This window comes from Pseudomonas sp. KnCO4 (assembly GCF_045344305.1).
GTDB lineage: Bacteria > Pseudomonadota > Gammaproteobacteria > Pseudomonadales > Pseudomonadaceae > Aquipseudomonas > Aquipseudomonas anuradhapurensis.
The window spans coordinates 732,399-843,764 of record NZ_CP174199.1 but is presented as its reverse complement, the minus strand read 5'-3'; the positions used below and the strand labels follow the sequence as shown (position 1 = coordinate 843,764).

Below are 111,366 nucleotides of genomic sequence, written 5' to 3'. Positions count from 1 at the left end.
TGATACAGCGGCATTACTTTCGGAATCGCTGCCTGCAACGAAGCGATACGGCTCGACGACGCCGGGTGGGTGCTCATGAACTCAGGCGGCGCACCTTCGGAAGCCTTGGTCATCTTGTTCCACAGGGTGATCGCGGCATTCGGGTCGTAACCGGCACGTGCCGAGAGTTCCAGGCCAATCAGGTCGGCCTCGTTCTCGTTGGCCCGGCTGTTGGGCAGGGTCATGGCATAGTTCACCACCGTGTCGGCCAGGGCCATGCTGCTCTGGCCCAGGCCGAAGATGGCACCGGCACCCTGGCGGGCCATTTCCACGCCGTACGCCTTGGACATCGCCTCGCGGCTGTGCTCACGCAAGGCGTGGGCGATCTCGTGGCCGACCACTGCGGCGATTTCCGCATCGGTGAGCTTGAGCTGGTCGATCAGGCCGGTATAGACGATGATCTTGCCACCTGGGCCGCAGTTGGCGTTGAGCTCGTCGCTCTTGATCACGTTGACCTGCCAGTCCCACTGCGCGGCATCCGGGCGGAACTTGGGGGCCTGGGCGATCAGGCGGTCGGCGATGGCCTGCACGCGCTTGGCATCGCTGCTGGACTTGTCGAGCACGCCTTTGCTGGACGCCTCGCCGAGGGTCTGCTGGTACGACTGGGCGTACATCTGGTTGACCTCATCGGCCGAAAGCATGCTGAACATGTATTGCTGGCGTTCGACGCCGACAGCACCGCCGCTGGTGGTATTCACCGCCTGGCAGCCAGCTAGCAGGATGCCAGCACTCAACAGGCTGACAACAAAAGACTTACGCATGAAAACACTCCCTTTACTACATGCGCCGTATCCTAGGCTGACTGGCCCGTGGGCCGCCATAGCCGTAGATAAGATTTCACACTGGAGCCGGACAACCGGGTGCAGACCGGCCATCAGGCCGGGGTCAGGCACTCCGGGGCGTCCAGCTTCGGGTCATTGACAAAGTTGGCCAACGCCCGTTCACGCAACTGTGCCGACGGGCTGGCCAGCAGCTCGTGCAGGCGCGTCAGTGGCGTGTCCGGGTCAAGCCAGGCCGCCTGCCCTGCTTCGTCCAGGATCAGCGGCCGGCGTTGGTTCATCGCCGCCTGGGTCACTACCGCACAACTCAGCCACACCTGGTCCTGCACGGGGTAGGCCTCCCACACGGCGGCGAAGTATAGCGATGCGCCCTCCCCTGGGGTCAACCAATACGGGCGCTTGCGCACACTGCCACGCCATTCGTAGAAACCGTTGGCCGGCATCAGGCAACGCCGCTGGCGGAACGCATCACGAAACATCGGCTGTTCGGCCAGGGTTTCGGCGCGGGCATGGGCGGGGGTGCGGGACAGGTCGGTGAGCCAGGCCGGGGTCAGCCCCCAGCGCGCCTTGGCCAGTTGCAACTGGCCGTCCAGCTGGCGCTGGATCAGCACCGAAGCCCCGGGCGAGATGTTCCATTGGGCCGGTTGCCCGGCAGGAAAGCCCGGTAGGCAGACCAGCGCCTGGGGCCAGCGAAACAGCGCGTAACGTCCACACATGGGCGAATTCAGAACCTAACAGATCAAGGTACCGGGGAAACTCTCCGGTTCGTCGCCAACCAGTGGCTGGGCGTCATTGTACGCATCGATCAGCTGTCGTGCGTATTCCGCCTGCTCATCAGCCACGGCCAGCCCCAGCAGGCCTTGCAGCGGCAGCTCGCCGGCGGCACCGACCAGGTCACGGCCAACCACGTGTACCACGATCCCTTCGCTGGCAAGCATACCCGCCAGCATTTCCGCCTCGAGCAGGCTTTCCGGTTCGTAGATGCGCTGCATCAGGTGTCATCCTCACGGCGGACTTCGAGCAGCCATTCGTCACCATGCACCTGCAGAATGCACACCACAGGCTGGCAACACACCTGGCAATCCTCGGTATAGACCTGGTCGCCAGCAGACAGATCGACGGTAGTTTCCACCCGTTCGCCACAATAAGGGCAATCGTAGAAGTCGGTTTCCAGCATCGCGGTCTCCGCAGTGACTTATGCGTATAATTGCCGGTCTGTTTACAGGGCCTGCGTGCGTCCGAGCCGTTTTTCGGAGCCCGTCCCTACCTTATTACCCTAGCCGTTTCCAACAAGAGAGCATGATGGGCGAATTCGATGCCATCCGACCGTACGACGACGCTGAGGTCCCTGCCGTTCTGGCACGCCTGCTCAGCGACCCGGCATTCCTCGATATCCTCACCCACTTCCGCTTCCCGCGTGCGGCCGGCGCCCTGGGCTGGTTGCTCAAGCCGCTGATCGCCCGCCGCCTGCGCAAGGAATTCGCCGGCGTTACCTGTGTCTCGACCTTGCAGGACAAAGTCGAGTACTACGTCGACCAGACCATCGATCGTGCCACCGACGGCGTTACCTATTCTGGTGTCGAGCAGCTCAAGGCCGGCACGGCCTACCTGTTCCTGGCCAACCACCGTGACATCGTCATGGACCCGGCCTTCGTCAACTATGCGGTGTACCACGCCGGCCTGCCCACGCCGCGCATCGCCATCGGTGACAACCTGCTGCAAAAACCCTTTGTCAGCGACATGATGCGCCTGAACAAGAGCTTCATCGTGCACCGCTCGATCAGTGGGCGGCGCGAGAAGCTGGCCGCCTACCAGTTGCTTTCGGCGTACATCAACCATTCGATCCGCAACGACGTTACCTCGATCTGGATCGCCCAGGCCGAAGGCCGCGCCAAGGATGGTGACGATCGCACCGATTCGGCGATCCTCAAGATGTTCCACATGAGCCGCAAGGACGAACCGTTCGGCGCGGTGATCCAGAGCCTGAACCTGACGCCGGTGTCGATCAGCTACGAATACGACCCATGCGACCAGGCCAAGGCCCGCGAGCTATATATCCGCGCTACCACCGGTACCTACAAGAAGGCGCCGGGCGAGGACGACAACAGCATCGCCAAGGGCATTACCGGCTACAAAGGCCGGGTACATATCAACTTCGCCCCACCGGTGACCGAGTACTACGAGGACACCAAGCAACTGGCTGCCGAAATCGACCGTCAGATCCTCGGTGGCTACCGGCTGTTCCCGGTCCATTACCTGGCGTATGCGATGTGGGACGGCAAGGATGAGTCCTTGCAGGTGCCGAGTGCGGAAAAGATATTCCCGGCTGATGAGCTGGCCCGGGCCAGGGAGGAATGGCAACGCCGCCTGGAGGCCTGCCCTGAGGAGCAGCGGCCATATCTGGTGCTGCAATACGCAACGCCGGTGCGTAACCAGTATCAGGTCAGGCAGCAGGCATCGATAGCCTGAAGGAACGCCGGGGCTGCGTTGCAGCCCATCGCAGGCAAGCCAGCTGCCACAGCGGCCGAGCTTGCCTGCGATGGGCGCGAGGCGGCGCCGAAATCAGACCCAGGTACTGAGCCAGGACAGCAGCAACGCCATCGCCAGGCACGAAAAACCCAGGATGTAGAAGTATCGCGGTACCCGCAGGTCGAACGCGTCGACCAGCACATCCTCCAGCGCCAGCATCTCGCGGGTTTCCGCCTCGCGGCGCCGTGCACTGTGCAGCAGCAACCCGCCCGGGCAGGTCAGCAACAGCGCCAGCAGATTGATCAGCTTGGTCGGATGGGCGGCCAGGAACCCCCAGAGCACTTGCAAGGACATCACGCAACCTCGGTGTGAGCGACGGCAAAGGCACGCATTCTACCCAAGTCGAGCCCTGACGCCCGGGCCAGGCGACAAAGCGTAATTAAATTTCATCTGTCATGAGCTCGTCATCTGAACAGGCCACCCTGTCGGCCTTTCCATGACCCGGAGCTTGTTCATGCTGCATGCCGAAAACCAGGACCGCCTCTATCTGGTCGCCCAGAGCGATGACCAGCAGGCGCTGATCGATGGTTTTGCCATCAACGTGCAGGACCGCCAATGGCTGGTGTATTGCGCATTGGGTGGGCACGCGCATGAAAGCCTGCCGGATATCGATCCCCATACCGGCCTCAGCGTGCTGGATTTCCAGATAGAAGCTGCGTAACCCTGGGTTGGCCGGTTCGCGGGCACGCCGGCAAAGACTCCAGATAACAAAAAACCCGCTGTCTGAACCAGGCAGCGGGTTTTCTTCATGCGGCTGAAGGCTTACTGCCCCAGCACCTGGCCGATGCTCGGGTCCTTGAACAGGCGGGTCAGGGCATCGCTCAGTACATCACCCACCAACTGGTTGTTGGTTTCCTGGTTCGGCGCCATGCCGAAACGCTGGTCCAGCGAGGCGCCGTAACGGCCACTGTAGGTACGGCCGCCGTTGGCGACGTCGGCACGGAAGGTAGCGCCGATGGTCGCCTCGGTGACGTACAGGTTGTCTTTCGGCGACTGGTACTTCAATTCGGCCAGGGTCACGGTCAGCTGCGGCGCGTTATAGGCGTTGGGCGTCGGGGTGAAGCCGAGCAGACGCACGGCGGCTTCGGCCTGGGCCTGCAGCTTGGGCACGATGTCGTTACCGCTGACGCTGATGGTGCTGGTTTCGGGGTACATGCCACCACGAGTGCCCAGGGACTGCGACGCCCGGCCGTCAACCACCCGGACCACCACCGGCTGGCCATGGCCGACCGGGGCGAGCTGGGCCTTGAGCGTGGGTTGCGGGTTGAGTTGTTGCGGGCTGTGGGCACAACCAACCAGGCTGAGGCTGGCCACGGCGATCAAACCGAACAACAGACGTTGCAACATGCGCGTTACTCCAGAAAATGCGGCGAAGGCCCACAGTATACCCAGCCACACATCGACCAGTCATCGGCCTGGCCCGGTTGTCACAATGGTTTCATCGCCGCGCCCTTATCCTTGCGCCAAGCCCCAACGCACAGGACCTGCTGCCATGGCCTCGCTCTGGACCCTGCTCTTCCGACGCCCGCGCCACAACGCCTATGCCCGCCTCGACGCCGACGGCAAATGCCTGGCCTTCAAGCAATGCCGCCAGGCCCCCAACGGCAGCGGCTGGGTCCGGGTCGGGGAAATCCAGCTCGCCTGGCTGGGCCGCGAGCTGCCCGCCAGCGCCCGGGTTTGCGCACGCGCAAGCCGCCGCTGGCACCAGCGCATCCTCACGGCCTGACAAACGCTGCAATAAAAACCACGAATGGCGACATTTCTGCGCGCGACATCGCTATAATCTCCCCCCGATTATAAGGACGTCTCCTGATCGGGCCCCGCATCGCCGCTTGACCCCGGCAACTTCACCGCTTCGCCCACAGAGAGCCTTCCACTCAGGTCTTGCATCGGCTGTCGTGCCTGCTTTCCGGCCCTTCACACTGCATGAACCTGCGGGTTGCCATCGCGCAGTCCCCTTTTGAGGTTCACGTCTCCAAAAGAGCGTGAAAAAACGGTTTTCACAACTTCACAAGAGTGTGGCGAGCAAATGAACAGTCTGGCATGTGCAAAAGCGGCAGATGTGTCCCGAACAGCCCTGAACAGGCGGCAAATGCGCTCATCGCGGATGAGTATCTGAGCCGTTCCATAACGCACGCACGACACCTTGACCATAAGTCGAATTGCCGCACCCGTGGCAAACGGCGTTCAATAGCGAACCCGAAGACTGATTGGCGGTGCCCGCGGAAGTTGCAAGAACTGCGATAAGTCGGACATGGCGATCCTGGCGACCCCAGGTCCTATGCTGTCAATTAGGTAGCTGTAGATTGTGGAGACGCGTTAAATGGCGCAGAACGAATCGGTTGATGTGGTACTGGTAGGCGCGGGCATCATGAGTGCCACCCTGGCCGTACTGCTCAAGGAGCTCGACCCGACCCTGAAACTCGAGGTCGTCGAGGCGATGGACTCCGGAGCCGCGGAAAGCTCCAACCCCTGGAACAACGCAGGTACCGGCCACGCCGGCCTGTGCGAGCTTAACTACACGCCGCAGGCCGCCGATGGCAGCATCGACATTAAGAAGGCCGTGCACATCAACACCCAGTTCGAGGTCTCGCGCCAGTTCTGGGCCTACCTGAGCAAGAAGGGCAACTTCGGCTCGGCGCGTGCCTTCATCAACCCTGTCCCACACCTGAGCTACGTCGAGGGTGACAAGGGTATTGCCTTCCTCAAGAAGCGCTTCGAGCTGCTCAAGCAGCACCACGCCTTCGCCGAGATGGAATACACCGAAGACAAGGCGCTGATGAATGAGTGGATGCCGCTGATGATGCCAGGCCGCCCGGCCGACCAGCGCATCGCCGCCACCCGCGTACTCAAGGGCACCGACGTCAACTTCGGCGCGCTGACCAACAAGCTGCTCAAGCTGCTGGGCGACGCCGAGCATGCACAGGTCAAGTACAGCAAGAAGGTCGTTGGCCTGCGCCGTAACGGCAGCGGCTGGACCGTGAGCATCAAGGACGTCAACAGCGGCGGCAGCCGCGAAGTGGACGCCCGCTTCGTCTTCCTCGGTGCCGGTGGCGCGGCCCTGCCGTTGCTGCAGATGTCCGGCATTCCGGAAAGCAAAGGCTTCGGTGGCTTCCCGGTCAGCGGCCAGTGGCTGCGTTGCGACAACCCGGAAATCGTCAAGCAGCACCAGGCCAAGGTCTACAGCCAGGCTGCGGTCGGCGCCCCGCCGATGTCGGTACCGCACCTGGACACCCGCGTGGTCGACGGCAAGAAATCGCTGCTGTTCGGCCCCTACGCCGGCTTCACCACCAAGTTCCTCAAGCACGGTTCGCTGATGGACCTGCCGCTGTCGGTGCGCATGGGCAACATCGGCCCGATGCTGGCCGTGGCCCGCGACAACATGGACCTGACCAAGTACCTGGTCAGTGAAGTGATGCAGTCGATGGAACAGCGCCTGGAAGCCCTGCGTCGCTTCTACCCGCAGGCCAAGGCCGAAGACTGGCGCCTGGAAGTGGCTGGCCAGCGTGTGCAGATCATCAAGAAAGACCCGAAGAAAGGCGGTGTGCTGCAGTTTGGTACCGAGCTGGTCTCGGCCCAGGACGGCAGCCTGGCCGCACTGCTCGGCGCATCGCCGGGTGCTTCGGTGACCGTGTCGATCATGCTGGAACTGATCGAGCGCTGCTTCCCCGAGCAGGCCAAGGGTGCCTGGGCTGCCAAGCTCAAGGAAATCTTCCCGGCGCGCGAGAAGACCCTGGCGACCGACGCTGCCCTGTACCACAAGATCAGTGCCGACAACGACGCGGCGCTGGACCTGGTGGAAAGCAGCCCGGCGGCCAAGCATTACGCCTGATTCGGCTGGTAACGAAAAAACGCCCCTCGGGGCGTTTTTTTGTGCCTGGTTACTCACCAACCTGTGCCGGCCTCTTCGCGGGCATGCCCGCTCCCACAGGTTCGGCGCCACCCTCAGGCTGTGTACTATCCCTGTGGGAGCAGGCGCGCCCGCGAAGAGGCCGGTGCAGGCTAACGATCAACCACGGGCGCTGGCGATGATCTCAATGTACTCCGCCGCATTGCGCTGGTCGGCAATCAGCTCGACGAAGGTCTTGCCATGCTCGTCCTTGCCATCCAGGTCCAGGCCCGCTTCGACGAAGAAGCCGACAAAGCGTGCGAAGTCGTCGACGCGCAGGCCGCGGTAGGCCTTGACCAGCTTGTGCAGCGAAGGCGAGGTCACCCCATCGGCCGGCTCGAATTGCAGGAACGTCTTGATGTAGTCGTCGCTGATCTCGTCGCCGATTACCTGTTTCTTGTCTTTACGCATTGCCGACTCCAACTGGACCATCACGGGATTTCGAAGGCCGGCAGTGTACCCCCCGCAGGCCGCGCGCCTCAACGCGTACGTACGGTGCCGGTGTGCAGGTCGGCCCAGATGTGGCCGTTGGCGTAGGTGAGGAACTGCACGTACAGCGTTTCATTACGCAGCAGGTCCATGATCACCCGGTAGTCGCTGACCGGGTAATTCAGGCTCAGGGTGCGGGTCTTGTCGTCATACACAGGCTTTTTCAGGCTCTTGGCCGCTTCGCCGTCGAAGGTCAGCAGCACCTGGGTGATGGTGGCGCCCTTGCTCAGTGGCTTGCCCTTGAGGCGCACCTGCAATGACGAGGTGATCGGGATCGGCTGCTGGTCGGACTGACGCTGGGCCCCGACGACCACCGAATAATCGGTTACTTGCAGCAATTGCTGGCCGGTCGGCGCTTCCTGGCGCAGGGACTGGTCGTCGGGTGGCAGGAACTGGCTGTGCAGCGGTGCGGCGGCAAGCGGCAGGCTGACCGCCAGCAGAAGGGGAAGAAACGCACGCATGTGAGGCTCCTTGTATGAAGGGGCACTCTAGCACGGCGTGCACAACCTCTTGTAGGAGCGGCCTAGCGTCGCGATCGGGCTGCGCCGCAGCTCCTCGATTGAAGCTTCGCCACCAAAATGGCCGGGGCCGCCTTGCGCCCCATCGCGACACAAGGCCGCCCCTACGGCTGAGTGCGCCGGCCTGGCGTCAATCGAACTGCGCAAGCATCCAGGCCTGGTACCCGGCAACGCCCTCGTCACCTTCGCGCGGCGCCCAGTGCGCGTGCTCGCCCTCGCCCACTGGCCGGTACGGCCCGGCCTTGCACTCGAACAGGATGCTGTCCGGCTCCAGTACCACCAACCCGTGGTAGGTGCCGGGCGCCAGGTCCACGCCAAGGCAGTCACCGCCTGCCTGCAATATCCGCTTGCCGGTCACCGCGCCCTGCTCATCGAACAACAGCAGGCCGAAGCGCCCCTTGAGGGCAAGCAGCGTTTCCGCCTTGTCGGCGCTGAGGTGGCGGTGCGGCGGGATGTAGGTACCCGGCTGCAGGCCGACTGCCATGCGGTGGCAGGGTTCGTCCATCTCGTGGAAATTATGGTGCTGGCGCCCGCGTGGGTTGGCGGCAGCCTGCGCGGCCAGCCCGGCGAACAACGCTTGGTCGATGAACGCAGGCTGGCGCATGGTTACAGCCCCTTGACCGCGAAGATGCCGTTGGCGTTGCGCCAGTAGCCTTTGTAGTCCATGCCGTAGCCGAAGATGTAGCGGTCGACGCAGGGCAGGCCCACGTAGTCGGCCTTGAGGTCCGGGCTGGCCTTGCGGTCGTGGTCCTTGTCGATCAGTACTGCAGTGTGCACCGAGCGTGCGCCGGCATGCTTGCAGAACTCGATGATGGCGCTGAGGGTATGGCCTTCATCCAGGATGTCGTCGACGATCAGCACGTCACGGTCGATGAACGACACTTCCGGCTTGGCCTTCCAGAACAACTCGCCGCCGCTGGTCTGGTTGCGATAGCGGGTGGCGTGCAGGTAGCTGGCCTCCAGCGGGAACTGCAGGTGGGTCAGCAATTTGCCGGAAAAGATCAGGCCGCCGTTCATTACGCAGAACACCACCGGGTTCTTGTCGTGCAGGTCCTTGCAGATCTGCTCGCCGACTTTGGCGATGGCCGCTTCGACTTCGGCTTCGGTGTACAGGCAGTCAGCTTCACGCATGACTTGACGGATATGCTCGAGATCGGCGGACATGGCGCTCTCCGGGTGGCACTTTGGAAAAGCGGGCAAAGGTACGCATCCGCTCGTCACAGATCAAGCATTTATGGACTAACGTCCAAAATGACCAGACGACAGCACAGGCTGAATAGATTAATCTAGCCCGGTTTTTTTGCCCGCCTTTCGGAGCCCCCTATGCCCACTCGTGAGATCCGCCATCCGCTGATCCGCCACAAGCTCGGCCTGATGCGCCGTGCCGATATCAGCACCAAGAATTTTCGCGAACTCGCCCAGGAAGTCGGCGCGCTCCTGACCTACGAAGCGACCCAGGACCTGCCGCTGGAAACCTACGAGATCGACGGCTGGTGCGGCAAGGTGCAGGTTGAAAAGATCGCTGGCAAGAAGATTACCGTGGTGCCGATCCTGCGCGCCGGCATCGGCATGCTCGACGGCGTGCTCAGCCTGATCCCCGGGGCCAAGGTCAGCGCGGTCGGCGTTGCCCGCAACGAAGAAACCCTCGAAGCCCACACCTACCTGGAAAAGCTCGCGCCAGACATCAACCAGCGCCTGGCCCTGATCATCGACCCGATGCTGGCCACCGGCAGTTCGATGGTCGCCACCATCGACCTGTTGAAGAAGGCAGGCTGCAAGGAAATCCGTGCCATGGTCCTGGTGGCCGCGCCGGAAGGCATCGAAGTGGTGGAAAAAGCCCACCCGGACGTGCAGATCTACACCGCGTCGATCGACCAGCACCTGAACGAGCACGGCTATATCGTGCCTGGCCTGGGCGATGCCGGTGACAAGATCTTCGGCACCAAGCAAAAGGACGCCTGACCATGCAGGACGGCTTCAACGACCCGCTCTGGCGCCAGGTCGTTTCGGGCGCGCAGATGCTCTTCGTGGCATTCGGCGCGCTGGTGCTGATGCCACTGATCACCGGCCTCGACCCGAACGTCGCGCTGTTCACCGCCGGCATCGGCACCCTGCTGTTCCAGCTGGTCACCGGCCGCCAGGTACCGGTGTTCCTGGCCTCGAGCTTTGCCTTCATCACCCCGATCATCCTCGCCAAGGGCCAGTTCGGCCTGGCCGAGACCATGGGCGGGGTGATGGCCGCAGGCTTCGTCTACACCTTCATGGGCCTGATGGTAAAGATCAAAGGCACCGGTTTCATCGACCGCATGCTGCCGCCGGTAGTGATCGGCCCGGTGATCATTTCCATCGGCCTGGCCATGGCACCGATCGCGGCGAACATGGCCATGGGCAAGGCCGGGGACGGCAGCGTGCTGCTGCCGTACAAGACGGCGATGATGATCTCCATGCCCGCCCTGCTGACCACACTGATCGTCGCCGTGTTCGGCAAAGGTATCTTCCGCCTGGTGCCGATCATTGCCGGCGTGCTGGTCGGCTTTGCCCTGTCGTTCGCCTTTGGCGTGGTCGACACGGCCAAAATCGCCGCCGCACCGTGGCTGGAACTGCCCAACTTCACCGCGCCGGCGTTCAACTGGCAGGCCATCCTGTTCATCGTCCCGGTTGCCCTGGCACCGGCGATCGAGCACATCGGTGGGGTGATCGCCGTCGGCAGCGTGACCGGCCGTGACTACCTGAAGAAACCCGGCCTGCACCGCACCCTGCTCGGTGACGGCCTGGCCACCACCGCAGCCGGCCTGTTCGGCGGCCCGCCCAACACCACCTACGCCGAAGTGACCGGCGCGGTGATGCTGACCAAGAACTACAACCCGAAGATCATGACCTGGGCGGCGATCTTTGCCATCACCCTGGCCTTCATCGGCAAGTTCGGCGCGCTGCTGCAGAGCATTCCAGTGCCGGTGATGGGCGGCATCCTGTGCCTGCTGTTCGGCTCGATCGCAGCGGTGGGCATGAACACCATGATCCGCCACAAGATCGACCTGGCCGAAGCGCGCAACCTGGTGATCGTCTCGGTCACCCTGGTGTTCGGTATCGGCGGCGTGCTCATCGGCAGCGGCGATGGCCCGGATGACTGGGGCCTGAAAGGCATTGCCCTGTGCGCCATCGTGGCGATCGCCCTGAACCTGATCCTGCCGGGCAATGATGGTTGGAAGCACAAGAAGCTGGATGATCAGATGCCTTGAGGTCTGGGGCGGCCTTGCAGCCCGGTCGGGTCACCAGGCCGCCCCTGCCCGGAATTCCGGCCCCTGTAGAAGCAGCCTTGTGTCGCAACAGGGCTGCAATGCAGCCCCAGCTGTTCAAGCCTTTTCGCACAGGTCAGCCAGCACCCTGGCCCACTCCGGGTGGTCATTCAGGCACGGCACCAGCACCAGCTCCTGCCCACCCGCCTCGACAAACTGCTCGCTGCCACGCATGCCGATTTCTTCCAGCGTCTCGATGCAATCGGCGACGAATGCCGGGCACATCACCAGCAACTTCTTCACCCCGGCCTTGGCCAGCTCATCCAGCCGCGTCTCGGTGTAGGGCTCGATCCACTTGTCCCGGCCCAGCCGCGACTGGAACGATACCGACCATTTCCCCTCGGCAATGCCCATTTTCTGCGCAAACGCCTTGGCCGTGGCCAGGCACTGCCCACGGTAGCAAACCGCCCGCACCTCGGCGGACGCATCATGGCAACAATCGACAGCCCGCAGGTCGTGCCGGGTGCCTTTCGGGAACAGCTTCTTCAGGTGTCGCTCCGGCAGGCCATGGAAGCTGAGCAGTACGTGGTCATACGGCTGTTCCAGGTAAGGACGGGCGCTGGCGGCCAGCGCCTCGATGTACGCCGGGTGTTGGTAGAACGGTTGCAGCACGCGCATCTGCAGCGGCAACTGCTGCTCTTCGATGGTCCGCCTGGCCTGCTCTACCACGGTGGTCACCGTGCTGTCGGCGAACTGTGGGTAAAGCGGCGCCAGGGTCACCTTGCGCACGCCTTGTCGGGCAAGCCGTTCCAGCGCTTCAGGCAAGGCCGGCTGGCCGTAGCGCATGGCGATTTCCACCGGGCCGTGAGGCCAGTGTGCGGCCATCGCCGCCTGCAGGCGCCGGGTCAGCACCACCAGCGGCGAGCCCTCGTCCCACCAGATCGAGCCATAGGCATGCGCCGACTGCTCCGGTCGCTTGATCAGGATCAGCGACACCAGCAGGCGCCGCAGCGGCCAGGGCAGGTCGACCACATACGGGTCCATGAGGAACTGGTCGAGGTAGCGGCGCACATCGGCCACCGAAGTGGAGGCAGGGGAACCCAGGTTGACCAGCAGCAGAGCGTGATCGGTCATGCAGCGTCCTATGTCAAAGTTGGCTGGACAGGTTGTCCAGGGCCGATTGCAGATCGTTGAAGCGGAAGGTAAAGCCTGCCGCCAGCAAGCGTACCGGGCGCGCGCGCTGGCCGCCGAGCAGCAGGATCGACAGCTCGCCCAGAAGGGCCTTGAGCAGCACCGCCGGCACCGGCAGCAGCGCCGGGCGATGCAAGGTGCGGCCCAGGCGCCTGGCGAACTCGCGGTTGCGCACCGGCTCTGGGGCGCAGGCATTATAGGGACCGCTGGCGTCCTTGTGCTGCAAGAGAAAATCAATCAGGGCCACCTGGTCGTCTATATGGATCCAGGGCATCCATTGCCGCCCATGGCCCAGAGGCCCGCCCAGTCCCAGCTTGAAGGGCAGGCGCAGGCGCGACAAAAAGCCGCCATCGCTGGCCAGCACCAACCCGGTCCGCACCAGCACCACGCGGATGCCCTGGGCCTGCGAGCGCAGGGCGGTTTCTTCCCAGGCAATGCACAACTGGCTGGCGAAATCCTCTCGCACCGGGGGTGAAGCCTCGCTCAGCTCGCGTTCGCCGCCGTCCCCGTACCAGCCCACCGCCGAACCGGAAATCAGCACTTGCGGGCGCTGCTCACGGCTGCCCAGCCAGCTCAGCAATTGTTCGGTGAGGGCGATGCGGCTGGCCCACAGCAGGTTGCGCCGAGTCGCCGTCCAGGGGCGGTCGGCGATCGGTGCACCGGCCAGGTTGACCACCGCATCGAGCTGATCGTCCGGCTCCAGTTGTTCCAGGCGGGCGATGCCACGCACGCCCGCCCCGCAGATCGTCGGCACCTGCTCGGGTCGCCGGCTCCACACCGTCAGCCGATGTCCCTGGCCAAGCCAGTAGCGGCACAGGTGCCGGCCAATCAACCCAGTGCCGCCTGTCAGTAATATATGCATGGCAGTGTCCTCGCAGATTGCGGCGGTGGTCTATTTTTAACGACAAGGCACTTTTTTGACCCGACGCTCTCGGATAAACATAGGCCAACCTGCCCGCCAAAGCGGTATAACCTTATACAAAAATTGTGCATTGTACAGGTTTGCCTGACAGCGTAGTCTGCTTACAGCAAGGTTTAAAGAGGCCATCATGACAGTACCAATCGCCATCATCGGGGCCGGTATCGCCGGCCTGTCTGCCGCCCAGGCTTTGCAGAAGGCCGGGCAATCCGTGCATTTGTTCGACAAAGGCCATGGCAGTGGCGGGCGCATGGCCAGCAAGCGCAGCGAGGCTGGCGCGCTGGATCTCGGCGCCCAGTACTTCACCGCCCGCGACCGGCGCTTTGTCGAGCAGGTGCAGCAGTGGGTCGCCGCCGGCTGGGCCGAACAATGGACGCCGCAGCTGTACAACTACCGCGATGGTGAACTCAGCCCCTCGCCCGACGAGCAGACGCGCTGGGTGGGTGTACCGCGCATGAGCGCCATCACCCGCGGCCTGCTCAAGGATGTGACCGTCAATTTCGGCTGCCGCATCGCCGAGGTGTTCCGTGGCAAGCAGTACTGGCACCTGCAGGATACCGAAGGCTGCAGCCACGGCCCGTACAGCCGCGTGGTGATCGCCGTGCCGGCGCCACAGGCCACACCGCTGCTGGCCGCTACCCCGAAGCTGGCTGCCGTTGCCGCTGGCGTGCAGATGGAGCCTACCTGGGCCGTCGCCCTGGCCTTCCAGGCCCCGCTGGACACCCCGATGCAAGGCTGCTTCGTGCAGGACAACCCACTCGACTGGCTGGCGCGCAACCGCAGCAAACCGGGCCGTGACGAGCATCTCGACACCTGGGTGCTGCACGCCACCTCAACCTGGAGCCGGCAGCACATCGACCTGGCCAAGGAAGAGGTGATCGAACAGCTGTGGGGTGAATTCGCCGAGCTGGTCGGCTGCGTGGTACCGGCACCGACCTTTGCCTTGGCCCACCGCTGGCTGTATGCCCGCCCGACCAGCAACCATGAATGGGGCGCGCTGGCCGATGCCGACCAAGGCTTGTACGCCTGCGGCGACTGGTGCCTGTCCGGGCGTGTCGAGGGAGCCTGGCTGAGCGGCCAGGAAGCAGCGCGGCGGCTGCTCGAACACCTTGAGTGACAGAGTTATACAAAAAAACTAGTTTGCATAATTTCTTGGCTGTGCTGGAATTGACCTGTACAAGTTTTTGACCATGTACAGGTTTATGGAGACAGCCATGCACGACCCCTCCACGCATCGCAAGCCGCGCATTGCCATCAGTGCCTGCCTGACCGGTCACAGCGTGCGCTACAACGGCGGCCACAAGGCCTCCGACCTGTGTCGAACGCAGCTCGAGGAACATTTCGACTGGTTGCCGGTATGCCCTGAAGTGGCGATCGGCCTGGGTGTACCGCGCGACCCGATTCGCCTGGTCGGCGACCCCGAGCAACCGGCAGTGGTCGGCACACGCAATCCCGACATCGACCTGACCGGCCCGCTGCGCAGTTATGGCCAGCAGATGGCCGCGGAACTCGATGACATCTGCGGCTACATCTTCATGCAGAAGTCGCCGTCCTGCGGGCTGGAGCGGGTCAAGGTCTACCAGGACAACGGCCGCCCGGCCTTCCACAGCGGGCGCGGTGTGTACGCCCAGGCGTTCTGCGCACAGCGCCCGGACCTGCCGGTGGAAGAAGAAGGCCGCCTGCACGATGCCGTGCTGCGCGAGAACTTCATCAGCCGGGTATACGCCTATGCCGACTGGCAGCGCCTGCTGGCCGAGGGCCTGAGCCGTGGGGCGCTGGTGCATTTCCATGCGCGCTACAAGTACCTGCTGATGGCCAACAACCCCCAGGCCTACCGCACCCTGGGGCGCATGCTCGGCAGCATGCGCCGTGATGACGACCCGCAAAGCATCGGCCCGCGCTATTTCAGCCAGCTGATGCAGGCGCTGCGCCGCTGCGCCAGCCGCGGCACCCATGGCAATGTTCTGCAGCACCTGAGCGGCTACTTCAAGGATGCCCTGACGCAGCAGGACAAGGCCGAGCTGCAGAGCATCATCAGCCAGTACCGGCAAGGCGTGGTGCCACTGGTGGTGCCGCTGACCTTGCTCAAGCACCACTTGCGCAAGCACCCCGACCCGTACCTGTTGCAACAGGCCTACCTGCAGCCGCATCCCGAGCGCCTGGGGTTGCGCAATGCTGTCTGAGATTTTGCTGCCCATCGGCGAGCTGGCCCGTCGCACCGGCGTCAACCCGGTTACCCTACGGGCGTGGGAGCGGCGCTACGGCTTGCTCAAGCCTCAGCGCACAGCCAAGGGCCATCGCTTGTATCCGCTGGACCAGGTGGAGCGGGTACAGACGATCCTCGCCTGGCTGCAGCGCGGTGCATCGGTCAGCCAGGTAGGCGAGCTACTCGACAAGCCCACTGCCACGCCGCCCAAAGGCGACTGGCAGGCCAGGCAGTTCCAGTTGATTGAAGCCATCGCCAATCTGTCCCAACGTGCGCTCGACCAACAGCTCAACCAGGCCATGGCGCTGTACCCGGCAGTGACCCTGTGCGAGCAATTGCTGCTGCCGCTGCTCGACATACTCGAGCTGCGCTGGCGCACCTACTTCAATGCGGGGCTGGAGCAGATCTTTTTCAGCACATGGCTGCGCAGCAAGCTCGGTGCCCGGATCTATCACGACAACCAGTTGCTGCAAGGCCCTGCGGTGCTGTTGGCCGATGATCACGAGCGCGGCTTCAACCCTGAACTGTGGTTATGCGCCTGGCTGCTGACCAATAACGGTATCGCCGTGGAAGTGCTGGAACACCCCATCGCAGGGGCTCAACTCAGCCATGCCGCCGCCACCCTGAAAGTGCGCGCCGTCATCTTGTACCTTGGCCCGCGCATCGATGCCAAGGCGCTGCAACGCATGCTGCGCAATCTGCCAACGCCCGCCTTGCTGGGCGGACCGACAATGGCCATGCACGAAGCGCAGCTCGGTAACCTCGACCACCCCTACCTCTGCTTGTTCGACACCCCCCAGGCCGCCCTGCGGTTGCTTCAGGGCAACGAGCGGCCGGCTGCAGGACTGGACTCACCATGCAATTGACCTGGCTGCGCAGCGACCTGCGCATCGATGACAACACCGCACTCAGTGCCGCCACTGAACGCGGCCCGACCATCGCCCTGTGGCTGATCAGCCCTGGGCAGTGGCTGGCACATGACGATGCAGCCTGCAAAGTCGACTTCTGGCTGCGTAACCTGCGCGACCTGAGCCAGTCACTGGCGCACTTGAACATCCCCCTGCTGATTCGCACGGTCGACAGCTGGGAGCAGGCGCCACAGGCCGTGCTCGAGGTGTGCCGCCAGCATCGGGTGCAAGGTGTGCACTGGAACGAAGAGTACGGCCTCAACGAGCAGCGCCGTGACGACGCCACACGGGCCTTGCTGGAACGCTCGGCCATCCAGGTTCACAGCCATCTCGACCAGCTGTTGTTCCGTCCGGGCAGCATCCTCACCCGCAGTGGTGACTACTTTCAGGTGTTCAGCCAGTTCAAGAAGAGCTGCCTGGAGCACCTGCACCGCAACCTGCCGGCCCTGGCCCGGCAGGTGCAGCGTCAGGCACCGCTACAGGTCGCCAGCGACTCCATACCCGAGCAGGTGAAAGGCTTCGAACAGCCAGGGCGCTCCCTGCGCGAACATTGGCCTGCCGGTGAAGCCGAGGCACAGGCGCGGCTGGCCCGCTTTGTCGACGAAACCATCGACGATTACCACCAGCTGCGTGACTTGCCGGCCAAGCCTGGCACCAGCCAGCTGTCCCCCTATCTGGCCGCCGGCGTGATCTCGCCGCGCCAGTGCCTGCACGCCGCCTTGGCCAGCAACCGAGGCGAGTTCGACAGCGGCAGCAGCGGCGTGCAGACCTGGATCAACGAACTGCTCTGGCGCGAATTCTACAAACACATCCTGACCGGTTATCCACAGGTCTCGCGCCACCGCGCCTTCCGCGCGCATATCGAAGCGTTGCCCTGGCGCGACGCACCGGCCGACCTCGCAGCCTGGGAACAGGGCCGCACCGGCTTTCCAATCATCGACGCGGCAATGCGCCAGCTGCTGCACACCGGCTGGATGCACAACCGCCTGCGCATGATCGTGGCCATGTTCCTCAGCAAGAACCTGCTGATCGACTGGCGCAAGGGCGAACGGCACTTCATGCGCCACCTGATCGATGGCGACCTCGCTGCCAACAACGGCGGCTGGCAGTGGAGCGCGTCCACCGGCACCGACGCCGTACCCTATTTCCGCCTGTTCAACCCGGTTTCGCAATCGCAGCGTTTCGACCCCCAGGGGCAGTTCATTCGGCACTGGCTGCCTGAATTGCAGGGGCTGAATGAAAAAACTATTCATTTACCGGTGAAGACAGCCGATCTTTTTGCTACACATTGCTATCACAGTCCCATTGTCGATCTCGACAGTAGTCGCCAACGTGCGCTGGAAGCTTTCAAGAACCTCCCGCGTCGGCAGAATCAGAGGGCAATATCGTGAATGTTCGTCGTATCTGGGTGACGGGCGCGGCCAATGGACTAGGCTTGGCGTTGGTGGAGGCGCTACTCGGGCAAGGGCACCGGGTAGCCGCGAGTGGCAAGGATGACGAGGCGCTGGACGCCTTGGCGGCGCGCTATGGTCGCCAGCTGTTGCGTTTGCCCTGGCAGTTGCATGAAGAACAGCAGGCGGCACAGGCCAGCCAGCAGATCTGCCATGCCTGGTGCTCGCTGGATGGCCTGATCCTGAATGCCGGGACCAGCGATTACCTGGCGGACAATGTGCCAGGCGGCGAACTGTTCGAGGCAATTGCCACCAGCAACCAGTTGGCCGGCGAACATTGCCTGGCCAATGCGCTGCCATTGCTGGCGCGAGGTGACTCGCCGCAGGTGATGGCGGTTTTCAACCGTTATTCGGCGTTGCAGTTGTACGCGCCGACGCAGCCCAGCGCAGACTGGAACAACATGCCGCAGTGGATGCGCAAGCAGCGCCAGGCATTGCAGGCTGAAGGGATTGAGCTGACTGTGGTGGGACCACAGTCGCTCAAGGCACCGGTGACCCCGGTGCAGGCGATACCGGAGGCCTGGACAGCGCAAAGCGCGGCAGAAGAGCTGCTGCGGCGGTGGCCGCAGCGGGAGCCGGAGCTGGTCCTGGAAACCCTGGACCCAAGCGATTTGTGGCCTTTGCCACGCTAGCCGGCATGGCGCCTGCAGGGCCCGCCTGCCAGGCGGGCTCAGAGCGCCATGCGGTAATGCAGGCTGTAGCTTTCTACCCCATCGTTGGGCTGTTTCAGGCCAGCGTTGGAATAGTGGATCGCCCGTACCCCGATCTCATGCCCACCGGCAAAGCGCAGGCCAAAGCCGATGCGGTCTTCGAACTGGAATGACGAGCCCAGGTCGTTGTCTTCCAGCTCGGTACTGGAGAACGCTGCCACGCCAATACCCGCTTCGACGTACGGCTTCACCGAGTCGCCAGCAAACTCATAGACGAATACCGGTGCGAACGAGAGGCTGTGGTTGCTGGCAGTCTCATCCCCATCCCAATAGCTGTAGGCCCCATCCCAGTAACCGGTCAGGCGGCCGACACTGGTTTGCCACCAGCTCGCGTCCCAGTTCGATTGCAGCCCCAGCCGATAGACCATGGTCGAGTCGCCGGTCTGCCCCACCGAAAACGAAACGTCGGCAGCCTGCGCCGACAATGCTTGCCCCAGGGTTACGACGGCAGCCGCCGCCAAGCACAGCAGTTTCTTCATGAGAAACATCCTTCTTCCTGATGCTGTTATGAGTGTCTGCCTCATGGCAGGTAAACGGTAGAAAGCGGCAGTAGTACGATAGTTCAGCTTGATTTCACGTTTTTTTCACAACGCAAAGCTTTGCACACTGTCGGATTTATGCCACAGCAAAGGTAGGATTTTTCTCAACGCTTGCGGATCGGCGCTGGTCCAGAAGCGGGTATCGCCGGCAGGCCCAGTGGCCAGCAGCCCATGTGCGGCCAGCAAGCGCTGCAGCTGGCGTGCCACCGCAGCGCCAGTGTCGATGATCGCCACGTCGGCAGGCACCATGTCGGCCAGCAGCGGGCGCAGGAAGGGGTAATGGGTGCAGCCGAGGATCAGGGTATCGCAGCCTGCAGCCAGCAAAGGCTGCACATAACCCGACAGCAACTGGTGCAGCGCCGGGCTGGCCAGGTCGCCCGCCTCGATGCGCTCGACCAGGCCCGGGCAAGGCTGAGTGATGACCTGTACGTCGCTGGCGAAACGGTCGAGCAAGGCGGCGAACTTGGCGCTCTGCAGGGTACCAGTGGTCGCCAGCACACCCACCACGCCGGAACGCGTGGCGGCCGCAGCGGGCTTTACCGCCGGCTCCATGCCAACCAGTGGCCAGCTCGGATATAACTCACGCAAGTCGGTCACCGCTGCCACCGTTGCGGTGTTGCAGGCCAGCACCATGGCCTTGGCGCCTTGTTCATGGAAGAACCCGGCAATGCGCCGGCACCGTTCACGGATATAGTCCGGGGTCTTCTCGCCATACGGCACGTGACCGCAATCGGCCACGTACAGCAGCGTCTCGTGGGGCAGCAAACGCTGGATCTCGGCGAGTACCGACAAGCCGCCTACCCCGGAGTCCATCACGCCGATCGGCGCCGAGCGCTCAGCCATCGCGCTTACCGCAGACCGCACAGGCCGGGTCGCGTTTGACCCGCAATTCGCGCATGCGGGTGCCAAGGGCATCGATCAGCAGCAGGCGCCCGACCAGCGGTTCGCCAAACCCGGCCAGCAGCTTCATGGCCTCCAGGGCCTGCAGGCTGCCTACCAGGCCGACCAGAGGGCCAATCACCCCGGCTTCGCTGCAGGTCAGTTCGGCTTCGCTGCCATGGCCGTACAGGCAGTGGTAGCAAGGGCTATAGTCGCGCCGTGGATCGAATACCGACAGCTGCCCTTCCAGGCGGATCGCCGCACCGCTGACCAGCGGTTTGACCGCAGCGACACAGGCGGCATTGACGGCCTCGCGGGTGCTGAAGTTGTCGGAGCAATCCAGCACCAGGTCGACTGCCGCCACTGCTGCGGCCAATGAGTCCTCGTCCAGTGCCTGGCGATGGGCGACCAGGCTGATTTCCGGGTTGATCGCCTGCAAACGCTGCAAGGCCGAATCGACCTTGCTCATGCCGACGCTGGCACTGTCGTGAATGACCTGGCGTTGCAGGTTGGTCAGGTCGACGGTGTCGAAGTCGGCCAGGTGCAGCTCGCCCACTCCGGCGGCAGCCAGGTACAAGGCGACCGGTGAACCAAGGCCACCGAGCCCGACGATCAGCGCCTTGCTCCGCTTGAGGCGCAACTGGCCGTCAATGTCTATCTGGGCCAGCAATACCTGCCGGCTGTAACGCAGCAGTTCCTGATCACTCAGCATGGCAGGCGTCCCAGGGTAATGCGTTCATGGCCACCCAGGTCGGTGCGGCTGGCGACCTCGATGAAGCCTTGTTCAGCCAGCAAGGCGCGTACTGCCGCTGCCTGATCGTAGCCGTGTTCCAGCAGCAGCCAGCCGCCCGCTACCAGGTGCGCCGGGGCCTGGGCGGCGATGACGCGCAGGTCGTCCAGGCCATCGGCGCCGGCCACCAGGGCGCTGCTGGGCTCGAAACGTACATCGCCGACGGCCAGGTGCGGGTCGGCGGCGGCGATATAGGGCGGGTTGCTGACAATCAGGTCGAAACGCTCGCCGGCCAGGCTGTCGAACCAGTGGCTGACCCGCACCTGGGCGTTTGCCAGGCCCAGGCGCTGGCGGTTGCGCTCGGCCAGGGCGGCAGCCTCCTCCACCCGGTCCACTGCGGTTACCTGCCAAGCCGGGCGATCGCTGGCCAGGGCCAGGGCAATCGCGCCGCTGCCGGTGCCCAGGTCAAGGACCTTGGCCGGCGTGGCGGGCTGCAGTTCAAGGGCGGTTTCCACCAGCAGCTCGGTATCCGGCCGCGGGATCAGGGTATGCGGGGCCACTTCCAGGTCGAGCGTCCAGAAGCCCTGCTGGCCGAGAATGTAGGCGACCGGCTCGCCGTCGCGGCGGCGCTGCAGGTAGCTGGCATAGGTCTCGGCATCTTCGCTGCTGACGATCCGCTCGGGCCAGGTGTGCAGGTAGCTGCGCGACTTGCCGATGGCCGCAGCCAGCAACAGCTCGGCATCCAGCCGCTCGGTGGGCGATTCTGGCAACTGCGCATTGCGCAGCAGGCTGGCGATGATGGTCATCAGTCCCCCAGCGCGGCCAGCTGATCGGCCTGGTATTCAGCCAACAGCGGTTCGATGACGGCCTCCACGCCACCGGCGAGGATGTCGTCCAGCGAATACAGGGTCAGGTTGATACGGTGGTCGGTCACCCGCCCCTGTGGGTAGTTGTAGGTACGGATGCGCTCGGAGCGGTCGCCCGACCCCACCAGCAGCTTGCGCTCGCTGGCGATGGCGTTCTGCGCGGCGCTGGTCTGCATGTCGTTGAGCTTGGCCGACAGCCAGGACATGGCGCGGGCACGGTTCTTGTGCTGCGAACGCTCTTCCTGGCACTCGACCACGATGCCGGTCGGCAAGTGAGTGATGCGGATCGCCGAGTCGGTCTTGTTGACGTGCTGGCCGCCGGCACCGGATGCGCGGTAGGTGTCCACACGCAGGTCGGCCGGGTTGATCTCGATGGCGGCCTGTTCGTCCGGTTCGGGCAGTACCGCCACGGTGCATGCCGACGTGTGGATACGGCCCTGGGACTCGGTCTCGGGTACGCGCTGTACACGGTGCGCGCCGGACTCGAACTTGAGCTTGCCGTACACGTTGTCACCCTCGACGCGGGCGATGATTTCCTTGTAGCCGCCGTGCTCGCCTTCGTTCTCGGAGAGGATTTCCAGGCGCCAGCCGCGCTTTTCGGCGTAGCGCGAATACATGCGGAACAGGTCGCCGGAGAAAATCGCCGCCTCGTCGCCACCGGTACCGGCACGGATTTCGAGGAACACGTTGCGGCCGTCGTTGGGGTCTTTGGGCAGCAGCATGCGTTGCAGCTGCGCCTCCAGCGTCAGCAGTTGTTCCTTGGCTTCACGCACTTCTTCCACGGCCATTTCGCGCAGGTCCGGGTCACTGTCCTTGAGCAGCGCCTGGGCGCCTTCGAGGTCGTCCTGGACTTTGCGCCACTCTTTATATGCAGCGTAGACCGGCTCGACTTCGGCGTATTCACGGGAATAGGCGCGGAAGCGCGTCTGGTCGGAAATGACCTCGGCATCACCGAGCAGCGCGGTGAGTTCTTCGAAGCGGTCCTGGAGGATTTCCAGTTTGTTCAGCAGCGACGCTTTCATTGCGGGGATTTGTCCGTCGAGCCCTCGTTGAGGGCAAAGAGTTCCTGGGCCATGGCCAGCGCATCGAGGCGGCCCTCGGCCGAGAGCCTTTTCAGTTGCACGCTGGGCGCATGCAGGAGTTTGTTGGTCAGCCCCCGGGCCAGCTGGGCCAGCACGTCTTCGGGGTTGCCGCCGTTGGCCAGCAGGCGCAAGGCTTTTTGCAGTTCTTCGTCGCGCAGGCGCTCGCTTTGCTGGCGATAGGCCTTGAGCACGTCCACTGCGGCCAGCTCGCGCAGGCGCAGCATGAAATCTTCCGCCCCGACTGCCACCAGCTCTTCGGCGGCCTGGGCTGCGCCCTGACGGCTCTTGAGGTTTTCCGCCACTACATCGTGCAGGTCATCGACAGTGTACAGGTAGACATCGTCCAGCTCACCGACTTCGGTTTCGATGTCGCGTGGCACGGCGATGTCGACCATGAAGATGGGCTTGTGCCGGCGCTGCTTCAGTGCGCTTTCCACCGCGCCCTTGCCGAGGATCGGCAGTTGGCTGGCGGTGGAGCTGATGACGATGTCGCTGTTGGCCAGTTCCTGGGGGATATCGGCCAGCAGCACGGCATGTGCGCCGAACTGTTCGGCGAGGATGCTGGCCCGCTCCAGGGTCCGGTTGGCGACGACGATGCGGCGCACGCCCTGCTCGTGCAGGTGGCGGGCGACCAGGGTGATGGTTTCACCGGCACCGATCAGCAGGGCCTGGCTGCGGCCCAGGTCGCTGAAGATCTGCTTGGCCAGGCTGACTGCGGCGAACGCCACCGACACCGGGTTTTCGCCGATGGCGGTGTCGGTGCGTACCTGCTTGGCGGCGCTGAAGGTGGCCTGGAACAGGCGCCCGAGCAGCGGGCCGACGGTCCCGGCTTCACGCGCCACGGCATAGGCGGACTTCATCTGGCCGAGGATCTGCGGCTCGCCGAGCACCAGCGAATCCAGGCCCGAGGCCACGCGCATCATGTGCTTCACCGCCTCGTGTTCTTCGTGCACGTAGGCGCTGGCGCGCAGTTCGTCCAGGCTGAGCCGGTGATAGTCGGCCAGCCATTGCAGCACGGCATCGGCGGACAGGTGATCCTGCTCTATATAAAGCTCGCTGCGGTTGCAGGTCGACAGGATCGCCGCTTCGCGGCTGGATGTCAGCTGGCAGAGCTGCTGCAGGGCGTCTACCAGCTGCTCTGGGGTAAACGCCACGCGCTCGCGTACGTCTACCGAGGCAGTCTTATGGTTGATACCAAGTGCAAGAAAGGCCATGCAAGGTCGCTGGTTGTGACGGGAAGCCGATAATTGTCCTCTTTCGCAGGTTTCAGGACAACCACCGTTCGCTATTGCGCTGGTAGCGCTGCGGCTATCGCCGCCTCCAGGCCTGCACAAGCAGCGATTTCAGGCATGCTCCGCTCTTGCTCTGCTCTGCTCTGCTCTGCTCTGCTCTGCTTTTGATCTTGATCTTGATCTTGATCTTGATCTTGATCTTCGCGACTTCAGGAGGCCGAACGCAGGCCTTGCGGAGGGAGGTGACGGGCATGGATGCCCGTCAAGCGCTGAGGCCCCATGGATGGGGCCTGCAGCGCGTCCTCCCGGGAGCAAGGCCTTCGCTCGGCCTCCTGAAGTCGCATTCGGCGGCGCCTGGACTACTGCGCGCTTAGAAGCAAGAGCAAGAGCAAGAGCCGAAGCAAGAGCAAAAACAACAGTCCAGGTACCATCGTGACTGCTCTGGGACGAACCACCCGGGCATGGCGCGGTCTTCATGAGCGAAGCGATAGCTTCATACCTTCGCAGGTGGGTTTGCCACCGCGCTTGTGTCATCATGCTCCGACCGCCGGTGAGTCTTTCTAAAGCCTTTTATGAACAAACCATACGCATTGCTGCTTGCCTTCGCCCTGCTCCAGGGCTGCCAGAGCCTGGCCCCACAAAAGGCCGAGCCTCCCACTGCCGAGGCCGCCAAGCGCGAGGCGGAAAAGCCCGTGGTGTATGGCTCGTTCAAGCAGGAAACGCTCTATAGTCTGCTGGTGGCGGAACTGGCCGGCCAGCGCAACCGTTTCGACATCGCCCTGGCCAACTACACCGACCAGGCCGCGAAAACCCAGGACCCCGCAATTTCCGAGCGCGCCTACCGCATTGCCGAATACCTCGGCGCCGACGAACCGGCCCTGGACAATGCGCTGGTCTGGGCCCGCAACGACCCGCAGAACCTCGACGCCCAACGCGCCGCCGCCATCCAGCTGGCCCGCGCCGGCCGCTATGACGAATCCATGGCGTACATGGAAAAGGTCCTGCAAGGCCAGGGTGACACCCATTTCGACTTCCTTGCCCTGTCTGCGGCAGAAACCGACCAGAGCACCCGCGACGGCCTGCTGCACAGTTTCGAACGCTTGCTGGCCAAGTACCCGCAAAACAGCCAGCTGGTGTTCGGCAAGGCCCTGCTGCTGAACCAGGACGGCAAGGCCGAAGAAGCCCTCGAGCTGCTCGAGTCGCACCCGCCGCAAAACGGCGAAGTCGCCCCCATCCTGCTTCGCGCCCGCCTGCTCCAGGCCCTGGACCGCGGCCCGGAAGCCCTGCCACTGCTGCGCGGGGCGATCCGCGACAACCCGGATGACAAACGCCTGCGCCTGACCTACGCGCGCACCCTGGTCGAACAGGACCGCATCGCCGATGCCAAGGGCGAGTTCCTCAGCCTGGTCCAGCAATACCCCGACGACGACGAACTGCGCTATTCGCTGGCCCTGGTATGCCTGGAAAACAAAGACTGGGATGAAGCCGAGGGCTACCTGCAGGAGCTGATCGAGCGCGACAGCAATGTCGACGCCGCACACCTGAACCTGGGCCGCATCCGTGAGGAACGCCACGACCCCGCCGGCGCCCTGCGTGAATACGCCCTGGTCGGCCCAGGCCCCGATTACCTGCCGGCGCAGTTGCGCCAGGCCGACATCCTGGTTGCCAACGGCCGCGGCAGCGAAGCCTCGCGCCTGCTCGCCGAGGCCCGCGAAGCCCAGCCGGACTACGCCATCCAGCTGTACCTGATCGAGTCGGAAAGCTACAGCAACAACAACAAGGACGCCCAGGCCAGCCAGGTCCTGCAGCAAGCCATCCAGCGCTACCCGGACGACCTCAACCTGCTGTACACCCGCGCCATGCTGGCGGAAAAGCGCGATGACCTGCCGCAGATGGAAAAGGACCTGCGCGCGATCATCGCCCGCGAACCAGAAAACGCCATGGCCCTGAACGCCCTGGGTTATACCCTGGCCGACCGCACCACCCGCTACAGCGAAGCCAAGGCGCTGATCGACAAGGCCCACCAGCTGACCCCGGACGACCCGGCGATACTCGACAGCCTGGGCTGGGTCAATTACCGCCTGGGCAACCTCGACGAAGCTGAGTCGTACCTGCGCCGGGCCTTCGCCAGCTTCCCCGACCATGAAGTGGCCGCCCACCTGGGCGAAGTGCTATGGGCCAACGGCAAGCGCCGCGAAGCCCGCCAGGTCTGGGCCAAGGGCTTCGACGCCCAGGCCGACAGCCCCATCCTGCGCAAGACCCTCCTGCGCCTGACCGGATCCGAGACCCTTTAACGCCATGTTCCTGCGCCATTGCATCACCTTCACCCTGATCGCCCTGCTGGCCGGCTGCGCCGGCTTCGGTAGCCGCGAGGCCCTGGAGGGCCACGGCAACCCGCAGCAGTGGCGCGCCCATAAAGAGCAGTTGAGCAGCCTCGATGGCTGGCAAATCAACGGCAAGGTCGGCATCCGCGCCCCGCGTGATTCCGGCAGCGGTACGCTGTTCTGGCTGCAACGCCAGGACTACTACGACATCCGCCTGGCCGGCCCGCTGGGCCGTGGTGCCGCACGCCTGACCGGCCGCCCCGGCGGCGTGGTACTGGAGGTGGCCAACCAGGGCCGCTACGAGGCCAGCAGCCCCGAGGCACTGCTGGAAGAGCAGCTGGGCTGGCAACTGCCGGTCTCGCACCTGGTCTGGTGGGTCCGCGGCCTGCCCGCCCCCGACAGCAAGAGCAAACTGACCCTGGACGGCGACAGCCGCCTGGCCAGCCTCGACCAGGATGGCTGGCAGGTACAGTACCTGAGCTACACCGAGCAGAACGGCTATTGGCTGCCCGAGCGCCTGAAGCTGCACGGCAAGGACCTCGACGTCACCCTGGTGGTCAAGGACTGGCAGCCGCGCCAGCTGGGGCACTGATCCATGCGCACGCTCACCCTGCCCGCCCCGGCCAAGCTCAACCTGTGGCTGCATATCATCGGCCGCCGTGCCGACGGCTATCACGAGCTGGAAACCGTGTTCCAGTTCCTCGACCACGCCGACGAGCTGAGTTTCGCCGTGCGTGACGACGGCGTGATCCACCTGCACACCGAGATCGCGGCGGTACCGCACGACAGCAACCTGATCGTGCGCGCCGCGCGCATGCTGCAGGCGCAATCCGGCACAACGCTGGGCGCCGACATCTGGCTGACCAAGGTATTGCCCATGGGCGGCGGCATCGGCGGTGGCAGCTCGGATGCCGCCACCACCCTGCTGGCCCTCGCCCACCTGTGGCAACTGGACTGGGACGAAGACCGCCTGGCGGCCCTGGGCCTGAGCCTGGGTGCCGATGTACCGGTGTTCGTCCGCGGCCATGCCGCCTTCGCCCAGGGCGTGGGCGAACAACTGACCCCGGTCGACCCGGTCGAGCCGTGGTATGTCGTGCTGGTGCCGCAAGTGTCTGTCAGCACAGCAGAAATTTTTTCACATCCGCAGTTGACACGTGATTCACTGCCCCTTAAGATGCGCCCCGTTCCCGAGGGAAACAGTCGAAATGACTGCCAACCGGTGGTAGAGCAGAGTTACCCGGAAGTTCGCAATGCGTTGAATTCTTTGGGCAAATTCACTGAAGCTCGGCTAACCGGAACTGGAAGTTGTGTGTTTGGGGCCTTCCCAAGCAAAGCCGAAGCTGATAAAGTTCTGGCCCTTCTTTCAGCGACCCAAACAGGGTTTGTGGCGAAAGGAAGCAATATTTCGATGTTGCATCGCAAGCTGCAAAGTCTGATCAAGAAGTCGAGCGCATAAGCGTTCGCAGCAACAGATACAGGGGCGTCGCCAAGCGGTAAGGCAGCAGGTTTTGATCCTGCCATGCGTTGGTTCGAATCCAGCCGCCCCTGCCATTTTCCTTATACTCATCCAGGTTACCCTCAGCCTCCAGGTACTGCGCGTGTCCAAGATGATGGTCTTTACGGGGAATGCCAACCCCGATCTGGCTCGGCGTGTAGTACGTCAGCTGCATATCCCTCTCGGTGACGTCTCTGTCGGTAAATTCTCCGACGGCGAGATCAGTGCCGAGATCAATGAAAACGTTCGCGGTAAAGACGTCTTCATTATTCAGCCGACCTGTGCCCCGACCAACGATAACCTGATGGAACTGGTAGTGATGGCCGACGCCTTCCGCCGCTCCTCAGCATCCCGAATCACCGCCGTGATTCCTTACTTCGGATACGCCCGCCAGGACCGCCGTCCGCGTTCGGCACGTGTAGCCATCAGCGCCAAAGTCGTCGCTGACATGCTCACTGTCGTCGGTATCGACCGTGTACTCACCGTCGACCTGCACGCTGACCAGATCCAGGGTTTCTTCGATATCCCGGTCGACAACATCTACGGCTCGCCCGTACTGGTCGACGATATCGAGGACCAGCGTTTCGAGAACCTGATGATCGTCTCCCCGGACATCGGTGGCGTCGTGCGCGCACGTGCCGTCGCCAAGTCCCTGGGTGTCGACCTGGGTATCATCGACAAACGCCGCGAGAAGGCTAACCACTCCGAGGTGATGCACATCATCGGCGACGTCGAAGGGCGCACCTGCATCCTGGTAGACGACATGGTCGACACCGCCGGCACCCTGTGCCACGCGGCCAAAGCCCTGAAAGAACACGGCGCTGCCAAGGTTTACGCCTACTGCACGCACCCTGTCCTGTCGGGCCGCGCGATCGAGAACATCGAGAAGTCGGTACTGGACGAGCTGGTGGTGACCAACACCGTTCCGCTGTCCGCCGCTGCTCAAGCCTGTGACCGTATCCGCCAGCTGGATATCGCACCGGTTGTGGCTGAAGCGGTACGCCGCATCAGCAACGAAGAATCGATCAGCGCGATGTTCCGCTAAGCGGAACACACGCTGACGAAAAGCGCCCCGCCCCAACACTGGTTGTTGGGGCGGGGCTTTTTTGCCATCCCCGTTGGCGCTGGTCGCAAACGCCCTCGGGGGGCTATTTTGGAGAAACAAAATGACCGAATTCACCCTGAACGCCCAAGCGCGTACTGACCTGGGGAAAGGTGCGAGCCGCCGCCTGCGTCACTCCGCGAACATCCCAGCCGTTGTCTACGGTGGTAACCAGGACGCTCAGTCCCTGACCATCCTGGCCAAGGAAATCACCAAGCTGTTCGAAAACGAGGCTGCCTTCAGCCACGTTCTGGAACTGAACGTCGACGGCGCCAAGCAGAACGTCGTGGTCAAGGCCCTGCAGCGTCACCCGGCCAAAGGCTTCATCATGCACGCCGACTTCGTTCGCGTCGTTGCTGGCCAGAAACTGACCGCCAAGGTACCGGTTCACTTCATCAACGAAGAAGCCCCGGTCAAGAAAGGCGGCGAGATCTCCCACGTAGAAGCCGAGATCGAAGTTTCCTGCGAAGCCAAGGACCTGCCTGAGTTCATCGAAGTCGACCTGGCCAACGCTGAAATCGGCACCATCATCCACCTGTCGGACCTGAAAGCTCCGAAAGGCGTAGAGTTCGTAGCTCTGGCCCACGGTGATGACAAAGCTGTTGCCAACGTTCACGCTCCACGCGTTGCTCCAGAAGCAGAAGGCGCTGCCGAGTAATCCACTCGCGCGCCGGCGTTGATCGGGTTACAGTGCCGCGCGCGCTGTAACCCACCAACTCCAAGGAAGAGCCCCTGACGTGACCGCCATCCAGTTGATCGTCGGCCTGGGTAACCCCGGCCCCGAATACGAACAGACCCGGCATAACGCAGGGGCTCTTTTCGTTGAACGCATTGCCAGCGCCCAGCGCGTCTCGTTGACCGCTGACCGCAAATATTTCGGCCTGACGGCTAAGTTCAGCCATCAGGGCAACGACGTTCGCTTGCTCATCCCCACCACCTACATGAACCGCAGCGGCCAGGCCGTGGCGGCCTTGGCCAATTTCTTCCGCATCAAGCCGGAAGCGATCCTGGTGGCGCATGACGAACTCGACCTGCCTCCGGGCGTCGCCAAGCTCAAGCGCGGCGGTGGCCATGGTGGGCACAACGGCCTGCGCGACATCATCGCGCAGCTCGGCAACCAGAACGACTTCCACCGCCTGCGGCTTGGCATCGGCCACCCGGGTGACGCCAAACTGGTCTCCAACTTCGTCCTGGGCCGCGCGCCGCGCGCCGAGCAGGAGAAGCTCGACGCCAGCATCGATTTTGCCCTCGGCGTGCTGCCGGACGTGCTTGCCGGCGACTTCGCCAAGGCGATGCGCGAGCTGCACAGCCAGAAGGCCTGATTTCCTTTAGAGAGGGGAATACCCATGGGTTTCAATTGCGGCATCGTCGGCCTGCCCAACGTCGGCAAGTCCACCCTGTTCAACGCCCTGACCAAGTCTGGCATCGCGGCGGAGAACTTCCCTTTCTGCACCATCGAGCCCAACAGCGGCATCGTGCCGATGCCCGATGCGCGCCTGAATGCGCTGGCTGAAATCGTCAAGCCCAACCGCATCCTGCCAACCACCATGGAATTCGTCGACATCGCCGGCCTGGTGGCCGGTGCGTCGAAGGGCGAAGGCCTGGGCAACAAGTTCCTCGCCAACATCCGCGAGACCGACGCCATTGCCCACGTGGTGCGCTGCTTTGAAGACGAGAACGTGATCCACGTTTCCAACAGCGTCGACCCCAAGCGTGACATCGAGATCATCGACCTCGAGCTGATCTTCGCCGACCTCGACAGCTGCGAGAAGCAGCTGCAGAAGGTTGCCCGCAACGCCAAGGGTGGCGACAAGGATGCCCTGGCGCAGAAGGCGATTCTCGAGCAACTGATCCCGCACTTCACCGAAGGCAAGCCAGCGCGCAGCCTGATGAAGAACATGAGCGCCGAAGACAAGGCGGTCATTCGCGGCTTCCATCTGCTGACCAGCAAGCCGGTGATGTACATCGCCAACGTGGCCGAAGACGGCTTCGAGAACAACCCGCACCTGGACGTGGTCAAGGCCATCGCCGAGGAAGAAGGCGCGGTCGTGGTGCCGGTGTGCAACAAGATCGAAGCGGAAATCGCCGAGCTGGAAGACGGTGAAGAGAAGGACATGTTCCTTGAGGCCCTGGGCCTGGAAGAGCCTGGCCTGAACCGTGTGATCCGCGCCGGTTACGAACTGCTGAACCTGCAGACCTACTTCACTGCCGGCGTGCAGGAAGTACGCGCCTGGACCGTGCGCGTCGGTGCCACCGCACCGCAGGCGGCCGGGGTTATCCACACCGACTTCGAAAAAGGCTTCATCCGCGCTGAAGTGGTGGCCTATGACGACTTCATCCAGTTCAAGGGTGAAAGCGGTGCCAAGGAAGCCGGTAAATGGCGCCTGGAAGGCAAGGACTACATCGTCAAGGATGGCGACGTGATGCACTTCCGCTTCAACGTCTAAGCGGCAGTTTGCAGTACTGAAAAACCCCTTGAGGCCCATGGCTTCAAGGGGTTTTGTTTTGTTCGTGCGCTTCAACGTATGCGTCAGCCAACGCCTTCCATTCCGTATGATTAGCCACCCCAAACAGCTCGATACGAAAAAGCCGCGCAATAGCGCGGCTCTTTCGTTTCTATTAGCTCACTTGATGTTCTTGATCCAGAAACGTCGATCATCAACGCTGAAGTTGGGATCGTAGCCAACCAGTGTCAGCATCGAGCCCACATAGTAAAGGCCAAACTGGTTCATCACCCAACTGTCCATGACCGCATCACTGGGCAACTTGCTGTACGGAGGCGTTGGTCCATCCGTACGGGCTTGGCCTGTCGTCTTTCCTGATACGGAAAAGCTCTTCCAGGTCAACACAAAGTTGTTGGACTGCTTGGGCAGGTCCGGCGCGCACAGGGAAAGGTTCTCGAAATGTTCGGAGCGTCTGGCATCGTGCCAAAGCACTGCGTCGAAATGAACGCAGTCGTTTGCCTTGAGAGTTAGACTGCGGGACAGGCTACGTTGATCGGCCGGAATGTCGAGGTTCGTGATAACTACCTTTGGCCACTCAGGTGCGCGCCCGTCCGTAGAGATATTCTGCCGCAAAGCGTTGTAAAGCGGTGTACGCAGCAAGCTGTTCTTGCTGGTTGTGCCAGCCGATGCGGGGGATACCTGCTTCAGATTGGCACTGATCGATTGCCCTACACCATTGAGCGAGTTCAACGCTCCCTGCATTTCTGTTGACGAACAACCCGTCACAAAAAAGGCAGAAGCGCTAAAGCTCGATACATTTTCATTGCAGTCCCTCGCTAGGATCATCGTTTGAATATGGCGCCAATAAAGGCGCACGAAGTGTGCGCCGCCTACAGTTCAAGGAAACCTGAGCGGCACTCAGAATCGACAATTTTTAGAAACGTCCTTGGTTTCGCCTATCGATATATTCTATGGTTTCAAGGTTGTCGTTGTCACTTTGACAAAATGCGCGCCCAGGACCTGTTCCTTGCATGGCAGCGAAGCCCACAGTGCTGAGCGACTCCATGCAACAACCGTTGAAAAGCGCTCTGGTCAGCGCTGTCCGTTGTTGAAAGATCGATTCAAGGAAGAACCATGAAAGAACACCAGTACGAGGTCCAGGTGACCTGGACCGGCAACAATGGCAATGGCACGTCCAGCTACACCGCTTACGCCCGCGACTTCAGTGTCGAAGCCCCTGGCAAGGCGACCCTGGAAGGTTCGGCCGACCCGGCTTTTCGTGGCAACCCCCTGCGCTGGAACCCGGAAGACCTGCTGGTGGCCTCACTGTCGGCGTGCCATAAGCTCTGGTACCTGCACTTGTGCGCGGTAAATGGCGTGAATGTGCTGGCCTATGTCGACCAGCCCCTGGGACGCATGGTGGAAGGTGACGCTCAGGGCAAAGGCCGCTTCACCCATGTGCTGCTGCGCCCGCAGGTGACCATCAGCGCCGGCTCGAACCGTGAGCTTGCCTTGCGTTTGCATGAGGAGGCGCACCATGAGTGCTTCATTGCCAATTCGGTCAATTTCCCGGTCGAGTGCGAGGCGCTGGTGACGCTGGCTTAGAATGCCCCCTTCGCAGGCATGGCTTGGTGTCGCGATGGCACGTAGATTCAAAAATCGCTGGTCGCGGCCATCGCGCCAAGCAGCAGGCAAATGCTCGCCACGGTGGTCAGCTGCAATCGCATCGGCAGGTACCAGCCTGGCACGACCTGCAGCAACTTCCGATCTTGCCAATAATGAAGGGCAAAGCCGCCAAGCAACATCAGGCAACCCAGGGAAACAGGCAGCAAAGTGCTGACCCAACCGAGCAACGCCGGCACGACGCTCCACATCAGCCGTTTGCGACGCTGCTCGGCGGGTAGCTTCGGCAGGGCCATCGCGAAGCCCCAGTGCAAGGCGCCGACGAAACTCAAAATGACGGCGCCATAGTTCACCAGCATCATCGCCCACAATGCTCGGTATTCGGGAACGAAGACGACCAGCAGCATCAAGCCAACAAATGGCAGCAAGCCGCCATAACCGAGGATGGCAAAGCGCCTTGGCATACCGCGGTAGACCCGCTCATCTGTACGCCTGTCATTTGTTTCGACCAATCAGTTGCAGAAACTCCTGGCGCGTCGTCGCCGATTCGCGGAACACCCCCAGCATCACCGATGAAACCATCACCGAGTTCTGCTTTTCGACACCTCGCATCATCATGCACATATGCTTTGCTTCGATGACCACAGCGACCCCTGCCGCATCGGTGATGTCTTGTATGGCACAGGCAATTTGCCGGGTCAGGTTTTCCTGAATCTGCAGACGGCGGGCAAAGACATCGACCACGCGCGCGACCTTGGACAACCCCAGCACCCTGCCGGTGGGCAGGTAGGCAACATGAGCCTTGCCGATGAAGGGCAGCATGTGGTGCTCGCACAATGAATAAAGCTCGATATCGCGCACGACGATCATCTCGTCGTTCTGGGACTCGAACAGCGCGCCGTTGATGACCTCTTCGATGTTCAGCTTGTAGCCGTTGCACAAGTACTGCATGGCCTTGGCCGCGCGCTGGGGCGTGTCCAACAGTCCTTCCCGCTGTGGGTCTTCGCCTACTTCGAGCAGAATCTCGCGATAGTTTTCAGCTAACGAATGGGACATTTGGACTCCTCACCGCTAAGGCGGTGACCGGAAATATGTACAAGATTGAGTTTTTGTATAGGTTTTGTACAATTTAGCCGAAAGCCAGCAATAAGCAATACCCGCTCCGGCTCCCAGCACGAAATGTCACCAGCAGCTTTTGCTGGCCCGGACCCGGTCGAGCGGAGAGCGTCATGAACCTCAACGTGCAGGTGATCAGGGATCCACATGATGAACAGATTCAATCCGCGCAAGCTGGGGTCGTCCAAATGGACGGCGTGTCAGCCTGTAAACCGGGAAAAGCACTTCATGGTGACCGAGCTTATTTGCGACGAAGACGGCACGCCTGTGCAGATTGAGCTGGAGGCGGTCCACAGCCGGCGCAAGCAATTGCTCGACTGGCGAGAACTCAGGGATAGCCAACGCTGGAAATTCGGCTGGTGTTGAACACCGAGGGCGCCATCCGAGCTAGCAGCGAATGACGATAGGCAAGAAACAGCCTCGTGCTGCTTCTCGACATGGCAGCGTTTGCCAGCGGGTAGAAAAAACAGCATCTAAGCTGTGATTCAGCACTGTTCCCGCGGAGCGCACCATGGCGGAAAAGAACCGCTTCGACTGGCAACGCTGGTTACCCGGCCTGGTCACCCTGCTCCATTACCAACCCGCCTGGCTGCCCAAGGACATCGCTGCCGGCCTGGTGCTCACCACCATGCTGGTACCGGTGGGCATCGCCTACGCCGAGGCCTCCGGGGTACCCGGCATCTATGGCCTGTACGCCACCATTATCCCGCTGCTGGCCTATGCCCTGTTCGGCCCCAGCCGCATCCTGGTGCTGGGCCCGGACTCGGCGCTGGCCGCACCGATCCTGGCGGTGGTGGTGCAATACGCCGCCGGCGACCCGCAGCGGGCGATCGCCATCGCCAGCCTGATGGCCCTGGTCGCCGGGGCCTTCTGCGTGATCGCCGGGCTGTTGCGCCTAGGCTTCATCACCGAACTGCTGTCCAAGCCGATCCGCTATGGCTACATGAACGGCATTGCCCTAACCGTACTGATCAGCCAGTTGCCCAAGCTGTTCGGCATCAAGGTCGATAGCCAGGGGCCGCTGCGCGACCTTTGGCAACTGGGCGAAGCACTGCTTGCCGGCCAAGGGCACTGGCCCAGCTTCATCGTCGGTGGCGGCAGCCTGCTGCTGATCCTGCTGCTCAAACCCTTCAAGCGCCTGCCAGGGATCCTGATCGCCGTGGTCCTGGCAACGCTGGCAGTGAGCCTGCTCGACCTCGAACAGATGGGTGTCAAGGTCCTCGGCCAACTGCCCCAGGGCCTGCCCAGTTTCGTGTTCCCCTGGGTCTCCGACATCGACCTGGTCGAAGTGGTACTGGGCGGCATTGCCGTGGCGCTGGTGTCGTTCGCCGATACCAGCGTGCTGTCGCGCTCCTATGCCGCGCGCATGAAGATGCCGGTCAACCCGAACCAGGAAATGTTCGGCCTGGGCGTGGCCAACCTGGCCGCCGGGCTGTTCCAGGGCATCCCCATCAGCAGCAGTTCGTCACGTACCCCCGTGGCCGAAGCCGCCGGCTCGCAGACCCAGCTCACCGGCATCATCGGTGCACTGGCAGTGACCCTGTTGCTGCTGGTGGCGCCCAACCTGCTGCAATACCTGCCCAACAGCGCCCTGGCAGCGGTGGTGATAGCAGCCGCACTGGGGCTGTTCGAGTTCGCCGACCTCAAGCGCATCTTCCGCATGCAGCAGTGGGAGTTCTGGTTGTCCGTCACCTGCTTTGTCGGGGTGGCGGTGTTCGGTGCGATCCCTGGTATCGGCATTGCCGTGGTGATTTCGGTGATCGAGTTCCTGTGGGACGGCTGGCGGCCGCACCATGCAGTGCTGGGCCGGGTGGATGGCACTCGCGGTTACCATGACGTGCAGCGTTATCCACAGGCCCGGCGCATTCCGGGGCTGGTGCTGCTGCGTTGGGATGCGCCGTTGTTCTTCGCCAATGCCGAGCAGTTCCAGAGCACGGTGATGGCGGCGCTGGAGGCATCGCCTACGCCGGTGCAACGGCTGGTGATCGCGGCAGAACCGGTGACCAGTATCGATGTTACCTCGGCAGACATGCTCGCCGAGCTGGACCGGGCGCTGGAGGCGCGCGGGGTGGAGTTGCAGTTTGCCGAGATGAAGGACCCGGTGAAGGACAAGATGCGGCGGTTCGAGTTGTTCGAGCACATGGGGGAGACCGCGTTTCATCCCACGGTGGGGGCGGCGGTGGATGCCTACCTGGAACAGAGTGGGGTTGAATGGAAGCCTTAAGTTTTCCTGGGCTGGCCTCTTCGCGGGTAAACCCGCTCCCACAAGGATTGCGTGATCCCATGGACAACGCCATACCTGTGGGAGCGGGTTTACCCGCGAAGCAGGCCACGCCGTAGCCGAAGCCGGTCGATCCAGATGAGCATGGCACTGGCATATACCGACACCGCCAGGAACAGCGCCATGCGCACGGCAAAGGCGCGATAGACATCCTGCCCACCAGCACTGTCCTGCACCGACTGCCCCAGCAGGATCAGCATGGTCGTCAGGCAGCTCAGCCAATAGGCCGGGCCCTGCCGGTTGAGCACGGCCTGGTACATCCGCCGCCCCTGCCAAAGTGCGAACAGCAGCACCCACAGGAAAAACATCCACAGGTGCACGAACAGGCTCAGCGCTCCCCACATCAGGATCGCCAGCAAACCGGCCAGCACGGTCGAGCCGATCAGCTCCCGGCTGGCATGCCGTGCGCGGGTCTCGCCAGCCTGTTGCCCCAGGCTTACCGCCTTCATAATCAGTGGCATGTACTGGTCCGGGGCGATCAGGGCTAGGAGAAACGCCGGCATCACGATCAACGTGGCACGCAGTGCAACCCAGCTCACTTCGCCACTGTCGAGCAACGGCGGCGCTGGTTGCACCGGCGCATCGGCAGGTTCGGGAAACAGCACATGGGCCAAGGCTGTGCCTATAACCGCCAGCAGCATACCCTTGGCCAACGCTTCGACCACCGAGAGTGCCAGGGTGAAGTCGCTGGTACCGGCGGCAGCGATCATGGTCAGGCCGATCACCAGCAGGTTCGCCAGCAAGCCGTTGCCGCCCTTCAGGGCGTAGCGCAAGGTCAGGAAAACCCCCACGCCCACCAGCAACACCCCGCTCAACGGCGCATGGCGCAGCAGCGGAATCAGCAACAGCCCGCTGCCGCAACTGAGCAGCACCAGCAACGCCAAAACCGGTGCCGCACGCAGCGGCAAGGGCTGGCTGCGCATGGCCAGCAACAGTACCGCGAACACCGGCGCCAGGATCGGCACCGGCAGGCCGATGCCGAAACTCACCGCCAGGCACAGCGCCACGCCCCAGGCCAGGCGCAGGGCGCGCAGGCGGCGCAATTCAATAGGCATACGACAACCAGCTCATCAGCCACATGAACAGCCGGCCCAGCAGGTTCAACGGGTTACCTTCGCTGGGCAGGGCCATGACCTCGGCCTGCCCGCCAACCCGCAGCCCGCTCTTGTCCCGTAACTGGTCACGCTCAAGTTCGACGATGACCGGGAAGCGTTGCGCCGAACGCAGCCACTCGCGGCTGTTCTGCACGCTCGGCAGCGTACCCGGCGGGGTACTCTGGCCCACGCTGACCCCGTAGCCGATGCTGCGAATGCGCCCCTTCAACAGCGTGCCGGGCAGCGCGTCGAGCACCACCAGCACCGGGGTGTCGGGGCGCAGGCGGCCGAGGTTGTTCTCGGTCATGTCGGCACTTATCCACACGTCATGGATGGCGATCAGGGTCATCATCGGGCTGCCGGCGCCGACATAGTGGCCGACGTCGGTACGCAGGTCAGTGATCAGGCCGTTCGCATCGGCACGCACCACGGTGCGTGCGAGGTCCAGGCGGGCCTTTTCCACATTCGCCGCGGCACTGCGCAACTGGGCGTTGTCGTCCTGCGCCCCACCCTGCTGCTCCCGCGCCCGCTCCACTTCGGCACGGGCTGCCGCCACCTGGCTGACAGCCTGGTCGCGAGTGGCCTGGGCGCTTTCCAGGCGGCGCACCGACACCGTGCCCGGGTCTTCGTCGATCAGGCGCTTGAGCCGTTCGGCGTCCTGCCGCGCCTTGCGCTCGTTGGCCTGCGCCGCGAGCAACGCCGCCTGAGCCGAATCGATGCCAGCCGTGTGCGCGCCGATTTGCCGACGCACTGCGTCCAGGTCGGCCTCGGCACGCGCCAGGGCAATGCGGTATTGCTCCTGGTCCAGCTCGAACAGCACGTCGCCCCTGCGCACTTCCTGGTTGTTGCCCACCGCCACGCGCTTGACCTGGCCAGCCACCTCGGCACTGACCGGTATCACATAGGCCTGCAGTCGGGCCTGCTGGGTATAGGGCGTGAAGCGGTCGGCCAGCAGGTACCAGAGCAGGCTCACGGCAATCAGCAGCAACACCCAGCGCATGCCGCGATCGGGGGCGGCTGGGGGCGGCGTCGGAGCGGCGTCACTCATTTCGTTTCACCTTGTGCATGTGTGCTGGCGGCTGGCTCGTCGAGCAGCTCGCCCCAGTCGGTCCGTTGCTGCATCTGCTGGCGCGTAGCCGGGTCGATCGGCGCGCGGCTGGCGTCCCAGCCGCCACCCAGGGCCTTGTACAAGGTCACCAGGCTGCTCACCGCGTTGCCGCGGCTGACCAGGTAACCGTCCTGTTGCTGCAACAGCAGTTGCTGGGCGTCAAGCACCCGCTGGAAGTCGGCGAAACCTTCGCGGTACTGCGAACTGGCCAGGCTCAACGAGCGTTGCGCGGCCTGCGAGGCCTGCTCGCGAATGCGCGCGCTCTGCAGCGAGCGCACCAGCCCGCTGGCGGCATCGTCCGCCTCGCGCGCGGCTTCGCGCACACCCTGGTGGTACAGCTCGATCAGCTGCTGCAAGCGAGCATCCTCCACGCGCACGGCGTTCTTGCGCCGGCCGTAGTCGAACGGGTTCCAGATCAGGCTGGGGCCGGCGGCAAGATCAAACGTGTCGGGCAGGTGACTGGCCGTGACGAAGCTCCAACCAATGCTGCCCAGCAGGCTCAGTTGGGGATAGAGATCGGCCTCGGCCACCCCGACCAATGCCGATTGCGCGGCCACTGCCTGCTCGGCAGCGCGGATGTCCGGGCGGCGCAGCAGCAGGTTGGCGGGTACGTCCTGCAGTACGGCACGGTCTGGCAACGGCAGCTGGCCGTGGCCTGCGTCCAGCTGCGGCAACGGCCCGGGTGGCCGGCCGAGCAGCGCACACAGCACGTTGCGCAGGGCATTGAGCTGGTTGTGGAACTCGGGGATGGTGGCTTGGGTGGCCAGGTATTGCGTACGCGCCTGTTGCCAGTCGAGTTCGTCGTTTTCACCGTGGCGGAACAGCCGTTCGGTAATGTCCAGGCTGCGCGCCTGGCGCCGGGCGTTTTCTTCGGCGATATCCAGCCGCGCCTCGGCAGTACGCAGGGCAAAGTAGGTGTCAGCCACTTGCGCCCGCAACAGCAGCATGGCATCGGCGTAATTGGCCTGGGAGGCGAAGTAGGCAGCATCGGCACTTTCGATGGCGCGGCTGAAGCGCCCCCAGAAGTCGATTTCCCAGCCGATGTCGAAGCCTGCGCTGGATTGCCAGAACACCGAGTCGCGGGCGTTGGCGCTGCCGGACTGGTCCTGCTTCAGGTACAGGCTCTGGGCACGCAGTTGCTGCAGCTGTGGATAACGCCCGGTCTGCACAATAGCCAGCTGGGCACGGGCTTCAGCGATGCGCAAGCCGGCCACGCGCAGGTTGGTGTTGTTGGCATCCGCCTCGGCAATCAGGGCATTCAGTGCTGGGTCGGCGAACACCGCCCACCACTGGCGCAGGTCGGGCGCGCTGGCCTGCTGGCCGGCCTGCTTCAACGAAGGACTATCCCACGTCTGCAGCCAGGGGTCCTGCAGCGGCTGGAAGTCGGGGCCGACCTGGGTGCAGCCGGCCAACATGGCAACCAGGCTCAGCGCACAACCATGGACGCGTCCGGGCATGGCAATCCTTGGCTCAGGCGGTCGGCTCGGCGGGGTTTTCCGGCACCTGCAGCGCCACCCACTGCCAGAACAGCACATAGGTGACGCCAAGGATCACCGGGCCGATGAACAGGCCAATGATGCCTTTGACCACCATGCCACCGAGCGCGCCGATCAGTACCACCGGCATCGGCACATCCACCCCGCGCCCCAGCAGCAACGGCTTGAGCACGTTGTCGGCCAGCCCGGCGACGAAGGTGTAGATGGCGAACACGATGGTGGCCACGGTGAAGCCTTCGGCATTGAAGACGTAGATGATCACCGGCACGGTGACCAGCGTGGCGGGTGCCTGGGCAATTCCCAGCATGAGGATGACGATGGCCAGCATCCCGGCACCTGGCACGCCTTTGATGACGAAGCCGACCCCGATCAGCAACATCTGGATGAAGGCAATGCCGATAACCCCCTGGGCCACGGCACGAATGGTAGCGGTGCACAGTCTGGCCAGCGGCTTGCCGCGCTCCTCGCCCGATACCCGCATGGCGATGCGCTGCGCGGCGATCTCGCCACGCTCACCGAAGGCCATGATGATGCCCGAGACGATGATCGCCGCGATGAACAGCAGGAACGCGCCCCCGGCGCTGGCAGCAGCCCCCAGCACCGTGCGCCCGGCGCCCTTGAGTTGCGGCATCCACTGGTTCAGCACACCGGCCATGTTTTCCGAAGCCGCCAGCCACAGGGCATGGACTTTCGGCCCGATCAGCGGCCAGGTCGCCACCGACTCAGGGGGTGGCGGCACGCTCCAGGCGCCGCTCTTGAGCAAGGTCACCAGGCTGTCCACCGATTCGCCGATCGACATCACCACCAGGTAGATCGGCACCAGCAGCACGACCAGTACCAGCACCACGACCAGGGTTGCCGAGAGCCCGTCCTTGAGCCCGGTGCGGCGCTGGACACGGCAATACAGCGGATACAGGGTCACTGCCAGGATCACCGACCACAGCATCAGTTCCAGGAACGGCTGGAACGTCTGGAAGGCAAACATCACCAGGGCAGCTATCAGGCCAGCCTTGATGAGCACATCGAGCAAGCCCCGCGACAGGCTGCTGTCCAGCTTGACACCCGGTTGCATGCTTCACCTCCGAACTTCAGCTGCGCCGTGTGGCGCGATCAGTGGCCCGTTTCAGGGCTTGCCTGGGCGGGGCTGTGGTCACGCAGCTGCCGCGCCAGGGCCATCATTATCAGAGGCACCACTGCCATCGACAGGGTGATGGCTAGTACCAACAGGTCGTGCACCTGCTGCGCCAGTACCTGATGCTCCAGCGCCAGCTTGAACACCACGAAGGCAAACTCGCCGCCAGAGGCCAGCACCACGCCCAGGCACAGCGCCTGCGCCTGGTCGAGACCACCGGCCGTACGCCCCAGGCCGTACAGCAGCGGCAGCTTTATGGCCACCAGCAACAGCGTCAGCCCCAGCACCAGCAACGGCAGATCGAACAGCAGGCGCAGGTCGGCGCTCATGCCGACGCCGACGAAGAACAGCCCCAGCAGCAAGCCTTTGAGCGGCTCGATCTGGGTCTCCAGTTCATGCCGGAAAGGCGACTCGGCCATCAGCACACCGGCGAGAAAGGCCCCCAGGGCCATCGACACACCCACATGCTCCATCACCCAGGCCGTGCCCAGCACCACCAGCAAGGCAGTAGCGGTCGACAGCTCCGGCAAGCCGGAACCGACCGTCCACTTGAACACCGGGCTCAACAGATAGCGGCCAAACACGATCAACGTGCCAAGTCCGAGCGCCACCGCCAACAGCGGCCAGGTGCCTTCGTCGGCGGTGCTGACATTGCCACCGAGCAGGGGCACCACGGCGATCAAGGGAATGGCAGCGATGTCCTGGAACAGCAGGATGGCCACGGCCAGCCGCCCGTGTGGCTTGCCGAGGTCCTTGCGCTCGGCCAGGACTTGCAGGCCGAACGCTGTCGAAGACAACGCCAGGCCCAGGCCCAGCACGATCGCTGCGGCCTTCGACTGGCCGAACGCGAAATACGCCAGCAGGCCCAGCACGACGGCGGTCAGCCCAACCTGCAGCGAACCGACGCCAAACAGCGCCCGGCGCATGGTCCACAGACGCTGCGGTGACAGCTCCAGGCCAATGACGAACAGCAGCATGACCACGCCCATTTCCGATAGCCGCGCCACGTTTTCGGGGTTGTCGAGCAGCCCGAGCACGGAGGGGCCGATGAGGATGCCGGCCAGCAGATAGCCCGGCACCGCCCCCATTTTCAGACGCTGCGCCAGCGGTACCAGAAGCACCACGGCCAGCAGGAACACCACCGTCGCCTGTAGCAGGCTGCCGTCATGTGGCATAGGTTTGCCCCCTCGCTGCTCCCCGCAGGGATGGATCAGAAACGCTCTTCCACCACTTTGAACGGGTAGGCAACGGCCTTGTACTTGCCGATCTTGCCGCGCTTGGGCAGCTTCACCGCCTGCTCCTGGGTGATGTCCTTGTAGGGGATGCGGCCGAGCATGTGGCTGATGATGTTCAGCCGGGCACGCCGCTTGTCGTTGGAGTGGGCCATGAACCAGGGCGCCCAGGCGGTATCCGACGCGGCAAACATTTCGTCACGGGCCTGGGTGTAGTCATCCCAGCGGGTGTAGGACTTGAGGTCCATGGGCGACAGCTTCCACAGCTTGCGGCCGTCATTGATGCGGTCCTGCAGGCGCCGGGTCTGCTCTTCGGCGCTGACCTCAAGCCAGTACTTGATGAGGATGATGCCCGACTCGACCATGACCTTTTCGAACAGCGGCACGCCAGCGAGGAACCGCTCGGCCTGTTCGTTCGAGCAGAAGCCCATCACCCGTTCGACCCCGGCACGGTTGTACCAGCTGCGGTCGAAGATCACCACTTCACCTGCGGCCGGCAGATGGCCGACATAGCGCTGCAGGTACATCTGGGTCTTTTCCCGCTCGGTCGGCGCCGGCAGCGCCACCACACGGAATACCCGCGGGCTGACGCGCTCGGTGATGGCCTTGATGGTGCCGCCCTTGCCAGCGCCGTCGCGGCCTTCGAAGACAATGCAGACCTTCAGGCCCTTGGCCACCACCCACTCCTGCAGTTTCACCAGCTCCACATGCAGGCGCTTGAGTTCCTTCTCGTATGCCTTGCTGCCCAGTTTTTCCGGTTGTTCGAGGCTGGCTTTATTCCTGGACGGCTTCGACATGGCGCTCTCCTGAGGCGATTGAGGAGTCAGTATGGTCGATCCATGGCGATTTGCCGCTTCGCTTGTTGTTTTCCCAGGTTTTGCGTCTAGCCGGTTGATTGGATGGATGTTCGGCTGGCTGTGAGAGCGGGTTTAGCCGCTCTCACAGGGTAGGATGTGGCCTCGAGGTCGGTTTACTTGGCCAGCTTGTTGTAGCTGGTCATCAGGTTGCGGTAGTCCGGGATATGGTTGGAGAACAGCGTGCCCAGCCCTTCGATGTCGTTGCGCCAGTCGCGATGCAGCTCGCAGGCCACGCCGAACCAGGTCATCAATTGCGCTCCGGCCGCCTCCATGCGCCGCCAGGCCGAGTCACGGGTCAGTTCGTTGAAGGTCCCGGAGGCATCGGTGACGACGAACACCTCGAAGCCCTCCTCCAGCGCCGACAGTGCCGGGAAGGCCACGCACACTTCGGTGACCACACCGGCGATCAGCAACTGCTTCTTGCCGGTGGCCTTGACTGCCTTGACGAAGTCCTCGTTGTCCCAGGCATTGATGTTGCCCGGCCGGGCGATGTACGGGGCGTCGGGGAACTGTTCTTTCAGTTCCGGCACCAGCGGGCCGTTGGGGCCGGTTTCGAAACTGGTGGTGAGGATGGTCGGTAGCTTGAAGTACTTGGCCAGGTCCGACAGGGCCAGCACATTGTTCTTGAAGCGGTCGGGGTCGATGTCCCTCACCAGCGAGAGCAGGCCGGTCTGGTGATCGACCAGCAGCACGGCGGCGTTGTTCTTGTCCAGACGCTTGTATTGGAAGGCCATGACGGATCTCCTTGCTTCGGCAGGTTGGGAATATCAGCGTAGGCAAGGTTCAGCCGCAGGGAGTACCGCCAGTCGGTTCGCCGGGGGGGCCGTCAACGGGGCCGCAGCGCGCGGCCCCGGCAAGGCTTCAGCCAAGCACCTTGGCAGCCACCTCGTCGACCGCCGCCTTGGTAATGGCAACGATCTGCTCGGCATCCGCCTGGGTCAGCACCAACGGTGGGGCAAAACCGAGGATGTCGCCATGTGGCATGGCCCGCGCGATCATGCCGCGTTCAAGGCATGCTGCCGACACCTGCGGCCCGACTTTCAGCGCCGGGTCGAATGCAGTGCGGGCATCGCGGTCAGCCATGAACTCGACCGCGCAGAGCATGCCGTCACCGCGCACTTCACCGACCAGCGGGTGGCCTTCGAAGGTTTCGCGCATGCGCCGGTTGAGGTACGCCCCCACCACTTCGGCATTCCCGGTCAGGTTCTCGCGCTCGAGAATATCCAGGTTGGCCAGCGCCGCCGCCGCGCAGATCGGGTGCCCCGAGTAGGTCCAGCCGTGGCCCATCGGGCCGGCCTTCTGCGAGCCCTCGTCGATCACGTTCCACACCTTCTCGCCAACGATCACCGCCGACAGCGGCGCATAGGCGCTGGTCAGGCCCTTGGCGGTGGTGATCAGGTCCGGGTGGATGTCGTAACGCTGGCTGCCCATCTTCGACCCCAGGCGGCCGAAGGCGCAGACCACTTCGTCGGCGATCAGCAGCACATCGTAGCGATCGAGCACGGCCTGGATCGCCTTCCAGTAACCCTTGGGCGGCACGATGATGCCACCGGTACCCATCAGCGGCTCGCCAATGAACGCGGCGACGGTGTCGGGGCCTTCGGCAAGGATCAACTGCTCCAGCTGATCGGCGCAGTACTGCACGAACGCCTGCTCGTCCATGCCCGCTGGCGCCTTGCGGTACCAGTGCGGGCACACCGTGTGCCGCACGCCCTCCACCGGCAGGTCGAAATGCTGGTGGAAGCTGGGCAGGCCGGTGAGGCTGCCGGTCATGATCCCCGAGCCGTGGTAGCCGCGGTCGCGGGAGATGATCTTCTTCTTGCCTGGGCGGCCGAGGATGTTGTTGTAGTAGCGCACCAGCTTGACCTGGGTCTCGTTGGCATCGGACCCCGACAGGCCGTAGTAGACCTTCTTCATGCCTGCCGGCGCCCAGTCGATGATGCGCCTGGAGAGCTCGATGATTGCCTCGGTCGAGTGGCCGACATAGGTGTGGTAGTACGCCAGCTCCGTGGCCTGGCGGTGGATGGCGTCGGCGACCTCGGTACGCCCGTAGCCGATGTTCACGCAATACAGGCCGGCAAAGGCGTCGATCAATTCGCGGCCTTCATGGTCACGCAGGCGGATGCCCTCGGCACCGGTGATGATCCGGCCCTTGAGCGCACCGCTGGCGTGATCGTGGGCGTGGGTCGAAGGGTGCATGAAGTGGGCGCGGTCCTGTGCGAACAGCTGGCTGAAATCTTGGCTCATGGCAAACACTCCTTAGAACTGACCGTGGTGGTGCAGGCAAACGTATTTGGTCTCGACAAAGGGCTCGAAGCCCTCGCTACCGCCCTCGCGGCCCAGGCCGGAAGCCTTCATGCCGCCGAACGGGATGGGGTGGCCGGTGAACTTGACGCCGTTGATCGCCACCATCGCGTGGTCGAGGCGGCGTTTCAGCGGGTGCACCACATCGAGGCGATTGCCGACGATGTAGGCCGCCAGGCCGTACTCGGTGTCGTTGGCCAGGGTGATGGCCTGCTCCAGCGTGTCGAACGGCATGACCCCGGCAATCGGCGCGAAGTTTTCTTCCTGGTAGATGCGCATCGCCGGGGTCACATCGGCCAACACCGTCGGCTGGAAGAACCAGCCTCCCAGCGCATGCCCTTCGCCGCCGACCAGCCGCCGCGCGCCACGCTGCAGGGCGTCCTCGACCCGGGCCTGGGTGGCATCGAAGGCGGCCTGGTGCATCAGCGGGCCGACCTCTGCCGTCGTTGCCTCGCCATCGACCATGGCCGGGCCAACCTTCAGCGCCCGTACCGCTTCGGCGAAGCGCGCCAGGAAGGCTTCGTACAGCGGCCGTTGCACCATGATCCGGTTGGCAGCGCAGCAGTCCTGGCCAGAGGTCTGGAACTTGGCCGCCACGGCCACCCGCACGGCCAGTTCGAGGTCGGCATCGGCGCAGACGATGAACGGTGCATTGCCGCCCAGTTCCAGCGCCACTTTCTTCACATCCTGCGCCGCGGCCTGCAGCACCAGCTTGCCGACCCGGGTCGAGCCGGTGAAGCTGACCGCCCGCACCCGGCTGTCGCGGACCAGGGTTTCCATGACCATCTGCGGCTCGCCGATGACCACGTTGAACACCCCCGGCGGCAAGCCGGCGTCCTCCGCCAGCTGGGCCAGGGCCAGCGCCGAAAACGGCGTCTCATGGGCCGGCTTGACCACCACGCTGCAGCCGGCAGCCAACGCTGCAGCCGCCTTGCGAGTGATCATGGCGCTGGGGAAGTTCCAGGGAGTGAGCAGTGCGCAGACGCCGACAGGCTCCTTCAGCGTGCTCAGCTGCGCGCCAGGAATATGGCTGGGGATGGTCTGCCCGTTGAGGCGCCGGGCCTCTTCGGCAAACCAGGGGATGAAGCTTGCCGCATAGGCGATCTCGCCGCGTGCTTCGGCCAGCGGCTTGCCCTGCTCGGTACTGAGGATGCGCGCCAGCGCTTCCTGATGCTCCAGCATCAGCTCGGCCCAGCGCCGCAACAACGCGGCGCGGCTATCCAGGCTCTGCTGGCGCCAGGCGGCAAAGGCCTGCTGGGCGGCATCCACCGCAGCGACGATCTGCTCGTGCTCGAGCAGCGGCACATGGCCGATGACCTGGCGGCTGGCCGGGTCATGCACGGCGATGCTGTTGCCGCTATTGCTGTGCAGCCATTGGCCATCGACGTAGCACAGGCTGTTGAATGGGTAGTGGTGTGACATGACTGTTCTCCATACCTCGTTGTCGTGGCGCCCGCTTCAGGCCAGTACGTCGGCGATCACCGCCAGGGTGTCGCCACACTGCACCAGCCCGGGGAAGTGCCGGGCGGCGAGCAGGCCCGTTCGCCTGGCGCGATATTCGACCGGGGCGCTGCCGGTGCGGCGGATGTCATGGATTCGCGCGATCACTTCGCCCTGGCTGACCGTCTCGCCCAGGTCGCGACACATCTCCAGCAGGCCGTCGTGTTCGCTGGCGATGAAACAGTCGCCATCGGGCATGTCGAGCAGGGTGGTCTCGCCCTGCTCTCTTTCGCCCGCGAGGATGCCGGCGTGAATCAGCAGGTTGCGCACACCGCGTTCGGCCAGGGCCACGCTTTTTGCCGTGGAGGTGCCGCCACCGCCCAACTCGGTGGTGACGAACACCTTGCCCTGCTCCTCCGCCGCGGTGTCGTACATGGCCTGCGCATCCAGCTCGAGCATGCGCATGCTGTAGGGCGCGGCGAAGGCCAGCATGGCGGCTTCACAGCGGGCCTGCTGGGCCTTGTCGGCCAGTACATGGCAAGCGGCGAACGGCAGGAAGTCGAGGGTGCGGCCACCGGAATGGATGTCCAGCACGATATCGGCCAACGGCAGCAAGGTGCGGCGGAAGTAATCGGCGATCTTTTCCGTCACGCTGCCATCCGCGCGGCCCGGGAAGCTGCGGTTGAGATTGCCGCGGTCGATCGGTGAGGTGCGGGTACCGGCGTGGAACGCCGGCGTGTTCATGAACGGCACGATGATCACCCGCCCGCGCACCTGCCCGGGCTGCAGCTGCTGGGCCAGCTTGCTCAGCGCTACCGGGCCCTCGTATTCGTCGCCGTGGTTGCCGCCGGTAAGCAAGGCGGTCGGGCCGTTGCCATTGCGGACCACCGTCAGCGGGATCATCACCGCGCCCCAGGCCGAGTCGTCACGCGAGTACGGCAGCTTGAGAAAACCGTGCTGCACGCCGTCCTGCTCGAAGTCCAGGTTACAGCTGATGGGATTGGCCACCGAGGTGGCGGCCTGTGCGATCGCATTCATGGGTCAGTCCTTCACGAACAGCTGGCGCGGCACGTTGCACAGGGTCTCGACCCCGGTCTCGGTGATGAGGATGCTTTCGGTGATTTCCAGGCCCCAGTCGTCCATCCACAGCCCCGGCATGAAGTGGAAGGTCATGCCCGGTTGCAACACGCTGGTGTCGCTCGGGCGCAGGCTCATGGTCCGCTCGCCCCAGTCTGGCGGATAGCTGATACCGATCGGGTAGCCACAGCGGCTGTCCTTGTGGATGCCGAACTTCTCCAGCACGCCGAAGAACGCCCGGGCGATGTCACCGGTGGTGTTGCCCGGCCGCGCGGCATCGAGGCCGGCCGCAATGCCTTCGACCACCGCTTTTTCGCCGTCGAGGAAATGCTGCGGCGGCTTGCCCAGGTAAACCGTGCGCGACAGCGGGCAGTGGTAGCGCTTGTAGCAGCCGGCGATCTCGAAGAAGGTACCGGCGCCCCGGGCAAACGGTGAATCGTCCCAGGTCAGGTGCGGCGCACTGGCGTCCGCGCCGGTCGGCAACAGCGGCACGATCGCCGGGTAGTCGCCGCCGTAGCCATCGACACCGAGGATGCCGCTGCGGTAGATCTCGGCCACCAGCTCGTTCTTGCGCATGCCGGGCTCGATACGTTCGAGGATGCACCCGTGCATCTTCTCGACGATGCGCGCGGCAATGCGCATGTACTGGATTTCCTGCGGCGACTTGACCGCCCGTTGCCAGTTGACCAACCCGGCGGCATCGCTGAAACGCGCCTGCGGCAAGTGCTTGCACAGGGCCTGGTAGGCCGCCGCGCTGAAGTAGTAGTTGTCCATTTCCACGCCAATGCTCAGGCCGCCCCAGCCCTTGGCCAGAATCACTTCCTGGCACAGGTAGTCCATCGGGTGGCGCTCGCGTGACTGCACGTAGATGTCCGGGTAGCCAACGATGTTGTCGTGCTGCATGAACACCGTGCGCTTGGCACCGTTGGCGTCCTGCCCGCGGCCGAACCAGATCGGCTCGCCGTCGAGCGCCAGCAGCACGCACTGGTGCACGTAGAACGACCAGCCGTCATAGCCGGTAAGCCAGGCCATGTTCGAGGGATCGGTGACCAGCAACAGCTCCAGGCCCTGCGCCTGCATGGCGCTGCGGGTCCTGGCCAGGCGCTGGGCGTACTCCTGCCGGCTGAACGGCAGGTTGACCACTGTCTGTGACATACGGGTGCCCTTCTTGTGAGTGGGTTGCGAAAGGTGTCAGCTGTGAAACGCCAGGCCTTTGTTGGCAGCGACTGCGCGCTCGAAGGCAAGGTTGGCGATGGCGGTGTCCTGGGCCCCGGTGCCGGTCAGGTCGCACAGGGTGACCTCTTCGGCGTGCACGCGGCCCGGTTGCAGGCCGGCGATGACCTGGCCCAGTTCGGCAAGCACGGCCTGGTCGTCGAGCGTGCCGGCGCGCAAGGCGTGGTGCAGCTCGCCCAGGACGCGGGTCTGGCTCAGGCGGTCGGCGACGTAGCGATCGACCAGGGCCAGTGCGCTTGGCGCGATTTCGTTCTTGTGCTCGGCATCCGAGCCCATGGCGGTGATGTGCAGCCCCGGTTGCAGGTGCTGCGGCTGGATCAGCGGCTCGCGGCTGGGCGTGCAGGTAATGGCGATGTCCACCGCTTGCATGGCCTGGTCGACACTGGCGCAGGCCTGCACTTGCAACTGCCCGTCGCGCCCCAGGTCATCACACAAGGCTGCGGTTTTCTGCACATCGCGGCCCCACACCCTGACCTGCGCGATCGGCCGCACCAGGCGCAGTGCCTGCAATTGCAGCCGGGCCTGTTCGCCACTGCCGATCAGGGCCACGCTGCGGCTGTCTGGCCGCGACAGCCAGCGAGCGGCCACCGCACCGGCTGCAGCAGTGCGCACGGCGGTGAGGTAGCCGTTGTCGAGCAGCAAGGCATCGAGCAGGCCCGTGCGCGCCGACAACAGCATCATCATGCCGTTGAGGCTGGGCAGGCCAAGCCTGGGGTTGTCGAAGAAACCCGGGCTGACCTTGATCGCGAAGCGCTCCAGCCCCGGCAGGTAGGCGGTCTTCACGTCCACTTCGCCATTGTGCTCGGGTATATCGAGGCGCAGGATCGGCGGCATTGCCACCTTGGCCGTGGCGAGCAGGGCAAAGGCCTGTTCGATGGCATCGACCGCGGCGCGATCGAGGGTGATGCAGCTACGCAGGTCGGCTTCGCTGAGCAAGGTGATGGCCGGCATTCGAATACCTCCAGGGCAGGGAAACGTGGGTTTCAGGCGTCGCCGCCATTGAGCACGCGCAGGTGTTGTGCGCTGTCGACGTTGCGCCCGCTGAGCACCACCACCACCGGGCCACGGGCCGGCACCAGGCCGTCGAGCAGCGCCGCGATACCCACCGCGCCGGCGCCTTCGAGTACCAGGCGTTCGTGCTGGTAGGCGTGGCGCATGGCATTGGCGATTGCCCCTTCCGGCAACAGGTGCAGCTGGTCGAGCAGCCGTTGGGTCATGCTCAGGGTGTGCTGGTTGCCCAGGCCGATGCCGCCGCCGAGCGAGTCGGCCAGGGTCGGCAACTCCTCGATCTCGACCGGCCGGCCGGCTTGCAGGCTGGCGTGCATCGCGGCGCCGCGCTGCATGCTGATGCCGTGGGTGGTAATTGCCGGGTTGATGCTTTTCAGGGCCAGCGCCACACCGGCGAACAGGCCGCCACCGGAGAGCGGCACCAGCACCTGCGCCACCTCGGGCAACTGCTCGATGATTTCCACGCCCAAGGTGCCTTGGCCGGCGATGACCTGGGGGTGGTCGAAGGGTGGAACCAGGGTTGCGCCCTGTTGCTCGGCATACTGTTGCGCGGCGTGCTGGGCGTCGTCCTGGGAATGGCCGACGATACACACTTCGGCCCCCAGGTCGCGGATGGCCTGGACCTTGTTGCCCGGTACCCGTTGCGAAAGAAATACGGTCGCCTTCACGCCCAGTTGAGCTGCCGCATGGGCCACTGCCCGGCCGTGATTACCAGTGGAGGCGGTAACCACGCCGCAGGCGCGTTGTTCGGCAGTGAGCGCAGCAATGGCATTGCTGGCCCCGCGCAGCTTGAAGCTGCCGGTGGTCTGCAGCGCTTCGAGTTTCAGGTACACCGGCGCGCCCAGGTGGCGTGACAGGCTGGGTGAAAGCTCCAGCGGCGTGTTGCGCACCAGACCGTGGATGCGCTGGCGAGCAAGGTAGATATCGTGGAGCGAGAGCGCTGACATGACCGGGACCCAACCAGTGAGCTGATGTTGGGCCGAGTGTATGAGGCGAAAATTGTCGCGATGAATGTACTAGGGCAATTTGCCGGGGAATTTGTTTTTGCCTGCACTGGCCTCTTCGCGGGCACGCCCGCTCCCACAGGAAACGCGCATTTCCTGAAACCTGCGCCAAACCTGTGGGAGCGGGCATGCCCGCGAAGAGGCCGCAGCAGGACAGTTACAGTTCGTGAATCTGCGGATACTGCCCGAACAGCTCGCGCATGTCGCCCAGCGCCTGGCGCAGCTTGGCCTCGGAACACTCGGCGCCTACGCACAGGCGCACGGCCCGCGGCCGCGGCGTGCCACGCACGAGGAACGGCTCTGGTGGCGTCACCGCAATCTGCCGGCGGCGCAAGGCGCGTACCAGGCTGTCCACCTCCCAGCGCTCGGGAATGTTCAGCCATGCCCCCAGGGCATGGGCATGCTGACCGCGCAGGTACTCGCCCAGATACTCACGCAGCAATGCCTGGCGCTTGCCGAGCAACTCACGCTGCAATTCCACCAGCTGCAGGGCGCGCCCGTCGTTGATCCAGCGCGCAGCGATTTCCGCCACCAGCGGCGTGGCCATCCAGCTGTTCACCCGCAGGATGCTCTCGGTGCGCAAAGCCAGGCGCTTGGGCATCACCAGGTAGCCCACGCGCAGGCCGGTCAACACCGACTTGGTCATGCTGGTGCAATAGAACGACAGCTCCGGTGCATAGGCACTGAGCGGCCGTGCATGGCGCCCGCCGAGCAGCGGCCCGTACACATCATCCTCGATGATGTGTACGCCGAAACGCCGGGCAATTGCAGCAATCTCCTGGCGCCGGCTGTCGGGCATCAGGCTGACGGTGGGGTTGTTGAGGTTGGGGGTGCACACCAGCGCGGTGACCCGCTCGTTGCTGCAGATGTCCTCGAAATGTTCCGGGTTGATACCTTCGCGGTCCATTTCCAGGCCTTTCAGGGTAAACCCGAGCACCTGGGAATTGCCGATCACGCCGTGGTCGGTCAGCCCTTCGCAAAGCACCACGTCATCCGGCCCGGCCAGTGACGCCAGGGCCAGGAAAATAGCGTGGGCGGCACCGTTGGTGACCAGCACATCGTCGCGCTCCACCTGCATGCCCAGGCCGTCGAGCCAGCGCACCGCCGCCTCGCGGTGGCTCTCGAAACCGGCGATCGGCCGGTAGGCGTGGATCCACGGCTGCTCCTCCTCCACGGCCAGCTCGGCGCAGGTGTCGCGCCAGATGCGCTCATGCACCTGGGTATGGAGGATGCGGGTGATGGAGAAGTCGACCAAGGTGCGCTCGGGCAGGTCGATGATGTCATCCGACACACGATCACTCATGCGTCGGCTGACGAAACTGCCACGGCCGATCTCGCAGCGCACCAGCCCTTGACGCTCCAGCTCCTTGTAGGCGTTGGTCACCGTCTGCACGCTGATACCCAAGGCGTCGGCCACCTGGCGCTGCGGTGGCAGGCGCTGGTCGTGCACCAGCACGCCACGCTCGATCTCGCCGGTAACCGCCTGCACCAGAATCTTGTACTTGGACTCGCCGATGCGCGCGGCATCCAGGGCTGCCTTCCAACTGTGCATCATGATCTTCGCTTCGCTTGCCGGGCCAGGACACAGCATCTCCCGGACAAGCGCCCCGGGCAATTGTCCTAGTGCAATGCCACCGCCGTTTCAGCTTTTGTATGCTCGGCCCAAGGTCGACCACCCGCTGCCTGGCAGCCTCGAACAAACGACCGAGCCTGCGTTCGCTGTTTTGCTCCACTGCCTCCTAACACAGAGCCGTCGGCGACGGTTTTTATAACAAACAGGAGATTCATTGATGAGCCAGCCGTTCAACATCCCACGCCCGTTCCAACGCCTGCTGATGGCCTGCGCCGCCTGCGCCGTGCTTACCAGCGCCCAGGCCGCCAGCCTGGACGAGATCAAGGCGAGCAGCCACATCCGCATCGGCTACGCCAACGAAACCCCGTTCGCCTTCACCGAGACCGATGGCCGGGTAACCGGGGAATCGCCGGAAATCGCCAAGGTCATCTTCGCCAGGATGGGCATCCAACAGGTCGATGGCGTGCTCACCGAGTGGGGCTCGCTGATTCCCGGCTTGCGTGCCGGGCGCTTCGATGTGATTGCCGCCGGCATGTACATCACCCCGGCGCGCTGCAAGCAAGTGATCTTCACCGACCCGCAATACGCCCTGCCCGACACCCTGTTGGTGGCCCAGGGTAATCCGAAGAACCTGCACAGCTACGCCGACATCGCCAAGAACCCGGAGGTGAAGCTGGCGATCATGGCTGGCACGGTCAACCTCGCCTATGCCCGCGACTCCGGGGTCAAGGACGCGCAGATTCTCCAGGTGCCGGACACCACCGCCCAGCTGCAGGCCGTGCGCGCCGGCCGCGCCGATGCTGCCGTCGGTACCCAGCTGACCATGAAGGGCCTGGCGAAAAAAGGCGGCGACAAGGTCGAGGCGATCAGCGATTTCAGCGACGACCCGGCCCATACCGGTTACGGCGCGCTGGCCTTCCGCCCGGAAGACAAAGCCCTGCGCGATGCAGTGAACGCCGAGCTGAAAAAGTGGTTGGGCAGCGAGGAGCACCTGCAGACCGTCGCGCCGTTCGGCTTCGACCGCAACAACGTGACGGACAAGACCGCCGCCGAGCTGTGTGCCCAGCAGTGAATCGAGGTGGCATGGCGCTTGCCGTGCCATTCCCTGTGTAATCCGCTTATTCAGGTCGAACCATGGGTGAATTGATACCGTTGTTGTTGCAAGGCGCCTGGATCACCGTCCAGGTCACCTTCTTCGGCTCGCTGCTGGCCATCGTCGCCGCGATCCTCGCCGCGCTTGGCCTACGCTCGTCGTGGCGGCCACTGAGCTGGCTGTGCGTGGCCTATATCGAAGTGTTCCGCGGCACCTCGTTGCTGGTGCAGTTGTTCTGGCTGTTCTTCGTGTTGCCATTGCCACCGTTCAACCTGGAACTCAGCGCCTATACCGTGGCCATCGTCGGCCTCGGGCTGCATATCGGTGCCTACGGCGCCGAAGTGATGCGCGGGGCGATCAGCTCGGTGGCCAAGGGGCAGTACGAAGCCTGCACGGCATTGAACATGCCCGCCGCCATCCGCTTTCGGCGCATCATCCTGCCGCAGGCTTTGCTGGCGGCCATCGCGCCGGGTACCAACCTGCTGATCGAACTGCTGAAGAACACCTCGCTGGTGTCGCTGATCACCCTGTCGGACCTGAGCTTCCGCGCCCGCCAGCTGGACCAGGCGACGTTCCAGACCCTGGAGATCTTCAGCCTTACCCTGCTGCTGTATTTCATCCTGGCGCAAATCATCAACCTGCTCATGCGCCGGGTCGAACGGCGCCTGGGGCGTGGTCACCTGCGGGGGAGCCTGTCATGAATGTCTGGGACTGGAACTATGTCGCGCAGATCCTGCCCGACCTGCTGCAGGCATCGCTGAAAACCCTGGGCATCACCGTTGCCGGCTTCCTCATCGCGGTCGTGCTCGGCCTGTTCCTGGCGATCGCCCGGCGCAGCCGCCAGGCCTGGCTGTCATGGCCGGTGGCAGTGCTGATCGAGTTCATCCGCAGCACGCCGTTGCTGATCCAGGTGTACTTCCTCTACTACGTGCTGCCCAACTACGGCGTCAACATGACCGCCATGCAGGCCGGCATCATCGGTATCGGCCTGCACTACGCCTGCTACCTGGCCGAGGTATACCGTGGCGGCCTGGATTCGGTCGCACGCAGCCAGTGGGAGGCGGTGGTCGCGTTGAACTTCGCACCGTGGACCGCCTACCGGGTGGTCATCCTGCCCCAGGCGATCCGGCCGATCCTGCCGCCGCTGGGCAATTACCTGATCGCCATGCTCAAGGACACCCCGGTGCTGTCGGCCATTACCGTGGTGGAAATCATGCAGCAGGCCAAGAACGTCGGCTCGGAAAGCTTTCGCTACCTCGAGCCGATCACCCTGGTCGGCCTGTTCTTCCTGGCCTTGAGCGTCGCTCTGGCCTACCTCGTGCGGCGCCTTGAAGTGCGCCTGGAGCTCCGCTGATGATCGCGCCTGTGACCCACCTCGCAACCGCAACTACCACCCTGCCGTTGGACACCGCCATGCCCGCACCGGCCATCGCCCAACCCATCGTCAGCTTCAAGGACGTGACCAAGCGCTACGGCAACTTCACCGTGCTCGATGGCCTCAACCTGGATGTCGCCCCCGGCGAGAAGGTGGCGATCATCGGCCCCAGCGGCTCGGGCAAGTCGACCTTGCTGCGCGTGCTGATGACGCTGGAGGGCATCGACCAGGGCATGATCGAAGTCGATGGCGAATCGCTCACCCACATGCCCGGGCGCAACGGCGCGCTGGTCACCGCCAGCGAGCGCCATGTGCGCAAGGTGCGGGCGAAGATCGGCATGGTGTTTCAGAGTTTCAACCTGTTCCCGCACATGAGCGCCTTGCAGAACGTGATCGAGGCCCCGGTCCAGGTGCTCGGGGTCAAGCCGGCCGAAGCACGCGAGCGGGCTGCCGAGCTGTTGGAGATGGTTGGCCTGGGCAACAAGTTCGAGCACTACCCCTCGCAGTTGTCCGGCGGCCAGCAACAGCGCGTGGCGATTGCCCGGGCGTTGGCGATGCGGCCCAAGGTGATGCTGTTCGACGAAGTCACCTCGGCGCTGGACCCGGAACTGTGCGGCGAGGTACTGAACGTGATCCGTCGGTTGGGCAGCGAGCACAACCTGACCATGCTGATGGTCACGCACCAGATGGGCTTCGCCCGCGAGTTCGCCGACCGGGTGTGCTTCTTCTACAAGGGGCAGATCCATGAACAGGGGACGCCGACGCAGATCTACGAGAACCCGCAACAGGAACGTACCCGGGCGTTTCTCAGCGCCGTGCGGGAGGCGAACTGAGCACGGGGCGCTGCGCACACTGCTTGCGAAACGACCAGCGCCCCCAAGCCTGTCGAGTGACGAATGGATGACTGAAGTGGGTTCAGGAGCGGGGCAAGCAACCTATTTCGCAACCCGCCGATACCGCTGTCTGGGACTGCGAGGAGATTCAGGGTCGGTCATTTCCACCAACCCGGCGGCAAGGGCTGGATGCAAATAGCTTTCGCGGAAGGTGGCGCGGTGGGAAAGACCCAACTGGTGCATCAACTCGCTGCTCTTCAAAGCGACACCCGCAGGCAGCACCTTCAAGAGGCTCGCTACTTGGTCGGTTACTTGGTCGGTTACTTGGTCGGTTACTTGGTCGCTCCCGGCTGCTTCGACAAGCGCCTGTAACAAAGCTTCAAGCATGTACTCAACAAACGGGGTTGCATCAGCAGCCTGGTCGGCTGCGGCCAACGCAGCGTAGTAGGCATCCTGCTGCTCACGAATAACGGTTTCTACTGGCAGATAGGCCAACACCGGCCGCCATTGGCTAAGCAGCATCGTCTGCCACAGTCGCCCCATCCGCCCATTGCCGTCAGCAAACGGGTGGATGAATTCAAATTCGTAATGGAATACACAGCTGACAATCAGCGGATGCCAATCGCTATCCGCCAGCCAACGCAACAGGTCCTGCACCAACGTTGCCACCCGGCTGGCCGGTGGTGCCATATGCAACAGACGGCCCTCCCGATAAATGCCCATACCACCGCGCCGGTAGCAGCCAGCATCATCTATCAGACCGTGCATCAGCATGCCGTGCGCAGCGAGGAGATCGTGCTGGGATTCCGCGCGCCAGCCAGACATCGCGTCGTAGGTGGCGAACGCGTTACGAACCTCCTGGATTTCGCGTGGTAAACCCAAAACCCGCTTGCCCTCCAGCAAGGCAGTCACCTGCTCCACGCTCAGGGTGTTGTTCTCTATGGCAAGCGATGCCTGGATGGTACGAATACGATTACCCCGGCGCAGTTGCGGCGTGAGCGAGGCATCGCGGTAGGCCGCCAGAAACCCCACCTGCTCACTGATCTCGGCAACCAGCGCCAAAATACGGGGTGTCACCGTCAGCGGTGGTTGGTAATCGCTCATTGCCTGCAGCCCGTTGGAATCAGCCGTCACCTTAATCCACTGCGCGCGCGAGGGTAAAGAAAACGCAGCCATCACTTCATGAATTCCTGAACTGATTATTTGCCGATAGCGATTTTTCCGCCCGCCGAGCGCCACCAGAATCGCTTCACCATAATCACAAGAACCGTGAGGCCACTTCCGTGGACCAGACACTCCAGGTACGCCAAGCCGCCGCCGAGCTCGTTGCCGCGTTCGCCAGCAACGACACCGCCCGTTATTTCGCCTGCTTCAGCGAAGACGCCACCTTCCTGTTCCACACCTTGCCACAGCCCCTGCTGTCACGCCGTGCCTACGAAGAACTGTGGGCGCAGTGGCAGGCCGACGGCTTTGCCGTGCTTGCCTGCGAATCAGGCAACGCCCAGGTCAGCCTGCAAGGCGATGTGGCGATCTTCATGCATGACGTGGCCACGCACATCCGCAGTGCCGGTGAAGAGCACCAACTGAGCGAACGCGAGACCATCGTCTTCCGCCGCCACGGTGACCAATGGCTGGCCTGCCACGAGCACCTGTCGGTCGTGTCCCCGGGCTGATCTGCATTTTTCCTGCGACCTTGCCGCCCTGCCATCGCACCCACAAGAAGGCCCGCGCACCGCGCCGGCCCACAACAACCGCGCTGGAGCATCACCATGAGCCACTCGACCGGTATCGAGACCAACGGCGTCGAACAGATCCCTGACGATCAACGCGACGCCTCCCCGCTGGACCTGTTCCGCCTGATCTTCGGCGGTGCCAATACCTTTGCCACGGCGGTGCTGGGCAGCTTCCCGGTACTGTTCGGGCTGTCATTCCAGGCCGGGGTATGGGCGATCCTGCTTGGCGTCGGCGTGGGCGCCCTGATCCTTGCACCGATGGGCCTGTTCGGCGCACTCAACGGCACCAACAATGCGGTGTCGTCGGGCGCGCATTTTGGCGTGCACGGGCGCATCGTCGGCTCGTTCCTGTCGCTGCTCACGGCGGTGGCGTTCTTCTCGCTGTCGGTATGGAGTTCGGGCGATGCCCTGGTGGGCGGTGCCAAGCGCCTGGCCGGCCTGCCGGAAACCGACCTGACCCTGGGCCTGGCCTATGGCCTGTTCGCGGTCCTGGTGCTGGTGGTGTGCATCTTCGGCTTCCGCTTCATGCTGTGGGTCAACAAGGTGGCCGTGTGGGCTTCGAGCCTGCTGTTCCTGCTCGGTATCGTCGCCTTCGCCGGGCCGTTCGATGCCGGTTATGCCGGCAGCGTCAACCTCGGCCAGACGGGCTTCTGGGCGGCATTCGTCGGCGCGGCGATCCTGGCCATGAGCAACCCGGTGTCGTTCGGTGCGTTCCTCGGCGACTGGTCGCGCTACATCCCGCGAGAAACGCCCAAGGCACGCATCATGCTGGCGGTGATCGCGGCCCAGGGCGCAACGCTGATCCCGTTCCTGTTCGGCCTGTGCACGGCCACGCTGGTGGCGACCCAGGCCCCCGACTACATCGCCGCCAACAACTACGTCGGTGGCCTGCTGGCAGTGGCGCCCAGCTGGTTCTTCCTGCCGGTGTGCCTGATTGCCGTGATCGGCGGCATGTCCACCGGCACCACCGCGCTGTATGGCACCGGCCTGGACATGTCCAGCGTGTTCCCGCGCCTGCTCAGCCGCGCCGGCGCCACCCTGCTGATCGGGGTGCTGGCGATCGGCTTCATCTTCATCGGCCGCTTCACCTTCAACCTGGTGCAGAGCGTGTCGACCTTTGCCGTGCTGATCATCACCTGCACCAGCCCGTGGATGGTGATCATGATCCTTGGCCTGGTCACCCGCCGCGGCTTCTACCATGCCGACGACCTGCAAGTGTTCACCCGTGGCCAGCGCGGCGGCCACTACTGGTTCCTGCATGGCTGGAACTGGCGCGGCATGGGGGCGTGGATCCCCAGCGCGGCAGTCGGCCTGTGCTTCGTCAACCTGCCGGGGCAGTTCGTCGGCCCGCTGGGTGACCTGGCGGGCGGCATCGACCTGAGCCTGCCGGTCACCCTGGGCCTGGCCGGCGTGCTGTACCTGGTACTGCTCAACCTGTTCCCCGAACCTGCTGGCGTGTATGGCCCCCAGGGCCCGCGTTGGGTGCGTTGCAAAAGCGCCGCGCATACGCCGGTAACCACTGCCGAAATGGCCTGACTGGAAACCGACCATGACCACTTCCCACTATATCGCCGGCCGCTGGGTCGAAGGCCAGGGCAGCGACTGCATCAGCGTCAACGACCCTGCGCTGGGGCAACCGTTCGCCGAACTGATGGCAGCCAGCGCAGCCCAGGTCGACCAGGCCGTGGCTGCCGCCCGTGGTGCCCTGCCCGTCTGGAAAGCCACCAGCGCCAGCGAGCGCGCAGGCTACCTGCGCGGCTTTGCCGAGCAACTGGGCCAGCGCCGCGAAGCGCTGATCGGCGTGCAGATGCGCAACAACGGCAAGCCGCGCCACGAAGCGGAAATCGACCTGGATGATGCCATTGCCACGTTCAACTACTACGCCGAGCTGGCCGAGCAACTGCCGTCGAAAAACCGTGAGGTGCCCTTGGCCGCCCCTGGCTTCACCGCGCGCACTCGCCTGGAGCCGGTGGGTGTGGTCGGCCTGATCGTGCCGTGGAACTTCCCGCTGGTGACCAGCGCCTGGAAGCTCGCCCCGGCTTTGGCAGCAGGCTGCACGGTGGTACTCAAGCCCTCGGAAGTCACCCCGCTGGTCGAACAGGCCTACGGCCAGATCGCCGATGCCCTGAGCCTGCCCGCCGGGGTGCTGAATATCGTCAACGGCAAGGCCGAGACCGGCGCCGCACTGAGCAACCACACTGGCCTGGACAAGCTGTCCTTCACCGGCAGCAACAACGTCGGTAGCCAGGTGATGCGCAGCGCGTCGGCGCAATGCCGGCCAGTGACGCTGGAGCTGGGCGGCAAGTCGGCGATCGTGGTGTTCGATGATTGCGATGTCGACCAGGCAGTGGAATGGATCGTCGCTGGCATCACCTGGAACGCCGGGCAGATGTGTTCTGCCACGTCGCGGTTGCTGGTGCAGGACAGCATTGCCGATGCGCTGTTGCCACGCCTGCAGGCGACACTGGAAAAGCTGCGGGTGGGCAACCCGCTGACCGGAGAGGTCGACATGGGCCCGCTGACCAGCCAGGCGCAATGGCTGAAGGTGGCCAGCTACTTTGCCACGGCGCGGGAAGAAGGTTTGCAGTGCCTGGCCGGTGGCAAGGCGCTGGACCGGGACGGCTGGTTCGTCAGCCCGACGTTGTATGCCGATGTGCCGAACGACAGCCGCTTGTGGACCGAGGAGATTTTTGGCCCGGTGCTGTGCGCGCGTCGCTTCGCTACCGAGGAACAGGCGATTGCCGAAGCCAACGACAGCCGGTTCGGGCTGGTGGCGACGGTGTGCTCTGCCGACCTGGCGCGCGCCGAGCGGGTGGCCGATGCACTTGAGGTGGGCCATGTGTGGATCAACTCGGTGCAGGCGGTGTTCGTCGAGACTTCGTGGGGCGGCACCAAGGGCAGCGGGATCGGCCGCGAACTGGGGCCGTGGGGGTTGTCGGCGTATCAGTCGGTCAAGCATGTGACGCGGTGTTTGGGCTAGATTTCTGGGGCCGCTCTGCGGCCCGCTCGCGACACAAGGCCGCTCCTACAAGGAATGCGCAGTCCATGTGCTGGCGCGATACCTGTGTGGAGCGGCCTTGCGTCGCGATGGGCTGCACAGCAGCCCCCGGCATTCACACCGTCTCGTCAGCCGACCGCGCGCTTTCTTGCAGCAGTACCATGCTCTGCGGCGAAGACAGGGCAATACCTTCGGCACGCAAGCGCCCAAGGATGGTGAACAGCAGATCGCTGCGAGTACCCGACACCTGCCGCGGCCCCGCCACGTAACCACTCACGCCGATCACCATGCCACTGCTGGTCAGGTCCTTGAACGACACGGAAGTGGCCGGCGCATCCAGAATCGCCTCATGCTCCTGATACGCCGCCAACAGCAGTTCGCGCACGCGGTTGGCATCGGTCTCCAGCGGCAAGGTCAGGGTGATGCCGACCACACCCAGCGCATTGCCCATGGTCACGTTGCGCACGTTCTGGGAAATGAACTGCGAGTTGGGCACGATCACCGTCGAACGGTCGGACATCTGGATCTCGGTAGCACGCACGTTGATGCGGCGAATGTCACCTTCGACACCGGCCAGGCTGACCCAGTCACCCACCTTCACCGGGCGCTCGGTCAGCAGGATCAGGCCGGAGATGAAGTTCTGCACGATCTGCTGCAGGCCGAAACCAATACCCACCGACAGGGCACTGACCACCCAGGTCAGGCTGGTGAGGTTGATGCGCAAGGTCGACATCACCAGCATGGCCAGGAAGATGAAGCCCAGGTAACCCACCAGGGTGACCAACGAGGCGCGCATGCCGGCGTCCATGTCGGTTTCCGGCAGCAGGCGCTCACTCAGCCAGCGCTTGACCACGCGGATGGCGAACAGCCCGCCGAAGAAAATTGCCAACGCCAGCAGGATATCCTGGGGCACGATGTTCAGGTTGCCGAGCAGCTTGCCGCCGGTGCCGTCCCAGTCGGCCAGGCTCAGCAGCAGCTCGCTGGGGCTGGTGCCCGACGGCATCAGCGCCAGCAATAGTGCCAGGAACAGCACCACGGTACGGCCGATACCGGCCAGGATGGTGCTGGCCTGCGCCTGGTGACGAGGCGCCAGGCCCAGGGTCGAGGCCAGCGCCAGGCCACCCGGCTGGCGCGGCGACAACAGGGTTTCGCACAGGTCGCCAAGGAAGGTGGTGAGCAGGTAGGCACAGGTGATGACCAGGCTGACCCACAGCAACTTGCCAGTGAGGAAGTAGGCGAGCGTCAGGTAGCCGGCAAGCAGCGCCAGCAGGATCAGCGTCAGCCAGATCACCATCACGAACGGAATCAACCCGGCCAGGCCCGTGGGGCGCTCCAGGTCATGCTTGCGCAGGGTGCGGCGGTAACGCAGCAGCGCACCGGTGAAGGTAAACGCCACCACCAGCGCGGTCAGGCCGTTGACCGCCACGGTCAACGCCAGGCTGGCACCAATCACACTGTTGATGCGTTCCATGGTCATCATGACCATCAGCGCCAGCGCCAGGACCTTGGGGAACCAGCCCAGCGCGCTGGCCACTTCGTCATGGATCGGCGGCAGACGCCAGGACGGCCGCTGCAGCATCAGCATGGCGCGGCCCAGGCCAGTAATGAAGGCGCTGAACACCACCAGGGCGAGCACATGGTTGGCCAGGCTGGCGATATCGGAGCCCAGTTCGGCGCTGCTCTCCAGCCCCCAACGCAGCAGCGAAACCGAGCCGGCGATGGTCCCCAGGGTTGCCAGGCTCACACTCAGCGCCAACGAACTGCGGCGCAGGCGGCCTTCCGGCAGCCAGCGGACCATGGCGCTGGCCAGCAGGCGCTCGAGCACACGGCGGACCAAGGTCCAGACCAGGATGGCTGCCACCAGGCTGGTGATGAACAACCAGCGGTGTTCGGCGCTGAAGGCGCTGCCAATGGCATCGGCTGTCTCGCCACGCAGGTCGCGCAAGCGCGCCACATCGTCCTGGGTCGGGCGAATGATGCTCTGCCAGAACGCCGGGCTGAGCGGCGAGGCGGCGCGGCTGGTGATCTGCGAGTTGAACAGGCTGCGGCGCAGGTTGACGATTTGTGTGGACAGGTCGCGGGCCGACTGGGTCAGCTTGATGGCCTGGTCCTGCTGCGCCACCAGCGCCTTTTTCTCAGCTTCCAGTTCCTTGCGCTGCTGGGTCAGGGTGGCAGCCTCGTCCGGCTGGCGCGGGCCGATGACCTTGAGCTTGTCGTCGAGTTTTTCCACATCGGCAGTGCGCAGGGCACTCAACGCATCGGCCTGGCGTTGCACCTGCACGGCGCCGAGGCGCAGTTGCGACAGCAGGTCGTCGTTGGCCTCGCTGGTAACGCCTTGGCGGATCTGGTCCAGGCGCTCGCTCAGTTGCTCGATGCTGGCATTTTCATCCAGCACGGGCGCTTCGGCGACCGCCAGGTTGGATAACGGCGTGGCGTTGGCCGACCAGGCAGGGCTGGCAATAACCAGCAGAAAGGCCATCAGGACCATCAGGCCTGGGCAATAACGGGCAAGGCTGACACGCCTCATCGAATATTCCTCTTGCAATTCGATTTGGCGGGGAATTCTACGCGGCTTCAGGCATTCAGGAGAGTGCCGTTTCTCGCTTGAGCAGTTGCGCTTTGCGCGCTACGCCCCAGCGGTAGCCGCTGAGGTCGCCGTCACGGCGCACCACCCGATGGCAAGGGATCGCCACGGCAATGTGGTTGGCCGCGCAGGCCATCGCCACCGCACGTACCGCCTTGGGCGCACCGATGCGCTCGGCGATCTCGGTGTAGCTCACCCGGCTACCGGCCGGCACCTCGCGCAAGGCCTGCCACACCCGCTCCTGGAAGGCGGTGCCCTGCACATCCAGCGGCAGGGCCAGGCCCAATGATGGCGCTTCGACGAAGCCCACCACTTGGGCGACCAGTTGTTCGTAGGCGCTATCGCCGCCGATCAGCCGGGCCTTGGGGAACTGGTCCTGCAGCTCGCGCAACAAGGCCTCGGGGTCGTCGCCCAGCAGGATCGCGCAGATGCCCTTCTCGCTCTGCGCCACCAGGATCGCGCCCAGGGAACATTGGCCAAGGGCGAAGTGAATGGTCGCCCCGGCACCACCGGCGCGGTATTGCCGCGGGCGCATGCCCAGGCGCTGCTCGGCGCTTTCGTAGAACCGGCTGTTGGAGTTGTAGCCGGCGTCGTAGATGGCCTCGGTGACCGAACGCTGGCCATCCACCAGGTGCGCACGCAGGCGCCGGGCGCGGAAGGCAGTGGCGTAGGCCTTGGGGGTAAGGCCGGTTTCGGCCTTGAACAGCCGGTGCAGGTGGAACGGGCTGATGGCCAGCTCGGCGCTGAGCTGGTCCAGGCTGGGCGCGGGGTCGCAGGCTTCGATCAGGCGGCAGGCGCGGGTGACCAGTTGGCTGTGGCGAGTAGGGCTGGTGGTCGCGGTGCAACGTTTGCAGGCGCGGTAACCGGCCGCTTCGGCGGCGGCCGGGGTGTCATAGAACGCGACATTGCTGCGCTTGGCCAGGCGTGACTTGCAGCCGGGCTGGCAATAGATGCCGGTGGTGCGTACGGCGTAGACGAAGTGGCCACTGGCGGCGCGGTCACGGGATTCTACGGCTTGCCAGCGTTGCTCGGGGGTGGTGTAGAGGTTCATGGGTCAGTGTCCAGATTAGGTTGTTGCCTGCGCAGGCGCTGCTTCAGGCCCGCCACAGGTACCAGGCCGCCACGGTACGGTACGGCCGCCAGCCGCCCCCTAAAGAGCGCATCTGCGCCGGTGTCGGCGCCTTGTCCAGCCCCTTCAGACGCCGGTATCCCTCACGCACGCCGAAATCGTCCACCGGCAGCACATCCGCACGCGCCAGGCTGTAGATCAGCAACATTTCCACGGTCCACCGCCCCACCCCGCGCAGCGCCACCAGCCGCTCGATCAACGCCTCGTCGGCCATGGCCATGGCTTCTTCCCGGGTCGGCACCAAGCCTTCCAGCCGGCCCCGGGCGATGCCCTGAACAGTCGCCATCTTGCTTGCCGAAAAGCCACAGGCGCGCATCGTTTCCGCGGGCACCGCCAACAACTGCTCCGGCTCTGGGAACGCGGTGTCCGGGAACAGTGCCAGCAACCGCCCGATAATCGCTTCGGCGGCACGCGCATGCAGCTGCTGGTAGGCAATCGCCCGCACCAGCACTTCATAGGGTTCACGCCCCGGCGTGGCCTGGTGCAGGCAAGGCCCGGTCGCGGCGATGTGCCGCGCCCAGTCCGGGTCGAGCGCCGCCAGGTATTCGGTGGCCTCCCGGTAGGCGTCAGGCGAAAGGTCGGCGAGGATCATGGCACCTCCATCAGGTCGATTGCAGGTCCAGCTTAGCGCAGCCGTGCACCAGACAAACGCCGGTTCTTGCGCGTTAATTGCGCGCGTGCCGTTGCCCAGCGGCATCATCCCCGCATAGAATTGAGAACAATTCACAATCGCATGCACACGGGACCGGGCCTTCACCAAGATGCAGACCAACGACATGCTCAAGCCGGCCGAGGTCGCTCTGCTCTATCAGGCCCACCACGGCTGGCTTCGCGGCTGGCTACGCAGCCGGGTCGGGTGCAGCGAGCATGCCGCCGACCTGGCCCAGGATACCTTCGTGCGGCTGCTCCGGGCGCGCCAGGTGTCGCCGCTGAAGGAGCCGCGCGCCTACCTCAGCAGCATCGCCCGGGGCCTGATGATCGACCAGTTCCGTCGTCGCGCGCTGGAGCGGGCGTTCCAGGAAAGCCTGGCCCATCTGCCGGAAGCCGACGTGCCCAGCGAAGAAGATCGCCTGCTCATACTCGATACCCTGGCACGCCTCGACCAAGCCTTGCAGCAATTGAAGCCGCGCGCCCGGCAGGCATTCCTGCTGGCCCAGCTCGACGGGTTGAGCATCGTGCGGATTGCCCAACGGCTGAACGTGTCGCGGGCCACGGTCGAGCGCGACCTGGCCAAGGCCCTGGGCGCCTGCTACCGGTTGCGCTATGCCGACGCCTGACAGCACGCCCGCGCAGGCGCATGTCGACCAGGCGATCGATTGGCTGGTGAAGTTGCGCTTCGACCGCCCCAGCCCGCGTCTGCAGCAGCAGTTCCAGCAATGGCTGGCCAGCCATCCGCATAACCCCCTGGCCTGGCAGCGGGTCAGCCGCCTCGGCGATGAGCTCGCCGGGCTGCCCAGCGACCTGAGCCGGCGCACCCTGGATACCAGCCAGCGGCAGCGCAGCAGCCGTCGCGACCACCTCAAGCTATTGGCCGTGCTGGCCGTGGGCGGCAGCCTGGGCTGGGCCGCGCGTGAACCGCTGGGCCTGCCTCAGCTACTGGCCGACAGCCGTACCGCCACCGGCGAGCGCCGCCAACTGCAAGGCAGCGATGGCAGCCACATCCAGCTCAACACCGCCAGCGCCATCGACCTGCATTACGACGCCGGGCAACGCCGGCTGCAACTGCTGCGCGGCGAGATAAGCCTGGACAGCAACCCCAACGACAAGCGCCCATTCCGCATCGACACTCGCGTCGGCCCGATGACCACCCTCGATGGCCAGCTGCTGCTGCGCGAGAACGACCACGGCCTGTTGCTGGCGGTGCGTCGGGGCGATGTCACGCTGTTCCCCGCCTCTGCTTCGCCACGTCGGGTGCTGCCTGGCGAAACCTTGCAGGTGTGGGCCAGCGGCAGCTTCCAGGCGGTGACCCTGCGCAGCGACCCGTGGGGCTGGACCGACGGCGTACTCAGCGTGCAACAGATGCCGTTGGGCGAGTTCATCGCCGAACTGGCCCGCTACCGCCCGGGCCTGCTGCGCTGCGCCCCTGAGGTGGCCGGGCTGGCGGTGTCCGGTACCTACCAGCTGAACGACACCGGGCAGATCCTGCAGCTACTCACCCGCAGCCTGCCGGTGCGGGTCGATTACCACACACGCTATTGGGTGAGCGTCGATGCGGCCTGAACGACCTCAGTCCGCCAATGCCCGCAAACGCCCAGCGCGCCGATACGACTGCCGGGCAAAGCACACGAACAAGCCGGCCATCAGGGCCAGCGCCATCGGCAGGCCATGCGGCGCTACGTCCATCGCCGCACCGCTCAGCAGCGGCCCGGCCAGGCTGCCGACACCCCACAGCAAGCCCACGCTGGCGTTGGCGGTAACCAGGTCCTGGCCCTTGAAGCGCTGCCCGATCAGCACCAGCGCCAAGGTATAGATGCCACCGGCCACGGCCCCCAGCAGCACCAGCAGCGGCCAGAGCAGCCAGGGCATGTTCAGCAGCCAAGGCAAGCCAATACCGATCGCCATCGCCACCAGCCCGCAGGCCAGGTGCAGGCCGGTACGCTCGACCCGGTCGGCCAACCAGCCCAGCGGTAGCTGGAACAGCATGTCGCCGGCAAACACCACCGTCACCATCAGCGCCGCCACGCCGATGGCGAAGCCATGGCTGCTGGCATAGACCGGCAGCAACGACAGCACCACCGCATCGAAGAACGAGAAGAACAGCACCGCTACGCACAACGCTGGCGCCACGCGGAAGAAACCGGCCAGGCCGAAGCTCTTGTCGCCCTCTTCGTGTTCAACATAGTCGTTCGGCACGGTCAGCACGATGCACAGCAATGCCAGGCCATAGCAGGCCGTGACCACGGCGGTGATCCATGGGCTGTCGGCCCCCAGCACGGCCAGCATGGCCGGGCCGAGCACTTGGAAGCCGGTAAAACTGGTGGCGTACAGGGCCATGATCTTGCCGCGGTTATGTTCCGGGCACAGTTCGTTGACCCAGGATTCGCCGAGAATGATGGCGATACCCATGCCCAACCCCAGGCCCAGGCGGAGCAAGCCCAGCAGCCACAGGGAACCGAACGCCGATTCGAGCAGGGCGATGCTGACCGCGCACAGGCTGAAGCACAGCAGATAAAGGGTGCGCCGGGTGAAATGGCGGCAGCAGAAATCGACCAGGAATGCCGAGAGCATCATGCCCGCAGCCGGAATGGCCGAGAGGACGCCGATCTCCAGCGTGCTCGCCCCCGCTTCATGCAGGCGCAACGACACCAGCGGCAGGCTGGCCCCCAGGCTGAAGCCCACCACCGAGACGGCGAACAACAGGCCCGCCAGCAAACGCATGTTCATGTACCACTCCTTGCAAACCGAAAAGACGTGCAGACACAGGCGCGCACGCCAGGGCGGCGCGCGACGCGAAAGCGCAGATCAGGTCAGGCGAGGTGTGGCGAAAAGGTGAAGGCAAACAGCACGCTGCGGCGGCGCTTGAGCACGGTGTCGCTCGGCCACGCACGACGCAGGGCCTGCAGGGCAGGCTGGCGGGCGTGTGGCAGGGACTGGGTACGGCGCATTGCGGTGGCTACTACGCAGGTGATTGGGAAAAAGAGGCGGCACTCTAGGCCAAGGGGGCTAGGTCGTCAATCGTCGGGGCGGCTGCGCGCCCCGCCAATATCAGCGCTTACCGGTACTCGGCAAGAACACCGCCAACAATCCGAACAGTGGCAGGAACGAGCACAGCCCATAGACATATTCGATGCCGCGCAAGTCCGCCACATACCCCAGCAGTGCCGCGCCAATGCCACCGAAGCCAAACATCAGCCCGAAGAAAATGCCGGCGATCATGCCGACGCTACCCGGTACCAGCTCCTGCGCATACACCACGATGGCGGAAAATGCCGAAGCCAGGATGAAACCGATCACCACGCTCAGCACCGTGGTCCAGAACAAATCGGCATACGGCAGTGCCAGGGTGAACGGCGCCGCGCCAAGGATCGAGAACCAGATCACCGCCTTGCGCCCGATGCGGTCACCGATCGGCCCACCAAAGAACGTACCCGCCGCCACCGCACCGAGGAACAGGAACAGGTGCAGCTGCGAGCTGGCCACCGACACCTGGAACTTCTCGATCAGGTAGAAGGTGAAGTAGCTGGTGAAGCTGGCCATGTAGAAGTACTTGGAGAACACCAGCAGGCCCAGCACGATCAGCGCCGCGACCACCCGCGTGCGGGAAATGCCATGGGTTGCCTGGGCTGCCTTGCGCGCCTTGGCCTGGTTGAGGTGTTCCTTGTACCAGCTGCGCAGCATCAGGGTGACGCCGAGGAAGAACAACGCGGCCAGGCCGAACCAGGCCACGTGGCTCTGGCCGAACGGAATGACGATCGCCGCTGCCAGCAGCGGGCCCAGCGCCGAACCGCTGTTGCCACCGACCTGGAAGGTCGACTGGGCCAGGCCGAAACGGCCACCCGAAGCCAGGCGGGCAATGCGCGAGGTCTCGGGGTGGAAGGTCGAAGAGCCAATCCCTACCAGCGCCGAAGCCAGCAAGATCATCGGGAAGCTGCCGACGAAAGCCAGCATCACGATGCCCACCAAGGTGCACAGGGTGCCGAGCGGTAACAGGTTGGGTGCTGGCCGGCGGTCGGTGAAGAAGCCGACCCAGGGTTGCAGCAGCGAGGCGGTGATCTGGAAGGTCAGGGTAATCATGCCGATCTGGGCGAAACTCAGGTCGTAGTTGGCCTTGAGCATCGGGTAGATCGCCGGCAAAACCGACTGGATCAGGTCATTGATCAGGTGCGCCAGCGCGCAGAAACCGATGATGCGCATCACCAGCGGCGTGGCGTGGCTCGCCGCCGCACTGGTGGATGCCGTGGAGGCGCTACCGATAGCCATGTGCCTGGTCTCCGTCCGTTGTCTGGAATCCGATTATCAGGAAATAGATAGCTACCTAGCTACCTTTTTTAGCGCGCTGTCGTGCATTTCCTGGAAATGGACGGACACCGAATAGCCGCCCCTCGGCTCATCCCCGTCATTGCGGGGTGAAACGGCCCCTGTCGCCGGCAGACCGATCCCATCAGCACCGCTAGAAACCGTGCCTGGCCGCTAAGTTTTTGAAAGCGTGCAAATTTTTTTTGAAATGAGTGTTGACAGGGGGGCCGTTCAAGAGAATAATGCGCGCCATCGGCTACATAGCTCAGTTGGTTAGAGCATAGCATTCATAATGCTGGGGTCCGGGGTTCAAGTCCCTGTGTAGCCACCAAACAAAGACGAAGGGCTTACCGCAAGGTAAGCCCTTTTTCTTTGCCTGCAGAAAACTCCCACTCCCTCACTTCACCCCGGCGAACGCCACGGCCAGGCCCAGGCCGATCAACGCGACGCCGATCATCCGGTCGACCAGCTGCTGCCTTGCCAGCATCGCTTGGCGCAATCCCGCATTGGAAAAGAACACCGCCACCAGGCTGAACCAGGCCCAGTGGGCAAATGACATGAACCCGCCATAGGCAAAGTCGAGTGCCAGCGAGCTGCCTGGCTGAACCACCTGGGTATAGGCGCTGATCACGAACAGCATGGTCTTGGGGTTGAGGGCATTGGTCAGGAAACCGGTACGCAGTGCAACCAGCAAGCCCGCCTGGCCCACCTCCCCGCCCACACTTGCCTGGCTGTTGCGGGTCAGCAGCCGGTAGCCCAGGTAGACCAGGTAACCCGCACCGAGCACTTTCATGGCCAGGAACAACGTCGGGCTATGGCTGATGATCAGGGCAATCCCCAGCACCGTGTACAGCACATGCACCTGCACGCCCAGCGCAATGCCCACGGCAACAGCCAGCCCGGCCTTGCGGCCCTGTGCATAACTGCTGCGGGTGACCATGGCGAAATCCGCGCCGGGGCTGATGACAGCCAGCAGGGTGAACAGGGCGATGGCAATGAGTTCGGTCATGACGGGGCTCTCGATAGGCGATGGAAATGCACGGATACGCTGATTATCGAGAGCTTCTGAACACGGCAAAATCGATTTATCGTGAGGTAAATCTGCTAGTTTTTCTCACTGATGATAAGAACCTGTGCCGGCGTCTTCGCGGGTGCAGGCAAACAGGGACACCATGAAACTGCCGCTGCTGAACGCCTTCCGCTACTTCGACATCGCCGCCCGCACCGAGAGCTTCGTGCGCGCCGCCGAACACCTGCATGTCACCCATGGTGCGGTCAGCCGCCAGGTGCGCCTGCTAGAAGAAAGCCTTGGCGTGGAACTGTTCGAGCGCCGTAATCGGGCCATTTTCCTTACCCCGGCCGGGCGTGCCTTGCACAGCACCACCCAGGCGATTTTCGAGCAGCTCGAAGGCGCAGTGCAGCGCCTGCAACAACAGGGCCGCGACAACGTGCTGGTGCTGTCCTGCGAGCCCACCATCGCCATGCGCTGGCTGATTCCGCGCCTGCCGCGCTTCCATGCCGCCCATCCCGACCTGCAGTTGCACCTGGTGGCTGCAGGCGGGCCGCTGGACTTCAGCCGCAGCGGCATTGACCTGGCAATCCGCCGCGACGACTTCCATTGGGGTAACCAGTTGCACAGCGTGAAGATCTGTGACGAATGGATCGGCCCGGTGTGCCACCCCAGCGCCAGCGCAAGTCTCGACGGCCAGCGCCTGCTGCACAGCAGCACCCGCCCCGCTGCCTGGCCCACCTGGCTGCGCCTGAACGGGCAACAGGCCCGGCATGCCGAGCGCAGCGACTACGAGCACTTCTACCTGTCGATCCAGGCCGCCAGCGCTGGCCTGGGCCTGGCCATGGCCTCCGCCCTGATGGTGCGCGACGAACTCGACAACGGGCAGTTGCAAGCCCCCTTCGGCTTCGTGCGCGACGGCTCGGCCTACCACCTGCTCAGCCCGCAACCTTGGCACGACGGCGACAAGCGCCAGCGCTTCGCCGCCTGGGTGACGGAAGAATGCCGCAACTGCCTGGCTCAGCTGGGCCTGGCGCAGAACGACGAACCCGAACGGCCGTCACCGCCCCAGGTGCGATAGCCTGCGGTATCGATGTGGATGCGCCCGCTCGGGTAACGCCCAAGCCCCATGTTCCAGGCCTGCCCGGATTGCTGCCAGAAACGGCATAGCGGGTTGGGGTCGGCCCACGCCGGCAGCAGGATATCCACCGCAAAGGCGCGCGTATGAGCGCTACCCACGGCACCACCCGCGCAGCGGTTGAGGCCTGGGTCACGGTAGGCCGACACCACTTCGAACTGGCGCAGGATGCCTTGTTGCTCAAGCACCTTGAGCAGCGACAGCGTGGCCCGCACTGCCGGCCAGTTGCTGGCAGGCGGCAGCGCAAAAGGTGAAGCCCGGCACAGCCGCCAGTCCGAAGCCGAACGCAGCAACTGGTGGATGGGCACCACGCCATATAGCCGGGCGTCCACCAGCATCTGGCGGAATGGCCGGGTCTGATGGTCCCCGGCCCATTGCGCGAACATCCACAGGTCACGCTCATCGGCCCGCAGCGCAGCCCCCAGCATGCCCAGCGCCAGCAGCAACCATCTAGCCCTTTTCATCCCTGCTCTCCCTGCCCCAGTATGTGCAACGCTGCCAAACACGGCGGCGCACGACAAGGAGTTAAGCATGCACAAGATTGCCTTACCGGGCCTCATCGCCCTCGCCTTCAGCGGCCTGGCCGCGGCCGATGCGCGTATCGACCTGGGCGACACCCAGCGCGTTACCCGCCTGTTCGCCTTCCCCAACAACTGCCACGTCATCTGCTATCGCGACTGGACCCTGGAACAGACCGTCGAGCACTACCTGACCCAGAGCGTACGACGCGATGGCCATGCCGATGCCCAGGTAAAGGTGAGCCGCGACAACGACCGCCTGCAGGCGACCATCAGCGGCGTGCCCGCCAGCTACGCCAAGCCCCTGCGCAAGCTGCTCGACACCGGTGAGCTGGCCTACCAGGGCGCCACCCAGCTGAACAAGGACGGCAAATGGTCCTACGACTGGTACCTGTTCCTGCCGCTGGGCATGGCCCTGCAGAACCGCCGCAGCATCGAGCTGCTGCACTTCCCGCCGGATTACTCGCTGACCCAGGCCCAGGACTACCTGCGCTCCAACACCACCGACCGCTGGGCCGAGCTGCTGACCTTCAACGGTGTCGACGCCAGCCAGACCCCGGCCTACCAGACCATCATCGACATCGCCCCCATCGCCGCGCCGGCCAGCGCCGGTGAAACGCTGAAGGACACCTACAGCTACTTCAAGGACTACCAGGTGCGCATGGTCAGCGAGATGACCCTGCAGAACCCCGCCAAACCACTACCGATGGTTGCCTTCGGCGCGCCGGTGCGCAGCTGGATCCAGCAGCAATATGGCCCGCAGTTGAATGTGCTGGGCCTGGTCACCATCAGCCCGCAAGCCGGCGCCAAGGTGCCGGTGCTGGGCGCCAACCACCCCAGTGCCATCTGGTATGCAGCGGACAAGGACAGCCACGGTGGCGATCAGGATGCGGCCGATGCCGCCGGGCTGAAGATGATGGGCCAGGACCTGACAGCGGCTTGCTGGCAGGCGGGGATGGGGCGCAATCAACGCGCCGATGCCAAGCTGACGCTGGATGCCTGCGCGACCAAGTGGCAGGTAACGCAGAAAAAGCAGACCTGTGAACTGTTCTTCCGTACGGTGCGCAAGTACACGCCGGAGCAGGCGGCAGCAAAATGCAACACCGCCAGCGTGACCCGCAGCCTGCGCGAGCTGGACAAGCCGGTCGAGGCTCAGCCGCAGGGCTTGTGACCGGCATACCGTCTATTCGCGAAAACGCTCGCTCCCACAGCTGAACCACAGGCCTCAGGCCTTGCATTGCATCTGTGGGAGCGGGCATGCCCGCGAAGGGGCCCGTGCAGGCCCGCTCAGTCTTCGAGCAGGGTACAGGCCATCACCAGCGCATCCTCGCGGCCACCGGCGATCGGGTAATAGTCGCGCCGGCGACCGATTTCGTTGAAACCATAGCGCTCGTACAGGCGATAGGCCGACTGGTTGCTGGCACGCACTTCCAGGAAGCACTCACGGCCATTGAGCTGGTAAGCCCGCGCCATCAGGTGTTCGAGCAGGCGCAGGCCCAGGCCGCGGCCCTGGTTTTCCGGCTTGACCGTGATATTGAGCAGGTGCGCCTCGTCGATGATCACGTTGATCACGCCATGCCCCACCTGCTGTTGGCCGTCGAACATCAGCCAGACTTCGTAGGATTTGAGCGCATCCTGGAAGATCCCACGGGTCCAGGGATGACTGAACGCGGCATATTCGATTTTAAGTACGGCATCCAGATCCGCCTCGGTCATCCGGCGGAAGCTGATCGAGTCACTCATTCAACGCTCTTCCAGCGCGCCATCAGCTGGCGCATGGCTTTCCAGACGTCCGCCTTGCGCTGCGGCTCGTCCATCAACAGTTCAAGGCCCGGCAAGGCCCAGGCGTCGCCCAGGCCGTCGAGCGTCAGGGTTTGGTAATAGGCGTCGCTGTCGGCATTGGCGGCAAAGCGCAGCGCCGGCAGGCCGACCAGCCACAGGCAGGCGCACGGGGCGTCTTCCAGGCGTGCCTGGACAAAGCCCTGGACAAAGTCGCGCGCGGCTTCCGGGCCCTGGTCCAGGTTGCCGCGCACCAGCAGCGGCCAGCGCACCGGTTCGCCGATGATCTGCGGGGCATCGGGCAGGCCGGCGGCGCGCAGCATGTCCTTGAGCAGCAGGTAGGACGGGTCGCGGCTCTGGAACGGCTGGCCGGTGGCCAATTCCACCAACAGCAGGCAACTGCCGGCGCGCAGCAGCTGCAGCGAGAAGCGCGGGGGTGGCACCGGTGCCGGGCGGGTAGCGGCGACCGGCTCCTCGGCCTCGGCGGCCTTGGCGGCCGGCTTGGGCACACTGGCCGGGCGCGGTATCTCGATTTTCGGCCGCTCGCCGGCGCGCGCCTGTGGGGCAGCGGGCGTTTCGTTGGCGGCTGGTGTGGGCCGGGTTTCGAAATCGAGGTTCTCGACCGGCGCCACCGGCAGCAGCAGCTCGGGCCGCGACGGTGCGGCGAACGGCAGTTCGGCGCGCGGCAGCCAGTGCACCACTTGCATGGCGGAAAGGTAGGCGCGGCGACGGGGTTCGGTGAGCAAGGTGCGGGGTCCCGAGGGGTGAAGACAATTGCGCATTCTAACGCTGTTGGCATGCGAGTGCCGCAACTGGTCGGCGGATTTTTGATGCCTGTGCCGGCGCATTCGCGGGCGCGCCCGCTCTCACAGGTATCACCCAGTTTGAGGTGCATGGAGGACCTGTGGCAGCGGGCGAGCCTGCGAAGAGGCCAGTGAATCCCTTATAGAAGCAAAGGTTATCTCGCATTACAGACCAAGGGGTGAAAACCTCCCCCCCGGATGCAGTACAATCGCCCCCTTTTTCTTGGCAACGAGTCGAAGCCAATGATCGAACCCAAGCGCGTCCTGCGCGCCCTAGCCGAACACTGGGCCCTGATCGAGCCGCTGTGCGAGCGTTTCGACCAGGGCACCCTGAGCCTGGTCGAACTGCGCCAGCACGTCGCCCGCCAGCAGGTCGAGAGCACCCCACAGGACATCACCCAGCTGCTCGACGTGTGGATCCGCCTGGACATCCTGGTCCCGGTGGCCAAGAGCCCGAACCGTTTCGAGCTCAACGCGCAGATCCACGACTTCCTCGCCTACCTGCGCCGCGAACACCGGCTGGGCCTGTGCCTGGAGATCGAAGCCTACCTGCGCCACCTGGAGCGCCTGGCCGGGCATATCCAGGATGCCTTCGACAACCGCGACAGCGACGACCTGGCGCGCCAGTTGCGCCTGCTCGACATGCGCGTGCGCGATGTGCTGAAGAAACTCGACAATGACGAGCAGGCCCTGGTGGCCGTGGCCGAACGGGCCAAGACCAGCAACCGCCAGATCCCGCTGCGCCAGCGTTATGCCGAAGTGCTCGCCACCTGGGACGAATACGTCGAGCCGATGATCCAGCTGGTCAACGCCGACGGTGCCTTCGAGCAGGGCGTGCGCAAGGTCGAGACGGTGCTGTTGAAACTGCTCGGCGAACAGGCGCGCCTGGGCCACCTGGTCGACGACGACATGCTGCTGCGCACCCATGCGCGCATCCTGGAAATGCAGACCAGCGCCCAGCTGACCCTGCGCCATGCCCGCGAACTGCTGCTGCCGCTGCGGGAAGAAGCCCGCCGGCACAACGCCGTGACCCGCGGTGCCGCGCTGGCCCTGTCGGTCATCCGGCGCAAGGGCATCGACGCCGTGCCGCAGGCCGCCATGCCGCTGTTCACCCGCCCGCAAAGCACCTTCCTCGGCAGTGCCAGCCAGGTGGAAGCCTACGTCTACGCCCTGGCCCGCTTCGAGCCCAAGCCGGCGCGCTTCCCCAAGGCCCACAAGACCCAGTCCGGCGCCCTGCCCCGTGCACCGCGCACGGTCAAGGAAATGGCCGAACGCTGCGAACAGGCCCTGCCGCTGCCCGACCTGATGGTCTGGCTGCTGGAGCAGGAACCGGAAAGCGCCACCGACGAGCTGCTGTACTGGTTCTCGCGCCTGTCGCGGGAAAAGCGCTTCAAGCGCGAACGCCTCGACCGCCGCGAGTACACCACCCAGGAACACCTGGTCAGCCTGCGCTCGTTCGCCCTGACCTCCAGCCGCGAAGACGCCACTGCGTCTACCGAAACCAACGCGAGCCCAGCCCATGCATCTTGATCTTTCCGAACTGTCCCAGCTCGCGCCGATCTTCCGCGAGCTGTTCAAAGGCTTCCACGTCAGCCGCCGCGACCCCGAGCTGTACGCCCAGCTGTCCAACTTCCAGGACCAGTACCGCACCCTGTTCAAGGCCCTGGGCTTCGAACTGGTATGCGACACCCGTGGCTTCTACTACTTCGTGCCGGACCTGAGCGCCGCGCAGGTCAACAAGACCGCGCAGCGCCTGTCGCTGTTCACCTTCATCCTGGTCGAGCACCTGGCCGACCAGGGCCGCGACCCGATGGCCGTGCTCGATGGCGGCAGCATCGGCCGCGACGAACTGCCATCGCTGCTGGACAAGTACCGCGACCTGTTCCTGCAGGCCGAAGTGCAGACCGTGGACGAGCTGGAAGAAAAAATCCTGCGGCGTATGACCCAGCTCGGTTTCGCCTTCGAGGAAGGCGGTATCTACCGTTTCCTGCCGCCGATGCACCGTTTCCTCGACGTGTGCCTGGCGGTGCAGCAGGACCGCGACCTGGCGGCCACGCTGCACAGCGACCTGCCACTGCCGACCCCGGTGCTGGTCGAGGAAGAAAGCCCCGAAGAACTCAACCGCACCGACGACCCGCTCGACCTCAGCCCCTTCGAGGGCGAGGAAAGCGAAGAGGAAGCCCTGGCCCGGGCGATCCGCGAAGAGCAACAGGAGATTGACGCATGAGCCAGGAACGCTACGGCATCCGCCGCTTCGCACTGCTCAACACCGCTGGCTACAGCCTTGGCCTGTTCCCGCTGGAACAGCCGCTGTCGGTCTACGGTGCCAACAACCTGGGTAAATCGGCGTCGATCAACGCCCTGCAGTTCCCGATCCTGGCACGCATGTCGGACATGAGCTTCGGCAAGTACAGCCTGGAGCAGTCGCGCCGCTTCTACTTCGCCAGCGACACCTCGTACATCCTCTGCGAGCTGAGCCTGCCCCACGGCCCGCACGTGATCGGCGTGGTCGGGCGTGGCCCGGGCGGCGGTTTCGGCCACCAGTTCTTCGCCTACAAGGGCGAGCTGGACCTGGCCCACTACCAGAAGAACGACACCTGCCTGCGCCAGAAAGAGCTGTTCACCAACCTCGAGCGCCTGGGCATCAAGGCCTATGAAGTGAAGCCGGACGAGCTGCGCCGGCTGCTGGTCGGCGGCCATACCTCGGTGCCGCTGGACCTGACCATGATCCCGCTGCGCTCGACCAGCGAGCAAAGCCTGAAAACCTTCCGCGCGCTGTTCATCAACCTGCTGCACATGCGCGAGATCACCGCCGCCAAGCTCAAGCAGCTGTTCCTCGATGCCTTCGAGCACAGCCTGCGCTCCGGCAGTGTCGACTACATCGCCGCGTGCGAAGAGGCCTTCCGCGACGTCCGCCGCATGGAACAGGACTACAACGCCCTGGTCGCCGCCGGCCCGCTGGTCGAGGCCCTGGCCGGTGGCGTGGCGCAGCGCGATATCCTGCGCGGCAAGCTGCACCGCATTTCACCGGTGCTCGACACCTTGCTGGCGACCTGGCAGGAATACGCCATGGCGCGCAAGGAAGAGCTGGTGATCCAGGCCGAGCACTACCGTGGCGAGCAGGACCGCCTGCAGAACGACCAGCGTGGCGGCACCCAGGAGCTGATGCGCCTGGAGCGGGAAATCACCGGCATCCAGCGCTGGCTGGGCGAGCTGTCGGTGCTCAAGCACCGCTTTGCCCTGGTCGATGACGTCAAGGTCCTGGAGCAGCAACTGCTGGCGGCCAAGGACGCCCACGACGAACTGGCCGGCGCCCTGGCCCAGTCGCGGCAGTTCAGTGCCGAAGACCTGGACGAACGCGTGCGCGACCTGGAAAAACGCCTGAAGCAGGTACGCCAGCAGCTCGACCACGCCGACAACAACAGCTACGCGCGCCTGCGCGAAGAGTTCTCGCAACAGGACGTCGACCGCCTGATGCGCCTGTTCAACGGGGCCCTGTTCAGCCTGCCGCTGGGCGACCGGGGGATCGAGCTGGATGACAGCGAGCTGTGGGTAAAATCGCTGGAAGCGGTGCTCGACGGCTTCAAGGGCGAGCGTTTCGAGGCGCCCGGCCTGTCCATCGACCTGTCGCACATCGACCCGCCGGCGCTGCAGGCCCTGGCCGACCGCGCCGCCCTGCGCGACCAGAAGGAGCGCCTGGAAAAAGAGCTGAAGCAGCTCAAGACCCAGCAGGCTGTTGCCGCCGACCGCTCCGCGTCCAAGGCCCAGACCGAAGCCCTGTACCAGCAGGTGCTGGACGCGCAGAAAGCGCTGGAAGACTTCCGCCGCAGCGAAACCCTGGCCGCCGAAGAGCCCGAGAAACTGGAGCAGCTGGCGCAGCTGGAAGCCGCCCAGGACGAACTCAAGCGCTCCAGCGATGCCTTCACCGAGCGCGTCCAGCAGCTGTCGGCCAAGCTGCAGCTGGTTGGCCGCCAGATCGGTGACCTCGAGGCCAAGCAGCGCACCCTGGAAGACGCCCTGCGCCGTCGCCAGCTGCTGCCCGCCGACCTGCCCTTCGGCACGCCGTACATGGAGGCCATCGACGACTCGATGGACAACCTGCTGCCGCTGCTCAACGACTACCAGGACAGCTGGCAGAGCCTGCAGCGGGTGGACAACCAGATCGAGGCGCTGTACGCCCAGGTGCGCCTCAAAGGCGTGGCCAAGTTCGACAGCGAAGACGACATGGAACGCCGCCTGCAGCTGCTGGTGAACGCCTACGCGCACCGCACCGACGAGGCCCTGACCCTGGCCAAGGCCCGCCGCGCCGCGGTCACCGACATCGCCCGGACCTTGCGCAACATCCGTAGCGACTACGACAGCCTCGAGCACCAGCTGGCCCTGTTCAACCGCGAGATCAACCGGCGCCAGGTGTCCAACCTGGAGAGCTTCCGCGTGGTGCTGGCGCCGAACAAGGAAGCGCTCAAGCACATCGACCAGATCATCCACAGCGCCGGCCAGTACGAAGAGGGCGAGACCCTGTCGGTGTTCGACCTGACCCAGAGCGCCGAGCAGGACAACAAGAACGAAGAGGCCAAGGAGTACCTGGCACGCCTGGTGGCGGCCAACCACAACCAGCTGGGCCTCAAGGACCTGTTCGAACTGGCGTTCGAGATCACCAAGGTCAACGGCCAGCCGGTGATCCACGCCGACATCGACGGCGCGGCATCCAACGGCACCACCATGACCATCAAGGCGCTGACCAACATGTACCTGTTGCTGCACCTGATGGACCGTGACCTGGCCGGGCGCATCCGCCTGCCGTACTACCTGGACGAAGCGGCGGACATCGACGAACGCAACCAGGCCGCGCTGCTGGAGACCAGCCTGCAGCTGGGCTTCGTGCCGATTCTGGCGAGCGTGAAGCCGCAGGTGTCGGCACGCGTGGCAATCGACCTGGAAGGTGGCAGCGGGCCGAACGGCATCTACATCGACGAGGCGGACTGGAAGTACATCAGCCGTCGGGATGAGGTGAAGGCGGTAGTGCGTGAAGACCAGGCCGAGGAGTTGGCCTGACAGAGAGCGTGGGGCCGCTTTGCGGCCCTTTCGCGACACAAGGCCGCTCCTACAGGGGTTCGCGTATCACCAGAATACGCGAATCCCTGTAGGAGCGGCCTTGTGTCGCGATGGAGGCCAAAGGCCTCCCAGGATCTACCCGGCGATCAATGCGCCCAAGGCAGGATCGGTATCGCCGTCACCGCATTCTGCGGGCTGCCTTCGATCATGCGGTCGCTGTACACCAGGTACACCAGGGTATTGCGCTTCTTGTCGAGGAAGCGCACCACCTGCATGGTCTTGAACACCAGCGAGGTGCGTTCCTTGAACACTTCCTCGCCATCCTTGAGCTCACCCTTGAAGTTGATCGGCCCCACCTGCCGGCAGGCGATCGATGCCTCGGCCCGGTCTTCCGCCAGCCCCAGCCCGCCCTTCACGCCGCCGGTCTTGGCCCGCGACAGGTAGCAGGTCACGCCCTCGACCTTGGGGTCGTCGAACGCCTCGACGACAATCCGGTCGTTCGGCCCGAGGAACTTGAACACGGTGGACACCTGGCCGATTTCCTCGGCCCCGGCCAGCATCGGCAAGGCCAGTGCCGCCACGGCAATCATCCTTTTCAGCACGTACCTACCCTCAGACCAGAACCAGGTTGTCGCGGTGCACCAGCTCGGGCTCCGCGATGTAGCCGAGGATACCTTCGATGGCATCCGACGGCTGGCCGATGATCTTCTGCGCCTCCAGGGCACTGTAGTTGGCCAGGCCGCGCGCCACTTCATGGCCGTCCGGGCCGACGCACACCACCATTTCGCCGCGGCGGAAGCTGCCTTGCACGGTCTTCACGCCAACCGGCAGCAAGCTCTTGTTGGCCTGGCGCAGGGCCTGCACCGCACCGGCATCCAGCACCAGGGTGCCACGGGTCTGCAGGTGGCCGGCCAGCCACTGCTTGCGCGCCGCGAGCATGCCGCGCTCTGGCGACAGCAGGGTACCCAGGCGCTCACCGGCCTTGAGCCGGTCCAGCACGCGCTCGATGCGGCCACCGATGATGATGGTATGGGCACCGGAACGGGCCGCCAGGCGTGCGGCGCGCAGCTTGGTCTGCATGCCGCCACGGCCCAGGGCACCACCGGTGCCGCCGGCCACCGCATCCAGCGCCGGGTCGTCGGCGCGGGCTTCGTAGATCAGCTGGGCTTCGGGGTTGTTGCGCGGGTCGGCGTCGAACATGCCATCGCGGTCGGTGAGGATCACCAGCAGGTCGGCTTCGACCAGGTTGGCCACCAGCGCCGCCAGGGTGTCGTTGTCGCCGAAGCGGATCTCGTCGGTGACCACGGTGTCGTTTTCGTTGATCACTGGCACCACGCCCAGGTCGACCAGCGTACGCAGGGTGCTGCGGGCATTCAGGTAGCGCTTGCGGTCGGACAGGTCGTCATGGGTCAGGAGAATCTGCGCAGTGTGCTTGCCGTGCTCGCCGAAGCTCGATTCCCAGGCCTGCACCAGGCGCATCTGGCCAATCGAGGCGGCCGCCTGCAGCTCGTTCATCGCACTCGGTCGCGAAGTCCAGCCCAGCTGGCTCATGCCGGCAGCCACGGCCCCGGAGGAGACCAGAACCAACTCCACGCCTGCCTCACGCAGCGCGACCATCTGCTCGACCCAAACGGCCATGGCACCGCGATCGAGGCCCTTGCCATCGGCGGTCAGCAGAGCACTGCCAATCTTCACGACCCAGCGCTTGGCGCCCGTCACCTTGCTTCGCATCTTCTTCCAACCTATGTCGAATCTGTAGATACCGTGGATACAAAAACGCCGCTCCCGAGAGCGGCGTTTAGTGTACTGCAACCGGTCAGTCGCGCACGTAAATGATTTCCGGGCCGTCTTCGTCGTCCTCGAAATCATCGTCCCAACCGTCATCGTCGCCGATGTCGTGCACGCTCTTGACACCGGTACGACGCAGGGTACGAGCGTCGTCCAGGGCCTGCAGCTGGGCACGCGCCTCGTCTTCGATGCGCTGGTCGAGGTCGGCCAGCTCTTCGGCGTAGGCCGGGTCATTGGCCAGGCGGTCGGCGCGGTCTTCGAGGTAGCGCATCAGGTCGTGGCTGAGCTTCTCGGTGCCCTGCTTGGCGATGGCCGAAATCACGTAGACCGGGCCTTCCCACTGCAGGCGCTCGACCACTTCCTTGACGCGCTCGTCGCGCTCGTCATCCATGACCATGTCGGCCTTGTTCAGCACCAGCCAACGCTCACGCTCGGCCAGCGACGGGCTGAACTGGGTCAGCTCGTTGATGATGACTTCGGCAGCATCGGCCGGGCTGCTGCCGTCCAGCGGCGCCATGTCCACCAGGTGCAGCAGCACGCGGGTACGCGCCAGGTGCTTGAGGAAGCGGATACCCAGGCCGGCACCTTCGGAAGCGCCTTCGATCAGGCCGGGAATGTCGGCGATGACGAAGCTCTTCCAGCGGTCGACGCTGACCACGCCCAGGTTTGGCACCAGGGTGGTGAACGGGTAGTCGGCCACTTTCGGCTTGGCCGCCGAAACCGAGCGGATGAAGGTGCTCTTGCCGGCGTTCGGCAGGCCCAGCAGGCCGACGTCGGCCAGCACTTTCATTTCCATCTTCAGGTCGCGCTGCTCACCCGGCTTGCCTGGGGTGGTCTGGCGCGGCGCACGGTTGGTGCTGGACTTGAAACGGGTGTTGCCCAGGCCATGCCAGCCGCCCTGGGCGACCATCAACTTCTGCCCCGGGGTAACCAGGTCACCGATCACTTCCTGGGTGGAAGCGTCGATCACGGTGGTGCCGACCGGTACGCGCAGGAACAGGTCGTCACCCTTCTTGCCGGTGCAGTCGGTGCTGCCGCCGTTGGCGCCACGCTGGGCCTCGTGGTGACGGGTGTAGCGATAGTCGACCAGGGTGTTGAGGTTTTCGTCGGCGACCATGTACACCGAGCCGCCGTCGCCACCGTCACCGCCGTTGGGACCACCGTTCTCGATGAACTTCTCGCGACGGAAGCTCATGCAACCGTTGCCACCGTCACCGGCCTTGACCCGAATGGATACTTCGTCAACAAACTTCATTCAAAACCGCCTCTCGCCTTCCGACGAGCTGAATACTGATAAACCTGAGGCTCTTGCAAAAATGAGCGCGGCGGCCCCGTACGACCGTAGAAACCCACGCCGGCAGCCCATACAAACAGCTTTGCAAGAGGCTCACCACAAACGAAAAAGCCCCGTCGCATGACGGGGCTTCTGGAGCGACGTCGCGATTAAGCTGCGACGATGCTCACGTAACGGCGGTTGAACTCGCCTTTCTTCTCGAACTTGATCACGCCTTCGATCTTGGCGAACAGGGTGTGATCCTTGCCCATACCAACACCGTAGCCGGCGTGGAATTCGGTGCCGCGCTGGCGGACGATGATGTTGCCTGGCTTGATAACCTGGCCGCCATACATCTTCACGCCAAGGCGTTTCGATTCTGAGTCGCGACCGTTACGAGTACTACCACCAGCCTTCTTGTGAGCCATGGTTCAATTCTCCAAATAAATTCAGGGGATCTAGGGGATTAAGCCTGGATGCCGGTGATTTTGATCTCGGTGAACCACTGGCGGTGGCCCATGCGCTTCATGTGGTGCTTACGACGACGGAACTTGATGATGCGAACCTTGTCGTGGCGGCCTTGCGAAACGACTTCGGCCACTACTTTAGCGCCAGCAACAACTGGAGCACCGATGGTGACTTCTTCACCGTTGGCGACCAGCAGAACGCGATCGAAGGTCACGGATTCGCCAGTGGCGACTTCCAGTTTTTCGATCTTGAGGAATTCACCTTCAGCGACTTTGTACTGCTTGCCGCCGGTAACGATTACTGCGTAAGACATGGTATTTCTCCGATAATCCTGCTCACCCAGCGCTTTATATGATGAGTATTGGCTGGCATGGCTGCACAGGGCTGGAACGGCCCGGTGCAATTGCGTAAGGCAGGTGCTGCCCAGGAAGTTAGGGTGCGCGATTGTACGCAACCGCGGTTTTGCTTGCAAGTACCGCCCCCGGGCAGGCGGCACCGTGCCTTGACACACCGGGACCCGCGACCTAGCATGCCGCGCAACCTCACTGGAGCAGCCGATGCAACCCCAATCCTTCTACCGAGCGGTGGCTGATGATTTCAGCGCCGTCGACGAGATCATCAAGAAGCAGCTGACCTCGCGCGTGCCGCTGGTATCGAAGATCGGCGACTATATCACGTCGGCCGGCGGCAAGCGCCTGCGTCCGCTGCTGGTCCTGCTGTGTGGCAAGGCCCTGGGCCGCGAAGGCGACGACCTGCGCCTGCTGGCCGCGACCATCGAGTTCCTGCACACCGCCACCCTGCTGCACGACGACGTGGTCGACATGTCCGGCATGCGCCGTGGCCGCTCCACCGCCAATGCCCTGTGGGGCAATGCGCCGAGCGTGCTGGTGGGCGACTTCCTCTATTCGCGCTCGTTCGAGATGATGGTCGAGCTCGGCTCGATGCCGGTCATGCAGATCCTGTCCAAGGCCACCCGGGTGATTGCCGAGGGTGAAGTGCTGCAGCTGTCGCGGGTACGCGACGCCAGCACCACCGAGGAAGTCTACATGGAGGTCATTCGCGGCAAGACCGCGATGCTGTTCGAGGCCTCGACCCACAGCGCCGCCGCGCTGGCCGACGCCAGCGACGAGCAGCGCGAAGCCCTGCGCACCTTCGGCGACCACCTGGGCGTGGCCTTCCAGCTGGTCGACGACCTGCTGGACTACAAGGGCGACTCGCAGACCCTGGGCAAGAACGTCGGCGACGACCTGGCCGAAGGCAAGCCTACCCTGCCGCTGATCTACACCATGCGCGAAGGCACCGCCGAACAGGCTGCGCTGGTGCGCCAGGCGATCCAGAAGGGCGGCCTGGAAGACCTCGAGCAGATTCGCGTGGCGGTCGAGGCATCCGGTGCGCTGAACTACACCGCCGAGCTGGCACGTGACTATGTGAAGCGCGCCATCGCATGCCTCGAGGTGCTGCCGGCCAGCGAGTACCGGGATGCGCTGGTTGAGCTAAGCGAGTTTGCGGTCGCGCGTACTCACTGATAGATCACGTCAACTCCATTCGCGGGCTCGCCCGCTCCCACAGGATAAGTACAGCCCTCGAGGTGGTGCTATCCCGGGGGGAGCGGGCAAGCCCGCGAATGCTTTTGTCCGGACATAATCCCTTCTGCAACAATACCTCTTACAATGTCGGGCTTTTACCGCCTGTCTGTTTGAGGAACCGAAGTGAGCACTCTGCCACCCTGCCCAAAATGCAACTCCGAATACACCTACGAGGATGGCACCCAGCTGATCTGCCCTGAATGCGCCCACGAATGGTCGGCCAGCGGCGATGCCGAGGCAGCCAGCGACGAGGTGGTGAAGAAGGACTCGGTCGGCAACATCCTGCAGGACGGCGATACCGTCACCGTGATCAAGGACCTCAAGGTCAAGGGTTCGTCCCTGGTGGTCAAGGTCGGTACCAAGGTCAAGAACATCCGCCTGTGCGATGGCGACCACGACATCGATTGCAAGATCGACGGCATCGGCGCCATGAAGCTGAAGTCCGAGTTCGTGCGTAAAGTCTGATAACGCAAAAACCGCCAATTGGCGCTTGCTATTTAGATAATAAGAATTATTCTCATTGGGGCCGCTATCCAAGGAGAATAGCCATGACTTATCTGATCGACGCCTGGCTGGACCGCCCTCACCCCTACCTGCGCATCCTTCATCGGGAAACCGGCGAAGTGTGCGCGGTGCTTGAACAAGAAGCGCTCGACGAACTGCGTGACCAGGGCGACCTGGACATGAGCGGGCTGAACTCGAGTGAACCGGGGGTGCTCAAGGAGCTGGTGCGCAACCTGTTTCTGTTCTGCTATGCACGGGCGTTGCGCCCTGGGGGAACAGACTGGAACTGACGAATCTGGCGAGGGCTTTGCCCTCGATCGCGACGCAAGGCCGCTCCTACAGAAGAACGCATATCCCTGAGCCACGCCCCAGAGGTTGGATTTTTTGTCCAACATCAGGGGCGCAGTTCATCCTGTAGCAGCGGCCTTGTGTCGCGAATGGGCCACAAAGCGGCCCCAGCGGTATTACAGAACGTCGAGCAGCTCGACGTCGAACACCAGCACGCTGTGCGGCGGGATGCTACCAACGCCCTGGGCGCCGTAAGCCAGCTCGCTCGGTACGTACAGGCGCCATTTGCTGCCGGCGTTCATCAGTTGCAGGGCTTCGGTCCAGCCAGCGATCACGCCACCCACCGGGAATTCGGCCGGCTGGCCACGATCGTAGGAGCTGTCGAACACAGTGCCGTCGATCAGGGTGCCGTGGTAGTGGGTGCGAACGTTGCTTTCGCGGGTCGGCTTGGCGCCTTCACCTGCGGTCAGCACTTCGAACTGCAGGCCCGAGGCCAGGGTGGTGATGCCTTCGCGCTTGGCGTTTTCAGCCAGGAATTCCTTGCCTGCGGCAGCAGCAGCTTCGGCCTTGGCGGCCGCTTCGGCTTGCATCACTTCGCGGATGACCTTGAAGCTGGCCGACAGGTCGGCTTCGCTGACGCGGCTGTCGGCACCGTTGAAGGCGTCGGTCAGGCCGGCCAGGATGGCTTCCAGGCTCACGCCTGGTGGCGGGTTGTCACGCAGCTGGCCGCCCAGCTGACGGCCGATGCCGTAGCTGACGCGAGTTTCGTCGGTGGACAGGTTGAGTTCGGACATTGTCGTGCTCCACTGCAGGGCGCAGTGAAGCCGCGCCCTTGATGAAAAGGGCGAGCAGCCTAGCACACTGGGGCGCCGCGAGCAGCTACCAGGCCGAGCGCTGGGAAATCGGCACCTTCAAGTCTTCTTCCGGGTGCGTGCCCATGCCACACATTTCATCCTGCACCGACCAGTGCACCAGGTTCATCGAAACCATGGGGATGGTTTGCAGCAGCTTGCGCGCATCCTCTACCGAGTGCACGCGCAGGCGTTGCCCACGGGCGTCGGACAGCGGATGGGCGTGGCCCTTGACCCGGGCCTCGAGCAGGTAGTCACCGCCTTCGATGGCGATCAGGTTCAGTTCGTCGACATGGCCAGACCTGGCCTCGGTGTTGAGCTGATGCAGGTTCATGAGAGCACCTCGGGACGGGAACCACGCATGAAAGCTCATTTTTTGTACAGAAACAGAGAATACACAAGGCACGACTGACGCCGCTCGTCAGTTGGCAGCGCCAAGCTGCGCCATCGCTGTAGGAGCGGCCTTGTGTCGCGATGGGGCGCGCAGCGGCCCTGACGATTGCAGCTTCGCCGCGAATTTGCAGTTTCGCCCGACTATGGCCGGGGCCGCTGCGCGCCCCATCGCGACACCAGGCCGCTCCTACACGGGCCGCGTCAGGCGAAGGGTTCAGTGCTTGGTGAGCTTGTCCAGGTAGCCCATGCAGAACGCCGAGACCACGAAGGTCATGTGGATGATCACATACCACATCAGATAGTCGGTGGAGATGTTCTGCGCATCCATGAACACCCGCAGCAGGTGGATGGAGGAAATGGCCACGATCGATGCCGCGACTTTCATCTTCAGCGATGAAGAATCCATCTTGCCCAGCCAGTTGAGCTTTTCCTTGCTCTCATCGATGTCCAGCTGCGAGACGAAGTTTTCGTAGCCGGAGATCATCACCATCACCAGCAGGCCACCGACCAGCGACATGTCGATCAACGACAGGATCACCAGGATCAGGTCGGCTTCGCTCAGGGCGAAGACATTGGGCAGGACGTGGATCACTTCCTGGAAGAATTTCAGCGCCAGGGCCAGCAAGCCAAGGGACAGGCCGAAGTAGATCGGTGCGAGCAGCCAGCGCGAGGCATACATCGCGTTTTCGAGGATACGTTCCATGGAGGGTTGGGACTCATCAGGTGACTAAAAAGCGACGGCGAGTATAGCCAGCCACCGGTTGCAGCAAAAGCCCGCTGAAACGGGGCTGCGCTGCAGCCCCGGCAATGGTTCAGGTTTCAGGATGAAACTGGAAATCCCCGAGGTTACGGCAGCGATCGCCATTGATCCGCCGCAACTGCGCCTGCAGGTGCAAGCACCAGATCTGTGGATCCTCGGCCACCTGGTAGCCATGCAAGGTCAGGCTGTCGACGATGGCATTCAGTACCGATTCGGCCACCAGCGGCCCATGGAACGGCCCCTGGGCCTTGATCGCGGACGGCTGTTCACCGGCCATTCCGGCAGCGAACAGCAGCGTCCACATACCGTTGTCCCCGGCCAGTGGTCGGATGCAGCATTCGATACGGGTCACCAGGCCCAGGCACTGGCGTGTGAGGCTGAGGTTGCGCATGGCCGCGTCCCCTCCAAAGAGCCCTGTTCAGCCTGGAGTCAGGCTGTTTCCATCCTGAACGCTGATAACGTCCTTAAGTTCCAGCATAGAAGAACAGCACGCAAAGATGGAAAACCGGCGCTGAACGGTAGCACATCGCCGCCAGCGCCGGTTTATTGACTCAGGCTGGCTTGGCCTGGGCAATCACCTCTTCCAGGCGCTCTTTCTCCGCCTTCTCGATTTCTTCCTCGCCGATCATCTCGGCGATCTCGCGCAGGCGCTCTACTACGCGGGCGTTGACGCTGCCTTCGGTGAACTGGCCCTTGTCATCCAGCACGCCGGCCTCCTCGCCCACCAGCAGGCTCAGCGCCTCGTCGGCCTGGCTGACCGCATAGACGTGGAACATGCCGTTCTCCACCGCCTGCAGCACGCGCTCGTCGAGCATCAGCGTGGCGACGTTGGCCCGCGGGATGATCACCCCCTGTTCGCCGGTCAGGCCACGTGCCTCGCACAAACGGAAGAAGCCTTCGATCTTCTCGTTGACCCCACCCACCGCCTGCACTTCACCAAACTGGTTGATCGAGCCAGTGATGGCGAAGCACTGCTTGAGCGGCGTGCGCGACAAGGCCGAGATCAGCGTGCAGGCCTCGCCCAGCGAGGCGCTGTCACCGTCGACGTAGCCGTAGGATTGTTCCAGGGCAATGCTCGCCGAGATCGCCAGCGGGAATTCCTGGGCATAACGGCTGCCCAGGTAACCGGTAAGGATCATCACGCCCTTGGAGTGGATTGGCTGGCCGAGGTTGACCTCGCGCTCGATGTCGACGATGCCGCTGCCGCCCGGGTACACGGTGGCGGAGATACGTGCCGGCATGCCGAACGCCGAGTCGCCCACTTCCAGCACGGTCAGGCCGTTGCACTTGCCGATGGCTGCGCCTTCGGTGTCGATCAGGATGATGCCGGCCAACATGTCGTCCAGCACCCGCTGCGAAACACGCCCGGTACGGGTGGCCTTGGCCTTGAGCGCGCGTTCGATATGGCCGGCGTCGGTCATTTCGTCACTGGCCAGCTGGCGAATGAAATCGGCTTCGCTGACCAGCTGGAACAGGTCGCCGATACGCGCCGAAAGGCGCGACTGGTTCTCTGCCAAGCGGGCGCTGTAGGTGGCCAGGCGCGCCACCGCATCACTGGTCAGCGGTGCCATGCCTTCTTCGTTGGTGCGGGTGCGCAGCAACTGGGCGAGCTGCTCCAGGTTCTCGTCGACCATGGGCATGTCTTCGTCGAAGTCGACCAGCACCCGGAACATCTCCTGGAAGTCCGGGTCGTGGTCTTGCAGCGCGTAATACAGCTGGCGCGAACCGATGATGATCAGCTTGACGTTCAGCGGGATCATCTGCGGCGTCAGGCTGACGGTGGCGACGCGGCCCAGCTCGCCCAACGGCGACTCCATCTTCAGCTTGCGCGACTGCAGGGCACGCTTGAGTGCGTCCCAGACGAACGGCTCGCCGAGCATCTTCTCGGCTTCGAGGATCAGGAACCCGCCGTTGGCGCGGTGCAGTGCGCCCGGGCGCAGCTGGCGGTACGAGGTATACAGGGCGCCCTGGTCGGTGCTGTACTCGATGCGGCCGAACAGGTTGTCGTAGGTCGGGTGGGGCTCGAACACCACCGGCGCACCGCCGTCGGCGTGGTGGCCGACCACCAGGCTGGGGGCATACTGCTCTTCGAGCAGCTTGCGCGCGGCGGCGTCACTCTTGCTGTCGTCGACCAGTTGCTCGACCACGGTCCGCAGCAGGTTCAACTGCACCGACTGCAGGTAGGCACAGACCGCCGCGTTTTCCGCGTATTTTTCCGACAACGGCGCCAGCAGCGGCTGCAGGGCCAGGGTGATGGTTTCTTCGTTGAGCTGGCGCAGCTGGTTGTTCGACTCGCGCTTCCATTGCGGCAGGCTGGCCAGTTCTTCGTTCAGGCGCTCCTCGAGCAGGGCGATGTCTTCGTGGAACTGCTCGCGCACTTCTTCCGGCAGCTGGGCGAATTCGGCTTCATCCAGGGCCTTGCCGTCGGCCATCGGGGTGAAGGCGACGTTGCTGGCGTCGCGGTACAGGGCCACGTCCTTTTCCAGCGAGGCACGCTCGATCACATCCAGGGCGCGGTCGTAGCGCTGGTTGAAGGCGCGGTCGATGGCGCCTTTCTTCTGCTGGTAGGACGGGTGCTCGAACACCGCCGGGAAGGTCGCCAACAGGTTGTCGATCAGCCCGTTCATGTCGGCGATGAACGCCCCGGCGCTGCCGGAGGGCAATTCCAGCGCGCGCGGTTCGCGGGTGTCATCGAAGTGATTGACGTAGACCCAGTCGGCCGGGGTCTGCTGGCGCTTGCCCTCGGCCTTGAGGTAGCGCTTGACGAACGAGAAACGGCCGGTGCCGGGCTCGCCCATCACATACACGTTGTAACCGGGGCGCGGCATGGCCACGCCGAACTGCAGGGCCTCGACAGCACGTTCCTGGCCCAGGACTCCGCGAAACGGCTCCAGATCGTCGGTGTTGGTAAAGGCAAACTGCTCGGGGGAGAAACGCCGGGTCAGGGCTTCAGGCGCGAGACGCAGGCGCGCAGCGACAGGATCGGGCATTGGGTTTCCTTACTTCGGCGGGGCAGATACGCAGCATTCTGGCGCTGCCCGCGCGCGCCTTGCAAGGCTCCGCGGGACTTTATCTCCAGGCGCAGCGGGTCATCTGAGAGCAAATTTTTCGCAATCAGCAACGCAACCTTTAGATCGTGCCTAAACTCCAAGCTGCGCGGGTGGGTGAAAAGCTTTCCCGACCTGGCAACCGAGTTGCCAGAAACCCTGACCCTTGGTTAAGTCAAATAGAGAACAAATGCTATGAAACGGATTCTTCTGGGTACTCTGTTCACCGTAGTTTCTCTCAACGCCATGGCCGAAGCGCCAGGTGGCCCGAACTGCGGCTGGGGCAACATGCTGTTCGAAGGCCAGCGCGGCACTCCGGCACACTTCCTGGCTTCTACCACCAACGGCACCTCCGGTAACGCTACCTTCGGCATGACGTCCGGCACCAACGGTTGCTCGACCAAGGCTTCGCTGACTTACGGCGGCAAGTCCTGGTTCGCCATGAACGGCATGATGAACGAGCTGTCCGAAGACATGGCCATGGGCCAGGGCGAAGCACTGACCACCTATGCCGTGGTACTCGGCGTAGCCCCGGAAGACCGCGGCTACTTCGCAGCAGTCACCCACCAGCACTTCAACCAGATCTTCAGCAGTGCCGACGTCACTGCCGAAACGGTCCACAGCAACACCCTGGCCGTGCTGAAGAACGATCCACGCCTGGCCAAATACGCTACCGAGGCCTAAGCGCAGCTGCTCCCGCCCCGGCTACGGGGCGGGTTTCGCCTTTTTTCGGCATCGTTGAGAAGTAGTTGCCCGACATGCTCAAACGCCTCGTTTCCCTGGCGCTGTGTGCCTGCGCCCCTGTACATGCCGCACCGTTGCTGGACCAAGGCCGTCTCCAGCAACTGGCCAACACCCCCTACTGGATTGCCCTGGGCCACTACGAAACCGCCAAGCTCGGTGGCTGGCGCAGCTATGTGGACGATGACGCGTTCTTCCTCGCCGAGGACGGCGCGCACCACCCCGACCAGGAGCTGCAAGCCACCGTCGAAGCGCTGTACGCCCCGGCCAGCCTCGGCGACCAGCACGCCCAGTGCCGGTTCCCGGCGCGTACCCGCTGGCTGCGCGAACAGCTCGACCTGCAAGGCTTGCCACAGCCAGCCTGCCAGGAGTTCACCACCTGGTACCAGTCGATCGACCCGCACAGCGCGGCGCTGATCTTTCCAGCGGCGTACCTGAACAGCCCGTCCTCGATGTTCGGCCATACCTTGCTGCGCATCGACCAGTCGAAAACCCGCAGCGACGACACCACGCTGCTGAGCTACGCGATCAACTTCGGCGCCTATATCGAAGGCAGCGACAACAGCATCCTGTATGCCTGGAAAGGCCTGATGGGCGGCTACCCGGGGCTGTTCGCACTGATGCCCTACCAGGAAAAACTCTCCGAGTACCGCAGCCTGGAAAACCGCGACCTGTGGGAATACCAGCTGGACCTGACGCCAGCCGAGACCGGGCGCATGGTCGAGCATGTGTGGGAGCTGAAGCAGATCCAGTTCGACTACTTCTTCTTCGACGAAAACTGCTCGTATCGCCTGCTGGAGTTGCTGCAGGTCGCCCGGCCGAGCCTGGACCTGACCTCACAGTTCCCGCTCACGGCCATCCCCACCGACACGGTGAAGGCGGTGCGCCAGTCCGGCCTGGTTTCCAGCGTGAAATACCGCCCTTCGCGCGAGCGCGAGTTGCTGGCCCGGGCCGAACCGCTGGACCACCATGAAAAGCAGCAGGTGCTGGCCATCAGCGCCGATACCGCACAGCTGCAGAACCCTGACTTTACCGCCCTGCCCCGCCCACGCCAGGCACTGGTGCAGGATGCCGCGTATCGCCTGGAGCGTTACCGCGCCAACGGCCAGCAGCGCGACGCCGACCAGGCCCGGCGCAGCTTCGAGCTGTTGCAGGCGATCAACCGCAACCCGCCACCGGCGCTGGACATCGAACGCCCGGGGCTGCCCGAGGACGGCCATGATTCACGCACCTGGCAGCTGGGCGCAGGCACCCGCGAGGACCGTGCCTACGCCGAGTATGGCCTGCGCATGGCCTACCACGACCTGAACGACAACGCCTACGGCTTCCCGTTGGGGGCGCAGATCGAGATTCTGCAGCTGAAAGTGCGCCAGTACGAAGGCAACGACTGGCAGGTGCAGCGCCTGGACCTGGCCACCATCCGCTCGCTGACCCCGCGCAACGCGTTGCTCAAGCCGTGGTCGTGGCAAGTGGCCGGCGGGCTGGAACGGGTACCGGGCAAGCATGATGACGAAGTGCTGGTGAGCCATGTGAATGGCGGAGCCGGTGGCACCTGGCAGCTGGCGGACGGGCTGCTGGGCTTTGCCCTGGGCACGCTGCGGGTCGAGCACCACAACGACTTTGCCCAGTTCATCGCCCCGGCGGCGGGGTTCAACAGCGGGCTGCTGTGGCGCAACGGGCTGGGCAACATGACGCTCGAGGCCAAGGGTGATTACTTCACCAATGGCGAAGTGCGACGCAGCGTGAGCCTGAACCAGCAGTGGGAAATCAGCCAGAACCTGGGGCTGCGCCTGAGCGCCTCGCGCGAGTTCAGCCACCTGGCAACGGCGCAGAACGAGGTGATGCTGGAACTGAAGTGGTACCACTACTGAGTGTGAACCAACCGACTCTTTGACACTGTTTTGACAGCTCGCCGACAAATCGCCACCTAGACTTTCCGGTATCTCTCCGAAGGTCCAGGTGGTCATGTCGCGGTATTGGTCGGGCTTGTGCATTGCCTTGTTGCTGGCGGGTTGCGAAACGACCCACGAACAGCTGGTCGACCGGGGTTATCCCCCCGCATTCGCCGACGGCTATGAGGATGGCTGCAGCAGTGGCCGCCAGGCGGCCGGGCTGATGGTCGGCGACTTCCGCAAGGATGTACCGCGCTACCTGCACGACCGGCAGTACGAATCGGGCTGGGACGACGGCTTCCGCCAGTGCCAGGCCATGCAGAACAGTGAACAACAGCGCCAATACCACGAGCGTTTCTGGGACGAGCGTGAACGCGAATGGCAACAGGAAAAGGATCGCGGCGCCGCCAAGGCTTATCGGCACGACTGAGTCGCAATCGGACATCCCTTGAAACCGGCAGCCAGCCATGATGGTCTCCTGCACAAGGAGGTATGCATGAGCCGAGCATTCGTCAACGAAGACCAGGCCGCCGCCCAGGCCGACCAGCCGGTCGAGCGGCGAGTCAGCGAACAACCCAACTACGTGACCGCCAGTGGCCTGCGCCAGCTGCAAGACCGCGTGGCCGAGCTGAATGCCCTGCGCAGCGAGCTGCAGGCACAAGGCGAGCGTGGCGACAAGCAGCGCCTGGCCGATACCGAACGAGATTTGCGCTATTTCAACGCGCGGCTGCAGAGCGCCCAGGTGGTCGCGGCGGCCACGTCGCGGAGCAAGGTGCAGATCGGTAGCCGGGTGCGCTTTGTCGATGCCCAGGACCAGGAGCATGTGGTGCGGCTGGTGGGTGAGGACGAGGCGGATGCGGGGCGCGGGCTGATCAACTGGGGCTCGCCGCTGGGGCGGGCATTGCTCGGGGCCGGGCCTGGAGATGAAGTGCTGTGGCGACGGCCGGCGGGAGAGCAGATGATCGAAGTAGTCGATATCGAGGGTGAGGATTGAAGGCCAGGGGGCTGCTCTGCAGCCCATCGCGACGCAAGGCCGCTCCTCCAGCAAACCCCGACAACCTGGGTGACCGCGGCGCTTGTAGGAGCGGCCTTGCGTCGCGAAAGGGCCGCAAAGCGGCCCCGGCACGCTCGAATCAGACCACGCCTTGCGCCAGCATCGCATCCGCCACTTTCACGAAGCCGGCGATGTTCGCACCCTTCACATAGTTGATCCGGCCATCGGCCTCTTCACCGTAGTGCACGCACGCATGGTGAATCGACTGCATGATGTTGTGCAGCTTGCTGTCCACTTCACCGGCGGTCCACAGCAAGCGCATGGCATTCTGCGACATCTCCAGCCCCGACACAGCCACGCCGCCAGCGTTGGAGGCCTTGCCAGGCGCGTAAAGAATGCCGGCGTCCAGGAAGATATCCACAGCCGCGAGGGTGGTCGGCATGTTGGCGCCCTCCGCCACGCAGATGCAGCCATTACGCAGCAGGGTGCGGGCGTCTTCGGCGTCCAGCTCGTTCTGCGTGGCGCACGGCAAGGCGATGTCGCACGGCAGGTTCCATGGGGTCTGGCCCTGGCGGAACTCCAGGCCGAACTGGGCGGCCAGTTCGCTGATGCGGCCACGCTTGACGTTCTTCAACTGCATGACCGCATCCCACTGGGCGTCGGTCAGGCCGGCCTCGGCGTACAGGGTACCTTCGGAATCGGACAGCGAGATGACCTTGCCGCCCAGGTCCATGACCTTGCGCGCTGCATACTGGGCCACATTGCCCGAGCCGGAAATCGCCACGCGGCAACCATCGATGCGCTTGTCCTGGCGCTTGAGCATTTCCTCGGCGAAGTACACGCAACCGTAGCCAGTGGCCTCCGGGCGGATCAGGCTGCCGCCATAGGTCATGCCCTTGCCCGTCAGCACGGAAGTGAACTGGTTGGCCAGGCGCTTGTACTGGCCGAACATGAAGCCGATTTCGCGCGCTCCCACGCCAATGTCACCGGCCGGCACGTCCAGGTCGGCGCCGATGTGGCGGTACAGCTCGCTCATGAACGCCTGGCAGAAGCGCATCACCTCGGCGTCGCTCTTGCCTTTCGGATCGAAGTCCGAGCCACCTTTGCCGCCGCCCATGGGTAGCGAGGTGAGGGAGTTCTTGAACACCTGCTCGAATGCCAGGAACTTGAGCACGCCGAGGTTGACCGACGGGTGGAAGCGCAGGCCGCCCTTGTACGGGCCGATGGCGCTGCTCATCTGGATGCGGTAGCCGCGGTTGACCTGCACCTTGCCCTGGTCATCGACCCAGGACACGCGGAACAGCACGGCGCGCTCAGGCTCGACCATGCGCTCCAGAATGCCGGCCTGCAGGTAATGTGGGTTGGCTTCGAGGAACGGCCACAGGCTGCGCAGCACTTCTTCCACTGCCTGGTGGAATTCGGGCTGGGCCGGATCGCGTTGCTTCAGGCGCGCGAGGAAATTGTCGACAGATTCGATCATGGTAGACATCTCACCGAGGATTGGACTTATTGGTTTTTTCCCGAATGTACCAAGAAGCAATCGCACCGGAACAGGGCAAAATGTCGTTTTTTTGAAATTATTTGGTGCGTTTTCTATAAGTGTATACAAAGCCAAATGTCGGCGGCGGCTTCTTCGCGGGCTCGCCCGCTCCCACAGGCTCATTACAAGCCCGAGGTTCCAAGGGTGCTAGGGAGCGGGCATGCCCGCGAATGAAGCCAACACCAATTTCCAGCCAGGCACAAAAATGGGGCCTAAGAAGGCCCCATTCCTGTGCATCAGAATACCGGCTTACTGGGCCAGCTTCTTGTGCCGTACACGGTGCGGCTGGGCAGCGGCATCGCCCAGGCGCTTCTTGCGGTCGGCTTCGTACTCGGTGTAGTTGCCTTCGAAGAACACCACGTTCGAGTCGTCTTCGTACGCCAGGATGTGGGTGGCCACACGGTCCAGGAACCAACGGTCGTGGGAAATCACGATCGCGGCGCCCGGGAAGTCCAGCAGGGCTTCTTCCAGCGAACGCAGGGTTTCGACGTCGAGGTCGTTGGACGGTTCGTCGAGCAGCAGGACGTTACCGCCCTCCTTCAGGGTCAGGGCCAGGTGCAGGCGGCCACGCTCACCACCGGACAGGTCCTTGACGAACTTCTGCTGGTCGCCACCCTTGAAGTTGAAGCGGCCCACATAGGTACGCGACGGGATCTCGTAGTTGCCGATGCGGATCACATCGGAACCGTCGGAAATCTGCTGGAACACGGTCTTGCTGCCGTCCAGGTCTTCCCGGCTCTGGTCGACGCAGGCCAGCTGCACGGTTTCACCTATCTCGATGCTGCCCGAGTCCGGCTGCTCCTTGCCCATCAGCATGCGGAACAGGGTCGACTTACCGGCACCGTTACCACCGATCACGCCGACGATGGCGCCTTTCGGCATGGAGAACGACAGGTTGTCGATCAGCACGCGGTCGCCGTAGCCCTTGGTGACGTTCTTGAACTCGATCACCTTGTCACCCAGGCGCGGACCGGCCGGGATGTAGATCTCGTTGGTTTCGCTGCGCTTCTGGAATTCCTGCGATTGCATTTCCTCGAAGCGCTGCAGGCGGGCCTTGGACTTGGACTGGCGGGCCTTGGCGCCTTTGCGCACCCACTCCAGTTCCTCTTTCATGGCCTTTTCATGGGCGCTCTGCTGCTTCGATTCCTGCGCCAGGCGCTCGGACTTGGCTTCCAGCCAGCCCGAGTAGTTGCCTTCGTACGGAATGCCGGCGCCGCGGTCCAGTTCCAGGATCCAGCCGGCGACGTTGTCGAGGAAGTAGCGGTCGTGGGTAATCGCTACCACGGTGCCCGGGAAGTCGTGCAGGAAACGCTCCAGCCAAGCCACCGAGTCGGCATCCAGGTGGTTGGTCGGTTCGTCCAGCAGCAGCATGTCGGGGGCCGACAACAACAGGCGGCACAGGGCCACACGGCGCTTCTCACCACCGGACAGGTGCTCGATGCGGGCGTCCCAGGCCGGCAGGCGCAGGGCGTCGGCGGCAACGTCCAGCTGGCGCTCCAGGTTGTGGCCGTCGGCGGCCTGCAGGATGGCTTCGAGCTTGGCCTGCTCGGCGGCCAGCTTGTCGAAGTCGGCATCCGGTTCGGCATAGGCAGCGTAGACCTCGTCCAGGCGTGCCTGGGCGTCCTTGATCACGCTGACCGCTTCCTCGACCACTTCACGCACCGACTTGTTCGGGTCCAGTTGCGGTTCCTGCGGCAGGTAGCCAACGTTGATGTCGGGCATCGGACGGGCTTCGCCGTCGAATTCCTTGTCGACGCCCGCCATGATCCGCAGCAGGGTCGATTTACCGGCGCCGTTCAGGCCGAGCACGCCAATCTTGGCGCCCGGGAAGAACGACAGGGAAATATTCTTGAGAATTTCCCGCTTCGGCGGCACGACCTTGCTCAGCCGATGCATGGTGTAGACGTATTGAGCCAAAACCAAGCCCTCTAATCAGATAGGTAAAGACATCGACGATCGCCCCGGCGCGCTGGCCAGGGGGATGTGTTTACGGGGTGTCATTGAACAAAGTCGACCATTCTACGCCAACGCGCAGCGTTGCACAGGAGGGGCCGATGGTGGGGGTGGGATCAGGGGGAATCTCTTGCCTGTACCGGCCCTTTCGCGGCTAAAGCCGCTCCCACAGGTACTGCACAATATTTAAAGGCAGTGATATCCCTGTGGGAGCGGCTTTAGCCGCGAAAGGGCCGGCACAGCAGCCAACGATGGCTCAGACGTGACGCTGCCTGGCTTTGCCCCGCGGCAAGCGGCAGCGGTCGCCCTGCTCGGCCAGGCGCGCGGCCCATGCCGCTTTCACACTGAAGCCGCCTGCGCGGGCAGGTTGCTGCTCGGCAGCTGTGGCCGGCCTGGTGGCCGCAGGCGCACGGCTGACGACCTTGGCCGCCGGCTTGTCCTCGGTCACCGCAACTGCCGGCTCTGCTGCCGCCTTGGCGGTCTTGCGCAGTTCAGCCAGCGACGGGCTCTTGCTCTTGGCGGCAGTGGCCGCCTCGGGTTTGCTCAGCGAACGCTGGCAGGACTTGCAGGATACGTCCTCGGTCACGGCAGTGCTGACAAGGGTCTGACTGCTGCGCCCGCAGGCGGAATCGAGGCCATTGGAGGAAAAGTGAGTAACCAAAACCGAACATCTCCGATGCGTTGTCATGTGAAGCGGGCGCTATTCTCGCACAGGTCGCAGGGGCTTGCCGAACCACACGGCAGGCACCACCGGTCACATTGGCTGGCACTTTGCCATAATCCTAGGCATGCTAGCCCGTTTCGGGTGTCCGGCCTTATAGTGCGCCACCGCAGTCTGGCAACCAGATACCGGCACGTACCGTGCATCATCAACCCCTGCCATCGCCAGCCCAATCGCAGGATCAACGCTTGACCAATCTCACTCATCCGCCGTCATTGCGTTCCGCGCCCCAGGCGCCCGCTGCCTCCCTGCGCGGGTCGATCAAGGGTGCGTTGGCGCTGCTGGCCCTGATCCTGCTGGGTTTGCTGCTGTGGCAGTTGTTCGCCCAGTTCAACCACACCCAGGCCGACCTGCGCAAGAAAACCCTGGAAGGCACCGCCGAGCTGGCCGACCACCTCAGCCTGAACCTGGCGTTCAAGGCTCAACAGGCCACGAATGTGCTGCAGCCCTACGCCAATGTACCGACGCCCTCCGCCCTGCCCGCCGTGCTGGCCGGTTTGCGCGAGCAGTTGCCGGACCTGCAGAGCCTGGCCTGGCTGGATGCAGCCGGGAAGCTGTTGGCCGACAGCCTTGCCGGCAGCCCCGACCGCCAGTCGATTGACGAATTGCTCAAGCTGAGCCAGGGCAGCCCGTATTTCTTCACCAATTCGGCCGACAACAGCTCCGTCTACCTGTTACTGCGTCAAGGCTCCGATGAGCACAGCGGCTATTGGCTGTTGCGCCTGGCGCCGGCGTACTACCGCCCGCTGATCACCTACCTGGATGGCCCTGGCCGTCCGCTGTGGCTGCTGGAAAACAGCCGCAGCGGCGAAGTGCTGCAGCGCCATGCGCCAACCCCTGGCAGCAACGCGCCGCTGCAGAGCGTGATGCTGGCCTTCATCGATAACAGCACCTGGCAACTGCGCGGCCTGTTCGACGCCAAGCTGGCGCGCCAGACGCTGCTGCCCGCACTGCTGGGCAAATGCCTGCTGGTGCTGTTCTGCGCCATGCTGCCGGTTGTCGCGCTGATCAACATGCGCCGCCGGCAACGGGCGTTGCAGGAAGACCGCCGGCGCTACCAGGAAATTTTCGAAGGCACCGGCGTGGCCTTGTGCGTGCTCGACCTGTCCAGCCTGCCCGGCCAGCTCGACCGCTATCACCTGCGCAACCGCGCCGCGCTCAAGCACAGCCTGGCCCTCGACCCGAACCTGCGCCGCTCGCTGCTGCTGGAACTGAAGATCACCGAGATCAACCAGGTGGCACGCCAGTTGTTGAACATCGAGTGCCATGAAGGTGCCTGGCAGCGCCTGATCGACGGCACCGGCGATGGCCGCGACAGCGTGGGCATGCAACTGATCGATGCATTGATCGAACAACGTCCGTTGCTGGAACTGGAAGTGCGCCTGCCGGCCCCGCTGGGTGGCGAGCTGCACCTGTGGCTGATGGCGCGCCTGCCGCAACAGCGTCGTGACTACCAGGCTGTGATCCTCAGCATCAGCGATATCACCAGCCGCAAGCAGGTGGAGCTGTCGCTGCTGGAGCGCGAAAGCTTCTGGTCGGACGTCGTGCGCACCGTACCCGACCAGCTGTACGTGCAGGACGTGCTCAGCCAGCGGATGATCTTCAGCAACCGCCATCTCGGCCAGACCCTGGGCTACGACCGTACCGAGCTGGCGCAGATGGGCGACCGTTTCTGGGAGCTGCTGCTGCACCCCGAGGACGCCACGCACTACCAGGCCCTGCGCCAGCAACAGCGCGACAGCGGCCATGACCAGCCGCTGCACTGCCAGCTGCGCTTCCGCCACCGCGATGGCGGCTGGCGCTGCTACGACATTCGCGAACAGGTACTGACCCGTGACGCCGATGGCCTGGTCACGCGCATCATCGGCGTGGGCAAGGACGTGACGGTACAGATCGAGGCCAGCCAGTCGCTGCGCGACAGCGAGCAGCGCTACCGCATGCTCGCCGAGAGCATCAGCGACGTGATCTTCTCCACCGACAGCCGGCTCCAGCTCAACTATGTCAGCCCCTCGGTACAGAGCGTGCTGGGCTACCAGGCCGACTGGATCTTCACCAATGGCTGGCAGTCGATAATCGCCAACCCGGCGCAACTCACCGGCATCTACAGCTTGATGGAACGCGTCAGCAAGGCCATGGGCGACCCGGCGCTGCTGGCCCAGTTGCGCAGCCAGCTGCCGACCCAGCTGTTCCTGTTCGACTGCCTGCGCGCCGATGGCCGCAAGATCCCCATCGAACTGCGACTGGTACTGGTATGGGACGATGACCAGCACTTCGAAGGCGTGCTCGGGGTGGGCCGCGACATCAGCCAGCAACGCCGTGCCGAAAAAGACCTGCGCATGGCTGCCACGGTGTTCGAGCACTCGACATCGGCGATTCTCATCACCGACCCGGCCGGCTATATCGTGCAGGCCAACGAGGCGTTCAGCCGCGTCAGTGGTTACGCCGTCAGCGAGGTGCTCGACCAGTTGCCAGGCATGCTCACCGTCGACGAACAGCAGGAAGGCCACCTGCGCTATGTGGTCAAGCAGCTGCACCAGCGCGGCAGCTGGGAAGGTGAAGTGTGGCTCAAGCGCCGTGACGGTGACCACTACCCGGCCTGGGTCGGCATTACCGCGGTGCTGGACGACGAGGGCGACCTGGCCAGCTACGTGTGCTTCTTCACCGACATCAGCGAGCGCAAGGCCAGCGAACAGCGCATCCACCGTCTGGCGTACTACGACGCCCTCACCCACCTGCCCAACCGCACGCTGTTCCAGGACCGCCTGTACAACGCCCTGCAACAGGCCGAGCGGCACAAGGCCTGGGTAGTGCTGATGTTCCTCGACCTGGACCGTTTCAAACCGATCAACGACTCCCTCGGCCACGCTGCTGGCGACCGCATGCTCAAGGACATGGCCCAGCGCCTGCTGGCCTGCGTGGACGACGACGATACCGTGGCGCGCATGGGTGGCGACGAGTTCACCCTGCTGCTGCAACCACGCGCTACCCGCGAGATCGCCCTCAACCGCGCGATTCACGTGGCCGAGAACATTCTCGCCAGCCTGGTGCGGCCGTTCGTGCTGGAAAACCGCGAGTTCTTCGTCACCGCCAGTATCGGCATTGCCCTCAGCCCGCAGGACGGCAGCGAACTGAGCCAGCTGATGAAGAACGCCGACACCGCCATGTACCACGCCAAGGAACGCGGCAAGAACAACTTCCAGTTCTACCAGGCCGAGATGAACGCCAGTGCCCTGGAGCGCCTGGAGCTGGAAAGCGACCTGCGCCATGCCATGGAGCAGAACGAGTTCATCCTCTACTACCAGCCGCAGTTCAGCGGCGATGGCAAGCGCCTGACCGGTGCCGAAGCCCTGCTGCGCTGGCGCCACCCGACCCGCGGCCTGGTGCCACCGGGCGACTTCATCCCGGTGATCGAGGAGCTGGGCCTGGTGGTGGACGTGGGCGACTGGGTGCTGCGCGAAGCCAGCCGCCAGCTCAAGGCCTGGCACAAGGCCAAGGTGCGTGTGCCGAAGGTATCGGTGAACATTTCTGCGCGGCAGTTCTCCGATGGCCAGCTGGGCACGCGCATCGCCAGGGTCCTGGAAGAGAGCGGCCTGCCGCCGGCGTGCCTGGAGCTGGAGCTGACCGAAAGCATCCTGATGCGCGAGGTGAACGAAGCGCTGCAGATTCTCGCCGGCCTGAAGAACCTTGGCCTGAGCATCGCGGTAGACGACTTCGGCACCGGTTATTCGTCGCTGAACTACCTCAAGCAGTTCCCTATCGACGTGCTGAAGATCGACCGTACCTTCGTCGACGGCCTGCCGGAAGGCGAGCAGGATGCGCAGATTGCCCGGGCCATCATCGCCATGGCCCACAGCCTCAACCTGGCGGTGATCGCCGAAGGCGTGGAAACCCACGAGCAACTGGAATTCCTTCGCGAGCATGGCTGTGACGAAGTGCAGGGCTACCTGTTCGGGCGGCCGATGCCGGCGCATCAGTTCGAGGCGCAGTTCGCCAACGAGACGTTGTTCATGTTCAATTGAGCCGGCCCTCTTCTGCTCTTCTGGCATACGCGGGCACTTGTAGGAGCGGCCTTGTGTCGCGAAAGGGGCGCACAGCGGCCCCACGATTGCAGCTTGCCGGCAAAATGGCCGGGACCGCTTTGCGCTCCTTTCGCGACGCAAGGCCGCTCCTACAGGTACGGCGTCAGCCCGGGGCCGGCGCGGTTCACGCATGTAGAGCGGATTTATCCGCGATGCAGGCGACGCGGTGGCTGGCAACGCCCTTGCCGGTGATCGCGGCTGAAGCCGCTCCTGCAGAAGCCCATGTAAGGCCCGCGCCCCACGCCTGAAAAACGGACCTGAAAGTCAACTCCGATCCCCGCCCAGCCCAGACACGGCGCGGGATGCAACATGAAGCCCATTGGTCCGCGACTTGATGCCACTTCATATGCCAGCGGCGAATCAATCGGTTAGAATGCCCCCCCAATTCACCCCGATCCTTGAGGACCGCCATGTTCAGCCGTGATTTGACCATTGCCAAGTACGACGCCGAGCTCTTCGAAGCCATGCAGCAAGAAGCTCTGCGCCAGGAAGAGCATATCGAGCTGATCGCTTCGGAAAACTACACCAGCCCGGCAGTCATGGAAGCCCAGGGCTCGGTCCTGACCAACAAGTACGCCGAAGGCTACCCGGGCAAGCGCTACTACGGTGGTTGCGAGTACGTCGACGTCGTCGAGCAACTGGCCATCGACCGTGCCAAGCAGCTGTTCGGTGCCGACTACGCCAACGTTCAGCCGCACGCCGGCTCCCAGGCCAACGCCGCTGTCTACCTGGCCCTGCTGTCGGCCGGTGACACCATCCTGGGCATGAGCCTGGCCCACGGTGGCCACCTGACCCACGGTGCTTCGGTAAGCTCCTCGGGCAAGCTGTACAACGCCATCCAGTACGGCATCGATGCCAACGGCCTGATCGACTACGACGAAGTCGAGCGCCTGGCTGTCGAGCACAAGCCGAAGATGATCGTTGCCGGCTTCTCGGCCTACTCGCAGGTTCTGGACTTCGCCCGCTTCCGCGCCATCGCCGACAAGGTCGGTGCCTACCTGTTCGTCGACATGGCCCACGTTGCCGGCCTGGTTGCCGCTGGCGTGTACCCGAACCCGGTGCCGTTCGCCGACGTGGTCACCACCACCACCCACAAGACCCTGCGCGGCCCGCGCGGTGGCCTGATCCTCGCTCGCAAGAACGAAGAGATCGAGAAGAAGCTGAACTCCGCCGTCTTCCCGGGCGCCCAGGGCGGCCCGCTGGAGCACGTCATCGCCGCCAAGGCCATCTGCTTCAAGGAAGCCCTGCAGCCTGAGTTCAAGGCTTACCAGCAGCAGGTGGTGAAGAACGCCCAGGCCATGGCCGCCGTGTTCATCGAGCGTGGTTTCGACGTGGTTTCCGGTGGCACCCAGAACCACCTGTTCCTGCTGTCGCTGATCAAGCAGGAAATCTCCGGCAAGGATGCTGACGCCGCACTGGGCAAAGCCTTCATCACCGTCAACAAGAACTCGGTACCGAACGACCCACGTTCCCCGTTCGTCACCTCGGGTCTGCGTTTCGGCACCCCGGCCGTGACCACCCGTGGTTTCAAGGAAGCCGAGTGCCGCGAGCTGGCTGGCTGGATCTGCGACATCCTGGCTGACCTGAACAACGAAGCGGTCATCGACGCCGTACGTGAGAAAGTCAAGGCTATCTGCAAGAAGCTGCCGGTCTACGGCAACTGATTGGCGATTGCCTGACAGGAAAAAGCCCGGCCTAGTGCCGGGCTTTTTCGTTTTCGGCCCTGTCGCCTCCTGTAGGAGCGGCCTTGTGTCGCGAAAGGGGCGCGCAGCGGCCCCACAACCCTAGCTTCGCCGCCGGGCTAGCCGGGACCGCGTTGCGGTCCTTTCGCGACACAAGGCCGCTCCTACAAAAAAGCGCGACACGCTGCTGATAGTGCGTATTACCCTGTGTGCCTTTCAGCCAGCAGACACAGGCCGCACCTTGACCAGAGAGCAACTCGAAACCCGGCAGATCCCGATCTATTTCGCCGTCGTACTCGCCGCCGTCGCCTTCGGCCTGCTGGCCAGCGATACCGCACGCTTGTTGCAAACCCTGATCACGCCCGCCATCGCCGTGCTGATGTACGCGATGTTCCTGCAGATTCCCTTCCTCGACCTGCGCCAAGGCCTGGGTAACCGCCGTTTCATGGCGGCCTTGCTGCTGGCCAACTTCATCCTTGTGCCATTGCTGGTCTGGGCCATCACTCGTGGTCTGGGCGACCAGCCGGCACTCCTCGTCGGTGCGCTGCTGGTGCTGCTGACCCCGTGCATCGACTACGTGGTGGTGTTCACCCATATCGGCAAAGGCGATGCGCGCCTGACCCTGGCCGCCACACCTGTGCTGCTGCTGGCGCAACTGGCGCTGTTGCCGCTGTACCTGGCGCTGATGCTGGGTGACAACGTGCCGCTCGCGCTCACCCCGTTCGTGGAAGCCTTCGTGCTGCTGATCGTGCTGCCGCTGGCCCTGGCTGTACTCACCAGCGCCGGCGCCCGTCGCTCATGCAGGGTCGCAATGTGGAACAGCGCCTGGGCATGGCTGCCGGTACCGGCGATGGCTTTGGTACTGCTGGTAGTGATCGCCTCGCAGATCGCCATGGTGCAGGGTGACTTCGAGCAGTTACTGCCGGTGATCCCGGTATACCTGGGCTTCATGCTTGCGGCACCGCTGCTCGGCAGGCTCGCGGCGCACCTGTTGCGCCTGCCGGCCAGCGAAGCACGCGCAGTGACCTTCAGCGCCGCCACGCGCAACTCGCTGGTAGTGCTGCCGCTGGCGCTGGCGTTGCCGGACGAGGTGCGCGGGTTGGCGGCAGCAGCCGTGATTACCCAGACATTGGTCGAGCTGGTGAGCGAGCTCGTCTACGTACGGCTGGTACCACGGCTGGTGCGCTGACCTGCGGGCATATGCCACTGCCGGTCACGGGCGCTCGCCACACACGGCAAACACCTGCACCTCGACCAGGTAGCCTTCCCCCAGGTCGGCACCGACACAGGCCCGTGCCGGTTTGGCACAACCCTGCAACCAGGCGTCATACACCTCGTTCACCAGGTCGAAGTGGCGGTAGTCGGCGATCCACAGCTGGACTCGGGTCAACTGCTCCTTGGCCACCCTGGCCTCAGCCATCAGCCTGTCGATCGTATTCAGCGCCTGGCGCAACTGCCCCTGCACGTCCAGCTGCAGGTCGTCGGCGACCACGCCAGCGGTTTCGAACAGGCCCCTGTAGCTGACCGCCAACGACATCCGCTGGCCAACCCCGTATCGCTCGATCATAAGCTTCCCTCTCAGCCCATCTGGTTGATGCACACGACCTTGGGCTGGGTCATGTCCTCGTAGGCGAAGCGCACCCCCTCGCGGCCCAGGCTTCCATACTTGGAACCACCGAATGGCATGGCGTCGAAGCGGTAGTCGGACGAGTCGTTGACCATCACGCCGCCTGCCTCGATGCGCTTCGCCAGGCTCAGCGCCAAGGACAAGTCGCGGGTAAACACCCCGGCATGCAAGCTGTACTCAGGGGCATTGGCCAGGGCGACGGCCTGCTCGATGTCCTCGAAAGGCGCCAGCATCACCACCGGGGCGAACACCTCTTCACGCCACAGCCGGCTGCTGTGGTCGACACCCTCCAGCACCGTCGGCGCATAGTTGGCGCCCTGGCGCTGGTGGCCACAGAGCAGGCGGGCGCCGCCCTGCAGGGCCTGGTTGACGCGCTCTTCGATGTGCCGTGCAGCGGCTTCGCTGATCATCGGCCCCATGTCGGTTTCACGCCGCCCCGGGTCGCCCAGCACCATGGCCTGGGTCAGGGCGACGAAGCGCTGGCGAAACGCGTCGTAGATCGAGGCGTCGACCAGGATGCGCTGGGTGCCGATGCAGTTCTGCCCGGCGGCCCAGAACGCGCCCGATACGCACGACTCGACAGTGGCTTCGAGGTCGCAGTCCTTGAGCACCAGCACCGGGGCGTTGCCGCCCAGGTCCATGGCGAGCTTTTTCAAGCCCGCGCCCCGAGCAATCTGCTCGCCCGTGGCGAAGCCGCCGGTAAAGGAAACCATGCGCACATCACGCACGGCCACCAGCGCCTTGCCCAGTTCGGCGCCACCGGTAGCAACGCTGACAACGGCCTCCGGCAGCCCGGCATCGGTGAGGTACTGCACCAGCTTGAGCGCCGACAACGGGGCCAGCTCCGAGGGCTTGAGGATAACGGCATTGCCGCCGGCGATGGCCGGGCCCAGCTTGTGTGCCACCAGGTTGAGCGGGTCGTTGTACGGGGTGATGGCCAGGATCAGCCCCAGCGGCTCGCGGGTAAACCAGCCCTGGCGCGACTCGGAGCCTTCATAGGCATCGAACGGCACCACTTCGCCGGCGTTGCGCCGCGCTTCCTCGGCAGACAGCTTGAGCGTGTTGATGCAGCGCTTTACCTCCTTTTCGGCCTGGCGCAGGGTCTTGCCCGCTTCATCGACAATCAGCCCGGCAAAATCAGCGGCGTCGCGTTCGATGAGGCGGGCGGCCTGTTCAAGAATGCTGGCGCGCCGGTGCCGGGGCAGCGCGGCACTTTCGCCTACACCCTGGCGAGCACGCGCCAGCAGGCCCGGCACCGCGTCGGCCGTGAGGTTGGCGACGCTGCCGACCAGGCTGCCGTCGTAAGGGCTGTACACATCGATCAGGGCGGGTTGCTGGAAGGCTACCCGGGACACGGAAGTCAGGCTCATGAACGTAGCTCCTCAGGCCGAACGGCCAGCGGTGTGGATGGCGACGATATCCGACAGCAGGGCAAAGGCCGTTTCGACACGCCCCGCACCCGGGCCGGACACGGTCACCGCGCCCAGCAACTCGGTGTCGAACGCCACCGCGTTGGTTGCGCCGGTGATACCGGCCAGGGGGTGGTTACCCGGCAACAGGCGCGCTTCGACACTGGCGCGCACCGATCCATCGGCCTGCCGGCTGGCGCTGCCGATCAGCTTCCAGCGCTCGCCCGCTGCCTGCGCCTGCTGGATCGCCGCGCTGTCGATGCCACTGATACCGCTGCAGGTGACATCGCTCACCTGCAGGCAGGCACCGAGCAGCTCGTTGGCAAGGATGACCACTTTCAGGCGCACGTCATGCCCTTCCACATCGGCGGTCGGGTCTGCCTCGGCGTAGCCAAGCGCTTGTGCCTGCGCCACCGCATCGGCAAAGCCAAGCCCTTGCTCCATGCGCGTCAGTACGTAGTTAGAAGTACCGTTGAGGATGCCCTCGAAGCCGACCAGGCCTGCGCCGGCCAAGGTCTGCCGGGCCATGCGCAGTACGGGTGTACCGCTCATCACTGCACCTTCGTATTCGAACGACACGCCGTTGGCCTTGGCCAGGGTTTTCAGCGCCTGGGCATGCAAGGCGATCGGCCCCTTGTTGGTGGTGACCACGTGCTTGCCCGCTTCCAGCGCCCAGCGGCAGAAGGTAGCTGCCGGCTCACCATCCTTGGGGTTGGTGAAGGTGGCTTCGGCGATGATGTCGGCACCGGACTGCTTGATCACCGCCTCGTTGAATGCCTCGGCCGAACCCTGCGGGAACTGCGCCAGGGCGCCCTTCTCAGCGGGCAAGGCGGCCAGCCTGGCCGCATCCAGGCCATCGCGGTCGATCACCGAGCCGAGGAACAGGTCGGTGACGCCGACGATCTTCAGGGCAAAGCCCAGTTCTTGCTGCCAGCGCGCGTTGCGTTCGGCGATCAGTTGGGCCAGGGCACGGTTCACGCCGCCAAAGCCAACGAGTGCGATCTTGTATTCGGTCATGGTTTGCTGTCCTTTCCAGGCGATGGGTCGATGAGGACAAGCCTATGAGCCGGGCAATGCCAGTTGAATATGGCAATCCGCTGTATTTATTGGCCAATCTGGCCAATGCCCGAACCGCATCCGAGCGGCCCCGGAATGCACAACGCCGCCGAGGCGCAAGCCCAGGCGGCGTTGTGGTATCGAGGGTTGGGGAGCAACGGGGCGGTTCAGATCACCGCGGCCAGGACGAACGACGTCACCGTGTTCTCGACCCCGGGCATGGCGGCAATTTCCTTCCACACATGATGCACCCGCTCCGGGCTGGAGGCTTCGACACGTAGCAGCAGGTCGAATTCGCCGCTGAGTACCTCGCACTGGATCACCTCGGGGATCTGGCGCAGGGCATCGAGCACCGCTTCACCGCGCATGCGGTCGTAGCGGTAGACGAAGATCACCGCGTTGATCAACGAGGTCGGCCGTCGCCCCTCGCCAATGCGCAAGGTGTAGCCCTGGATGGCGCCGTCCCGCTCCAGGCGTTCGATGCGCTGGCGAACCGCATTGCGCGACAGGTTCACTTTCAGCCCCAGCTCGGCATGGGCAATGCGCGCATTGGCGGTGAGCTCGGCGAGAATGCGCTCGTCCAGGGGGTCAAGGATGCGCTTCATCGCCGTGCCTGCAACTGCGCCAACAATTCATGAACCCCCGCCAGGTCCTCGGGTGCCAGCAGCGGCCCACTGCCTGCGGTGCCAGCGACATTGGCTGGCACCTCGCCGTGCCAGGCCCCCAGTTCCGCCAGCAGCGCGGCGGACTTTTCCGGGGCGAATTGCCCCAGCGTGACGATCGGCGCGCCGATATTGCGCCGGTGCAGGCGCCCGGCGAACGCCCCGGTTGCCGCATGCGGGTCTACCGCCGTGCCGGTCTCCTGGAACAGCGTGACGATTTCCTCGCGGATCAGCGCATCGTCCACGGCATACGAGTCGAACAGCATGCGCGCGTGCAACCACTGGCGGTTGCCGATGCTCAGCTCACCGCAATCCTCGAAGTGCTCCATCAGCGCCCTGGTTGCCGCGCCGTCGCGCTCATACAGCTCCCAGACGAAGCGCTCCAGGTTGGAGAACAGCGAGAAGTCCATGACCGGCGACAAGGTCTGGCTGGTTGAACCACGGCTGTATCGGTTGCAGTGGATGAACCGGTGCAAGGCATCGTTGCGGTTGGTGGAGACAATGATCTGGTTGATCGGCAGGCCCATCTTCTGGGCGATGAAGCCCGCGTAGATCTCGGCAAAACTGGCCGTGGGAATGCTGAAGCCGACCGGCCGGATGCCCCCGCCCAACTGCAGCGCCGCGTGGAAATAGAACACGATCTGCGCCAGCACGCCGACCCAGTTGGTCGAATTGAAGCTGACCGGAATCAGCTCCGGGCACGGCCATGCGCGCAGCAGCGCCGACACCAGCGACTGGCAGTCATCGAAGCTGCCAGCCACGGCCACGCAGCTGACGCTTTCGCCTGCGGCACTGCGCATCACTGCGGCCCGATCGGGTGGCGTCCCGGCGTTGGGGTACAGCGCCAGCAGGCGTGCCGTCGGGCAATGGCGCAAGGCGTCGATGGCCGCCACCGCGGTGTCGCCGTTGCTGGCACCGACCAGCATCACCCGCTCGCAATCGGCGCCGAGGAAATGGCGGATGAGCCGCGCCTGCAACTGCGCGGCAAAGTCCTTGGAGGAGCGGGTCGGCCCGTGAAACAGCTGCAGGATCCATTCGTTATGGCCAATCTGCTGCAACGGCGCGATGCCACGGTGCCTGAAGCCACGGTAGCTGTCGCTGACCAGCGCCCTGAGGGTCGGCTCGTCGAGGGTATCGCCGACAAACGGCGCCATCACCCGCCAGGCCAGTTCATCGAACGGCAGCCAGGACCAGCTGGCGATTTCCTGCTGGCTGAAGGTTGGCACCGCAGTCGGCACGTACAGCCCGCCATCGTCGGCCAGGCCGGAAAGCAGCGCCGTGCGGAAATCGACCCGTATCTCGTTGCCACGCGTGGATGTGTACTGCATCGGTGCTCCAGGTATGTATTGATTAACGGTGAGCCATCGCCACCAACCAGTGGCTGAAGGCCTGGGCATCGCTGGACAGCGCCTCGCCCAGGCCGCGTACCAGGTAGAACGATTCGCTCGCCTCGATACGCTGGGTAAAAGGCGCTACCAGCCGCCCTTCCTGCAGCAAGTCCTCGACCAGCGACGAACGCGCCAGCGCCACCCCAAGCCCCAACTCCGCCATGCGCAAGGTCGACACCAGGGTGTCGAACTGCAGGCCGCTGGAGGAATCGACCTGATCGGCGCCAACCCGCTCCAGCCAGTAGCCCCAGCCCTCCTCGTAACCCAGCACATGCAGCAACGGCACACCGGCCAGGTCGCGCGGCTCGCGTAACGGCGTGCCTGCGATCAGCGCAGGCGAGCAGACCGGCACCAACAGGTCGCGGGTCAGCCGCTGCGCCTCCACCCCCGGCCACTGGCCGCTGCCCCAGCGGATTTCCAGGTCGTCCTCGGCATCCAGTTCCTTGACCCACAGGTTGCTGATGTAGCGGATGTCCACCTGTGGCTGGGCACGGCGGAAATCGGCCAGCCGGGGGGCCAGCCAGAA

109 protein-coding genes, 2 tRNA genes and 1 pseudogene (2 of these 112 running past the window's edge) are annotated in these 111,366 nt (G+C 64.2%); 47 read left to right on the top strand and 65 right to left on the bottom strand.

Features of this window, described 5'->3' with window-relative positions:
- The 4 genes from ACJA3S_RS03950 to ACJA3S_RS03935 all read right to left on the bottom strand — a co-directional run.
- Positions 1–800: the 5' portion of a M48 family metallopeptidase gene (locus ACJA3S_RS03950; protein ID WP_170028278.1), read on the bottom strand. 16 nt of this gene lie to the left of the window's left edge; 800 of the gene's 816 nt are visible here — the first part of the coding sequence; the start codon lies at positions 798–800; its stop codon lies beyond the left edge, outside the window.
- Positions 801–913: 113 nt separating this feature from the next.
- Positions 914–1,534, bottom strand: a complete 621-nt coding sequence (locus ACJA3S_RS03945) for an SOS response-associated peptidase (protein ID WP_406820897.1) — start codon at positions 1,532–1,534, stop codon at positions 914–916.
- 15 nt (positions 1,535–1,549) lie between these two features.
- Positions 1,550–1,810: a putative signal transducing protein gene (locus tag ACJA3S_RS03940; protein WP_406820896.1), complete on the bottom strand. Its 261-nt coding sequence runs from the start codon at positions 1,808–1,810 to the stop codon at positions 1,550–1,552.
- Positions 1,810–1,995, bottom strand: coding sequence for a CPXCG motif-containing cysteine-rich protein (locus ACJA3S_RS03935; protein WP_170028275.1), 186 nt, complete (start codon positions 1,993–1,995; stop codon positions 1,810–1,812). Before ACJA3S_RS03935 ends, ACJA3S_RS03940 begins: the two co-directional genes overlap by 1 nt.
- Before the next feature lie 122 nt (positions 1,996–2,117).
- On the opposite strand from ACJA3S_RS03935, the gene ACJA3S_RS03930 reads away from it, so the two are divergent.
- The gene (locus ACJA3S_RS03930) at positions 2,118–3,287 is read left to right on the top strand and encodes a 1-acyl-sn-glycerol-3-phosphate acyltransferase (protein ID WP_406820895.1); all 1,170 of its coding nucleotides are present in this window, start codon (positions 2,118–2,120) and stop codon (positions 3,285–3,287) included.
- A gap of 93 nt (positions 3,288–3,380) precedes the next feature.
- Here the strand turns inward: ACJA3S_RS03930 and ACJA3S_RS03925 are convergent, their stop codons facing one another.
- The gene (locus ACJA3S_RS03925; protein WP_186673704.1) at positions 3,381–3,641 is read right to left on the bottom strand and encodes a hypothetical protein; all 261 of its coding nucleotides are present in this window, start codon (positions 3,639–3,641) and stop codon (positions 3,381–3,383) included.
- 160 nt (positions 3,642–3,801) lie between these two features.
- On the opposite strand from ACJA3S_RS03925, the gene ACJA3S_RS03920 reads away from it, so the two are divergent.
- Entirely contained in the window at positions 3,802–4,008 is a 207-nt protein-coding gene (locus ACJA3S_RS03920) for a hypothetical protein (protein WP_170028272.1), read from the top strand.
- 101 nt (positions 4,009–4,109) lie between these two features.
- On the opposite strand, the gene ACJA3S_RS03915 is transcribed toward ACJA3S_RS03920, so the two are convergent.
- Entirely contained in the window at positions 4,110–4,694 is a 585-nt protein-coding gene (locus tag ACJA3S_RS03915) for a YajG family lipoprotein (RefSeq protein WP_170028271.1), read from the bottom strand.
- Between the two features lie 145 nt (positions 4,695–4,839).
- Here ACJA3S_RS03915 and ACJA3S_RS03910 point away from each other — a divergent pair, with 145 nt between their 5' ends.
- Entirely contained in the window at positions 4,840–5,073 is a 234-nt protein-coding gene (locus ACJA3S_RS03910; protein ID WP_406820894.1) for a hypothetical protein, read from the top strand.
- A 597-nt stretch (positions 5,074–5,670) separates the two neighbouring features.
- The gene (mqo, locus tag ACJA3S_RS03905; protein WP_406820893.1) at positions 5,671–7,179 is read left to right on the top strand and encodes a malate dehydrogenase (quinone); all 1,509 of its coding nucleotides are present in this window, start codon (positions 5,671–5,673) and stop codon (positions 7,177–7,179) included.
- A 177-nt stretch (positions 7,180–7,356) separates the two neighbouring features.
- Here mqo and ACJA3S_RS03900 read toward each other — a convergent pair whose 3' ends face one another.
- From ACJA3S_RS03900 to ACJA3S_RS03885, 4 genes are all read right to left on the bottom strand, one after another.
- Positions 7,357–7,647 (bottom strand): PA4642 family protein, encoded by a 291-nt coding sequence (locus tag ACJA3S_RS03900; RefSeq protein WP_406820892.1) that lies wholly within the window; start codon positions 7,645–7,647, stop codon positions 7,357–7,359.
- A gap of 68 nt (positions 7,648–7,715) precedes the next feature.
- Positions 7,716–8,186 (bottom strand): hypothetical protein, encoded by a 471-nt coding sequence (locus tag ACJA3S_RS03895; RefSeq protein ID WP_406820891.1) that lies wholly within the window; start codon positions 8,184–8,186, stop codon positions 7,716–7,718.
- Between the two features lie 187 nt (positions 8,187–8,373).
- Positions 8,374–8,847 carry a WbuC family cupin fold metalloprotein gene (locus tag ACJA3S_RS03890; protein ID WP_406820890.1) on the bottom strand — a complete coding sequence of 158 codons (474 nt, stop codon included), beginning with the start codon at positions 8,845–8,847 and terminating at the stop codon, positions 8,374–8,376.
- A 2-nt stretch (positions 8,848–8,849) separates the two neighbouring features.
- Positions 8,850–9,407: a hypoxanthine-guanine phosphoribosyltransferase gene (locus ACJA3S_RS03885; RefSeq protein ID WP_170028265.1), complete on the bottom strand. Its 558-nt coding sequence runs from the start codon at positions 9,405–9,407 to the stop codon at positions 8,850–8,852.
- A 159-nt stretch (positions 9,408–9,566) separates the two neighbouring features.
- Between ACJA3S_RS03885 and upp the strand changes: the two genes are divergently transcribed.
- Complete coding sequence (upp, locus tag ACJA3S_RS03880) at positions 9,567–10,205, top strand: uracil phosphoribosyltransferase (RefSeq protein ID WP_406820889.1); 639 nt, start codon at positions 9,567–9,569, stop codon at positions 10,203–10,205.
- Positions 10,206–10,207: 2 nt separating this feature from the next.
- Positions 10,208–11,482 (top strand): uracil-xanthine permease family protein, encoded by a 1,275-nt coding sequence (locus ACJA3S_RS03875; RefSeq protein WP_170028264.1) that lies wholly within the window; start codon positions 10,208–10,210, stop codon positions 11,480–11,482.
- 114 nt (positions 11,483–11,596) lie between these two features.
- On the opposite strand, the gene hemH is transcribed toward ACJA3S_RS03875, so the two are convergent.
- Together hemH and ACJA3S_RS03865 are read right to left on the bottom strand one after the other, a co-directional pair.
- Positions 11,597–12,613 carry a ferrochelatase gene (hemH, locus tag ACJA3S_RS03870; protein ID WP_406820888.1) on the bottom strand — a complete coding sequence of 339 codons (1,017 nt, stop codon included), beginning with the start codon at positions 12,611–12,613 and terminating at the stop codon, positions 11,597–11,599.
- Positions 12,614–12,626: 13 nt separating this feature from the next.
- The gene (locus ACJA3S_RS03865; protein WP_406820887.1) at positions 12,627–13,532 is read right to left on the bottom strand and encodes a TIGR01777 family oxidoreductase; all 906 of its coding nucleotides are present in this window, start codon (positions 13,530–13,532) and stop codon (positions 12,627–12,629) included.
- Between the two features lie 187 nt (positions 13,533–13,719).
- Between ACJA3S_RS03865 and ACJA3S_RS03860 the strand changes: the two genes are divergently transcribed.
- The 5 genes from ACJA3S_RS03860 to ACJA3S_RS03840 all read left to right on the top strand — a co-directional run bounded on the left by ACJA3S_RS03860 (position 13,720) and on the right by ACJA3S_RS03840 (position 18,786).
- Positions 13,720–14,706: an NAD(P)/FAD-dependent oxidoreductase gene (locus ACJA3S_RS03860; protein WP_406820886.1), complete on the top strand. Its 987-nt coding sequence runs from the start codon at positions 13,720–13,722 to the stop codon at positions 14,704–14,706.
- Positions 14,707–14,803: 97 nt separating this feature from the next.
- The gene (locus ACJA3S_RS03855) at positions 14,804–15,772 is read left to right on the top strand and encodes a YbgA family protein (RefSeq protein WP_406820885.1); all 969 of its coding nucleotides are present in this window, start codon (positions 14,804–14,806) and stop codon (positions 15,770–15,772) included.
- Positions 15,762–16,661 carry a MerR family transcriptional regulator gene (locus ACJA3S_RS03850; protein WP_406820884.1) on the top strand — a complete coding sequence of 300 codons (900 nt, stop codon included), beginning with the start codon at positions 15,762–15,764 and terminating at the stop codon, positions 16,659–16,661. Before ACJA3S_RS03855 ends, ACJA3S_RS03850 begins: the two co-directional genes overlap by 11 nt.
- A complete protein-coding gene (gene phrB / locus ACJA3S_RS03845; protein WP_406820883.1) occupies positions 16,652–18,094 on the top strand; it encodes a deoxyribodipyrimidine photo-lyase in 1,443 nt (480 codons plus the stop codon). The genes ACJA3S_RS03850 and phrB overlap by 10 nt, the downstream gene beginning before the upstream one ends.
- Positions 18,091–18,786 carry an SDR family NAD(P)-dependent oxidoreductase gene (locus tag ACJA3S_RS03840; RefSeq protein WP_406820882.1) on the top strand — a complete coding sequence of 232 codons (696 nt, stop codon included), beginning with the start codon at positions 18,091–18,093 and terminating at the stop codon, positions 18,784–18,786. Before phrB ends, ACJA3S_RS03840 begins: the two co-directional genes overlap by 4 nt.
- A 38-nt stretch (positions 18,787–18,824) precedes the next feature.
- On the opposite strand, the gene ACJA3S_RS03835 is transcribed toward ACJA3S_RS03840, so the two are convergent.
- The 6 genes from ACJA3S_RS03835 to hemA form a co-directional block, all read right to left on the bottom strand.
- Positions 18,825–19,343, bottom strand: coding sequence for an acyloxyacyl hydrolase (locus tag ACJA3S_RS03835; RefSeq protein WP_406820881.1), 519 nt, complete (start codon positions 19,341–19,343; stop codon positions 18,825–18,827).
- A gap of 105 nt (positions 19,344–19,448) precedes the next feature.
- Positions 19,449–20,246 carry a glutamate racemase gene (gene murI / locus ACJA3S_RS03830; protein WP_406820880.1) on the bottom strand — a complete coding sequence of 266 codons (798 nt, stop codon included), beginning with the start codon at positions 20,244–20,246 and terminating at the stop codon, positions 19,449–19,451.
- Entirely contained in the window at positions 20,239–20,994 is a 756-nt protein-coding gene (locus ACJA3S_RS03825) for a molybdopterin-synthase adenylyltransferase MoeB (RefSeq protein ID WP_170028255.1), read from the bottom strand. The genes murI and ACJA3S_RS03825 overlap by 8 nt, the downstream gene beginning before the upstream one ends.
- On the bottom strand, positions 20,988–21,818 hold the full coding sequence (gene prmC, locus ACJA3S_RS03820; RefSeq protein ID WP_406820879.1) for a peptide chain release factor N(5)-glutamine methyltransferase: 831 nt from the start codon (positions 21,816–21,818) through the stop codon (positions 20,988–20,990). The genes ACJA3S_RS03825 and prmC overlap by 7 nt, the downstream gene beginning before the upstream one ends.
- Positions 21,818–22,900: a peptide chain release factor 1 gene (gene prfA / locus ACJA3S_RS03815; RefSeq protein WP_170028253.1), complete on the bottom strand. Its 1,083-nt coding sequence runs from the start codon at positions 22,898–22,900 to the stop codon at positions 21,818–21,820. Before prfA ends, prmC begins: the two co-directional genes overlap by 1 nt.
- Complete coding sequence (gene hemA, locus ACJA3S_RS03810) at positions 22,897–24,174, bottom strand: glutamyl-tRNA reductase (protein WP_406820878.1); 1,278 nt, start codon at positions 24,172–24,174, stop codon at positions 22,897–22,899. The genes prfA and hemA overlap by 4 nt, the downstream gene beginning before the upstream one ends.
- Before the next feature lie 590 nt (positions 24,175–24,764).
- Between hemA and ACJA3S_RS03805 the strand changes: the two genes are divergently transcribed.
- The 8 genes from ACJA3S_RS03805 to ychF all read left to right on the top strand — a co-directional run bounded on the left by ACJA3S_RS03805 (position 24,765) and on the right by ychF (position 31,560).
- Entirely contained in the window at positions 24,765–26,486 is a 1,722-nt protein-coding gene (locus ACJA3S_RS03805) for a tetratricopeptide repeat protein (protein WP_406820877.1), read from the top strand.
- Positions 26,487–26,490: 4 nt separating this feature from the next.
- Positions 26,491–27,108, top strand: coding sequence for a lipoprotein insertase outer membrane protein LolB (gene lolB, locus ACJA3S_RS03800; RefSeq protein WP_170028250.1), 618 nt, complete (start codon positions 26,491–26,493; stop codon positions 27,106–27,108).
- Positions 27,109–27,111: 3 nt separating this feature from the next.
- Complete coding sequence (gene ispE / locus ACJA3S_RS03795; RefSeq protein WP_406820876.1) at positions 27,112–27,972, top strand: 4-(cytidine 5'-diphospho)-2-C-methyl-D-erythritol kinase; 861 nt, start codon at positions 27,112–27,114, stop codon at positions 27,970–27,972.
- Between the two features lie 20 nt (positions 27,973–27,992).
- Positions 27,993–28,067 (top strand) — tRNA-Gln (locus tag ACJA3S_RS03790).
- A gap of 47 nt (positions 28,068–28,114) precedes the next feature.
- Complete coding sequence (locus ACJA3S_RS03785) at positions 28,115–29,056, top strand: ribose-phosphate pyrophosphokinase (RefSeq protein WP_016391678.1); 942 nt, start codon at positions 28,115–28,117, stop codon at positions 29,054–29,056.
- Between the two features lie 121 nt (positions 29,057–29,177).
- A complete protein-coding gene (locus ACJA3S_RS03780) occupies positions 29,178–29,771 on the top strand; it encodes a 50S ribosomal protein L25/general stress protein Ctc (RefSeq protein ID WP_013970896.1) in 594 nt (197 codons plus the stop codon).
- 79 nt (positions 29,772–29,850) lie between these two features.
- A complete protein-coding gene (pth, locus tag ACJA3S_RS03775) occupies positions 29,851–30,435 on the top strand; it encodes an aminoacyl-tRNA hydrolase (protein ID WP_051095896.1) in 585 nt (194 codons plus the stop codon).
- Between the two features lie 24 nt (positions 30,436–30,459).
- Positions 30,460–31,560, top strand: coding sequence for a redox-regulated ATPase YchF (gene ychF / locus ACJA3S_RS03770; protein WP_170028247.1), 1,101 nt, complete (start codon positions 30,460–30,462; stop codon positions 31,558–31,560).
- Positions 31,561–31,737: 177 nt separating this feature from the next.
- On the opposite strand, the gene ACJA3S_RS03765 is transcribed toward ychF, so the two are convergent.
- Positions 31,738–32,433 (bottom strand): hypothetical protein, encoded by a 696-nt coding sequence (locus ACJA3S_RS03765; RefSeq protein WP_406820875.1) that lies wholly within the window; start codon positions 32,431–32,433, stop codon positions 31,738–31,740.
- Positions 32,434–32,691: 258 nt separating this feature from the next.
- Between ACJA3S_RS03765 and ACJA3S_RS03760 the strand changes: the two genes are divergently transcribed.
- Positions 32,692–33,162: an OsmC family protein gene (locus ACJA3S_RS03760; protein WP_170028245.1), complete on the top strand. Its 471-nt coding sequence runs from the start codon at positions 32,692–32,694 to the stop codon at positions 33,160–33,162.
- 47 nt (positions 33,163–33,209) lie between these two features.
- Here ACJA3S_RS03760 and ACJA3S_RS03755 read toward each other — a convergent pair whose 3' ends face one another.
- The gene (locus tag ACJA3S_RS03755) at positions 33,210–33,644 is read right to left on the bottom strand and encodes a DUF3429 domain-containing protein (protein ID WP_406822199.1); all 435 of its coding nucleotides are present in this window, start codon (positions 33,642–33,644) and stop codon (positions 33,210–33,212) included.
- Between the two features lie 31 nt (positions 33,645–33,675).
- Entirely contained in the window at positions 33,676–34,236 is a 561-nt protein-coding gene (gene folE, locus ACJA3S_RS03750) for a GTP cyclohydrolase I FolE (protein ID WP_406820874.1), read from the bottom strand.
- Between the two features lie 210 nt (positions 34,237–34,446).
- Between folE and ACJA3S_RS03745 the strand changes: the two genes are divergently transcribed.
- Together ACJA3S_RS03745 and ACJA3S_RS03740 are read left to right on the top strand one after the other, a co-directional pair.
- Positions 34,447–34,662 (top strand): TIGR02450 family Trp-rich protein, encoded by a 216-nt coding sequence (locus ACJA3S_RS03745; RefSeq protein WP_406822198.1) that lies wholly within the window; start codon positions 34,447–34,449, stop codon positions 34,660–34,662.
- A gap of 145 nt (positions 34,663–34,807) precedes the next feature.
- Positions 34,808–36,520 (top strand): SulP family inorganic anion transporter, encoded by a 1,713-nt coding sequence (locus ACJA3S_RS03740; RefSeq protein ID WP_406820873.1) that lies wholly within the window; start codon positions 34,808–34,810, stop codon positions 36,518–36,520.
- 89 nt (positions 36,521–36,609) lie between these two features.
- Here ACJA3S_RS03740 and ACJA3S_RS03735 read toward each other — a convergent pair whose 3' ends face one another.
- The 14 genes from ACJA3S_RS03735 to ACJA3S_RS03670 form a co-directional block, all read right to left on the bottom strand.
- The gene (locus ACJA3S_RS03735) at positions 36,610–37,632 is read right to left on the bottom strand and encodes a DUF2955 domain-containing protein (RefSeq protein ID WP_406820872.1); all 1,023 of its coding nucleotides are present in this window, start codon (positions 37,630–37,632) and stop codon (positions 36,610–36,612) included.
- A complete protein-coding gene (locus ACJA3S_RS03730; protein ID WP_406820871.1) occupies positions 37,622–38,719 on the bottom strand; it encodes an HlyD family secretion protein in 1,098 nt (365 codons plus the stop codon). The genes ACJA3S_RS03735 and ACJA3S_RS03730 overlap by 11 nt, the downstream gene beginning before the upstream one ends.
- A complete protein-coding gene (locus ACJA3S_RS03725) occupies positions 38,716–40,236 on the bottom strand; it encodes an efflux transporter outer membrane subunit (protein WP_406820870.1) in 1,521 nt (506 codons plus the stop codon). The genes ACJA3S_RS03730 and ACJA3S_RS03725 overlap by 4 nt, the downstream gene beginning before the upstream one ends.
- 13 nt (positions 40,237–40,249) lie before the next feature.
- Positions 40,250–41,347, bottom strand: coding sequence for an AI-2E family transporter (locus ACJA3S_RS03720; protein WP_406820869.1), 1,098 nt, complete (start codon positions 41,345–41,347; stop codon positions 40,250–40,252).
- Between the two features lie 38 nt (positions 41,348–41,385).
- Positions 41,386–42,582: a monovalent cation:proton antiporter-2 (CPA2) family protein gene (locus ACJA3S_RS03715; RefSeq protein WP_406820868.1), complete on the bottom strand. Its 1,197-nt coding sequence runs from the start codon at positions 42,580–42,582 to the stop codon at positions 41,386–41,388.
- Between the two features lie 35 nt (positions 42,583–42,617).
- Positions 42,618–43,436, bottom strand: a complete 819-nt coding sequence (gene ppk2 / locus ACJA3S_RS03710) for a polyphosphate kinase 2 (protein WP_406820867.1) — start codon at positions 43,434–43,436, stop codon at positions 42,618–42,620.
- Positions 43,437–43,609: 173 nt separating this feature from the next.
- Positions 43,610–44,230: an isochorismate family cysteine hydrolase YcaC gene (ycaC, locus tag ACJA3S_RS03705; RefSeq protein ID WP_010951959.1), complete on the bottom strand. Its 621-nt coding sequence runs from the start codon at positions 44,228–44,230 to the stop codon at positions 43,610–43,612.
- A gap of 127 nt (positions 44,231–44,357) precedes the next feature.
- Positions 44,358–45,743, bottom strand: coding sequence for an aspartate aminotransferase family protein (locus ACJA3S_RS03700; protein ID WP_406820866.1), 1,386 nt, complete (start codon positions 45,741–45,743; stop codon positions 44,358–44,360).
- Between the two features lie 12 nt (positions 45,744–45,755).
- Positions 45,756–47,222, bottom strand: a complete 1,467-nt coding sequence (locus tag ACJA3S_RS03695) for an NAD-dependent succinate-semialdehyde dehydrogenase (RefSeq protein ID WP_406820865.1) — start codon at positions 47,220–47,222, stop codon at positions 45,756–45,758.
- Between the two features lie 36 nt (positions 47,223–47,258).
- Entirely contained in the window at positions 47,259–48,278 is a 1,020-nt protein-coding gene (gene doeB / locus ACJA3S_RS03690) for a N(2)-acetyl-L-2,4-diaminobutanoate deacetylase DoeB (protein ID WP_406820864.1), read from the bottom strand.
- 3 nt (positions 48,279–48,281) lie between these two features.
- The gene (gene doeA / locus ACJA3S_RS03685) at positions 48,282–49,472 is read right to left on the bottom strand and encodes an ectoine hydrolase DoeA (RefSeq protein ID WP_406820863.1); all 1,191 of its coding nucleotides are present in this window, start codon (positions 49,470–49,472) and stop codon (positions 48,282–48,284) included.
- A 36-nt stretch (positions 49,473–49,508) separates the two neighbouring features.
- Positions 49,509–50,501 (bottom strand): cyclodeaminase, encoded by a 993-nt coding sequence (locus tag ACJA3S_RS03680; RefSeq protein WP_406820862.1) that lies wholly within the window; start codon positions 50,499–50,501, stop codon positions 49,509–49,511.
- A 32-nt stretch (positions 50,502–50,533) separates the two neighbouring features.
- Positions 50,534–51,505, bottom strand: a complete 972-nt coding sequence (gene eutB, locus ACJA3S_RS03675; RefSeq protein WP_406820861.1) for a hydroxyectoine utilization dehydratase EutB — start codon at positions 51,503–51,505, stop codon at positions 50,534–50,536.
- A gap of 214 nt (positions 51,506–51,719) precedes the next feature.
- Positions 51,720–53,114 (bottom strand): PLP-dependent aminotransferase family protein, encoded by a 1,395-nt coding sequence (locus tag ACJA3S_RS03670; protein ID WP_170034030.1) that lies wholly within the window; start codon positions 53,112–53,114, stop codon positions 51,720–51,722.
- Positions 53,115–53,397: 283 nt separating this feature from the next.
- Here ACJA3S_RS03670 and ehuB point away from each other — a divergent pair, with 283 nt between their 5' ends.
- The 4 genes from ehuB to ehuA all read left to right on the top strand — a co-directional run bounded on the left by ehuB (position 53,398) and on the right by ehuA (position 56,436).
- The gene (ehuB, locus tag ACJA3S_RS03665; protein ID WP_406822197.1) at positions 53,398–54,207 is read left to right on the top strand and encodes an ectoine/hydroxyectoine ABC transporter substrate-binding protein EhuB; all 810 of its coding nucleotides are present in this window, start codon (positions 53,398–53,400) and stop codon (positions 54,205–54,207) included.
- Positions 54,208–54,269: 62 nt separating this feature from the next.
- Complete coding sequence (gene ehuC / locus ACJA3S_RS03660; protein ID WP_406820860.1) at positions 54,270–54,929, top strand: ectoine/hydroxyectoine ABC transporter permease subunit EhuC; 660 nt, start codon at positions 54,270–54,272, stop codon at positions 54,927–54,929.
- Positions 54,926–55,582, top strand: coding sequence for an ectoine/hydroxyectoine ABC transporter permease subunit EhuD (gene ehuD, locus ACJA3S_RS03655; RefSeq protein WP_170028227.1), 657 nt, complete (start codon positions 54,926–54,928; stop codon positions 55,580–55,582). Before ehuC ends, ehuD begins: the two co-directional genes overlap by 4 nt.
- Positions 55,583–55,641: 59 nt before the next feature.
- Complete coding sequence (gene ehuA / locus ACJA3S_RS03650) at positions 55,642–56,436, top strand: ectoine/hydroxyectoine ABC transporter ATP-binding protein EhuA (protein ID WP_406822196.1); 795 nt, start codon at positions 55,642–55,644, stop codon at positions 56,434–56,436.
- Positions 56,437–56,538: 102 nt separating this feature from the next.
- On the opposite strand, the gene ACJA3S_RS03645 is transcribed toward ehuA, so the two are convergent.
- The gene (locus tag ACJA3S_RS03645) at positions 56,539–57,540 is read right to left on the bottom strand and encodes a Fic family protein (protein WP_406822195.1); all 1,002 of its coding nucleotides are present in this window, start codon (positions 57,538–57,540) and stop codon (positions 56,539–56,541) included.
- A gap of 179 nt (positions 57,541–57,719) precedes the next feature.
- Here ACJA3S_RS03645 and ACJA3S_RS03640 point away from each other — a divergent pair, with 179 nt between their 5' ends.
- The 3 genes from ACJA3S_RS03640 (at position 57,720) to ACJA3S_RS03630 (ending at position 61,149) form a co-directional block, all read left to right on the top strand.
- A complete protein-coding gene (locus ACJA3S_RS03640; RefSeq protein ID WP_225780375.1) occupies positions 57,720–58,109 on the top strand; it encodes a nuclear transport factor 2 family protein in 390 nt (129 codons plus the stop codon).
- Positions 58,110–58,205: 96 nt separating this feature from the next.
- On the top strand, positions 58,206–59,705 hold the full coding sequence (locus ACJA3S_RS03635) for a purine-cytosine permease family protein (protein ID WP_406820859.1): 1,500 nt from the start codon (positions 58,206–58,208) through the stop codon (positions 59,703–59,705).
- 13 nt (positions 59,706–59,718) lie between these two features.
- Positions 59,719–61,149 (top strand): aldehyde dehydrogenase family protein, encoded by a 1,431-nt coding sequence (locus tag ACJA3S_RS03630; protein WP_406820858.1) that lies wholly within the window; start codon positions 59,719–59,721, stop codon positions 61,147–61,149.
- A 133-nt stretch (positions 61,150–61,282) separates the two neighbouring features.
- Here ACJA3S_RS03630 and ACJA3S_RS03625 read toward each other — a convergent pair whose 3' ends face one another.
- From ACJA3S_RS03625 to ACJA3S_RS03615, 3 genes are read right to left on the bottom strand one after another with little or no spacing between them, the layout of a single operon-like run.
- Entirely contained in the window at positions 61,283–63,694 is a 2,412-nt protein-coding gene (locus ACJA3S_RS03625; protein WP_406820857.1) for a DUF3772 domain-containing protein, read from the bottom strand.
- A gap of 55 nt (positions 63,695–63,749) precedes the next feature.
- Entirely contained in the window at positions 63,750–64,802 is a 1,053-nt protein-coding gene (gene ada / locus ACJA3S_RS03620; protein ID WP_406820856.1) for a bifunctional DNA-binding transcriptional regulator/O6-methylguanine-DNA methyltransferase Ada, read from the bottom strand.
- Between the two features lie 43 nt (positions 64,803–64,845).
- A complete protein-coding gene (locus ACJA3S_RS03615) occupies positions 64,846–65,472 on the bottom strand; it encodes a DNA-3-methyladenine glycosylase family protein (RefSeq protein ID WP_406820855.1) in 627 nt (208 codons plus the stop codon).
- A gap of 169 nt (positions 65,473–65,641) precedes the next feature.
- Between ACJA3S_RS03615 and ACJA3S_RS03610 the strand changes: the two genes are divergently transcribed.
- Positions 65,642–66,157, top strand: coding sequence for a sigma-70 family RNA polymerase sigma factor (locus tag ACJA3S_RS03610; RefSeq protein ID WP_406820854.1), 516 nt, complete (start codon positions 65,642–65,644; stop codon positions 66,155–66,157).
- Positions 66,144–67,100 (top strand): FecR domain-containing protein, encoded by a 957-nt coding sequence (locus ACJA3S_RS03605; RefSeq protein ID WP_406820853.1) that lies wholly within the window; start codon positions 66,144–66,146, stop codon positions 67,098–67,100. The genes ACJA3S_RS03610 and ACJA3S_RS03605 overlap by 14 nt, the downstream gene beginning before the upstream one ends.
- Before the next feature lie 6 nt (positions 67,101–67,106).
- Here ACJA3S_RS03605 and ACJA3S_RS03600 read toward each other — a convergent pair whose 3' ends face one another.
- The 3 genes from ACJA3S_RS03600 to ACJA3S_RS03590 all read right to left on the bottom strand — a co-directional run bounded on the left by ACJA3S_RS03600 (position 67,107) and on the right by ACJA3S_RS03590 (position 69,800).
- On the bottom strand, positions 67,107–68,264 hold the full coding sequence (locus tag ACJA3S_RS03600; RefSeq protein ID WP_406820852.1) for an MFS transporter: 1,158 nt from the start codon (positions 68,262–68,264) through the stop codon (positions 67,107–67,109).
- 83 nt (positions 68,265–68,347) lie between these two features.
- Positions 68,348–68,485, bottom strand: a complete 138-nt coding sequence (locus ACJA3S_RS03595; RefSeq protein WP_019437911.1) for a hypothetical protein — start codon at positions 68,483–68,485, stop codon at positions 68,348–68,350.
- Between the two features lie 100 nt (positions 68,486–68,585).
- Positions 68,586–69,800 carry an MFS transporter gene (locus tag ACJA3S_RS03590; protein ID WP_406820851.1) on the bottom strand — a complete coding sequence of 405 codons (1,215 nt, stop codon included), beginning with the start codon at positions 69,798–69,800 and terminating at the stop codon, positions 68,586–68,588.
- A gap of 290 nt (positions 69,801–70,090) precedes the next feature.
- Here ACJA3S_RS03590 and ACJA3S_RS03585 point away from each other — a divergent pair.
- A tRNA-Met gene (locus ACJA3S_RS03585) sits at positions 70,091–70,167 on the top strand.
- A 66-nt stretch (positions 70,168–70,233) separates the two neighbouring features.
- Here ACJA3S_RS03585 and ACJA3S_RS03580 read toward each other — a convergent pair.
- Positions 70,234–70,845, bottom strand: a complete 612-nt coding sequence (locus tag ACJA3S_RS03580; protein ID WP_406820850.1) for a LysE family translocator — start codon at positions 70,843–70,845, stop codon at positions 70,234–70,236.
- Between the two features lie 163 nt (positions 70,846–71,008).
- Here ACJA3S_RS03580 and ACJA3S_RS03575 point away from each other — a divergent pair, with 163 nt between their 5' ends.
- The gene (locus ACJA3S_RS03575; RefSeq protein ID WP_406820849.1) at positions 71,009–71,926 is read left to right on the top strand and encodes a LysR substrate-binding domain-containing protein; all 918 of its coding nucleotides are present in this window, start codon (positions 71,009–71,011) and stop codon (positions 71,924–71,926) included.
- Here the strand turns inward: ACJA3S_RS03575 and ACJA3S_RS03570 are convergent.
- Entirely contained in the window at positions 71,866–72,447 is a 582-nt protein-coding gene (locus ACJA3S_RS03570) for a D-Ala-D-Ala carboxypeptidase family metallohydrolase (RefSeq protein WP_406820848.1), read from the bottom strand. The genes ACJA3S_RS03575 and ACJA3S_RS03570 overlap by 61 nt on opposite strands.
- Positions 72,448–72,514: 67 nt before the next feature.
- Here ACJA3S_RS03570 and ACJA3S_RS03565 point away from each other — a divergent pair, with 67 nt between their 5' ends.
- A complete protein-coding gene (locus ACJA3S_RS03565) occupies positions 72,515–73,672 on the top strand; it encodes a hypothetical protein (RefSeq protein ID WP_406820847.1) in 1,158 nt (385 codons plus the stop codon).
- A 116-nt stretch (positions 73,673–73,788) separates the two neighbouring features.
- Here ACJA3S_RS03565 and rimI read toward each other — a convergent pair whose 3' ends face one another.
- A complete protein-coding gene (gene rimI / locus ACJA3S_RS03560; RefSeq protein ID WP_200626723.1) occupies positions 73,789–74,244 on the bottom strand; it encodes a ribosomal protein S18-alanine N-acetyltransferase in 456 nt (151 codons plus the stop codon).
- Positions 74,241–75,026 (bottom strand): energy transducer TonB, encoded by a 786-nt coding sequence (locus ACJA3S_RS03555; RefSeq protein ID WP_406820846.1) that lies wholly within the window; start codon positions 75,024–75,026, stop codon positions 74,241–74,243. Before ACJA3S_RS03555 ends, rimI begins: the two co-directional genes overlap by 4 nt.
- A 300-nt stretch (positions 75,027–75,326) precedes the next feature.
- Between ACJA3S_RS03555 and mksB the strand changes: the two genes are divergently transcribed.
- The 3 genes from mksB to mksF are packed head-to-tail and all read left to right on the top strand — an operon-like array spanning position 75,327 to position 80,138.
- Positions 75,327–76,613: an Mks condensin complex protein MksB gene (mksB, locus tag ACJA3S_RS03550; protein WP_170028211.1), complete on the top strand. Its 1,287-nt coding sequence runs from the start codon at positions 75,327–75,329 to the stop codon at positions 76,611–76,613.
- Positions 76,603–77,310: an Mks condensin complex protein MksE gene (mksE, locus tag ACJA3S_RS03545; RefSeq protein WP_170028210.1), complete on the top strand. Its 708-nt coding sequence runs from the start codon at positions 76,603–76,605 to the stop codon at positions 77,308–77,310. Before mksB ends, mksE begins: the two co-directional genes overlap by 11 nt.
- Positions 77,307–80,138, top strand: a complete 2,832-nt coding sequence (mksF, locus tag ACJA3S_RS03540) for an Mks condensin complex protein MksF (protein WP_186689225.1) — start codon at positions 77,307–77,309, stop codon at positions 80,136–80,138. The genes mksE and mksF overlap by 4 nt, the downstream gene beginning before the upstream one ends.
- Before the next feature lie 146 nt (positions 80,139–80,284).
- Here the strand turns inward: mksF and ACJA3S_RS03535 are convergent, their stop codons facing one another.
- From ACJA3S_RS03535 to rplU, 5 genes are all read right to left on the bottom strand, one after another.
- The gene (locus ACJA3S_RS03535; RefSeq protein ID WP_085617292.1) at positions 80,285–80,728 is read right to left on the bottom strand and encodes a CreA family protein; all 444 of its coding nucleotides are present in this window, start codon (positions 80,726–80,728) and stop codon (positions 80,285–80,287) included.
- A gap of 22 nt (positions 80,729–80,750) precedes the next feature.
- Positions 80,751–81,869 carry a glutamate 5-kinase gene (gene proB, locus ACJA3S_RS03530; RefSeq protein ID WP_186673845.1) on the bottom strand — a complete coding sequence of 373 codons (1,119 nt, stop codon included), beginning with the start codon at positions 81,867–81,869 and terminating at the stop codon, positions 80,751–80,753.
- A gap of 85 nt (positions 81,870–81,954) precedes the next feature.
- The gene (gene cgtA / locus ACJA3S_RS03525) at positions 81,955–83,181 is read right to left on the bottom strand and encodes an Obg family GTPase CgtA (protein ID WP_289133777.1); all 1,227 of its coding nucleotides are present in this window, start codon (positions 83,179–83,181) and stop codon (positions 81,955–81,957) included.
- 188 nt (positions 83,182–83,369) lie between these two features.
- Positions 83,370–83,627, bottom strand: a complete 258-nt coding sequence (gene rpmA, locus ACJA3S_RS03520) for a 50S ribosomal protein L27 (RefSeq protein ID WP_070092741.1) — start codon at positions 83,625–83,627, stop codon at positions 83,370–83,372.
- 38 nt (positions 83,628–83,665) lie between these two features.
- Positions 83,666–83,980, bottom strand: a complete 315-nt coding sequence (rplU, locus tag ACJA3S_RS03515) for a 50S ribosomal protein L21 (RefSeq protein WP_003247466.1) — start codon at positions 83,978–83,980, stop codon at positions 83,666–83,668.
- Positions 83,981–84,224: 244 nt separating this feature from the next.
- On the opposite strand from rplU, the gene ACJA3S_RS03510 reads away from it, so the two are divergent.
- The 3 genes from ACJA3S_RS03510 (at position 84,225) to ACJA3S_RS03500 (ending at position 86,047) form a co-directional block, all read left to right on the top strand.
- On the top strand, positions 84,225–85,193 hold the full coding sequence (locus tag ACJA3S_RS03510) for a polyprenyl synthetase family protein (protein WP_170028206.1): 969 nt from the start codon (positions 84,225–84,227) through the stop codon (positions 85,191–85,193).
- A 183-nt stretch (positions 85,194–85,376) separates the two neighbouring features.
- The gene (locus tag ACJA3S_RS03505) at positions 85,377–85,718 is read left to right on the top strand and encodes a zinc ribbon domain-containing protein YjdM (RefSeq protein WP_009686103.1); all 342 of its coding nucleotides are present in this window, start codon (positions 85,377–85,379) and stop codon (positions 85,716–85,718) included.
- 83 nt (positions 85,719–85,801) lie between these two features.
- Positions 85,802–86,047, top strand: a complete 246-nt coding sequence (locus tag ACJA3S_RS03500; protein ID WP_170028205.1) for a hypothetical protein — start codon at positions 85,802–85,804, stop codon at positions 86,045–86,047.
- A 174-nt stretch (positions 86,048–86,221) separates the two neighbouring features.
- Here ACJA3S_RS03500 and ACJA3S_RS03495 read toward each other — a convergent pair whose 3' ends face one another.
- From ACJA3S_RS03495 to ACJA3S_RS03475, 5 genes are all read right to left on the bottom strand, one after another.
- Positions 86,222–86,839 carry an FKBP-type peptidyl-prolyl cis-trans isomerase gene (locus ACJA3S_RS03495; protein ID WP_170028204.1) on the bottom strand — a complete coding sequence of 206 codons (618 nt, stop codon included), beginning with the start codon at positions 86,837–86,839 and terminating at the stop codon, positions 86,222–86,224.
- Between the two features lie 85 nt (positions 86,840–86,924).
- Positions 86,925–87,230 carry a DUF6482 family protein gene (locus ACJA3S_RS03490; RefSeq protein ID WP_170028203.1) on the bottom strand — a complete coding sequence of 102 codons (306 nt, stop codon included), beginning with the start codon at positions 87,228–87,230 and terminating at the stop codon, positions 86,925–86,927.
- A gap of 273 nt (positions 87,231–87,503) precedes the next feature.
- Positions 87,504–87,992, bottom strand: a complete 489-nt coding sequence (locus ACJA3S_RS03485) for a TIGR00645 family protein (protein ID WP_170028202.1) — start codon at positions 87,990–87,992, stop codon at positions 87,504–87,506.
- Between the two features lie 109 nt (positions 87,993–88,101).
- Positions 88,102–88,440 carry a hypothetical protein gene (locus ACJA3S_RS03480; RefSeq protein WP_170028201.1) on the bottom strand — a complete coding sequence of 113 codons (339 nt, stop codon included), beginning with the start codon at positions 88,438–88,440 and terminating at the stop codon, positions 88,102–88,104.
- A gap of 160 nt (positions 88,441–88,600) precedes the next feature.
- Positions 88,601–91,039, bottom strand: a complete 2,439-nt coding sequence (locus ACJA3S_RS03475) for a Lon protease family protein (protein WP_406820845.1) — start codon at positions 91,037–91,039, stop codon at positions 88,601–88,603.
- Between the two features lie 252 nt (positions 91,040–91,291).
- On the opposite strand from ACJA3S_RS03475, the gene ACJA3S_RS03470 reads away from it, so the two are divergent.
- From ACJA3S_RS03470 to ACJA3S_RS03455, 4 genes are all read left to right on the top strand, one after another.
- Entirely contained in the window at positions 91,292–91,780 is a 489-nt protein-coding gene (locus ACJA3S_RS03470) for a DUF3015 domain-containing protein (RefSeq protein ID WP_170028199.1), read from the top strand.
- A gap of 74 nt (positions 91,781–91,854) precedes the next feature.
- A complete protein-coding gene (locus tag ACJA3S_RS03465) occupies positions 91,855–93,708 on the top strand; it encodes a DUF4105 domain-containing protein (RefSeq protein ID WP_406820844.1) in 1,854 nt (617 codons plus the stop codon).
- A gap of 94 nt (positions 93,709–93,802) precedes the next feature.
- Positions 93,803–94,159 (top strand): hypothetical protein, encoded by a 357-nt coding sequence (locus ACJA3S_RS03460; RefSeq protein ID WP_406820843.1) that lies wholly within the window; start codon positions 93,803–93,805, stop codon positions 94,157–94,159.
- 66 nt (positions 94,160–94,225) lie between these two features.
- A complete protein-coding gene (locus ACJA3S_RS03455) occupies positions 94,226–94,723 on the top strand; it encodes a GreA/GreB family elongation factor (RefSeq protein ID WP_406820842.1) in 498 nt (165 codons plus the stop codon).
- Between the two features lie 139 nt (positions 94,724–94,862).
- Here ACJA3S_RS03455 and gdhA read toward each other — a convergent pair whose 3' ends face one another.
- From gdhA to ACJA3S_RS03440, 3 genes are all read right to left on the bottom strand, one after another.
- Entirely contained in the window at positions 94,863–96,203 is a 1,341-nt protein-coding gene (gene gdhA / locus ACJA3S_RS03450) for an NADP-specific glutamate dehydrogenase (protein WP_406820841.1), read from the bottom strand.
- Positions 96,204–96,512: 309 nt separating this feature from the next.
- Complete coding sequence (gene ettA, locus ACJA3S_RS03445) at positions 96,513–98,180, bottom strand: energy-dependent translational throttle protein EttA (RefSeq protein WP_186673876.1); 1,668 nt, start codon at positions 98,178–98,180, stop codon at positions 96,513–96,515.
- A 292-nt stretch (positions 98,181–98,472) separates the two neighbouring features.
- Positions 98,473–98,877, bottom strand: coding sequence for a hypothetical protein (locus ACJA3S_RS03440; protein WP_406820840.1), 405 nt, complete (start codon positions 98,875–98,877; stop codon positions 98,473–98,475).
- Between the two features lie 1,094 nt (positions 98,878–99,971).
- Between ACJA3S_RS03440 and ACJA3S_RS03435 the strand changes: the two are divergent.
- From ACJA3S_RS03435 to ACJA3S_RS03425, 3 genes and pseudogenes are all read left to right on the top strand, one after another.
- Positions 99,972–102,956: pseudogene (locus ACJA3S_RS03435) on the top strand (EAL domain-containing protein); the annotation flags it as partial.
- Positions 102,957–103,426: 470 nt separating this feature from the next.
- Complete coding sequence (gene glyA, locus ACJA3S_RS03430; protein ID WP_186689252.1) at positions 103,427–104,680, top strand: serine hydroxymethyltransferase; 1,254 nt, start codon at positions 103,427–103,429, stop codon at positions 104,678–104,680.
- Between the two features lie 259 nt (positions 104,681–104,939).
- Entirely contained in the window at positions 104,940–105,887 is a 948-nt protein-coding gene (locus ACJA3S_RS03425) for an arsenic resistance protein (protein ID WP_406820839.1), read from the top strand.
- A gap of 24 nt (positions 105,888–105,911) precedes the next feature.
- Here the strand turns inward: ACJA3S_RS03425 and ACJA3S_RS03420 are convergent, their stop codons facing one another.
- The 6 genes from ACJA3S_RS03420 to ACJA3S_RS03395 form a co-directional block, all read right to left on the bottom strand.
- A complete protein-coding gene (locus tag ACJA3S_RS03420; RefSeq protein ID WP_406822194.1) occupies positions 105,912–106,235 on the bottom strand; it encodes a RidA family protein in 324 nt (107 codons plus the stop codon).
- A 41-nt stretch (positions 106,236–106,276) separates the two neighbouring features.
- Positions 106,277–107,695 carry an aldehyde dehydrogenase family protein gene (locus ACJA3S_RS03415; RefSeq protein ID WP_406820838.1) on the bottom strand — a complete coding sequence of 473 codons (1,419 nt, stop codon included), beginning with the start codon at positions 107,693–107,695 and terminating at the stop codon, positions 106,277–106,279.
- A 12-nt stretch (positions 107,696–107,707) separates the two neighbouring features.
- Positions 107,708–108,751 carry a homoserine dehydrogenase gene (locus tag ACJA3S_RS03410; RefSeq protein ID WP_406820837.1) on the bottom strand — a complete coding sequence of 348 codons (1,044 nt, stop codon included), beginning with the start codon at positions 108,749–108,751 and terminating at the stop codon, positions 107,708–107,710.
- 206 nt (positions 108,752–108,957) lie between these two features.
- Positions 108,958–109,395, bottom strand: coding sequence for an Lrp/AsnC family transcriptional regulator (locus ACJA3S_RS03405; protein ID WP_170028186.1), 438 nt, complete (start codon positions 109,393–109,395; stop codon positions 108,958–108,960).
- Positions 109,392–110,780, bottom strand: coding sequence for a threonine synthase (locus ACJA3S_RS03400; RefSeq protein ID WP_406820836.1), 1,389 nt, complete (start codon positions 110,778–110,780; stop codon positions 109,392–109,394). The genes ACJA3S_RS03405 and ACJA3S_RS03400 overlap by 4 nt, the downstream gene beginning before the upstream one ends.
- Before the next feature lie 22 nt (positions 110,781–110,802).
- A protein-coding gene (locus ACJA3S_RS03395; RefSeq protein WP_406820835.1) for a LysR substrate-binding domain-containing protein crosses the window boundary here: on the bottom strand, positions 110,803–111,366 show its 3' portion. 321 nt of this gene lie beyond the right edge of the window; only the last 564 of its 885 coding nucleotides appear in the window; its start codon lies off the right edge, out of view; the stop codon is at positions 110,803–110,805.

Bases quoted from the DNA above. Each gene is read 5' to 3' on its own strand.
- ychF (WP_170028247.1), top strand. From the start codon at position 30,460: ATGGGTTTCAATTGCGGCATCGTCGGCCTGCCCAACGTCGGCAAGTCC.
- ehuA (WP_406822196.1), top strand. From the start codon at position 55,642: ATGCCCGCACCGGCCATCGCCCAACCCATCGTCAGCTTCAAGGACGTG.
- ACJA3S_RS03935 (WP_170028275.1), bottom strand. From the start codon at position 1,995: ATGCTGGAAACCGACTTCTACGATTGCCCTTATTGTGGCGAACGGGTG.
- ACJA3S_RS03575 (WP_406820849.1), top strand. From the start codon at position 71,009: ATGAAACTGCCGCTGCTGAACGCCTTCCGCTACTTCGACATCGCCGCC.
- ACJA3S_RS03920 (WP_170028272.1), top strand. From the start codon at position 3,802: ATGCTGCATGCCGAAAACCAGGACCGCCTCTATCTGGTCGCCCAGAGC.
- ACJA3S_RS03885 (WP_170028265.1), bottom strand. From the start codon at position 9,407: ATGTCCGCCGATCTCGAGCATATCCGTCAAGTCATGCGTGAAGCTGAC.
- mqo (WP_406820893.1), top strand. From the start codon at position 5,671: ATGGCGCAGAACGAATCGGTTGATGTGGTACTGGTAGGCGCGGGCATC.
- eutB (WP_406820861.1), bottom strand. From the start codon at position 51,505: ATGTCAGCGCTCTCGCTCCACGATATCTACCTTGCTCGCCAGCGCATC.
- ACJA3S_RS03565 (WP_406820847.1), top strand. From the start codon at position 72,515: ATGCACAAGATTGCCTTACCGGGCCTCATCGCCCTCGCCTTCAGCGGC.
- doeA (WP_406820863.1), bottom strand. From the start codon at position 49,472: ATGTCACAGACAGTGGTCAACCTGCCGTTCAGCCGGCAGGAGTACGCC.
- ACJA3S_RS03890 (WP_406820890.1), bottom strand. From the start codon at position 8,847: ATGCGCCAGCCTGCGTTCATCGACCAAGCGTTGTTCGCCGGGCTGGCC.
- phrB (WP_406820883.1), top strand. From the start codon at position 16,652: ATGCAATTGACCTGGCTGCGCAGCGACCTGCGCATCGATGACAACACC.
- ehuC (WP_406820860.1), top strand. From the start codon at position 54,270: ATGGGTGAATTGATACCGTTGTTGTTGCAAGGCGCCTGGATCACCGTC.
- ACJA3S_RS03760 (WP_170028245.1), top strand. From the start codon at position 32,692: ATGAAAGAACACCAGTACGAGGTCCAGGTGACCTGGACCGGCAACAAT.
- ACJA3S_RS03500 (WP_170028205.1), top strand. From the start codon at position 85,802: ATGACTTATCTGATCGACGCCTGGCTGGACCGCCCTCACCCCTACCTG.
- lolB (WP_170028250.1), top strand. From the start codon at position 26,491: ATGTTCCTGCGCCATTGCATCACCTTCACCCTGATCGCCCTGCTGGCC.
- ACJA3S_RS03485 (WP_170028202.1), bottom strand. From the start codon at position 87,992: ATGGAACGTATCCTCGAAAACGCGATGTATGCCTCGCGCTGGCTGCTC.
- ACJA3S_RS03670 (WP_170034030.1), bottom strand. From the start codon at position 53,114: ATGCACAGTTGGAAGGCAGCCCTGGATGCCGCGCGCATCGGCGAGTCC.
- ACJA3S_RS03405 (WP_170028186.1), bottom strand. From the start codon at position 109,395: ATGAAGCGCATCCTTGACCCCCTGGACGAGCGCATTCTCGCCGAGCTC.
- ACJA3S_RS03645 (WP_406822195.1), bottom strand. From the start codon at position 57,540: ATGAGCGATTACCAACCACCGCTGACGGTGACACCCCGTATTTTGGCG.
- ACJA3S_RS03535 (WP_085617292.1), bottom strand. From the start codon at position 80,728: ATGATTGCCGTGGCGGCACTGGCCTTGCCGATGCTGGCCGGGGCCGAG.
- ACJA3S_RS03420 (WP_406822194.1), bottom strand. From the start codon at position 106,235: ATGTCGTTGGCGGTCAGCTACAGGGGCCTGTTCGAAACCGCTGGCGTG.
- ACJA3S_RS03715 (WP_406820868.1), bottom strand. From the start codon at position 42,582: ATGCCACATGACGGCAGCCTGCTACAGGCGACGGTGGTGTTCCTGCTG.
- ACJA3S_RS03850 (WP_406820884.1), top strand. From the start codon at position 15,762: ATGCTGTCTGAGATTTTGCTGCCCATCGGCGAGCTGGCCCGTCGCACC.
- ACJA3S_RS03610 (WP_406820854.1), top strand. From the start codon at position 65,642: ATGCAGACCAACGACATGCTCAAGCCGGCCGAGGTCGCTCTGCTCTAT.
- ACJA3S_RS03680 (WP_406820862.1), bottom strand. From the start codon at position 50,501: ATGCCGGCCATCACCTTGCTCAGCGAAGCCGACCTGCGTAGCTGCATC.
- ACJA3S_RS03475 (WP_406820845.1), bottom strand. From the start codon at position 91,039: ATGCCCGATCCTGTCGCTGCGCGCCTGCGTCTCGCGCCTGAAGCCCTG.
- ACJA3S_RS03410 (WP_406820837.1), bottom strand. From the start codon at position 108,751: ATGACCGAATACAAGATCGCACTCGTTGGCTTTGGCGGCGTGAACCGT.
- ada (WP_406820856.1), bottom strand. From the start codon at position 64,802: ATGAACCTCTACACCACCCCCGAGCAACGCTGGCAAGCCGTAGAATCC.
- cgtA (WP_289133777.1), bottom strand. From the start codon at position 83,181: ATGAAGTTTGTTGACGAAGTATCCATTCGGGTCAAGGCCGGTGACGGT.
- ycaC (WP_010951959.1), bottom strand. From the start codon at position 44,230: ATGGCCTTCCAATACAAGCGTCTGGACAAGAACAACGCCGCCGTGCTG.
- ACJA3S_RS03725 (WP_406820870.1), bottom strand. From the start codon at position 40,236: ATGCCCGGACGCGTCCATGGTTGTGCGCTGAGCCTGGTTGCCATGTTG.
- ACJA3S_RS03755 (WP_406822199.1), bottom strand. From the start codon at position 33,644: ATGCCAAGGCGCTTTGCCATCCTCGGTTATGGCGGCTTGCTGCCATTT.
- ACJA3S_RS03860 (WP_406820886.1), top strand. From the start codon at position 13,720: ATGACAGTACCAATCGCCATCATCGGGGCCGGTATCGCCGGCCTGTCT.
- ACJA3S_RS03805 (WP_406820877.1), top strand. From the start codon at position 24,765: ATGAACAAACCATACGCATTGCTGCTTGCCTTCGCCCTGCTCCAGGGC.
- mksB (WP_170028211.1), top strand. From the start codon at position 75,327: ATGATCGAACCCAAGCGCGTCCTGCGCGCCCTAGCCGAACACTGGGCC.
- ACJA3S_RS03580 (WP_406820850.1), bottom strand. From the start codon at position 70,845: ATGACCGAACTCATTGCCATCGCCCTGTTCACCCTGCTGGCTGTCATC.
- ACJA3S_RS03865 (WP_406820887.1), bottom strand. From the start codon at position 13,532: ATGCATATATTACTGACAGGCGGCACTGGGTTGATTGGCCGGCACCTG.
- murI (WP_406820880.1), bottom strand. From the start codon at position 20,246: ATGGCTGAGCGCTCGGCGCCGATCGGCGTGATGGACTCCGGGGTAGGC.
- ACJA3S_RS03945 (WP_406820897.1), bottom strand. From the start codon at position 1,534: ATGTGTGGACGTTACGCGCTGTTTCGCTGGCCCCAGGCGCTGGTCTGC.
- ACJA3S_RS03855 (WP_406820885.1), top strand. From the start codon at position 14,804: ATGCACGACCCCTCCACGCATCGCAAGCCGCGCATTGCCATCAGTGCC.
- ACJA3S_RS03595 (WP_019437911.1), bottom strand. From the start codon at position 68,485: ATGCGCCGTACCCAGTCCCTGCCACACGCCCGCCAGCCTGCCCTGCAG.
- ACJA3S_RS03460 (WP_406820843.1), top strand. From the start codon at position 93,803: ATGTCGCGGTATTGGTCGGGCTTGTGCATTGCCTTGTTGCTGGCGGGT.
- ACJA3S_RS03780 (WP_013970896.1), top strand. From the start codon at position 29,178: ATGACCGAATTCACCCTGAACGCCCAAGCGCGTACTGACCTGGGGAAA.
- ACJA3S_RS03510 (WP_170028206.1), top strand. From the start codon at position 84,225: ATGCAACCCCAATCCTTCTACCGAGCGGTGGCTGATGATTTCAGCGCC.
- ACJA3S_RS03495 (WP_170028204.1), bottom strand. From the start codon at position 86,839: ATGTCCGAACTCAACCTGTCCACCGACGAAACTCGCGTCAGCTACGGC.
- ACJA3S_RS03825 (WP_170028255.1), bottom strand. From the start codon at position 20,994: ATGCTGAGTGATCAGGAACTGCTGCGTTACAGCCGGCAGGTATTGCTG.
- ACJA3S_RS03455 (WP_406820842.1), top strand. From the start codon at position 94,226: ATGAGCCGAGCATTCGTCAACGAAGACCAGGCCGCCGCCCAGGCCGAC.
- ACJA3S_RS03570 (WP_406820848.1), bottom strand. From the start codon at position 72,447: ATGAAAAGGGCTAGATGGTTGCTGCTGGCGCTGGGCATGCTGGGGGCT.
- ACJA3S_RS03735 (WP_406820872.1), bottom strand. From the start codon at position 37,632: ATGCCTATTGAATTGCGCCGCCTGCGCGCCCTGCGCCTGGCCTGGGGC.
- ACJA3S_RS03895 (WP_406820891.1), bottom strand. From the start codon at position 8,186: ATGCGTGCGTTTCTTCCCCTTCTGCTGGCGGTCAGCCTGCCGCTTGCC.
- ACJA3S_RS03625 (WP_406820857.1), bottom strand. From the start codon at position 63,694: ATGAGGCGTGTCAGCCTTGCCCGTTATTGCCCAGGCCTGATGGTCCTG.
- mksE (WP_170028210.1), top strand. From the start codon at position 76,603: ATGCATCTTGATCTTTCCGAACTGTCCCAGCTCGCGCCGATCTTCCGC.
- ACJA3S_RS03400 (WP_406820836.1), bottom strand. From the start codon at position 110,780: ATGCAGTACACATCCACGCGTGGCAACGAGATACGGGTCGATTTCCGC.
- ACJA3S_RS03875 (WP_170028264.1), top strand. From the start codon at position 10,208: ATGCAGGACGGCTTCAACGACCCGCTCTGGCGCCAGGTCGTTTCGGGC.
- rpmA (WP_070092741.1), bottom strand. From the start codon at position 83,627: ATGGCTCACAAGAAGGCTGGTGGTAGTACTCGTAACGGTCGCGACTCA.
- folE (WP_406820874.1), bottom strand. From the start codon at position 34,236: ATGTCCCATTCGTTAGCTGAAAACTATCGCGAGATTCTGCTCGAAGTA.
- ACJA3S_RS03415 (WP_406820838.1), bottom strand. From the start codon at position 107,695: ATGAGCCTGACTTCCGTGTCCCGGGTAGCCTTCCAGCAACCCGCCCTG.
- hemA (WP_406820878.1), bottom strand. From the start codon at position 24,174: ATGGCCTTTCTTGCACTTGGTATCAACCATAAGACTGCCTCGGTAGAC.
- prmC (WP_406820879.1), bottom strand. From the start codon at position 21,818: ATGACCATCATCGCCAGCCTGCTGCGCAATGCGCAGTTGCCAGAATCG.
- ACJA3S_RS03480 (WP_170028201.1), bottom strand. From the start codon at position 88,440: ATGCGCAACCTCAGCCTCACACGCCAGTGCCTGGGCCTGGTGACCCGT.
- ehuD (WP_170028227.1), top strand. From the start codon at position 54,926: ATGAATGTCTGGGACTGGAACTATGTCGCGCAGATCCTGCCCGACCTG.
- ACJA3S_RS03940 (WP_406820896.1), bottom strand. From the start codon at position 1,810: ATGCAGCGCATCTACGAACCGGAAAGCCTGCTCGAGGCGGAAATGCTG.
- mksF (WP_186689225.1), top strand. From the start codon at position 77,307: ATGAGCCAGGAACGCTACGGCATCCGCCGCTTCGCACTGCTCAACACC.
- ACJA3S_RS03700 (WP_406820866.1), bottom strand. From the start codon at position 45,743: ATGAGCCAAGATTTCAGCCAGCTGTTCGCACAGGACCGCGCCCACTTC.
- ACJA3S_RS03695 (WP_406820865.1), bottom strand. From the start codon at position 47,222: ATGTCACACCACTACCCATTCAACAGCCTGTGCTACGTCGATGGCCAA.
- prfA (WP_170028253.1), bottom strand. From the start codon at position 22,900: ATGAAAGCGTCGCTGCTGAACAAACTGGAAATCCTCCAGGACCGCTTC.
- ACJA3S_RS03615 (WP_406820855.1), bottom strand. From the start codon at position 65,472: ATGATCCTCGCCGACCTTTCGCCTGACGCCTACCGGGAGGCCACCGAA.
- ppk2 (WP_406820867.1), bottom strand. From the start codon at position 43,436: ATGTCGAAGCCGTCCAGGAATAAAGCCAGCCTCGAACAACCGGAAAAA.
- ACJA3S_RS03745 (WP_406822198.1), top strand. From the start codon at position 34,447: ATGAACAGATTCAATCCGCGCAAGCTGGGGTCGTCCAAATGGACGGCG.
- ACJA3S_RS03635 (WP_406820859.1), top strand. From the start codon at position 58,206: ATGAGCCACTCGACCGGTATCGAGACCAACGGCGTCGAACAGATCCCT.
- rplU (WP_003247466.1), bottom strand. From the start codon at position 83,980: ATGTCTTACGCAGTAATCGTTACCGGCGGCAAGCAGTACAAAGTCGCT.
- ACJA3S_RS03470 (WP_170028199.1), top strand. From the start codon at position 91,292: ATGAAACGGATTCTTCTGGGTACTCTGTTCACCGTAGTTTCTCTCAAC.
- doeB (WP_406820864.1), bottom strand. From the start codon at position 48,278: ATGAATGCGATCGCACAGGCCGCCACCTCGGTGGCCAATCCCATCAGC.
- ACJA3S_RS03910 (WP_406820894.1), top strand. From the start codon at position 4,840: ATGGCCTCGCTCTGGACCCTGCTCTTCCGACGCCCGCGCCACAACGCC.
- ACJA3S_RS03720 (WP_406820869.1), bottom strand. From the start codon at position 41,347: ATGCAACCGGGTGTCAAGCTGGACAGCAGCCTGTCGCGGGGCTTGCTC.
- ACJA3S_RS03900 (WP_406820892.1), bottom strand. From the start codon at position 7,647: ATGCGTAAAGACAAGAAACAGGTAATCGGCGACGAGATCAGCGACGAC.
- ACJA3S_RS03925 (WP_186673704.1), bottom strand. From the start codon at position 3,641: ATGTCCTTGCAAGTGCTCTGGGGGTTCCTGGCCGCCCATCCGACCAAG.
- ACJA3S_RS03930 (WP_406820895.1), top strand. From the start codon at position 2,118: ATGATGGGCGAATTCGATGCCATCCGACCGTACGACGACGCTGAGGTC.
- ACJA3S_RS03835 (WP_406820881.1), bottom strand. From the start codon at position 19,343: ATGAAGAAACTGCTGTGCTTGGCGGCGGCTGCCGTCGTAACCCTGGGG.
- ehuB (WP_406822197.1), top strand. From the start codon at position 53,398: ATGGCCTGCGCCGCCTGCGCCGTGCTTACCAGCGCCCAGGCCGCCAGC.
- ACJA3S_RS03630 (WP_406820858.1), top strand. From the start codon at position 59,719: ATGACCACTTCCCACTATATCGCCGGCCGCTGGGTCGAAGGCCAGGGC.
- proB (WP_186673845.1), bottom strand. From the start codon at position 81,869: ATGCGAAGCAAGGTGACGGGCGCCAAGCGCTGGGTCGTGAAGATTGGC.
- gdhA (WP_406820841.1), bottom strand. From the start codon at position 96,203: ATGATCGAATCTGTCGACAATTTCCTCGCGCGCCTGAAGCAACGCGAT.
- ACJA3S_RS03740 (WP_406820873.1), top strand. From the start codon at position 34,808: ATGGCGGAAAAGAACCGCTTCGACTGGCAACGCTGGTTACCCGGCCTG.
- ACJA3S_RS03730 (WP_406820871.1), bottom strand. From the start codon at position 38,719: ATGAGTGACGCCGCTCCGACGCCGCCCCCAGCCGCCCCCGATCGCGGC.
- ACJA3S_RS03465 (WP_406820844.1), top strand. From the start codon at position 91,855: ATGCTCAAACGCCTCGTTTCCCTGGCGCTGTGTGCCTGCGCCCCTGTA.
- hemH (WP_406820888.1), bottom strand. From the start codon at position 12,613: ATGACCGATCACGCTCTGCTGCTGGTCAACCTGGGTTCCCCTGCCTCC.
- glyA (WP_186689252.1), top strand. From the start codon at position 103,427: ATGTTCAGCCGTGATTTGACCATTGCCAAGTACGACGCCGAGCTCTTC.
- rimI (WP_200626723.1), bottom strand. From the start codon at position 74,244: ATGAGTGACTCGATCAGCTTCCGCCGGATGACCGAGGCGGATCTGGAT.
- upp (WP_406820889.1), top strand. From the start codon at position 9,567: ATGCCCACTCGTGAGATCCGCCATCCGCTGATCCGCCACAAGCTCGGC.
- ACJA3S_RS03915 (WP_170028271.1), bottom strand. From the start codon at position 4,694: ATGTTGCAACGTCTGTTGTTCGGTTTGATCGCCGTGGCCAGCCTCAGC.
- ACJA3S_RS03490 (WP_170028203.1), bottom strand. From the start codon at position 87,230: ATGAACCTGCATCAGCTCAACACCGAGGCCAGGTCTGGCCATGTCGAC.
- ACJA3S_RS03590 (WP_406820851.1), bottom strand. From the start codon at position 69,800: ATGGCTATCGGTAGCGCCTCCACGGCATCCACCAGTGCGGCGGCGAGC.
- ACJA3S_RS03600 (WP_406820852.1), bottom strand. From the start codon at position 68,264: ATGAACATGCGTTTGCTGGCGGGCCTGTTGTTCGCCGTCTCGGTGGTG.
- ispE (WP_406820876.1), top strand. From the start codon at position 27,112: ATGCGCACGCTCACCCTGCCCGCCCCGGCCAAGCTCAACCTGTGGCTG.
- ACJA3S_RS03605 (WP_406820853.1), top strand. From the start codon at position 66,144: ATGCCGACGCCTGACAGCACGCCCGCGCAGGCGCATGTCGACCAGGCG.